The 114,140-nt window shown below is 58.5% G+C and carries 106 protein-coding genes, 4 tRNA genes and 1 pseudogene (1 of these 111 running past the window's edge); 58 read left to right on the top strand and 53 right to left on the bottom strand.

Features of this window, described 5'->3' with window-relative positions:
• On the bottom strand, positions 1-288 hold the start of the coding sequence (locus GSP01_RS04585; RefSeq protein ID WP_141351171.1) for a DnaJ domain-containing protein. 333 nt of this gene lie to the left of the window's left edge; only the first 288 of its 621 coding nucleotides appear in the window; its start codon is at positions 286-288; the stop codon falls past the left edge of the window.
• Positions 289-357: 69 nt separating this feature from the next.
• Between GSP01_RS04585 and GSP01_RS04580 the strand changes: the two genes are divergently transcribed.
• Positions 358-672, top strand: coding sequence for a BolA family protein (locus GSP01_RS04580; protein ID WP_141351169.1), 315 nt, complete (start codon positions 358-360; stop codon positions 670-672).
• Positions 669-1,262: a LolA family protein gene (locus tag GSP01_RS04575; protein ID WP_141351167.1), complete on the top strand. Its 594-nt coding sequence runs from the start codon at positions 669-671 to the stop codon at positions 1,260-1,262. Before GSP01_RS04580 ends, GSP01_RS04575 begins: the two co-directional genes overlap by 4 nt.
• Here GSP01_RS04575 and lipB read toward each other — a convergent pair.
• Positions 1,243-1,944 carry a lipoyl(octanoyl) transferase LipB gene (gene lipB, locus GSP01_RS04570; RefSeq protein WP_174787545.1) on the bottom strand — a complete coding sequence of 234 codons (702 nt, stop codon included), beginning with the start codon at positions 1,942-1,944 and terminating at the stop codon, positions 1,243-1,245. The two genes, GSP01_RS04575 and lipB, sit on opposite strands and share 20 nt — an antisense overlap.
• 59 nt (positions 1,945-2,003) lie before the next feature.
• Here lipB and GSP01_RS04565 point away from each other — a divergent pair.
• The 8 genes from GSP01_RS04565 (at position 2,004) to GSP01_RS04530 (ending at position 7,704) form a co-directional block, all read left to right on the top strand.
• Positions 2,004-2,089, top strand: a tRNA-Leu gene (locus tag GSP01_RS04565).
• A 211-nt stretch (positions 2,090-2,300) separates the two neighbouring features.
• On the top strand, positions 2,301-3,185 hold the full coding sequence (gene galU, locus GSP01_RS04560; protein WP_141351164.1) for a UTP--glucose-1-phosphate uridylyltransferase GalU: 885 nt from the start codon (positions 2,301-2,303) through the stop codon (positions 3,183-3,185).
• A complete protein-coding gene (pgmG, locus tag GSP01_RS04555; protein WP_141351161.1) occupies positions 3,185-4,591 on the top strand; it encodes a phosphoglucomutase/phosphomannomutase PgmG in 1,407 nt (468 codons plus the stop codon). Before galU ends, pgmG begins: the two co-directional genes overlap by 1 nt.
• A gap of 36 nt (positions 4,592-4,627) precedes the next feature.
• On the top strand, positions 4,628-4,816 hold the full coding sequence (locus GSP01_RS04550; protein WP_141351159.1) for a DUF3553 domain-containing protein: 189 nt from the start codon (positions 4,628-4,630) through the stop codon (positions 4,814-4,816).
• A complete protein-coding gene (locus tag GSP01_RS04545; RefSeq protein WP_306414207.1) occupies positions 4,813-5,583 on the top strand; it encodes a ComF family protein in 771 nt (256 codons plus the stop codon). Before GSP01_RS04550 ends, GSP01_RS04545 begins: the two co-directional genes overlap by 4 nt.
• Before the next feature lie 7 nt (positions 5,584-5,590).
• On the top strand, positions 5,591-5,848 hold the full coding sequence (gene grxC / locus GSP01_RS04540; RefSeq protein WP_141351157.1) for a glutaredoxin 3: 258 nt from the start codon (positions 5,591-5,593) through the stop codon (positions 5,846-5,848).
• Positions 5,849-6,337 carry a DUF2147 domain-containing protein gene (locus tag GSP01_RS04535; protein ID WP_141351154.1) on the top strand — a complete coding sequence of 163 codons (489 nt, stop codon included), beginning with the start codon at positions 5,849-5,851 and terminating at the stop codon, positions 6,335-6,337.
• A 95-nt stretch (positions 6,338-6,432) separates the two neighbouring features.
• Positions 6,433-7,704, top strand: a complete 1,272-nt coding sequence (locus GSP01_RS04530) for a lactonase family protein (protein WP_141351151.1) — start codon at positions 6,433-6,435, stop codon at positions 7,702-7,704.
• Positions 7,705-7,769: 65 nt separating this feature from the next.
• Here the strand turns inward: GSP01_RS04530 and ubiG are convergent, their stop codons facing one another.
• The gene (gene ubiG / locus GSP01_RS04525) at positions 7,770-8,525 is read right to left on the bottom strand and encodes a bifunctional 2-polyprenyl-6-hydroxyphenol methylase/3-demethylubiquinol 3-O-methyltransferase UbiG (protein ID WP_141351149.1); all 756 of its coding nucleotides are present in this window, start codon (positions 8,523-8,525) and stop codon (positions 7,770-7,772) included.
• 174 nt (positions 8,526-8,699) lie between these two features.
• On the opposite strand from ubiG, the gene GSP01_RS04520 reads away from it, so the two are divergent.
• From GSP01_RS04520 to prfA, 6 genes are all read left to right on the top strand, one after another.
• A complete protein-coding gene (locus GSP01_RS04520) occupies positions 8,700-10,025 on the top strand; it encodes an aspartate kinase (RefSeq protein WP_141351329.1) in 1,326 nt (441 codons plus the stop codon).
• Positions 10,022-11,089 carry an NAD(P)H-dependent flavin oxidoreductase gene (locus GSP01_RS04515; RefSeq protein WP_174787544.1) on the top strand — a complete coding sequence of 356 codons (1,068 nt, stop codon included), beginning with the start codon at positions 10,022-10,024 and terminating at the stop codon, positions 11,087-11,089. The genes GSP01_RS04520 and GSP01_RS04515 overlap by 4 nt, the downstream gene beginning before the upstream one ends.
• Before the next feature lie 14 nt (positions 11,090-11,103).
• Complete coding sequence (locus GSP01_RS04510) at positions 11,104-12,390, top strand: helix-turn-helix domain-containing protein (protein WP_141351148.1); 1,287 nt, start codon at positions 11,104-11,106, stop codon at positions 12,388-12,390.
• A gap of 91 nt (positions 12,391-12,481) precedes the next feature.
• Positions 12,482-13,627 carry a flavodoxin-dependent (E)-4-hydroxy-3-methylbut-2-enyl-diphosphate synthase gene (ispG, locus tag GSP01_RS04505; protein ID WP_141351147.1) on the top strand — a complete coding sequence of 382 codons (1,146 nt, stop codon included), beginning with the start codon at positions 12,482-12,484 and terminating at the stop codon, positions 13,625-13,627.
• Positions 13,627-14,874, top strand: a complete 1,248-nt coding sequence (gene hisS, locus GSP01_RS04500; RefSeq protein WP_141351146.1) for a histidine--tRNA ligase — start codon at positions 13,627-13,629, stop codon at positions 14,872-14,874. Before ispG ends, hisS begins: the two co-directional genes overlap by 1 nt.
• A 4-nt stretch (positions 14,875-14,878) precedes the next feature.
• Positions 14,879-15,940 (top strand): peptide chain release factor 1, encoded by a 1,062-nt coding sequence (prfA, locus tag GSP01_RS04495; RefSeq protein WP_141351145.1) that lies wholly within the window; start codon positions 14,879-14,881, stop codon positions 15,938-15,940.
• A 3-nt stretch (positions 15,941-15,943) separates the two neighbouring features.
• On the opposite strand, the gene GSP01_RS04490 is transcribed toward prfA, so the two are convergent.
• Positions 15,944-16,414 (bottom strand): hypothetical protein, encoded by a 471-nt coding sequence (locus GSP01_RS04490; RefSeq protein ID WP_141351144.1) that lies wholly within the window; start codon positions 16,412-16,414, stop codon positions 15,944-15,946.
• Between the two features lie 27 nt (positions 16,415-16,441).
• Here GSP01_RS04490 and prmC point away from each other — a divergent pair, with 27 nt between their 5' ends.
• Together prmC and GSP01_RS04480 are read left to right on the top strand one after the other, a co-directional pair.
• The gene (gene prmC / locus GSP01_RS04485; RefSeq protein ID WP_141351141.1) at positions 16,442-17,323 is read left to right on the top strand and encodes a peptide chain release factor N(5)-glutamine methyltransferase; all 882 of its coding nucleotides are present in this window, start codon (positions 16,442-16,444) and stop codon (positions 17,321-17,323) included.
• Between the two features lie 228 nt (positions 17,324-17,551).
• Positions 17,552-18,010, top strand: a complete 459-nt coding sequence (locus GSP01_RS04480; protein WP_228123806.1) for a DUF4167 domain-containing protein — start codon at positions 17,552-17,554, stop codon at positions 18,008-18,010.
• 58 nt (positions 18,011-18,068) lie between these two features.
• On the opposite strand, the gene GSP01_RS04475 is transcribed toward GSP01_RS04480, so the two are convergent.
• Together GSP01_RS04475 and GSP01_RS04470 are read right to left on the bottom strand one after the other, a co-directional pair.
• Positions 18,069-18,938 carry a glycosyltransferase family 2 protein gene (locus GSP01_RS04475; RefSeq protein ID WP_141351137.1) on the bottom strand — a complete coding sequence of 290 codons (870 nt, stop codon included), beginning with the start codon at positions 18,936-18,938 and terminating at the stop codon, positions 18,069-18,071.
• Positions 18,939-19,014: 76 nt separating this feature from the next.
• Positions 19,015-19,089 (bottom strand) — tRNA-Met (locus GSP01_RS04470).
• A 203-nt stretch (positions 19,090-19,292) separates the two neighbouring features.
• Here GSP01_RS04470 and GSP01_RS04465 point away from each other — a divergent pair.
• On the top strand, positions 19,293-20,498 hold the full coding sequence (locus GSP01_RS04465) for a mechanosensitive ion channel family protein (RefSeq protein ID WP_141351135.1): 1,206 nt from the start codon (positions 19,293-19,295) through the stop codon (positions 20,496-20,498).
• On the opposite strand, the gene GSP01_RS04460 is transcribed toward GSP01_RS04465, so the two are convergent.
• On the bottom strand, positions 20,490-22,031 hold the full coding sequence (locus GSP01_RS04460) for an amino acid permease (RefSeq protein WP_141351132.1): 1,542 nt from the start codon (positions 22,029-22,031) through the stop codon (positions 20,490-20,492). The two genes, GSP01_RS04465 and GSP01_RS04460, sit on opposite strands and share 9 nt — an antisense overlap.
• 38 nt (positions 22,032-22,069) lie before the next feature.
• Positions 22,070-22,912: an undecaprenyl-diphosphate phosphatase gene (locus tag GSP01_RS04455; RefSeq protein ID WP_141351130.1), complete on the bottom strand. Its 843-nt coding sequence runs from the start codon at positions 22,910-22,912 to the stop codon at positions 22,070-22,072.
• A gap of 183 nt (positions 22,913-23,095) precedes the next feature.
• Between GSP01_RS04455 and GSP01_RS04450 the strand changes: the two genes are divergently transcribed.
• A complete protein-coding gene (locus tag GSP01_RS04450; RefSeq protein WP_141351128.1) occupies positions 23,096-23,560 on the top strand; it encodes an MlaD family protein in 465 nt (154 codons plus the stop codon).
• Between the two features lie 21 nt (positions 23,561-23,581).
• Here the strand turns inward: GSP01_RS04450 and GSP01_RS04445 are convergent, their stop codons facing one another.
• The gene (locus tag GSP01_RS04445; protein ID WP_141351126.1) at positions 23,582-24,646 is read right to left on the bottom strand and encodes an ATP-grasp domain-containing protein; all 1,065 of its coding nucleotides are present in this window, start codon (positions 24,644-24,646) and stop codon (positions 23,582-23,584) included.
• Positions 24,647-24,651: 5 nt separating this feature from the next.
• Positions 24,652-25,218, bottom strand: coding sequence for a DedA family protein (locus GSP01_RS04440; protein WP_141351327.1), 567 nt, complete (start codon positions 25,216-25,218; stop codon positions 24,652-24,654).
• A gap of 182 nt (positions 25,219-25,400) precedes the next feature.
• Here GSP01_RS04440 and GSP01_RS04435 point away from each other — a divergent pair, with 182 nt between their 5' ends.
• The 8 genes from GSP01_RS04435 to GSP01_RS04400 are packed head-to-tail and all read left to right on the top strand — an operon-like array spanning position 25,401 to position 33,216.
• Entirely contained in the window at positions 25,401-26,396 is a 996-nt protein-coding gene (locus GSP01_RS04435; protein WP_141351124.1) for a lytic murein transglycosylase, read from the top strand.
• Complete coding sequence (locus GSP01_RS04430) at positions 26,383-27,231, top strand: septal ring lytic transglycosylase RlpA family protein (RefSeq protein ID WP_141351325.1); 849 nt, start codon at positions 26,383-26,385, stop codon at positions 27,229-27,231. The genes GSP01_RS04435 and GSP01_RS04430 overlap by 14 nt, the downstream gene beginning before the upstream one ends.
• Positions 27,228-28,505: a D-alanyl-D-alanine carboxypeptidase family protein gene (locus GSP01_RS04425; RefSeq protein ID WP_174787543.1), complete on the top strand. Its 1,278-nt coding sequence runs from the start codon at positions 27,228-27,230 to the stop codon at positions 28,503-28,505. Before GSP01_RS04430 ends, GSP01_RS04425 begins: the two co-directional genes overlap by 4 nt.
• A 4-nt stretch (positions 28,506-28,509) precedes the next feature.
• Positions 28,510-29,154, top strand: a complete 645-nt coding sequence (tmk, locus tag GSP01_RS04420; protein WP_141351122.1) for a dTMP kinase — start codon at positions 28,510-28,512, stop codon at positions 29,152-29,154.
• A complete protein-coding gene (locus GSP01_RS04415) occupies positions 29,151-30,074 on the top strand; it encodes a DNA polymerase III subunit delta' (RefSeq protein WP_141351120.1) in 924 nt (307 codons plus the stop codon). Before tmk ends, GSP01_RS04415 begins: the two co-directional genes overlap by 4 nt.
• Before the next feature lie 30 nt (positions 30,075-30,104).
• Complete coding sequence (gene metG / locus GSP01_RS04410) at positions 30,105-31,640, top strand: methionine--tRNA ligase (protein ID WP_141351118.1); 1,536 nt, start codon at positions 30,105-30,107, stop codon at positions 31,638-31,640.
• Positions 31,637-32,422, top strand: coding sequence for a TatD family hydrolase (locus tag GSP01_RS04405; protein ID WP_141351116.1), 786 nt, complete (start codon positions 31,637-31,639; stop codon positions 32,420-32,422). The genes metG and GSP01_RS04405 overlap by 4 nt, the downstream gene beginning before the upstream one ends.
• On the top strand, positions 32,419-33,216 hold the full coding sequence (locus tag GSP01_RS04400) for an MBL fold metallo-hydrolase (protein WP_141351114.1): 798 nt from the start codon (positions 32,419-32,421) through the stop codon (positions 33,214-33,216). Before GSP01_RS04405 ends, GSP01_RS04400 begins: the two co-directional genes overlap by 4 nt.
• On the opposite strand, the gene GSP01_RS04395 is transcribed toward GSP01_RS04400, so the two are convergent.
• Both GSP01_RS04395 and GSP01_RS04390 read right to left on the bottom strand, forming a co-directional pair.
• Positions 33,213-33,590, bottom strand: coding sequence for a hypothetical protein (locus GSP01_RS04395; RefSeq protein ID WP_141351111.1), 378 nt, complete (start codon positions 33,588-33,590; stop codon positions 33,213-33,215). The two genes, GSP01_RS04400 and GSP01_RS04395, sit on opposite strands and share 4 nt — an antisense overlap.
• A 193-nt stretch (positions 33,591-33,783) precedes the next feature.
• Positions 33,784-35,409 carry a porin gene (locus GSP01_RS04390; protein ID WP_141351321.1) on the bottom strand — a complete coding sequence of 542 codons (1,626 nt, stop codon included), beginning with the start codon at positions 35,407-35,409 and terminating at the stop codon, positions 33,784-33,786.
• A 587-nt stretch (positions 35,410-35,996) separates the two neighbouring features.
• Here GSP01_RS04390 and GSP01_RS04385 point away from each other — a divergent pair.
• Positions 35,997-37,418, top strand: coding sequence for a peptide MFS transporter (locus GSP01_RS04385; protein WP_141351108.1), 1,422 nt, complete (start codon positions 35,997-35,999; stop codon positions 37,416-37,418).
• Here the strand turns inward: GSP01_RS04385 and GSP01_RS04380 are convergent.
• The 12 genes from GSP01_RS04380 to mutM form a co-directional block, all read right to left on the bottom strand.
• Complete coding sequence (locus GSP01_RS04380; protein ID WP_141351106.1) at positions 37,415-39,991, bottom strand: cation:proton antiporter; 2,577 nt, start codon at positions 39,989-39,991, stop codon at positions 37,415-37,417. The two genes, GSP01_RS04385 and GSP01_RS04380, sit on opposite strands and share 4 nt — an antisense overlap.
• A gap of 30 nt (positions 39,992-40,021) precedes the next feature.
• Positions 40,022-40,660, bottom strand: a complete 639-nt coding sequence (locus tag GSP01_RS04375) for a thiamine phosphate synthase (RefSeq protein ID WP_141351319.1) — start codon at positions 40,658-40,660, stop codon at positions 40,022-40,024.
• A 116-nt stretch (positions 40,661-40,776) separates the two neighbouring features.
• A complete protein-coding gene (locus tag GSP01_RS04370; RefSeq protein WP_141351104.1) occupies positions 40,777-43,743 on the bottom strand; it encodes an FAD-binding and (Fe-S)-binding domain-containing protein in 2,967 nt (988 codons plus the stop codon).
• Positions 43,744-43,820: 77 nt separating this feature from the next.
• Positions 43,821-45,647, bottom strand: a complete 1,827-nt coding sequence (glmS, locus tag GSP01_RS04365; RefSeq protein WP_141351102.1) for a glutamine--fructose-6-phosphate transaminase (isomerizing) — start codon at positions 45,645-45,647, stop codon at positions 43,821-43,823.
• The gene (gene glmU / locus GSP01_RS04360) at positions 45,647-46,981 is read right to left on the bottom strand and encodes a bifunctional UDP-N-acetylglucosamine diphosphorylase/glucosamine-1-phosphate N-acetyltransferase GlmU (RefSeq protein ID WP_141351100.1); all 1,335 of its coding nucleotides are present in this window, start codon (positions 46,979-46,981) and stop codon (positions 45,647-45,649) included. The genes glmS and glmU overlap by 1 nt, the downstream gene beginning before the upstream one ends.
• A 104-nt stretch (positions 46,982-47,085) precedes the next feature.
• Positions 47,086-47,835 (bottom strand): DUF3108 domain-containing protein, encoded by a 750-nt coding sequence (locus GSP01_RS04355; protein WP_228123810.1) that lies wholly within the window; start codon positions 47,833-47,835, stop codon positions 47,086-47,088.
• 31 nt (positions 47,836-47,866) lie between these two features.
• On the bottom strand, positions 47,867-50,311 hold the full coding sequence (gene gyrB / locus GSP01_RS04350) for a DNA topoisomerase (ATP-hydrolyzing) subunit B (RefSeq protein ID WP_141351096.1): 2,445 nt from the start codon (positions 50,309-50,311) through the stop codon (positions 47,867-47,869).
• A gap of 85 nt (positions 50,312-50,396) precedes the next feature.
• Positions 50,397-51,500 (bottom strand): DNA replication/repair protein RecF, encoded by a 1,104-nt coding sequence (recF, locus tag GSP01_RS04345; protein ID WP_141351094.1) that lies wholly within the window; start codon positions 51,498-51,500, stop codon positions 50,397-50,399.
• 13 nt (positions 51,501-51,513) lie between these two features.
• A complete protein-coding gene (gene dnaN / locus GSP01_RS04340) occupies positions 51,514-52,638 on the bottom strand; it encodes a DNA polymerase III subunit beta (protein ID WP_141351092.1) in 1,125 nt (374 codons plus the stop codon).
• Between the two features lie 90 nt (positions 52,639-52,728).
• Entirely contained in the window at positions 52,729-54,168 is a 1,440-nt protein-coding gene (gene dnaA / locus GSP01_RS04335; RefSeq protein WP_228123786.1) for a chromosomal replication initiator protein DnaA, read from the bottom strand.
• 324 nt (positions 54,169-54,492) lie between these two features.
• Complete coding sequence (rpsT, locus tag GSP01_RS04330) at positions 54,493-54,762, bottom strand: 30S ribosomal protein S20 (protein WP_062031354.1); 270 nt, start codon at positions 54,760-54,762, stop codon at positions 54,493-54,495.
• A 126-nt stretch (positions 54,763-54,888) separates the two neighbouring features.
• Entirely contained in the window at positions 54,889-55,722 is an 834-nt protein-coding gene (gene mutM / locus GSP01_RS04325) for a bifunctional DNA-formamidopyrimidine glycosylase/DNA-(apurinic or apyrimidinic site) lyase (protein ID WP_141351090.1), read from the bottom strand.
• Positions 55,723-55,752: 30 nt separating this feature from the next.
• On the opposite strand from mutM, the gene GSP01_RS04320 reads away from it, so the two are divergent.
• From GSP01_RS04320 to GSP01_RS04300, 5 genes are all read left to right on the top strand, one after another.
• The gene (locus tag GSP01_RS04320; protein WP_141351088.1) at positions 55,753-56,541 is read left to right on the top strand and encodes a class I SAM-dependent methyltransferase; all 789 of its coding nucleotides are present in this window, start codon (positions 55,753-55,755) and stop codon (positions 56,539-56,541) included.
• A gap of 4 nt (positions 56,542-56,545) precedes the next feature.
• Positions 56,546-57,736, top strand: a complete 1,191-nt coding sequence (coaBC, locus tag GSP01_RS04315; protein ID WP_141351086.1) for a bifunctional phosphopantothenoylcysteine decarboxylase/phosphopantothenate--cysteine ligase CoaBC — start codon at positions 56,546-56,548, stop codon at positions 57,734-57,736.
• A 29-nt stretch (positions 57,737-57,765) separates the two neighbouring features.
• Entirely contained in the window at positions 57,766-58,221 is a 456-nt protein-coding gene (gene dut / locus GSP01_RS04310) for a dUTP diphosphatase (RefSeq protein WP_141351084.1), read from the top strand.
• Positions 58,222-58,311: 90 nt separating this feature from the next.
• Positions 58,312-59,955, top strand: a complete 1,644-nt coding sequence (locus tag GSP01_RS04305) for an ABC transporter permease subunit (protein ID WP_141351082.1) — start codon at positions 58,312-58,314, stop codon at positions 59,953-59,955.
• Between the two features lie 25 nt (positions 59,956-59,980).
• A complete protein-coding gene (locus GSP01_RS04300) occupies positions 59,981-61,294 on the top strand; it encodes an ABC transporter ATP-binding protein (protein WP_141351080.1) in 1,314 nt (437 codons plus the stop codon).
• Positions 61,295-61,303: 9 nt separating this feature from the next.
• On the opposite strand, the gene GSP01_RS04295 is transcribed toward GSP01_RS04300, so the two are convergent.
• The 3 genes from GSP01_RS04295 to GSP01_RS04285 form a co-directional block, all read right to left on the bottom strand.
• Positions 61,304-62,686: a DUF2252 domain-containing protein gene (locus GSP01_RS04295; RefSeq protein ID WP_141351078.1), complete on the bottom strand. Its 1,383-nt coding sequence runs from the start codon at positions 62,684-62,686 to the stop codon at positions 61,304-61,306.
• A gap of 53 nt (positions 62,687-62,739) precedes the next feature.
• Entirely contained in the window at positions 62,740-63,285 is a 546-nt protein-coding gene (gene msrA, locus GSP01_RS04290; RefSeq protein WP_141351076.1) for a peptide-methionine (S)-S-oxide reductase MsrA, read from the bottom strand.
• Between the two features lie 90 nt (positions 63,286-63,375).
• On the bottom strand, positions 63,376-65,322 hold the full coding sequence (locus tag GSP01_RS04285; RefSeq protein WP_141351074.1) for a CocE/NonD family hydrolase: 1,947 nt from the start codon (positions 65,320-65,322) through the stop codon (positions 63,376-63,378).
• Positions 65,323-65,474: 152 nt separating this feature from the next.
• Here GSP01_RS04285 and ilvD point away from each other — a divergent pair, with 152 nt between their 5' ends.
• Positions 65,475-67,331, top strand: coding sequence for a dihydroxy-acid dehydratase (gene ilvD / locus GSP01_RS04280; protein ID WP_141351315.1), 1,857 nt, complete (start codon positions 65,475-65,477; stop codon positions 67,329-67,331).
• Here the strand turns inward: ilvD and GSP01_RS04275 are convergent.
• The 4 genes from GSP01_RS04275 to GSP01_RS04260 are packed head-to-tail and all read right to left on the bottom strand — an operon-like array spanning position 67,309 to position 72,919.
• The gene (locus GSP01_RS04275) at positions 67,309-68,190 is read right to left on the bottom strand and encodes an alpha/beta fold hydrolase (RefSeq protein WP_141351072.1); all 882 of its coding nucleotides are present in this window, start codon (positions 68,188-68,190) and stop codon (positions 67,309-67,311) included. The two genes, ilvD and GSP01_RS04275, sit on opposite strands and share 23 nt — an antisense overlap.
• Positions 68,183-70,849 (bottom strand): valine--tRNA ligase, encoded by a 2,667-nt coding sequence (locus tag GSP01_RS04270; protein WP_141351070.1) that lies wholly within the window; start codon positions 70,847-70,849, stop codon positions 68,183-68,185. Before GSP01_RS04270 ends, GSP01_RS04275 begins: the two co-directional genes overlap by 8 nt.
• Before the next feature lie 55 nt (positions 70,850-70,904).
• Positions 70,905-71,429 (bottom strand): DUF2497 domain-containing protein, encoded by a 525-nt coding sequence (locus GSP01_RS04265; RefSeq protein ID WP_141351068.1) that lies wholly within the window; start codon positions 71,427-71,429, stop codon positions 70,905-70,907.
• Positions 71,430-71,461: 32 nt separating this feature from the next.
• A complete protein-coding gene (locus GSP01_RS04260; RefSeq protein WP_228123787.1) occupies positions 71,462-72,919 on the bottom strand; it encodes a TolC family outer membrane protein in 1,458 nt (485 codons plus the stop codon).
• A gap of 156 nt (positions 72,920-73,075) precedes the next feature.
• On the opposite strand from GSP01_RS04260, the gene GSP01_RS04255 reads away from it, so the two are divergent.
• A tRNA-Cys gene (locus GSP01_RS04255) sits at positions 73,076-73,149 on the top strand.
• 38 nt (positions 73,150-73,187) lie between these two features.
• On the opposite strand, the gene glk is transcribed toward GSP01_RS04255, so the two are convergent.
• Positions 73,188-74,156, bottom strand: coding sequence for a glucokinase (glk, locus tag GSP01_RS04250; protein WP_141351066.1), 969 nt, complete (start codon positions 74,154-74,156; stop codon positions 73,188-73,190).
• A gap of 112 nt (positions 74,157-74,268) precedes the next feature.
• On the bottom strand, positions 74,269-75,075 hold the full coding sequence (locus tag GSP01_RS04245; RefSeq protein ID WP_141351312.1) for an SDR family NAD(P)-dependent oxidoreductase: 807 nt from the start codon (positions 75,073-75,075) through the stop codon (positions 74,269-74,271).
• A gap of 139 nt (positions 75,076-75,214) precedes the next feature.
• On the opposite strand from GSP01_RS04245, the gene GSP01_RS04240 reads away from it, so the two are divergent.
• On the top strand, positions 75,215-76,408 hold the full coding sequence (locus GSP01_RS04240) for a hypothetical protein (protein ID WP_141351064.1): 1,194 nt from the start codon (positions 75,215-75,217) through the stop codon (positions 76,406-76,408).
• Between the two features lie 24 nt (positions 76,409-76,432).
• Here the strand turns inward: GSP01_RS04240 and thiL are convergent, their stop codons facing one another.
• Genes thiL through nrdR form a run of 3 tightly spaced genes read right to left on the bottom strand, consistent with a single transcriptional unit; the run spans position 76,433 to position 78,402 of the window.
• The gene (thiL, locus tag GSP01_RS04235; protein WP_141351062.1) at positions 76,433-77,410 is read right to left on the bottom strand and encodes a thiamine-phosphate kinase; all 978 of its coding nucleotides are present in this window, start codon (positions 77,408-77,410) and stop codon (positions 76,433-76,435) included.
• Positions 77,411-77,413: 3 nt separating this feature from the next.
• Entirely contained in the window at positions 77,414-77,905 is a 492-nt protein-coding gene (gene nusB / locus GSP01_RS04230) for a transcription antitermination factor NusB (RefSeq protein ID WP_141351060.1), read from the bottom strand.
• On the bottom strand, positions 77,902-78,402 hold the full coding sequence (gene nrdR, locus GSP01_RS04225; protein ID WP_141351058.1) for a transcriptional regulator NrdR: 501 nt from the start codon (positions 78,400-78,402) through the stop codon (positions 77,902-77,904). The genes nusB and nrdR overlap by 4 nt, the downstream gene beginning before the upstream one ends.
• A 119-nt stretch (positions 78,403-78,521) precedes the next feature.
• On the opposite strand from nrdR, the gene GSP01_RS04220 reads away from it, so the two are divergent.
• Complete coding sequence (locus tag GSP01_RS04220) at positions 78,522-79,013, top strand: copper chaperone PCu(A)C (RefSeq protein ID WP_228123788.1); 492 nt, start codon at positions 78,522-78,524, stop codon at positions 79,011-79,013.
• Between the two features lie 6 nt (positions 79,014-79,019).
• On the opposite strand, the gene recQ is transcribed toward GSP01_RS04220, so the two are convergent.
• From recQ to GSP01_RS04185, 8 genes are all read right to left on the bottom strand, one after another.
• Complete coding sequence (gene recQ / locus GSP01_RS04215) at positions 79,020-80,888, bottom strand: DNA helicase RecQ (protein ID WP_141351054.1); 1,869 nt, start codon at positions 80,886-80,888, stop codon at positions 79,020-79,022.
• Between the two features lie 13 nt (positions 80,889-80,901).
• Entirely contained in the window at positions 80,902-81,309 is a 408-nt protein-coding gene (locus GSP01_RS04210) for an OmpA family protein (RefSeq protein WP_141351052.1), read from the bottom strand.
• 54 nt (positions 81,310-81,363) lie between these two features.
• Positions 81,364-83,046: a thiol reductant ABC exporter subunit CydC gene (cydC, locus tag GSP01_RS04205; RefSeq protein ID WP_141351050.1), complete on the bottom strand. Its 1,683-nt coding sequence runs from the start codon at positions 83,044-83,046 to the stop codon at positions 81,364-81,366.
• The gene (cydD, locus tag GSP01_RS04200) at positions 83,043-84,728 is read right to left on the bottom strand and encodes a thiol reductant ABC exporter subunit CydD (RefSeq protein WP_141351048.1); all 1,686 of its coding nucleotides are present in this window, start codon (positions 84,726-84,728) and stop codon (positions 83,043-83,045) included. Before cydD ends, cydC begins: the two co-directional genes overlap by 4 nt.
• A gap of 112 nt (positions 84,729-84,840) precedes the next feature.
• The gene (locus GSP01_RS04195; RefSeq protein ID WP_255320862.1) at positions 84,841-86,715 is read right to left on the bottom strand and encodes a sensor histidine kinase; all 1,875 of its coding nucleotides are present in this window, start codon (positions 86,713-86,715) and stop codon (positions 84,841-84,843) included.
• The gene (locus tag GSP01_RS14685; protein WP_167495475.1) at positions 86,712-86,885 is read right to left on the bottom strand and encodes a NepR family anti-sigma factor; all 174 of its coding nucleotides are present in this window, start codon (positions 86,883-86,885) and stop codon (positions 86,712-86,714) included. Before GSP01_RS14685 ends, GSP01_RS04195 begins: the two co-directional genes overlap by 4 nt.
• 201 nt (positions 86,886-87,086) lie before the next feature.
• Positions 87,087-87,662, bottom strand: coding sequence for a sigma-70 family RNA polymerase sigma factor (locus GSP01_RS04190; RefSeq protein ID WP_141351045.1), 576 nt, complete (start codon positions 87,660-87,662; stop codon positions 87,087-87,089).
• 132 nt (positions 87,663-87,794) lie between these two features.
• On the bottom strand, positions 87,795-88,301 hold the full coding sequence (locus GSP01_RS04185) for a sigma-70 family RNA polymerase sigma factor (protein ID WP_141351308.1): 507 nt from the start codon (positions 88,299-88,301) through the stop codon (positions 87,795-87,797).
• 222 nt (positions 88,302-88,523) lie between these two features.
• On the opposite strand from GSP01_RS04185, the gene GSP01_RS04180 reads away from it, so the two are divergent.
• Complete coding sequence (locus GSP01_RS04180) at positions 88,524-89,264, top strand: response regulator (RefSeq protein ID WP_141351042.1); 741 nt, start codon at positions 88,524-88,526, stop codon at positions 89,262-89,264.
• A gap of 61 nt (positions 89,265-89,325) precedes the next feature.
• Positions 89,326-91,134, top strand: a complete 1,809-nt coding sequence (locus tag GSP01_RS04175; RefSeq protein WP_141351040.1) for an ABC-F family ATP-binding cassette domain-containing protein — start codon at positions 89,326-89,328, stop codon at positions 91,132-91,134.
• A 15-nt stretch (positions 91,135-91,149) separates the two neighbouring features.
• Here GSP01_RS04175 and GSP01_RS04170 read toward each other — a convergent pair whose 3' ends face one another.
• Entirely contained in the window at positions 91,150-92,145 is a 996-nt protein-coding gene (locus tag GSP01_RS04170; RefSeq protein ID WP_141351038.1) for a Gfo/Idh/MocA family protein, read from the bottom strand.
• Between the two features lie 159 nt (positions 92,146-92,304).
• Between GSP01_RS04170 and secD the strand changes: the two genes are divergently transcribed.
• Together secD and secF are read left to right on the top strand one after the other, a co-directional pair.
• Positions 92,305-93,846 (top strand): protein translocase subunit SecD, encoded by a 1,542-nt coding sequence (gene secD, locus GSP01_RS04165; protein ID WP_141351306.1) that lies wholly within the window; start codon positions 92,305-92,307, stop codon positions 93,844-93,846.
• A 5-nt stretch (positions 93,847-93,851) separates the two neighbouring features.
• Positions 93,852-94,790, top strand: a complete 939-nt coding sequence (gene secF / locus GSP01_RS04160; RefSeq protein ID WP_141351036.1) for a protein translocase subunit SecF — start codon at positions 93,852-93,854, stop codon at positions 94,788-94,790.
• Positions 94,791-94,826: 36 nt separating this feature from the next.
• Here the strand turns inward: secF and GSP01_RS04155 are convergent, their stop codons facing one another.
• Positions 94,827-95,219, bottom strand: a complete 393-nt coding sequence (locus tag GSP01_RS04155) for a hypothetical protein (RefSeq protein ID WP_141351033.1) — start codon at positions 95,217-95,219, stop codon at positions 94,827-94,829.
• On the bottom strand, positions 95,219-95,677 hold the full coding sequence (gene mscL, locus GSP01_RS04150) for a large-conductance mechanosensitive channel protein MscL (RefSeq protein ID WP_141351031.1): 459 nt from the start codon (positions 95,675-95,677) through the stop codon (positions 95,219-95,221). Before mscL ends, GSP01_RS04155 begins: the two co-directional genes overlap by 1 nt.
• A gap of 189 nt (positions 95,678-95,866) precedes the next feature.
• Here mscL and rpmE point away from each other — a divergent pair, with 189 nt between their 5' ends.
• The 6 genes from rpmE to GSP01_RS04120 all read left to right on the top strand — a co-directional run bounded on the left by rpmE (position 95,867) and on the right by GSP01_RS04120 (position 99,501).
• Entirely contained in the window at positions 95,867-96,094 is a 228-nt protein-coding gene (gene rpmE / locus GSP01_RS04145; RefSeq protein ID WP_041112492.1) for a 50S ribosomal protein L31, read from the top strand.
• A gap of 157 nt (positions 96,095-96,251) precedes the next feature.
• Positions 96,252-96,710, top strand: a complete 459-nt coding sequence (locus GSP01_RS04140) for an Hsp20 family protein (RefSeq protein WP_255320861.1) — start codon at positions 96,252-96,254, stop codon at positions 96,708-96,710.
• A 212-nt stretch (positions 96,711-96,922) separates the two neighbouring features.
• The gene (locus GSP01_RS04135) at positions 96,923-97,507 is read left to right on the top strand and encodes a DUF1013 domain-containing protein (protein WP_141351029.1); all 585 of its coding nucleotides are present in this window, start codon (positions 96,923-96,925) and stop codon (positions 97,505-97,507) included.
• Between the two features lie 150 nt (positions 97,508-97,657).
• On the top strand, positions 97,658-97,858 hold the full coding sequence (locus GSP01_RS04130) for a YdcH family protein (RefSeq protein WP_011253895.1): 201 nt from the start codon (positions 97,658-97,660) through the stop codon (positions 97,856-97,858).
• Entirely contained in the window at positions 97,859-98,383 is a 525-nt protein-coding gene (purE, locus tag GSP01_RS04125) for a 5-(carboxyamino)imidazole ribonucleotide mutase (RefSeq protein ID WP_141351027.1), read from the top strand.
• The gene (locus GSP01_RS04120) at positions 98,380-99,501 is read left to right on the top strand and encodes a 5-(carboxyamino)imidazole ribonucleotide synthase (protein ID WP_141351025.1); all 1,122 of its coding nucleotides are present in this window, start codon (positions 98,380-98,382) and stop codon (positions 99,499-99,501) included. The genes purE and GSP01_RS04120 overlap by 4 nt, the downstream gene beginning before the upstream one ends.
• Before the next feature lie 4 nt (positions 99,502-99,505).
• Here GSP01_RS04120 and radC read toward each other — a convergent pair whose 3' ends face one another.
• Positions 99,506-100,219: a RadC family protein gene (radC, locus tag GSP01_RS04115; RefSeq protein ID WP_373320139.1), complete on the bottom strand. Its 714-nt coding sequence runs from the start codon at positions 100,217-100,219 to the stop codon at positions 99,506-99,508.
• Between the two features lie 43 nt (positions 100,220-100,262).
• On the bottom strand, positions 100,263-100,952 hold the full coding sequence (locus tag GSP01_RS04110) for a JAB domain-containing protein (protein WP_141351023.1): 690 nt from the start codon (positions 100,950-100,952) through the stop codon (positions 100,263-100,265).
• A gap of 27 nt (positions 100,953-100,979) precedes the next feature.
• Between GSP01_RS04110 and GSP01_RS04105 the strand changes: the two genes are divergently transcribed.
• The 5 genes from GSP01_RS04105 to GSP01_RS04085 are packed head-to-tail and all read left to right on the top strand — an operon-like array spanning position 100,980 to position 107,317.
• Complete coding sequence (locus GSP01_RS04105) at positions 100,980-103,202, top strand: ATP-dependent helicase (RefSeq protein ID WP_141351021.1); 2,223 nt, start codon at positions 100,980-100,982, stop codon at positions 103,200-103,202.
• Entirely contained in the window at positions 103,202-104,107 is a 906-nt protein-coding gene (locus GSP01_RS04100) for a 50S ribosomal protein L11 methyltransferase (protein WP_141351300.1), read from the top strand. Before GSP01_RS04105 ends, GSP01_RS04100 begins: the two co-directional genes overlap by 1 nt.
• Positions 104,108-104,130: 23 nt before the next feature.
• Positions 104,131-104,652, top strand: a complete 522-nt coding sequence (locus GSP01_RS04095) for a GNAT family N-acetyltransferase (RefSeq protein ID WP_373320140.1) — start codon at positions 104,131-104,133, stop codon at positions 104,650-104,652.
• Positions 104,649-106,430: an aminopeptidase P family protein gene (locus tag GSP01_RS04090; RefSeq protein WP_141351017.1), complete on the top strand. Its 1,782-nt coding sequence runs from the start codon at positions 104,649-104,651 to the stop codon at positions 106,428-106,430. The genes GSP01_RS04095 and GSP01_RS04090 overlap by 4 nt, the downstream gene beginning before the upstream one ends.
• Before the next feature lie 50 nt (positions 106,431-106,480).
• Positions 106,481-107,317, top strand: coding sequence for a lytic transglycosylase domain-containing protein (locus GSP01_RS04085; protein WP_141351015.1), 837 nt, complete (start codon positions 106,481-106,483; stop codon positions 107,315-107,317).
• Between the two features lie 371 nt (positions 107,318-107,688).
• On the opposite strand, the gene ruvX is transcribed toward GSP01_RS04085, so the two are convergent.
• Entirely contained in the window at positions 107,689-108,171 is a 483-nt protein-coding gene (gene ruvX / locus GSP01_RS04080) for a Holliday junction resolvase RuvX (RefSeq protein WP_141351013.1), read from the bottom strand.
• 69 nt (positions 108,172-108,240) lie between these two features.
• Here ruvX and gatC point away from each other — a divergent pair, with 69 nt between their 5' ends.
• The 5 genes from gatC (at position 108,241) to GSP01_RS04055 (ending at position 112,367) form a co-directional block, all read left to right on the top strand.
• A complete protein-coding gene (gene gatC / locus GSP01_RS04075; protein ID WP_041112482.1) occupies positions 108,241-108,528 on the top strand; it encodes an Asp-tRNA(Asn)/Glu-tRNA(Gln) amidotransferase subunit GatC in 288 nt (95 codons plus the stop codon).
• Positions 108,528-110,015, top strand: a complete 1,488-nt coding sequence (gatA, locus tag GSP01_RS04070; protein WP_141351011.1) for an Asp-tRNA(Asn)/Glu-tRNA(Gln) amidotransferase subunit GatA — start codon at positions 108,528-108,530, stop codon at positions 110,013-110,015. Before gatC ends, gatA begins: the two co-directional genes overlap by 1 nt.
• Positions 110,012-111,469 (top strand): Asp-tRNA(Asn)/Glu-tRNA(Gln) amidotransferase subunit GatB, encoded by a 1,458-nt coding sequence (gene gatB / locus GSP01_RS04065; protein ID WP_141351009.1) that lies wholly within the window; start codon positions 110,012-110,014, stop codon positions 111,467-111,469. The genes gatA and gatB overlap by 4 nt, the downstream gene beginning before the upstream one ends.
• Before the next feature lie 91 nt (positions 111,470-111,560).
• Positions 111,561-111,652, top strand: a tRNA-Ser gene (locus GSP01_RS04060).
• A gap of 109 nt (positions 111,653-111,761) precedes the next feature.
• Positions 111,762-112,367 (top strand): nucleoside 2-deoxyribosyltransferase, encoded by a 606-nt coding sequence (locus tag GSP01_RS04055; protein ID WP_141351007.1) that lies wholly within the window; start codon positions 111,762-111,764, stop codon positions 112,365-112,367.
• Between the two features lie 8 nt (positions 112,368-112,375).
• On the opposite strand, the gene GSP01_RS04050 is transcribed toward GSP01_RS04055, so the two are convergent.
• The 3 genes and pseudogenes from GSP01_RS04050 to GSP01_RS04040 form a co-directional block, all read right to left on the bottom strand.
• Positions 112,376-112,651 (bottom strand): hypothetical protein, encoded by a 276-nt coding sequence (locus GSP01_RS04050; protein ID WP_255320860.1) that lies wholly within the window; start codon positions 112,649-112,651, stop codon positions 112,376-112,378.
• Positions 112,652-112,903: 252 nt separating this feature from the next.
• Positions 112,904-113,758 carry an SDR family NAD(P)-dependent oxidoreductase gene (locus tag GSP01_RS04045; protein WP_141351003.1) on the bottom strand — a complete coding sequence of 285 codons (855 nt, stop codon included), beginning with the start codon at positions 113,756-113,758 and terminating at the stop codon, positions 112,904-112,906.
• A gap of 295 nt (positions 113,759-114,053) precedes the next feature.
• Positions 114,054-114,140, bottom strand: a pseudogene (locus GSP01_RS04040) (IS5/IS1182 family transposase); the annotation flags it as partial.

Here is a 114,140-nt window from a genome sequence, read left to right as displayed (position 1 = left end):
GGCCTTGTTGGCCGTGCCGGTACCAAGCTTCCAGGACGGGCGCTGCCATGAGACGTCAGCTCGCAGATGCGCTTCGATCTGACCCGGCGTCATGCCGCGATAGAAATCCCAGCGGGAATTGTATTCGCGGACATGTTCAAGACAGAACCAGAAATACGAACGCAGGGCATCACGCCCGCGCGGTGCACGGTAGCCCGCAGATTCGTTGCAGCCCGGATGGTCACAGACCTGTTCCGGCGCGTCAGGATCGGGATCGAAGGCCCGGTGTCTGGTAGATTTGCGCTGCATGGTGTCTGATATGGGCAATCACAGCCGCCCGATGCAAGCGGCCATTCCTCAAGCCGGACGATTTTCATTATGTCTGAAACAGCTTCACACCCTTCCGCGCCGCATGGCACTCGACGGGAACGGATCGAGGCGATCCTTCGACGGGAACTGTTGCCCACGACGATCGAGATCCAGGATGACAGCGCCCGTCACGCCCATCACGCCGGGGCGAAAGCTCTTGGCAGCGGCGGGGAGACGCATTTCAATGTCGCCATTACAAGCGCGCGGTTTGATGGACTGAACAGGGTGGCGCGCCATCGGCTGGTCAATGATCTTCTGGCTGAGGAATTCAGCTCCGGACTGCATGCGCTCTCCTTGGTCCTGCATGGAGAGAAAACCCCATGAAACGTGCTCTTCTGGTCCTCCTTCTGTTGTCAGGTTGTGCGACGGGTGGCTACGGGCACCTGCCTGCGGCCGAGCAGGACGACGTGCATCGTATCGAGGCCTATCTGAACGGTGTTAAGGGACTGAAAGCGGCTTTTTTGCAACATGGGCCTGATGCCGGGGAAAGCGCAGGACGTTTTTCCTATATTCCGGGGCATTTGAGGCTGGATTATGTCGTGCCGCATCCGATGGAACTTGTCGCCGGTGACGGGCATCTCGTGCTCGACGATCGGGCGACGGGCGCCGTCACGCATCTGTCGCTGCGACACAATCCGCTCGGCCTGTTGCTGAAATATCCGATCCGGTTCGACGGCGACGTGCAGGTTACGGATGTACGGCATGGAGACGGATCGCTGCAGATTTCGGTCGCGCAGGCGGATAATCCGTCCCAGGGTCTGTTGACGATCCAGTTTTCGGACGTGAACGGTCAGCTCGGTTTGATCGGGCTGCAGGGCGTGGATGCCCGACAGCATCATTTTGGGGTGGAGCTTTCCGCTTTGCAGCAGGGGGTGGTCATCGCCCCGTCCGTCTTCACGCCGCCCGCGGAATAGAGCCGAACCGTTCTGGCCATGCAGCGGCGAGGGCGTTATCGAGATCCGCCATCGTCAGGCTGCTGTCGAATCGCTGGAGACTGGTGACGCCGAATTCGCGGATGCCGCAGGGCACGATTCCATCGAAATCGGTCAGATCGGGACTGACATTGATCGAAACGCCATGCCAGCTGACCCAGCGGCTGACGCGGATGCCCAGCGCCCCGATCTTGGCTTCCTGGCCCGTCAGGGGATCGATCGTCCAGACGCCGATCCGGCCCTCGCGGGTAAAGGCCGTGACGCCCAGCCGAGCGAGAGCGTCGGTCATCCAGCCTTCCAGTCCCGCGACAAAGGCGCGCAGGTCGCGGGACTGGACGGTGCCGTTTGGCTTCGTCAGATTCATCATAACATAACCGAGCCTCTGGCCCGGTCCATGATAGGTCCACTGGCCGCCGCGTCCGGCGGAATAGGTCGGATAACCGTGCGGATTATAAAGGTCTGCGTCTTTAGCGGAGGTGCCTGCCGTAAAGACAGGAGGATGCTCAACGAGCCAGACCAGCGGTTCTGCTGTCCCCTGATGAATAGCCTGTGCACGCCCCTCCATAAAGCTCAGGGCCACGGGGTAGGGGATCAGTCCCGGAGAGGATTTCCACAAAATTTCTTCACAAATCGCATTTCGGGTCATTGCCCTTATATCAGTCATCGGCTATAGCCCCTCCCACACCGGACGGTCATGCACCAAGCAGGATCGTTTGTCACGGGGCGGCCGTGGCGGAATGGTAGACGCGCAAGCTTGAGGTGCTTGTGGGGGCAACCCCGTGGAAGTTCGAGTCTTCTCGGCCGCACCACTGACATTCAGATGTCGGTGTATCCCAGTAAAAATCAGACATCATGAAAATAAACCTCGTAGGGGAGCAAAGTGCTTCCTTGCCGTATCTTGGGTCTGTGCCATTTTGTTGCCAGACTGCTGAGACAGGTTTATTCCTTGTTTCGTCCTTGAGAGCGTCTGGACCTGTGGTTCGGCGGTCGGGCGTTGTTTCGGCTGATGTGTGAGGTTTCGTGATCAAGCCACTGAAAAAAGCTGTCCTTCCTGTTGCCGGTCTTGGAACGCGGTTTCTGCCTGCCACCAAGGCTATGCCGAAGGAAATGCTTCCTGTCGTCGATAAGCCGCTGATCCAGTACGCGATTGATGAAGCTCGCGAAGCTGGGATTGAAGAATTCTGTCTGGTGACCGGTCGTGGCAAGGACAGCCTGATCGATTATTTCGACATTGCCTATGAACTTGAAGCAACGCTCAAGGAGCGCGGTAAGAAGAGCGCGCTTGAAGCGCTGGCACCCAGCAGTGTGCAGGCAGGGTCCCTTGTTGCTGTGCGTCAGCAGGAGCCGCTGGGCCTGGGGCATGCCATCTGGTGTGCACGTTCGTTTATCGGCGATGATCCGTTCGCCATCCTGCTGCCGGACGATATCGTCAAGGGGCGCAGTTGCATTGGTCAGTTGGTCGAGGCCTACAACCAGACGGGCGGTAATGTCGTGGCAGTCACGGAAGTTCCGCCTGAACATACGAACCGCTACGGCATTCTTGATGTTGGCAGCGACGACGGCAAATTGGTCGAGGTGAAGGGGCTTGTCGAAAAGCCGGCTCCAGAAGATGCTCCGTCGAACCTGTCCATCATCGGTCGTTACGTGCTGACACCGGACGTCATGAAATATCTGGCGAAGCTGGAGCGTGGCGCGGGTAATGAAGTCCAGCTTACGGATGCAATGGCCAAGACAATCGGTGAAGTGCCGTTCCATGGTCTGCGTTACGAAGGTACGCGCTATGACTGCGGCGACAAAGCCGGATTCCTCGAAGCGCAGATCGCCTTCTCGATCGACCGTGAGGACCTTGGTTCGTCCGTGAAGGCGTTCCTTAAGAAATACAAGCAGTATATGGATGCGCCCTGATGCCATTCCGGCATGATTTTGATCCGACGAGCCTGAGGGAATACGATATCCGCGGGATCGTCGGAAAGACGCTGCATCCGGCGGATGCTTTCGCCATTGGTCGCACATTTGCGAGTATGGTGATCCGTGCCGGTGGAAAGCGGATTGTGGTCGGATATGATGGCCGTCTGTCTTCGCCAGTTCTGGAAGATGCACTGGTTCGGGGGGCTGTCGAATCCGGAGCGGAGGTGACACGGATCGGATGTGGTCCGACGCCCATGCTCTATTTCGCATCCGTGGCCGATGGCGCTGATGGCGCCGTTATGGTCACGGGAAGCCATAATCCGCCCGATTATAACGGCTTTAAGATGATGATGGGTGGCAAGCCGTTTTACGGTGATCAGATCCGCGAACTGGGTCGTCTGTCAGCATGTGGTGATGTTCTTCCTGCGACACACGGGCAGGCGGCCATGCTCGATATTTCCGACCGATATATTGACCGGCTTTTGCAGGATTACGATGGGATCCGGCCATTGCGGGTCGTTTGGGACAATGGCAACTCTGCAGCCGGCGCCGTGCTTAGTCGTCTGGTGGAGCGTCTTCCGGGCGAGCATACGGTTCTGTTCGGAGAGATCGACGGACATTTCCCGAACCATCATCCTGATCCAACGGTCGAGAAAAATCTTCAGGATCTGATCCGTGTTGTGGACGAAAAGCAGGCGGATCTGGGGATTGCCTTTGATGGTGACGCAGACCGGATCGGTATTGTCGACAATCGCGGTCAGATATTCTGGGGCGACCAGATGCTGGTTCTGCTGGCGCAGGACGTTCTGATCCGTCACCCGGGTGCCACGATCATCGCGGATGTGAAAGCCAGTCAGATCCTCTTTGATGAGATCGCAAAGGCTGGTGGGCAGCCGCTGATGTGGAAGACGGGCCATTCGCTCATCAAGACCAAGATGGCCGAAACTGGCTCTCCGCTGGCGGGCGAGATGTCCGGACATATCTTCTTTGCCGACAAGTGGTACGGTTTTGATGATGCGCTTTATGCTGCCGTGCGCGTTCTGGGGATCGTTTCGCGTCTGCCGGGGCCGCTTTCGGATTTCCGTGACAGCCTGCCGGTGACGGTTACGACGCCAGAGTTGCGCTTCAACTGTGATGACACACGCAAGTTTGAGGTCATCACGGAAGTGGCTGAACGTCTGAGGAAAGAGGGCGCGGACGTCTCTGAAATTGACGGTGTCCGCGTCAATACGCCCGATGGCTGGTGGCTGCTTCGGGCTTCCAACACCCAGGCCGTTCTGGTGGCCCGGGCGGAGGCGTGTGACGACGCCGGGCTTGATCGTCTGAAGGCGGCGTTAGCCGCACAGCTTGAAGCTTCTGGTCTCGAGGCCCCTGATTTTTCCGGTGAGAATGCAGGGCACTGACATGGAACGGGTTCCGGTCTTCAGGCAGATTTGTCGGTGATCGGGCCCTTTCAATCCTTTCTTGAGCCTGGGCAGATTGTCCAGCATCCTGATCGCCCCGAATGGGGCTGGGGTCAGGTCCAGTCGGCTGTGGGAGAGCGGGTGACTGTTAATTTCCAGCATCAGGGCAAGGTCCTGATCGACGCATCCCGAATTACGCTTAAGCTGGTGATGCGTACGGGGTGAAACGGTTTCTGAACCGCAGCGCGCGCGTTGTTCTGGATACGCTGCTGCCTCCGACCTGTGCGGCCTGCGGGACAGAAGTCATGACGGAAGGCGCGTTCTGCAGTACGTGTTTCCAAACCGCTCACAGGATTGTTTCTCCCAGCTGTTACCGATGTGGTGTTCCGCTGGAAAACGAGGGCCTGGGCGGTACTCAGAGCTGCTGTGCGGCCTGTCAGATCCATCCGCCGGTCTGGCGTTCTGCTCGGGCGGCTTTTGTTTACGACACGTGGTCGCGGCGCCTGATTCTGCCGCTGAAATATTCCGATCATACTGAAAATGCAGCTGTTCTGGCTCGCCAGATGACATCGGCTGCCGAGGATATGCTGCGAAACGTCACGCTTGTCGTGCCCGTTCCGCTGTTTCGTACTCGTCTGTGGAAACGACGTTACAATCAGGCTGCCCTAATGGCGCAGGGTGTTTCGCGGCTTACGGGGCTGCCTTGTGTGGTGGATGCGCTTCAGCGCGTCCGCTCTACGCGCGCGCTGGCCCGTCTGTCTGCCGGGGAGCGCGGGCGGGAGATGGAACATGCTGTTCGGGTGAGGAAAGAACGTGAAGCGCGAATAGAGGGACAGGCCCTCCTGCTTGTGGATGACGTGCTGACGACAGGGTCCACAGCATCGGCCTGTACGATGGCTTTGATGATGGCCGGTGCGGCGAGTGTGGATATTTTGGTTGCAGCGCGGACCGGGAGAGTGGATGAACAGAACCCACGTTTTGTCCAGGAATGAGGATCCTATGTCGAAAGTCGAGATTTATACCCAGCCTGGATGTCCTTATTGCGTGCATGCCGTCAGCCTGCTGCGCTCCAAGGGGATAGAATTTCAGGAAATCAACGCGCCTCACGGAACGGCCGAGCGCGAGGAGTCTATTCGTAGATCCGGCCGTCGGACCGTGCCGCAGACATTTGTGGACGGTAAGGGGTTGGGGGGCTGTGATGACCTGATGGCACTTGATCGTGCGGGGCGTCTTGATGCCCTGTTGGGCAAGGTCTGAATGCGGGGAGCAGGCTTTTTCGCGGCTGTCCTGCTGGCTGTATCATCACTTTCCTGTGTCACAGCACAGGCGCAGACATCTGCTCCGGCAGGTGTGGCTCCTTCGGATATTCCCGAAGAGGGTTTGTGGCTGTCCGAGGAGCATGACGGTCTGTTTTCCATTGAACCCTGCGGTCATATGCTCTGTGGGCAGCTGATTGGCATGGCTTATGATGGGGCTGTTCCCAGGGATGTCTGGGGGCGATCGCAGTGCGGAATCCGTATGCTGACAGACTTTATCCCAATTGAGGATCGTAAGTGGCAGGGTCATATTCTTGATCCACGGACCGGACGGGTTTATCAGGCACGAATATGGGTGTCTGAGCCTAATGTCTTGAAACTGCGCGGATTCGTTCTGGGAATGCCTCTTCTGGGGGAGACCCAGACCTGGACCCGCTACGCTGGTCCATCTGTGGGGCCGCAATGCAAACTGCCGAAGGACGCCCATTGAACCAGTGACCGGGAAACCGGTATCGGGGTCGGGAATGCGTCTTTTCCTAGTAGTGGGCGTTATCCCTGCCATACTGAAAGGAATGCAGATCCATCATGTCCCACCCTGTTTCCCGCCGTAATTTTACGGTCGGACTAGTTGCCGGTGTTGCTGTGGCCGGCACCGGTGTCGCCGGGGCCGTTGACCCTGAAAAGGCAGTTCCGACACCTCCGCCACCGCCGAAGCCGGTTGCAAAGACGATCTGTTTCGTCGGCGGATATACGAAACATGGGCCGCCGGGAGGTGGAACCGGAAACGGGCAGGGGATTTCTGTTTTCGATATGGATCGTGACACGGGCGTTCTGACACCGATCACGACCTTTACGGATATCGCCAGCCCGTCTTTCCTTGCGATTTCGAAGGACCAGCGCTTTTTGTACGCGCTGAGCGAGATTGACGATTTCAACAAGGATGGGGATGGCTCCGTTACGGCGTTTGCAATCGATCCTAAGACCGGTTCGCTGCGTAAGCTGAACGTGGTCAGCTCTAAAGGTGCCGTTCCGGCCCATCTGAGCATTCACCATTCGGGTCGTTACGTGCTGGTCGCCAACTATGTGGGTGGCTGCGTTGCCGTTCTGCCGATCCGCTCTGACGGATCGTTGGGTGAGGCCTCGGACGTCGTGCACAATACGGGCCCGCGTCAACCGGAGCGGGCTTCGGACAATCCGCAGGGCAATTTTGCCGTGTCAGACCATTCGGGCTCGCATCCGCACATGATCCACTCAGACCCGAGCGGCAAGTTCGTGCTGGTGGACGATGCGGGTCTGGACCGCGTCTATGTCTGGACGCTTAACATTGATACTGGCAAGCTTATCCCCGCCAAGACGCCTTATTACGATATGGAACCGGGCTCGGCGCCGCGCCACTTCCAGTTCAACCATTCTGGCCGCATCCTGTACAATTTGTGTGAGCAGGATTCGAAAGTTGTCGTTTCCAATTTTGATCCGGCGACTGGCGCGATCAGCGATATTCAGACCGTCAGCACCGTCACGTCGCAGTTCCGAGGCTCGACGCTTGCGGCGGAAATTCTGATCTCGGCGAGTGGAAAGTTCGTCTACGTTTCCAACCGTCTGGGTGATTCGCTGGCCGTGTTCGCCATCGGTGCGGACGGGACGTTAACACTTCAGGATGAGGTCTGGATGCATGCAGATTACGGTCGCGCGCTGATGTTCGATCCGTCCGGAGCATTCCTGTTCTGCGCCAACCAGCGCTCGGATGCCGTGACCTCTTTTAAGGTGGACAAGAAGACAGGACAAATTGCGTTTACGAACAATTTCACTCCTGTTGGCAGTCCAACAACCTTTGCGTTCATGAACACGCAGGTCTGATAGACCTTCTAATCCACAAAAAGGCGGTTGCAGCAAAATGATATATTGCAACCGCCCTTTTTTGTTCAGTCCTTGCGAAAAATCGCGATGTAATTGATTCCGGTGTCACGGCTTTCGCGCCACTGGAACGGGACATAACTCATTCCGGCTATGTTCAGCATCCGCAGTCCTGCGTTACGGGCCATGGCGGCAAGTTCGTCGGGCTTGATGAATTTCTTCCAGTCATGCGTACCAACGGGCAGCATCCGCAACAGGTATTCCGCACCGAGCTTGGCGACAGCATAAGAGCGCGGGGTCCGGTTCAGGGTGGATACCGCGACCATGCCTCCCGGTTTTGTCAGCGTGGCCAGCATGTTCAGGAAGTCCTGCGGATCATTGACGTGCTCGATGACCTCGAGCGCATTGACGACATCGAAACGCGCGCCTTCCGCCACGAGGTCTTCTGCACTTCCATTACGATAGGATAGGGGGGCTGCCTCGGGCGGAAGCGGGTGCTCGGCCAGATGCGCTTCAGCGGCGCGGATGCCCGGAGCACTAGCGTCAATTCCAAGCGTGTCAAAACCGAGTTTGGCATAGGCCTCGCTCGCCAGGCCTGCGCCACAGCCGATATCGAGCAGGCACAACGGTGCAGGGGACGTCTTGCGCATGGGGGCGACATGACGGCTGACCCATTCGGTCCGCAGGGGGTTCATGGCATGAAGCGGTGCCATGGGGCCACGTGGATTCCACCAGTCTTTCGCCAGGGCGCTGAAATGGGCGATCTCGGATTCCGATACGGATGAGCGTCTGGAATCCGGTCTTGCGGACGTTTCTGTGGGCATCAGAATTCTCCTTCTGTGTGCCTGTCTGCTGCGCGTCATCTGGACGTGACGGAGCTAGACGAGTATGTGGACCGGCAGAGTCTGTCCAGGTGCCGGGTGGTGTGCATGTCTTTGCCGTACCCGATGCCAGACCCGAGCGCGCAACGCCAGACACGTACTGGAGCCTTATCCGCGATGTCCATGCCCGATACTCCCGTCCGCGACCAGCTTTCCGGTCGTGCCTATCCTCATGCCGCCATGACTGGCGAAATTGGGAAACGGAAGACGGTTGTCATGAAATTCGGCGGTACATCCGTCGGAAATATCGAGCGTATCCGGAACGTTGCAAAACGCGTGAAGGCGGAACATGACCGCGGCCGTCGTGTCGCTGTCGTGGTCTCCGCCATGGCCGGTGTCACTAACCGGATGGTCGGTTACTGTGCCGAGTTGGACCCGCTGGCCGATCCAAAGGAATACGATGCAGTTGTCGCTGCCGGCGAGCAGGTGACGAGCGGGCTTGTGTCCATTGCGCTTCAGGCGCTCGGCGTGAAGGCACGGTCGTTCCAAGGGTGGCAGATCCCGCTCGTGACAGACGACGCGCATGGCAAGGCCGCCATTGAGAGCGTGGACGGCACGGCGCTGCTGGCCTGTCTGGATGAAGATGTTGTGCCCGTTGTGGCCGGCTTCCAGGGCGTAGGTCCCGATGGCCGCATTGCGACGCTGGGACGCGGAGGATCGGATACGTCCGCCGTGGCCGTCGCGGCTGCCATTAATGCCGATCAGTGCGATATCTATACCGATGTGGACGGGATCTATACGACCGATCCGCGCATCGTGAAACGCGCCAAGAAGCTCGATCGCATCACTTACGAAGAGATGCTTGAACTGGCTTCGGTAGGCGCCAAGGTACTTCAGACCCGCAGTGTCGGCCTCGCCATGCGCGAGAATGTCCGTGTGCGGGTTCTGTCATCGTTCGCGGAAACGGATGATGACAGTGGTTCGATTGTTGTTGATGAGGACGAGATCATGGAGAAGGAACTGGTTGCGGGGATTGCCAACTCGCATGACGAAGCGAAAATCTCCGTGCGGAATATTCCGGACCGTCCGGGCATTGCCGCCGCGATCTTCGATCCGCTGGCAGCCGCGAACATCAATGTTGACATGATCGTCCAGAGCGTCGGTGTGGACAACATGACGAACATGACCTTCACGGTCAGTAAGGCTGACGAGACCGCTGCCCGCGCTGTGCTGGAGAAGGCCCATGAATACGTCCAGTATGGCGAACTGATTACGTCTCATAACGTGGTGAAAATCAGTGTCGTGGGTATCGGTATGCGATCGAATGCAGGTCTGGCCGCGCGGATGTTCCGCACGCTGGCCGATCGCGGCATCAACGTGCAGGTCATATCCACGAGCGAGATCAAGATCTCGGTTCTGATCGATTCCGAATATACCGAATTGGCCATGCGCGCACTGCACACGGCTTATGGGCTTGATGCCAAAGAGGAAGCCGACGCGTGAGCGAAACCCTGATCGAGACCCCGAGCGAGGCTCTGGACGCCCGCGCGACTTTGGACCGGCTGTGGAAGCCGGGCTGTGACTTCCTTGGAAGCGACGTTGCGATCCTCGGCGGCGCTATGTCCTGGGTTAGTGAGCGGCATCTCGTCTCGGCCATTTCCAACGCTGGTGGGTTTGGTGTCATCGCCTGTGGCGCGATGTCTCCCGAGCGTTTGGAAGAGGAAATCGTTGCTACGCAGGCAATGACGAAGCGTCCGTTCGGCGTCAACCTCATCACCATGCATCCCGAGCTGGACCGGCTGGTGGATGTGTGTCTGGCTCACAGCGTCTCTCACATCGTGCTCGCAGGCGGCGTGCCGAACAGCGCTACGATCCGCAAGGTGCGCGATGGCGGCGCAAGGGCGATCGGTTTTGCGCCTGCACTGGCTCTGGGCAAGCGTCTGGTGCGCATGGGCATTGAAGCGCTTGTGATAGAAGGCTCAGAAGCCGGCGGCCATGTCGGTCCGGTGTCGCTGACCGTTCTGGCACAGGAAATTCTGCCATACATCCATGATGTTCCCGTGTTCGTTGCCGGTGGTTTGGGCCGTGGCGACGCGATCCTGTCCTATCTGGAACAGGGCGCAGCCGGTGCGCAGCTCGGAACATTGTTTGCTGCGTCCGAAGAGAGCATCGCGCATGAGAACTTCAAGAAGGCTTTTCTGCGCGCCAATGCCCGTGATGCGGTGACGACTGTGCAACTCGATGAGTTATTCCCTGTTATCCCGGTACGGGGCCTGTCGAATGAAGGGGGTCGGAGCTTCGCGCGTCTTCAGGGTGAAGCGCTCCGGAAGTTCCAGAGCGGAGAGCTGACCAAGGAAGAAGCCCAGCTCTCGATCGAGCATTACTGGGCGGGTGCTCTGCGCCGCGCTGTCATCGACGGTGATGTGGAGACGGGTTCGGTCATGGCTGGTCAGTCCGTGGGCATGGTCAAGGAAGTCCGTCCGGTTGCCGAAATCATCGCGACGCTGGTTGAGCAGGCCGTGAATGCCATCAGGCAGCGCGAAACTCGCATTCACGCGCCAAGCTAACGGATTGTCTGGCCATGTCTCCACCGCCCTCAAACCGTCCGTTTTCGCAACCTTCCGATCAGCCAAGTGTCGGAACGGTGCTGCGTGTGCGTCGCGAGGAACTTGGTTGGCGGCTTGAAGATGTCGCAGAATGGCTGCGAATCCGACCAAAACTGCTGGCGGCGCTCGAGGCAGACGATCTGTCGAAACTGCCTGGCGTGGCTTATGCAGTGGGATTTCTTCGCACCTATGCCCATGCCATGCAGCTTGATGTGGATGCGCTAGTCGAGCGGTTCCGCCGTGACACGCGCGGCGCTGTAACCCGTAAACCGGAATTGGTTTTTCCGCAGCCTGAGGGTGATCGCGGGTTGCCAGTCGGCGTGTTGGTCGGGGCAGGACTCGTGGTTGTGGTTGCAGCCTATGTGGGTTGGTACCGCTTTACGGAGCATGACAATCCGGCCCAGAGGCAGGTGCCGGCCGTTTCAGAACTGATGCCAGGGGCTGCGACCCCTGCCATGACCTCTCCGCAGGTCGCATCTGTAATGCCCGGACGCGCTCCGACGCCGGAGCCACATGCTCCCGTGACGGCGCCCTCTGTTCCCGCAATGTCGGCACCACCGGTTGCACCGATACAGAATGCTCCTGCGCCTGATGCTTCTGCTGCGCCTTCAATTGCACAATCCACGCCCTCGACGGTTGCACCATCTGTGGCACCTCCAGCGTCGGATGACGATTCAGAAACGCCCCCCGCAGGCGAGGTCGCGCCTGCGCAGCCGACTAATACACAACAGACGGTGGCGATCGGCCAGCCTGCCATGGATCTGCCACCGGCTGTGCCCGAGGGAGCTGTTGTGCTCCGTGCGCTGGCCCCCGTCTGGACGCAGGTCAGGGACCGGGATGGGCATGTTCTCGTCTCGCGTGTGATGCAGCCGGGTGAAAGTTGGCAAGGCGATCCCGCAGGCGCTCCGTTCCGGATGTCGTTCGGCAATGCCGGCGGTATCGTCCTGACCACGGCTGGGGCAACCAGTGCGCCGCTGGGGAAAGAAGGGCAGGTTCGCCGTAATGTCGAAGTGACGGCTGACGCCATCCGTTCAGGAGCATTCGGCTCGGGGATTGCACTGCCGGTGCAGCCCAATGCGCCGGTTCCTGTACCAGGAGAAACTGCTGCGGCGCCAGCCGTTGCGCCTGTGCCCGCGCCGCCCAGAGCACCGCCTGTTTCTGTTTCCCGGAAGGCACCAGCAGCACCTGAAATCTCGGCTGATGACCTTAATGCCCGACAGCTTGGACATCAGCCGCTGGAACAATCGTCGCTATCGCATTAAACCCTTATATCCGTCAGGGGGGCTCAGTGCTCCTGAACACACCCTACTGGGTTAGAGCTCCCGGTCCTTTCCGGGCACGAAGAGGTAAATCATGAGCAGCTACCGTCCCTATCAGCACATCGAGCGTCGCAAGTCGCGCCAGATCCATGTCGGCAAGGTTGCGGTCGGTGGTGATGCCCCGATCTCCGTGCAGACCATGACCAACACCCTGACATCCGATGCCCAAGCCACAATCGATCAGATCCGTCTGGCCGAGCTGGCTGGTGTGGATATCGTTCGCGTATCTTGTCCGGATGAGGCTAGCACAGCTGCGCTGGCGGAGATCGTGCATGAAGTGAACGTCCCTATCGTTGCGGACATCCATTTTCACTACAAGCGTGCCATCGAAGCCGCCAAGGCTGGTGCTGCGTGCCTGCGAATCAATCCGGGCAATATCGGCAGCGCCGAGCGCGTGCGTGAAGTCGTCAATGCCGCCAAGGATTATGGTTGCTCAATCCGTATTGGCGTGAATGCCGGTTCGCTCGAAAAGCATCTGCTCGAAAAGTACGGTGAGCCCAACCCGGAAGCTCTGGTCGAGAGCGCTCTCGAACACGCCAAAATTCTTGAGGATCACGACTTCCACGAGTTCAAGATCAGCGTGAAGGCGTCCGACGTGTTCATGGCGGTCGCGGCCTATCAGCAGCTTGCAGATTGCTGTGACCACCCACTGCATATCGGTATCACCGAGGCCGGCTCCAAGCGTGCAGGGACGGTGAAGTCCTCCATCGGTCTGGGCAACCTGCTCTGGGCTGGCGTGGGTGACACGATGCGTGTTTCGCTCTCGGCTGCTCCGGAAGAGGAAGTGCTGGTCGGCTGGGATATCCTGAAGTCCCTCGGTCTGCGTCATCGCGGCGTGAAAATTATTTCCTGCCCGTCATGCGCACGTCAGGGCTTCAACGTCGTTGAAACGGTCCAGACGTTGGAAGATCGTCTTCAGCACATCAAGACACCGCTGACGCTGTCCATCATCGGCTGCGTGGTGAATGGCCCTGGCGAGGCACTGATGACCGATCTCGGTGTGACCGGTGGCGGTAACGGCCGTCATATGGTTTACGCGGCCGGTCGTCAGGACCATACGATGCCGGGTGGCGACATGATTGAGCATATCGTGGATCTCGTAGAAAAGAAGGTTGCGGATATCGAAGCCAGCAAGGAAGAGGGCACGACGGCCAAGCTGATGGATCCGGCAGCGCACTGATGTCCGGACTTCAGCCGCCCCGCGGGACACACGACCTTATTGGCGAGACGATGCGCCGCCACCACCATGTCGTGGAGACGGCGCGCCGGGTTCTGCGGACCTATGGTTTCGAGGAATGGAGCACGCCTATTTTCGAGGATACGCGCGTCTTTTCGCGTACCCTCGGCGAGACATCCGATGTCGTGTCCAAGGAAATGTACACGTTCGAGGATCGTGGCGGTGAGAGCATCACTCTGCGACCCGAGGGGACGGCAGCAATCTGCCGGGCGCTGGTTACGAACGGTCTGACGCAGTCCCTGCCGCAGAAGGTTTTCTATCACGGGCCGATGTTCCGTTACGAACGCCCGCAGAAAGGGCGTTACCGCCAGTTCCATCAGATCGGTGCAGAGCTGATCGGTGCGGAAAGCCCGCTTCGGGATGCCGAGACGATCGCCATGGCGCAGGACATTCTGCGCGAGCTGGGTTTGGGCGATCACGTCACGCTAGAACTCAACACGCTTGGCGATCTGGCCAGCCGTCAGGCTTGGCGAGAAGCACTGGTGGCGTATTTCCGTGACCATGCCGATGCGCTGTCTGAAGAAAGCCGGATCCGGCTTGAAGCCAATCCGCTACGCATTCTGGACAGCAAATCCGAGCAGGACCGCAAGCTGCTCGACGACGCTCCGGCCTTTGCGGATTATCTAAACGATGAGTCCCGCCAGTTCTGGGACATGCTGCGCGACAGCCTCCAGGCCTTTGGCGTGGATTTCATCGAGAACCCGCGCATCGTCCGGGGGCTTGATTATTACAGCCACACGGCCTTTGAGTTCGTGACCTCGAAACTCGGGGCTCAGGGCACCGTACTGGCCGGTGGTCGCTATGAAGGTCTTGTTGAGCAGATGGGCGGTCCGGCGATCCCGGCGATCGGCTGGGCTGGCGGGATCGAGCGTCTGGCAATGTTGCTGGATAGCGTGCCCGAACTTCCGGCTGGAATTGCGCTGGTGCCGATGGGAGATGTGGCTGTTCTAAAAGCCGCGTCCATTGCTCGTGCTCTGCGTTTGGCTGGTCTGCGAGCTGAGATTGAGACCCGTGGCAATATGAAGAAGCGCATGGAGCGCGTTGTGAAGTCCGGCGCATCCCATGCGATTGTTCTGGGTGATGAGGAAATCGCCAAAAATATTGTGCAGCTTCGGGACCTTTCGAGCCGCGAGCAGCAGGAAGTACCGGTTGCAGAGCTGGTACAGGTTCTGAGCGCAGGACGCCCCTGAGCAGATGGCTTTTGACGACAGGCTTGAGCGGATTGTTGCGCGTTCGGAGGAAGTCCAGGCTTTAATGTCTTCCGGTGAACTGACGGGTGAGGATTTCACCCGTCTGTCGCAGGAATATGCTGAACTGGAACCCGTGGTCACTTCCATCCAAGCCTGGAAAAGCGCTGAGGAACAGAAAGCCGGGGCGCAGGCTCTGCTTGATGATCCAGAAATGCGTGAGTTGGCCCAGATGGAGCTGGCAGAGATCGAGGCGACCTTGCCCGATCTTCAGTATGCCCTGCGTTTGACGCTTCTGCCGAAAGATGCAGCGGATGAGCGTAGTGCCATCCTTGAAATCCGCCCCGCAGCGGGCGGTGATGAGGCGGGACTGTTCGCTGCGGAACTGTTTGATGCCTACCGTCGTTTTTCCGAACAGAATGGCTGGCGTTTCGAGGTCATGGAATATGCCGAAAATGAAGTTGCCGGTCTCAAGGAAGGCATGGCGACCATTTCAGGCCGGTCGGTTTTTGCGCGTCTGAAATACGAGTCCGGAGTGCATCGGGTGCAGCGCGTTCCGGCAACGGAAAGTCAGGGACGGATCCACACCTCGACGGTGACAGTGGCCGTGCTTCCTGAAGCCGAAGAAGTCGATGTGACGGTCAATGACGATGATCTACGGATTGACGTCTACCGGGCCTCGGGGGCAGGCGGCCAGCACGTCAACAAGACCGAGAGTGCGGTTCGCATTACGCACATGCCCAGCGGTATTGTCGTGGCGATGCAGGAAGAGAAAAGCCAGCACAAGAACAAGGCCAAGGCCATGAAGATCCTGCGTGCCCGGCTTTATGAGCGGGAACGCGCACAGCTGCATGCCACCCGGGCTGCGGACCGGAAATCACAGGTCGGGACGGGCGATCGTTCAGAGCGCATCCGGACCTACAATTTTCCGCAAGGGCGTGTGACGGATCACCGGATCAATCTGACCCTCTACAAGATCGACCGGATCATGAGCGGTGAGTTCGATGAGATCATCGATACCCTGACCCGCGAGGAGCAGACGGAACTACTCGCCGCCGAAGGGTTCTGAGCCTCAGGTATTGGGTGTCGCGCAGACGGCGGCGCGGCCATGCCGGTGGGTGGCAACAGCAGCATCGTCGTAGTCGACCAGAAAGAAATCGGTGAAGTTATTGGTCCCCACGGCGTCGAGCGAATGCCCTTCGGGATGGTGGAGCTGTCCTTCGCTGCTGACCTGATGGGTTTCCTGATGCCCGTTATGGACGATGGTGATTTCGCCACACAGGGCATAATCGACATCGAACCGGCCGACAGGAAGCGGGATCGTCTGCGTCTCATGGGCCTTGGACAGTCCCAGTTTGAAGGTCGCAACCAGATTGCCGTCCAGATACAGGCGCGAGACTTCCGAAATTTCTTCGGGCGCGCGCTCGTCCGTCACGGTAAAGGACGTGGGCAGTTCCGTGGACAGTTCCGACTGGGCGTGAACAGGATTGAGCGTGCAGCCAAGCAGCAGGGCGGAATAGAGGAAGGCGCGTTTGGACTTCATGACACCAACTATAACAGGTTCGCGGCAATGATGGCCAAAGATGATCTTTTGCGGGAGGCGTCAGAGGCGCTGGAGCAGGCCGGGGTCGAGGATGCGCGCCGTGAGGCTCGGCTCCTGCTATGCTGGGCGACAGGACGGGATCTAGCCGGTCTTCTATCTCTGGACGATGTAGAGCCTGCGCAAGAGCTACGATTCGCAGAGGCTCTGAAGCGGCGTCTGGAGCGGGAACCTCTGGCGTTCATCACGGGAGAGACCGGATTCTGGACGCTGGATCTGGAAACAGGGCGTGACACGTTGATTCCCAGAGCCGACAGCGAAGCCTTGATCGAAGCCTTGCTGGATGTCTGTCCGGACCGCAACGAGCCGATCTCCATTCTCGACCTTGGAACAGGAACAGGCTGTTTGCTGCTGGCGGCCCTGTCCGAATATCCGCAAGCTAGGGGTGTCGGCGTGGATCTGTCTCCGCAGGCGGCGGCACTGGCAAGGCGCAATGCCATCCGGACCGGGCTGGGAAAACGTAGCGTCTTTCTGGCCGGAAGCTGGGCGGATGCACTGAACGCCCGCTTTGACGTGGTTCTGTCCAATCCGCCTTACATCGAGACCGGGGATCTGGCGGGACTGATGCCCGAAGTCTTGCAGTATGAGCCGGCGCGGGCTCTGGATGGCGGGACAGACGGGCTGGATGCCTATCGCATTCTCTGCGCTGCGTTGCCTACGCTTCTGGTCCCGGGCGGGTACGGGATCCTGGAGATGGGGATCGGGCAGATCGATGCGGTCTCTGCTCTGGGAGTGTCGAGCGGGCTGCGGGACGTGGCGCATAGGGCCGATCTGGGCGGCATCGAAAGAGCCCTCGTCCTGCAATCGGACGCGCGGGGGCGGATCGTGACGAAAAACCGTTGGCTTGACTGATGAAACTTGGTATTGCTAAAGCCAATGCATGTGAATTGAGGGTGTTTTTGCAAGCACTGTCAGGCGCATCTTTGCCCATCGTTCATGTCATCATGCACTGACGATGGAAGACTGGCTGAGCTGGGTTCAGCCATAGCGGAACAGACAAACGTCTTTTTCGACAGCGGCGGTCGGACTTTCTGCAGTTGCGGAACGGTTCACGTCATCATGAAAGTGCATCACGGGTCGATGAATATGAAGCGCATAAGAGGCCGGCATCATCGTGCGGGTAGTGGGCCATCACGCAGCAGCAATGCCCAGACACCTCTGAACCGCAACCATGTGTTTGACAGTAACGGACCCGATCTGCGGGTCCGTGGTACGGCGCAGCAGCTGTTCGAGAAGTATCTCCAGCTGGGCCGCGACGCGACCGGAACTGGCGACCGCATTCTTGCAGAAGCCTATTTCCAGCATGCGGAGCATTATTTCCGTATTCTCAATGCCATGAACCAGGCTGCCGAGAAGAGCCAGCAGGAGCGCACCGAGCGCCAGCAGCAGCGCCAGCGCGCTTATGAAGACAGGCGGGAGCCTCGTGGCGAGCGTTCCGAAGAGGAGCAGCCCTCGCAGGAACAGGACGCCGAACACAATACTGAGCGTCCCTCGGAAGATGATCAGGATCATCGTATGGCTGAAGTCGAGGCGGACTAAAGCCTCGATTCAGACAGACAAAAAAAGCCGATCCCGTAAAGGGTCGGCTTTTTTTGTCTCAGACCCGCCCTACGAACCGCTCGGGAACGCGCCACAATTCTGTGCCGCTCAGATGGAGATCAAGACGGTATCGGTCATCTAACCGTGTCTGCGCACTGTCTTCGACCTGTTGGCGCCAATGGCTCAGACGCGCGTCACGGTTATCGAGCGTGCTGTCCGTTCGGGGCAGTCCAGCCATGCTGCGCAGCATGTTCTCCCAGTCCGTGTTTTCCAGACGCTGGTGGCGCCCGACGTTCTCGGAAATCCAGGGCTGTCTGCGGGTGCGTTCCAGCCGCTTCAGTCCTGACGCCAGATCCGCGTAGCGGAGATGGAACAGGAAAAGCGGCGCTGCAAGGCTGGGAACGGCTTCCTCGCAGCAGTGAAAGCCGGGGGCCCAAGTAATGGGTGTACGGGTCAGGACCGGTTTGCACATCGCGCTGGAGAAGCGGAGATGGCGACGTTGCAGGGAGAAGGGGCGGCTGTAGTCGAGCGTCGCCTCTTCGTCCGGGATATGAATGACGTCAAACCCTGTGGCGGTGACGATCGGGGTGCGGTTCAGGAGTGCGAATTCCGTCAGGGAAGGGACGAAAGCCGGGTCAGCGAGCAGGATTTCGTCTACGTCCGTATAAATGACGCTGTCATACCATTCGAGCAGACTGTCGCAGAATTTTCCGATTGATCGGGTGCGGCGTTCATCGTCCTGCGGAGAGCGGGGGATCCGGACGACGTTGACCTGCCCCAGATGGGCGGTCGAGCTGTCATCCGATCCGTGATCGATTACGTAGCAGGCGCCTTCTCCGACTTGCGCGCTATAATGACGGCGCCAGAGCTGAAGATGTTCCGGCTCGTTATAGACCATCGTCACGACGGCGAGGGGTTTCTTGATCATGCTGGGCAGAATACAGGAAACGGTCCCGCGCAGCAGGGCATCGCCGCAATGAATTTTCTGTTTTCGGGAAAAGGGATGGTAGCGGTGGACGGATTTGAACCGCCGACCAAGGGATTATGATTCCCCTGCTCTACCACTGAGCTACACCGCCATCCGGCCGGGGTTAACCGGCGTTGTCGCGGGGTTTTAAGGGGGATCTTTCAGGGTGTCAACACGTTAGCCCCGGGAAAATAAGATGTTTTTACGGGTCGCATTGGCCGGGGTGCCCGTGGCATTTGAGGTATCACGGTTTTCCAATCCATTTGGCCTCTTTCAGGCCCGCAATTCCTTTTAACGCAAGGAGTCCTTCATCTGGTGACGCAACATTTTGTCAGCACCCTGTTTGCCATACGGTCCTACTTCACCTGGCTGCCTGCTTCCGTCGTTTCGGTGCTGATGCTGGTGGTTGTGGGGGTGCTGGCGTTCTATTGCGGCAATCTGGTGACGACGCAGCTTCTGCGGATACCGGGATCGCGCAAGGCTGCGCTGATCCGGCGCATCGTCTCTTCCCTGCGTAGGCCTACGCGGCTGATGGTGGCGCTCCTGGCCATGCTGTCCGCGCTGCCGGCTGCAACGGGATTTACGGCGGCGCAGGAAGACGATCTTCAGCTCTTCTTCCTGTTCCTGCTGATTCTGACTTTCGGGTTCTCGGCCATCATGGTCTTCCGGATCATGACGGAGGTCTATCTCAACCGCCTGGCGGCGCGCGAAGAGACCGACGACATCATGATCCGCTCGCACCAGACGCAGATCCGCGTCCTGCGACGGTTGACGGAAATTCTGGTGGGCATCGTGACTGTGGCCTCGGCGCTTATGCTGTTTCCGTCGGTCAAGCAGTACGGGCTGTCCCTGTTCGCGTCTGCGGGGGCAGCGTCCCTGATCGTCGGTCTGTCCGCACGCGGGCTGCTGACGAACCTGATTGCAGGTGTCCAGATCGCGTTGACCCAGCCGATCCGGATGGAAGATCTGATCATCATCAATGGCGACTGGTGCTGGGTTGAGGAAATCAACGCGACTTATGTGGTACTGCGGGTCTGGGACTGGCGGCGGCATATCGTGCCGATCTCGTATTTTCTGGAAAACCAGTTCGAGAACTGGACGCATAATTCTGCGGCCATCATTGGCGTTGTGTTCCTGTGGGTCGATTATCAGGCGCCGATGGACAAGATCCGCGAAATGCTGAACGAAATCGTGCGGGGATGTCCACTCTGGGACGGGCGCGTGTTCGACGTTCAGGTAGCGGATTGCGATGCGCATGTCATGTCCATCCGCATCATCGCCAGTGCGCGCACAGCTCTTCAGAGCTGGGATCTGCGGTGTGATATCCGTGAGAAAATCATCGCCCGCATCCGTGATGAATGCCCCGAGGCGTTGCCTCGTTCGCGTTTTTCCATGATGCCGCCAGCAGCTGGGGCTCAGGAGCCCTGGGAACGGATGGCGCCCCCGATCAGCCGGCCTCCGTCGGGAAGCTATATGGGCCCGGGTATGGGGCCCGGCAGTTCGTCGATGTCGTCAGACTGATGGATGCCCGGGGCGCATTTTTGAATGACGCCGCCCGTAGAAGGCGTAAGTTGCAATGCCCAGCGCCAGATAGGTTACCAGAAGGATTAGCGGGACTGGATTGCCGCTGGTGACGGCGTGAACCATGTCCGAGACCAGCGGAATAGTCATGACGAGGCAGAACAGGATGCCGAGCGCGGGTGTCGTGCCGATCCAGATCCCGCGGATGCGGATACCGCCCAGCGGGACGCTGAAGGGACGCACGATGTCAGGCCGCGTGTTGCGCTGCCAGATGACCGTGAAGCAGACAATCCCGAACGCTGCGGCGGTGCCGATGGAAACGAGGTCACTGATGATGTCGATCGGCAGCGTTGCTGTAATGAGGGCCACTACGACGCCAAGGACGATCGTTCCGATCCACGGCGTACGAAATTTCGGATGAATGACGCTGAAGATCTGCGGGATTAGGCCGTCGCGGCTGATGGTCAGAAGGACACGGGACTGCGCATACATCAGGCCCATGAGGACCGAGCACAGGCCGATCGTGGCCCCGACATTGACCAGCATGGACAGCCAGGGTGTTTGCATGATCTTCACGGCAATGGCGAGCGGATCCGGCACGTCCAGTTCACGATAGGGCACGATGCCAAGCAGGACGGTCGCGACGATCATGTAGACGATGGTGCAGATCAGCAGGCTGCCGATGATGCCGATGGGAACATCACGGGTGGGGTTACGGGCCTCGGCCGAAGCTGTGGAAACGGCTTCGAACCCTACATAGGCGAAGAAGATGACCGAGGCTGCCCGGAAGATGCCGCGTACGCCGTAATGGAACCCGCCTTCACTGGCGGGAATGAACGGGTGCCAGTTTGCTGGATTGACGGCCCCGATGCCCAGCGCCACGAATACGAACAGTACCCCGACCTTGAGTGCTACGATCATGGTGTTGATGCGGGCGGATTCCTCGACGCCCCGGACCAACAGGGCAGTTACCAGCATCGTCGCGGTAAAGCCGATCAGATCGAACCGCCAGTCGGCGCTGATCTGTGCACCGGCCGTTCCGGGTACGGGCTGGAGCGTTGCGTGGGTCAGCGCGGGTGGTATGTGAAAGCCGGTGACGCCCAGCAGGGAGCTTGCATAGCCCGACAGGCCTGCCGCGACGGCCGCGCATGAAATGCCATATTCCAGCAGCAGCAGCCAGCCGACCATCCAGGCCACTTTCTCGCCCATCGAGATATAGGCGTAGGAATAGGCCGAGCCTGACACCGGAAGGGTCGAGGATAGTTCGCCATACGAAAAGGCCGTGAACAGGCAGGCCAGTGCCGCGATAACGAAGGAAATCAGCACGGAAGGGCCTGCATATTCCGCAGCGGCCGTTCCGGTCATGACATAGATGCCCGCCCCGATCGTGGACCCGACGCCGAGGATGACCAACTGAGTGGCTGTAAGGCTGCGCTTGAGGCCATTCGTGTCGTTTTCGAACAGGACCTGTTCAAGGGTCTTCCGGCGGTCTGGTCCGCGAGTATCTGGGGGAGATTGTATCGAAGCTGGCATGATCCGCAATGTGCCGCGAAAAACGGCGGCTGGAAAGGTCAGAGAAGAATGGCGGCACCGGCGAAAAAGCCGGCCATAATGCAGTAAACACCAAACGGTGTCAGGGCCCAGCCATCATGGTTGCGAAAGAAGCGTAGCATCACGAGCGAGCATATCAGCGCGGTCAGACCGGCAACGACGGCACCGGCGACACACTGCACCATGATGTTGTGTGAGATTGTCATGTGACGCATCTGCCAGGCTTCACGAACCGTGGCTGCAAGCACAATGGGTTGGGCCATCAGAAGCGAAAACCGCGCGGCCGTTTCATGGTCCAGACCGCGCAGCAGGCCACCATTCATGGTCGCACCTGACCGGGACAGACCCGGCAGCAAAGCCAGGCACTGCCAGATGCCGATGATCACAGCATCCTTGGGAGTAAGTGTGGAGATGGGCTTGTGGTCGCGGTAGCCCTTCTGACGTCGGAGCCATTCGGTGACCATCAGCAGGAAGCCATTGAGGATCAGGAATCCCGCAACGGCGAGGGGCGTGCCGAACACGGCACGCAGGCGATGCTCCAGAAGCCATCCAACCAGAACGGCGGGAATGGTGGCGATGACCAGTAGTCCAAAGATCCGAATCGCCTCCATCTGCCGATGACTGCCGTAACGACCGAATATGCCGCCCAGAATGGCCATCCAGTCCCGCCAGAACACACCGGCCAGTGCGACCAGCGTGCCAACATGCAGCATGGTCAGGAACGGCAGGAACATCGGAGCGTGTTCGTCCAGATCCCAGTGCAGGAGCGCGGGCAGAAGTACGGCATGGCCGAGGCTGCTGACCGGGAAGGGTTCGGTAATGCCCTGAACGATGGCGAGGATGAGGGCCTGGAGAAGCGTCATGGAGCCTGTTTCGGGTGGAAGCCTTCGTCACAAAGGCGGGAAAGCAGATCACTTGCCTGATGGTGGCAGAGGACGCAACCTTGGAGGTAACCTCTTTGACACCCACGGTCTTCACCTTGACCGGGCGGTCAAGGGAGGACTAACTCCCGTTCTGTTCAAGATTTTCCGGAAGGCGAGGCTGGCATGCAGTCAACATTGAGCGGCCGTGGGGGCGCCATCCTGGCCAGTGGTCTCGTTTTGGCGATTGCCGGGATATTCCTCGTCTACGGCAATGCCCTGCGCAAAGGGCCTGATTTCCAGGGTGAGGTTCTGCACGCGGCCTTCAATTCCGCGAATGGCTTACACACGGGCGCGAATGTCGATCTTGCAGGTGTTCCGGTGGGACGCGTCGTCTCCATCACCCTTGATCCGCGTACGCAAATGGCCGATGTGGCCTTTACAGTGGACCAGCGCCTTCATCTTCCCGTTGATACGGCTGTGGGCATCGGTGCGCCGACCATGACAGCGGATAATGCCCTGCAGATTCAGCCCGGTCATTCCCGCGTGACGCTGTCTGGCGAAGGCAAGATCACCGACACGCGGGATCAGCTGTCGCTCGAACAGCAGGTTAGCAATTACATCTTTGGCGGCGGCAAGCTGGGCCAGTAAAGCCAGCCTGCCAGGCAGGATTCAATCGTTCAACGGATAAGACGCCAGCAGCCGACGCTGTTTGCGCCAAGAATGTAGCATCGAGAACGCGCCCGACGTTTTCCATCCACGCGCCCTGTTGGCAGCACCGATCAGGAACGTCTGACGGTAATGTGAGAACTGGGCGCGGTAGGCTTCCCACAGTGTTGTGCGACGGTCCCAGATATGGGTTGCTTCGGAGCCGACACCGTTGATCTCGATGATCCGGAAATTTTCGCCTCGGCGCAGATCCTCAATGGAAGCGGCTTTCACGTCCACGCGCCCGAAGTGGAAATCCGGGATATCTTTCATGATGGCGTCGAGGCATGTGGTCAGCGCGTCCGTGGTGTCGGCGCGTCCGTCGCGGAAGACGGAACCTTTGCAGTGGTTGCCTGCGAAGACCAGCGGCATTTCCTCACCCTTTGCGAGGACGTTTTTCTCCCGTCCGGCCAGACGCGGTAGGTAGATCTGCGGCACCAGGCTCATGCGGGGATCGCGCAGGATCAGTTCCTCGATCGTGGAGACGCCATCGCCCGTCAGGACTGGCGCTTCCTTGTAGGTGATCGAGGTGATGCGACCATGTGCCTCGTCGGGATGGCGGATGTAGAACAGCCCCGCCTCGACGGGGTCGGTGATGAGGTCCTGCGCCAGCATATCCACGTCATCAGGGAATTGCGGCAGGACGGCTTCGAGCTGTTCGCGGTTATGGACGAGCTTCACACCCGTGCCGTTACAGCCGATATCAGGCTTGATGACGACGGGGAAGGACAGGTCCTTGCGCTTCATGGCGTCGAGTGCACGGCGAACGGAACCTTTGCCGCTGCGAAAGACGACATAAGGCGCGATATAGGACTGGGCCGTGGAGCCGCCCATGTCGAGGATGGAGGACTTGCTCTCGCCGCATAGGCCGCCCGTTTCGATACGTGGATTGGCGGCGGTCGAGATGCTGAGGTCGCGGTATTTGATCCCCATGGCGATCCAGTACAGGACGATGGGGGTGTAGAAGATGGACCCGGGCCAGAATTCGAAAAGGGAGAGGGGGTTCTGGTCGGCTTCTGACTTGGACATTGCTGCTATTGGCTCACGGTCTGGAGGCGGGCGATCAGGCGCCCGACGACAACGATACACAGGACGAACCCCGCCAGCCCGGCCCAGCGCCAGCCCCCCTGATGGGCGAGCAGCCAGCCGCCGACTCTCATGGCGAGCAGGAAAAGGAACGTCGTCCAGACCAGCGTAGCCAGAACTGCGGTCATGGCAAAGGGAAGGAACGGTGCCCGGAAGAAACCGCAGGCCGTATAGAGTGGCAGCCTGGCGCCGGGCACGAAGCGGGAGATGGCCACGACGCGGATGACGTTCGTGCTGAACCAGTCTTGTGTACGTTCTCGTTTGGGAAGGGTCAGGAACCGCTTGAGGTAAGGCCAGCGGGCACCGGCGGCGCCAAGCCCGTACAGGCCCATATCCCCGACTGCTACCCCGAAATACAGCGCACCCAAGGCAACGGGGATGCTGACTTCTCCGGCGCGGGCAGCAATGGCGGAAAGCACCGTTGCTACGTCTTCGAGAATGAAGGTGCCAACAATGATGGTGGCTGCCTTCAGCCAGGCTGGCTGCGAGGCCATGGCGGGGCCGATGGCGATCACGAGTGGGGAGGTTCCATGAACATTGAGGCGCCGGTTTCGCATGCCAGCGCGCCAACGACAATCTTGCCCTGCCATATTTCGGCGCGAATGACCTGCGACACTTCCGCCGAGGCTGGCGGTGCGTGCCGCGGATTGCTAGCGTATGTCCTATCATTTCTACCCGTAAGGGACTGGTCCTAACCGTGCTTCAAAGACGCCATCTGCTTGCCGCCCTGACTTCCGTTGCCGGTTCGGCGGTGGCCGGGCTTTCATCCGCCAATGCGCAGGTTAGTGTGCAGAGTTATGGCGCTTTTCTTGAGAGTGTCCGGGCACAGGCTCTGGCCCAGGGTCTTTCACCTTCGATCGTCTCGCAGGCCCTCAGTCTGACGACGCAGCCCAACCCCTCCGTACTCAAACTGGACCGTCACCAGCCGGAGTTCACCCTGACCTGGGCGCAGTATCGTGATCGCGTTCTCCCGGAGTCGCGCTTTGCGAAGGGGCGGAGCGTCTACGCCGCTCAGCAGGCCGTGATGTCTCCCATCAGCGCACGCTTCGGATGCGACGATCGCGCTGTCATGGGGATCTGGGGTCTCGAGTCGGGATTTGGTGCCCATGACGGAACGTATCCCGTCATCGACGCGCTCGCGACTCTGGCTTTTGACGGACGGCGTTCTGCCTTCTTCCGCAATGAACTCATGAAGGCGCTCCAGATCCTGAATGATGGCGATATCGCACCAGCTGCAATGATCGGCAGTTATGCGGGTGCCATGGGGCAGGCGCAGTTCATGCCTAGCGCCTATCTGCGTTACGCGGCGGATGGGGACGGGGACGGCAAGCGCAACATCTGGACATCAGAACCAGACGTGTTCGCGTCCATCGCCAATTATCTCGGAAAATGCGGCTGGCAGCGCAACGAACCCTGGGGCCAGGAAATCACGCTGACCAAGGTGCTCGACAAGGCCGAGATCGGCCGGACCCGTCAGCGGACACTGGCCGAATGGATGGCGCTGGGTGTGCGTCGCGTGGATGGGACGGCGTTCTCGCAGTCGAACGTAAAAGGCGCTGTCGTGCAGCCCGATGGCCCGGGGACACAGGCCTTCATGGTCTATCACAACTTCAACGTGATCCGCCGTTATAACCCTTCGGACTATTATGCGCTCGGCGTCGGGCTTCTGGGGACGGGCATTGTCTCTGCGTAATTACGGGGCCGCTCTGGTCCTTCTGCCCCTTCTTGCGGCCTGTCACCGTGAAGGGCCGACGCCAGCCGCGCATCCGCATTACGAATTGGGAAGTGCCTGGCGCGGAACGCACGGCTGGTTCTATCCCAACGAGCAGTTTGACTACCACGTGACAGGTCTGGCAACGCGGCAGCAAGCACCGGTTGGTGGATTGACGGCGGATGGTGAGACCTGGTCTGCGAGCGGCATGACAGGTGCGCATCAGACGCTCCAGCTTCCGGCGATCGTCAGTATCCGCAATTTGCTGAATGGGCGGATCGTCCGGATCCGGCTGACCGATCGTGGGCCGGCGGATCCGGGGCGCATCATTGCGCTTTCTCCGAAGGCTGCGGATCTGCTGGGCATGACTGTGGATACGCCCGTTGAGGTCACGGAAGACGAAGCGGCCAGTCGGGCGCTGGCGGAAGGGTTGGGCAAGCCGCCTGCCCAGAATATTTCAGCGGCTCCTGTCGGGGAAGTTCGCGAGACATCCCTGAGTGACGGGTCTTCGCGGGTTTATGGTAACGACTCGTCCGCGGCGTCGTCTTCCGTTGCCGTGGAGCCGTTGCCTACGACCTGGATGCAGGGCAGTTCGGGGCCGTCGGGGCTGTATGTCCTGATGGGAATTTTTTCTGGCCATGCGACGGCGGCAAGTGTCGCACTGCGCTGTGGTGGTACAGTCCTGCACGCCTCCGAAGGCGCGGGACTGGAATGGCGTGTTCTTGGCGGGCCCTATGCCGATATCGCACAGGCAGACGCGGCACTGGACCGCACCCGTCTGTGCGGGGTAGAGGGCGCGCGGATCATTGTGGAATGATGGCCGGTTGTGTGAAGGCCGTGAAACTGGGGACGAACGTGCGGACTAGACGCTCTCTTTTCGGTGGGGTGGCAGGCATTGCGGCCTGTGCTTCTTTTGCGGGACCCCTGAAGGCGTTTGCCCGCCCGCACCGTCATGCAGGCCACGCTGCGAAAACCGCGGCTGCGGCTCCTGCGGCTGACGCACCTGTCGGCACGCCGGCAAACACGCCGATCGGACCGTTCGATACCGTGGCGCGCTGGGCCTACGTCGTGGATTACGACACGGGCGCTGTCCTGCTCGACAAAGCTTCCGAGGAGCGTATGGCGCCGTCTTCGCTGACGAAGATGATGACGGCCTATATCGTATTCGGCATGCTGGCGACGGGGCGTATCCGTCTGGAGCAGAGCCTGCCGGTCAGCGAGAAAGCCTGGCGTACGCAGGGCTCCAAGATGTTCGTGCCGCTGGGCCAGAGCGTTCTGGTGTCCGACCTGATCCAGGGCATGTTGATCCAGTCAGGCAATGACGCCTGCATCGTGCTGGCGGAAGGGATTGCCGGATCTGAAGAACGCTTCGTTGCGATGATGAACGAAGAAGCGCCGAAGCTCGGCATGATGAACTCACATTTCGCCAACGTGACGGGTCTGCCGGCGGACGGTCACTTTATGACGGCCCGCGATGTCGCGACGATCGCGTCCCATCTGATCCGCGATTTCCCGCAGTATTACCATTATTTCGGAGAACTTGAGTTCACCTACAACCATATCCGTCAGGGTAACCGGAACGTGCTGGTCGACAAGGGCCTCGCTGACGGTCTGAAGACCGGTCATACCGATGCGGGTGGGTTTGGCCTCTGTGCCAGTTCCAAGCGCAATGGGAACCGCGTGATCGTCGTCATCAACGGAACGTCGTCGAGCAATGAGCGTGCCCATGAGGGCGAGCGTCTGATGTCTTGGGCTTTTGCCAATTTCGAGAACGCTACGCTGTTCCGCCGTGGTCAGGTCGTGGACTCCGCACCGGTCTGGATGGGCGAACACCGTCAGGTCTCTTTGGTCGCAGGTGCTGATATCGTGATGACGCTCCCGGTAGGGTGGCAACAGAGATCCCATATCGGGGTAGATTATGCGTCGCCGGTGATTGCACCCGTAACGAAGGGGCAGGTTTGCGGAGCGCTGGTGATTTCCGCGCCGAACATGGCCGATATCCGCGTGCCGCTTGAAGCAGGCGAATCGGTGGCGAAGCTTGGACTGGTCGCCCGCGCGATGACGCGTCTGGGCCACGGCCCTGCGCAGTAAGGGCATGGCTGAAAAAGGTTTGTTCATCACACTTGAAGGCGGTGAGGGCGCTGGGAAATCCACCCAGGCCCGCCTTCTGGCCGAGGCCCTGCGCGCGGAAGGGCACAACGTCCTTCTGACGCGGGAGCCCGGTGGTACGCCGGGTGCGGAAGAAATCCGCAATCTGCTGTTGTTCGGGAAGGTCGATCTGTCCTGGCGGGCAGAAATCCTGATGCACATGGCCGCACGGTCGGACCATCTCGACAACGCTATTCTTCCTGCACTCTCTCGCGGCGAGATCGTGGTGTGCGACCGGTTCCATGATTCGACGCTGGCTTATCAGGGCCATGGCGTCGGGCAGGGCGCGGCAGAGGTTCTGACGTTCCTGAATGATGCGCGGCGCCTCGTAAATTGCGAACCCGCTCTGACGCTCATGCTGGAACTCCCGCGAACGCAGGCGCTTGAACGTCTTAACGCCCGCGGTGGTCAGACCGATCGTTACGAGGGTCAGGCGGAAGCGTTTCACGAGCGTGTTCTGGCGGGCTTCGATGCTATTGCCTCGGCTGACCCGGCGCGGGTGAAGCGTATAGATGCAGCCCGTACGCCCGAAGTCGTCAGTGCGGCGCTCCTGCGGGCTGTGCACGACCGTCTTATGGTTCAGGGCGTGTGAGCGATCCGCGTTACACTCTGGGCCTGTATGGTCATACTGACGCAGAAGCAACATTCCGGCAGGCTGTGGCTGGCAGCAAGCTGCACCATGCCTGGCTGATCTGCGGTCCGGCCGGAATCGGTAAGGCGACACTGGCCTTCCGGCTGGCGCGCATGCTTCTGAACGCGGAACATCCGGACTCCTCGCAGGCGCGACGTATTGCAGCCGGAACGCACGGAGATCTGCTGGAGATCTCGCGGGCAGTGGATGAGAAAAAAGGTCGTCTGCGTGGGGAGATCACGGCAGCCGATGTACGCCCGGTGCAAACCTTCCTGCATCATACCGCAACTGAGGGCGGCTGGCGTGTGGTGATCGTGGACGGGGCTGAGTATCTGAACCGCTTCGCAGCTAATGCCCTGCTCAAGATCCTCGAAGAGCCACCCCCACGCTGTGTCCTGCTGCTAACGACGTCTTCTCCAGGCGCACTCCTTCCCACGATCCGTAGCCGGTGCCGAATGCTCACGCTGTCCGCGCTGTCCGATACGGATATGCGCGCCGCACTGCCCGGTATTTCTGCTGATGTGCTGGCACGGGCCCACGGATCGCCGGGCCGGGCACTCTTTCTCTCGCAGGACCGGGACGGGGCGATTGCGTCATTTGTGGCGGGAATCCTCAGTGGACAGGTGCGCGCTTCTGAAGCCATGGTGTTAAGCGAACGTATTGCAAAAGAAGCGGAAGGTTTCGCATTGCTCTGCGATTTGCTAGGCGAGGGACTGGCAGACCGTGCGCGCTCGGCAGCGCGACATGGGGATCTTGCAAAGGCCGATCTGGCGGCGCGGCAGTGTTCTGAACTGGACACGCTGAGGCGTCAGACCGAAGGCTTCAATCTGGACAAGGCCCAGGCCATCCGTCAGGCAGCGGAACTCGCTTCCGGCAGCTAAGATGGTCAGGGCGTTATGAAACGAGTGGACATGACGCGGCGCTTCACCATCACGACCCCGATCTTCTATGTGAACGGCGCTCCGCATATCGGGCATGCCTATACCTCCATCGCGGCCGACGTTCTGGCCCGCTTCCATCGCCTGAACGGCGAAGAGGTTCTGTTCGTCAGTGGGACGGACGAGCATGGCCAGAAGGTCGAGCAGACGGCCGTCGCCAAGGGCATGGACCCGCAGGCCTACGCTGACGAGGTTTCGGCTTCCTTCCGCCAGATGCAGAAGGACATGGCGATCTCGACCGACGAGTTCATCCGCACCACCGAAGAGCGCCACAAGGGCGCAGCCAAGGCGTTGTGGGAGAAGGTCGCGGCGAACGGACATATCTATCTGGGCGCCTATGAAGGCTGGTATTCCACGCGCGATGAAGCGTTCATTAGCGAGGACGAACTGGTCAAGAAGCCTGACGGAACGTTCGTGGCGCCGTCCGGTGCGCCGGTCGAGCGCGTCAAGGAGCCGTCCTATTTCTTCCGTCTGTCTAATTTTCAGGACCGGCTTCTGAAACTGTACGAAGACAATCCCGACTTCATCGGCCCTGTTGGCCCGCGTCGTGAAATCGAAAGCTTCGTCCGTCAGGGCCTGCGCGACCTGTCCGTCAGCCGCACAAGCTTCAAATGGGGTGTACCGGTTCCGAACGATCCGGACCATGTCATGTATGTCTGGTTTGACGCACTGGCGAACTACCTGACGGCCGTGGGCTACCCCGATCTCAACGATCCGCGGGCGAAGTTCTGGCCGGCGGATGTGCATGTTATGGCCAAGGAAATTGCACGTTTCCATTGCGTGTACTGGCCTGCGTTCCTGATGGCGGCCGGTATCGATCTGCCGAAGAGCGTCTTTGCCCATGGTTGGTGGACGGTCGAGGGTGAGAAGATGAGCAAGTCTCTCGGCAACGTCCTTGATCCGAAGGCGTTGGCCGACGAATTCGGGCTGGATGCGCTACGCTTCTTCCTGATGCGCGAAGTGCCGTTCGGCGGCGATTCCAATTTCAGCCGTCGCTCCATGATCACCCGCACGAATGTTGAGCTTGCGAACGATCTCGGCAATCTGTGCCAGCGTACGTTGAGCCAGGTGGCCCGCAATCTGGGGGGTGTTCTGCCCGAGCGCGGCACGCTGACCGAAGACGATCAGGCCATGCTGGCCATGGTGACGCTGCTGCCGACGATTATGTCCGAGCAGATCGAACGCAAAGCGATCACAGATGCGCTGGAGGAAGTCTGGAAGGTCATTCGCGCTGCCAACTCCTATATCGACCGTCAGGCGCCTTGGGCCCTGAAGAAGACCGATCCGGAGCGCATGGCGGACGTGCTGCGGGTTCTCGTGGACATGATCCGAGGCATCGCAACCATGCTTCAGCCTTTCATGCCGAACACGATGGACAAGATGCTGACACAGCTCGGCGTGCAGGACGACGAACGGAATTTCGCGGCTCTTGAAACGCTGATCCCCGCTGGCCGGACGTTGCCCAAGCCGGAAGGTCTGTTTCCGCGCTTTGTCGAGGAAGAGGCATGACGGGGCTGATCGACACCCACTGTCATCTGGACAAGCTTGATGATCTTGCGCCTGCTTTCGCGCTGGCACGGGAGTTCGGCCTCTCCGGAATGATTACGATCGGCACGCGCTTTTCCCAAGCGGATACGCAGATTGCCCTGACGCAGCATGACACGTCGGATCTGCGGATCTGGTGCGCGATTGGCATTCATCCGGATTATGCGGGTGAAGAGCGTCTGCCATCGGTTGAAGAGCTGGTCGCGAAGACGCAAGCTCCGTGTGTTGTGGCAATCGGGGAAACGGGACTCGATTATTTCCATAGCGGGGATGAAGCCAAGCCAGCACAGCACGCTGCCTTCCGCACCCATATTGCGGCTGCGCGTCAAACGGGATTGCCTGTCGTCATCCACACCCGCAACGCGGATGAGGATATGATCGCCATTCTGCGTGACGAACATGCCAAGGGAGCGTTTCCGTTTCTGATCCACTGCTTCGCGTCCGGTCCAAAACTGGCCGAGGCGGCTCTGGAGCTGGGGGGCTATATCAGCTTTTCCGGGTTGCTGACCTTCCCGAAATGTGAGGAAATCCGCGACGTCGCACGGATGGCGCCGGAAGACCGTATTCTGGTGGAAACGGACAGCCCGTTTCTTGCTCCGGTCCCGAAGCGCGGCAAACCCAATACACCAGGTTACGTTGCCCATACGGCTGCACGACTGGCTGAAGTACGGGGTGTTTCGCTTGATGACATCACGCGGATCACGACTGAAAACGCTGAACGTCTCTTCACAAGGATTGCTGCATGAAGGTTACGATCCTCGGATGTGGCGGTTCTGCGGGCGTTCCCATGATTGGGGGCGAGGAGGGGCCACGTACGGGGATCTGGGGCGCGTGCGACCCGATGGAGCCGCGGAACCGGCGTACGCGGTCATCGGTCGTGATCGAAGGTGAGGGCGGTTTTCGACTTCTGGTAGATTCAGGGCCTGATTTTCGCGATCAGATGCTGAACTGCGGCCTGAGTCATGTCCATGCGGTGCTCTACACGCATCCGCATAGCGATCATATTGGCGGCCTGGATGAATTGCGGGCCATCAACCGTGTGATCGGCACGCCTCTGCCGCTGTTGGCGACGCCGGACGTGCTTGAAGAATTGCGTCTGCGTTACGCCTATGCATTCGCGCCCTGGAAAGGGCCGGAATTCTATCGGCCCGTTTTTGAAGAGCGCGTCGTGCAGGAGGGAAAAAGTGTTTCTTTTCCTGGGTTAGACATCCAGATTTTCGAACAGGGCCATGGGCGGATCACATCTCTGGGCGTGCGATGTGGCACCTTCGCCTACAGCACGGACGTTGAAACACTTTCAGACGAGGCTCTGTCCACGCTTAACGGTGTGCAGACCTGGATTGTTGACTGCTTCCAGCACGACCCGCATCCGGCTCATGCCTGGCTTGAACGTGTGCTGCAATGGCGTGAGCGACTTGGCGTGCGTCACGTGATCCTGACCCATATGGGTCCGGAGATGGATTACCGGTCTCTGTGTCAGATGCTACCCGCAGGCGTCGAGCCAGCGTATGATGGAATGTTGCTTAATCTTCAGGATTAATGCGAGGTGCTCGTCTGTATCGGGCTGCCTGGGACGAGAATACTTAGTCCTTCCAGATGCGTCATCGGTTCAGAAGGTGGGACTGATGGATTGGACGGATACTTCACGCCATTGAACTGCATGCGACTGCTTACAAGGGCAGGGTGCCCATCCGGCAGTCTTCCGGAATAGGAAATGACGAGATCATGCCAGCCCTGTGACAGATGAGGCAGGAGGTGAACGGGCAGCTGAACCAGCATCATGCGTGACAGGATGCGCCAGTCATTGCCACTATTCGTGAGTATGAAGAGCGTGCATCCACCGGTTGCGCCGCACCATTTGCGGTCTCGGGCATAGACAAGATATTGCCGTGATGTACCGGCTTCGTTCAGCACGACATCCGCTCCTTGATATCGGGATACTCCGAGCTTTGATCCTATCAATTCCTGCAATGTGGTGGCAGGTGTGGCGCCAGCCACCCCATGGAGCGCGAATAGAGCGCACAGCACAGGGGCGGAAAAATACATCCATCCTCATCGTAGTCTGCTTTTTAAAACCCGGGCAGGGAAGCTGCCCGGGTCCTCAGGCTCAGAATGTCATCATCGCACCGGCGGACATCGTGTGGTCGCTTTCGTGGGCGCTGCTGTGGGAGTCCGATTCCGTATGCGCATATTCGCCCACGATCGTGAACCAGTCCGTCATGTTGTAATAGATCGCTCCGATTTCGGACTGGTTACGCCGGACCATGTCCGGATTATCTTCGCCAGCGGCCTGATAGAGGTTACTGACACCATAACTCCCCACGACCTTGAGCTTGGGCAGGATTTTGTAAGCCGCCTGAACGTAGTAACCTTCGGAATCACGCTTGCGCCCATCGGCTGAAACGCCATCGAAGAAAATACCCGTCGTTCCCAGACCGCTACCATAATAGTAATAGGCCACGCCTTCAAACGGCCCGCGCGTGACCTTCATGCCAACATCGCCCGCTTCGACGGTTGTTCCTTTGCGGCTGTTGGTGCCCAGTGTCGAACTGGTCAGGTTCTGTTGATGCTGGACGAGGAAGCTGCTCCAGAAACGGGTCGTGAAGCCGGCGATATTGCCGTCATAAGTGACCTTGCCCTGAAGCATAGGGGAGCTGTGCTGGGTCGTGGTTGCAGAGATACCACCGCCGGCATAATTATATTCATCCAGAGGTGTCATGACGCCAACGGAGGCCTGAAAACCTTTCCATTTCGGCGAGATATAGGTGATCTGAGGCAGCCAGTCGGTATAGACGTAGCCAACGCCAATGCGTCCCAGTGAGGTGTTGGCCGGGTTTGCGTTGCTGCCGGTGCTACCGACGCTGAGAAGCGTGGCATCGTTCAGAATGGCGTCGGATGCAAAGAGCGCGATATCACGACCCAGCTTGATCGTACCAAACTTATCGGTTCCAGCGGTCATGTAAACCTGACGGAAATCGAGGCCAGCCGTTCCAAGTCCGACCGGACTGCCACCGGAGTTGGCGTTGAAGGTACTGGGATTGTTATTGTTGATGCCGGGATACATACCAAAAACAGCGCCGAGCTTAATCCCGTTCTGCACCGTGTTCAGCTTGAGGATCAGGCCACCCGGCAGCAGGCCATTACGAATCGACGAGGAATCAAAACCGCTGCTTCCGGTCGAGACACCACCAGCAACAGCACGGCCGCCGGCAGGGCTGTTATAGGTATAGTAAGCGTTGACGAATCCCGAGATGTTGATGTCGATCTGGCCGGCCTGAATCGTAACGCCTTTGCCCGCGACATAGGGCTTCACGCGTACGATGCTGTCCGGATTGTACGTGCGGCGCGCTTCCAGAAGTGAATTGCGGGCATCCTGCGCACTCGCCGACGCTTCCATGGCAGCGCGACGAGCTGCGGAAACGGCCGCAATGGTCGTGACATCCGGGGGAGCCTCCAGGCTGCTGCCTTCATTTTGGGGTCCATAGCGCATGTAGCGGTTGCGATGACGGGACGGAGCGGCAGGGGTGCTCTCATCGTCGCGCTGTAAGGAAGGATGCGAGTGGTGCTGGTGATGGGCCAGCAGAACATTGTATTCCGAGCGGGTCAGGCTGCCCTTGGCCCGGAGAATGTCGAGCAGTTCCGTATAATCATCTGCCCGTGCGACATTCGGCAGGACGGAGAGTGCAGCAACGCAAAATGTGCTTCCCAGGAGACTCAGGCGGCACAGGGACATAGATGGCATATAAACAGCCGCTCCCGCGGATACACCGGTACTCACAAAACGGGCGTGCACCGGTAAAATGGACTACAATGCTTTTCCTAGCGTGAATGGAGACATTCTTCGCAACAATAGGATGTGTTCTCACAAAAATGTCAGAAATACAGGCTTCCAATATACATAAGTTGGCATAATATATCTTATGCGACATTTGTGTGAGTGTGATCCCGGCCCTGATATACGTCCGGATTTCTCTCCATCAGGTTGCTCTGAGAACAATAATATTGGCAGTTTTCAGCTATTTTTTACCAATGGCATAATGCCATTATTATTTCGTTCTGGATTTTCTGGCATCCAGAAGTTGATTCCTGATGGATGCAAGGCTTTCCCGTAACGGCAGGCTTGCTGTCTATGGCAAAATGCCAGCTTTAGAAATTGGGCCATTTTGCCACAGATCGGAGGCTGACTCGCCTTGTTGTTATCTTATGCCAAAATGCCACAAATTTATCATATGGCATTTTGCCACTTCTCTCGCTCCCTCTTTACCTCACCGCCTTTCTCCCTTTACGCAGGTTCTCCCGCCCCTGCGTGAATGAGGCCGCATGACCGAGATCCTTCCTGCTTCCCCGACTGTCGAACCGTTTTCCGCAGCAAAACAGCGGGAACTTTGGGGGCAGCCCGTCGGGTTGTGGGTGCTGACGCTGACTGAAGGCTGGGTTGGGTTTTCGCTCTATGGGATGCAGGCCATTCTGGCCCTATATCTGACCGACCATCTGCTGCAGCCGGCGTATTCGGGAGCCGTTGTGGGTCTCGGACCGCTTGAAGCTCTTGTTTCGGCCATTTATGCGCCTGTGGGACCGCGCGCCATGAGCGCAGCCATTACGGGTCTGTTCCTGGCGTTGATTTATGCCACCCCTCTCCTCGGTGGGTTTCTGGCGGACCGCGTCCTCGGTCAGACACGGACTATCCTCTTGGGCGCCATTCTGATGACAGCGGGCCACTTCTTAATGTCATTTGATTGGAGCTTTGTACTGGCTCTCGGTTTTCTGTTGGCTGGTCTTGGCATGGCTGGCGGTCTGCGGGCACAGGTCGGCGCACTGTATGAATTGGATGACCGGCGGCGTTCGGATGCTTATCAGATTTACATGATGGGACTTCAGGTCGCCGTCATCGTGTCCCCGGTCCTGTGTGCGAGTCTGGCGCAAATCGAATGGCACTGGGGCTTTCTGGCAGCAGGCCTGGGTATGCTGATCGGGCTTGTGGTTTATCTCGTGGGGCGGCGCTGGCTCCCCGATCCTGCTGTGCTTCAGTCTGCGGCCCCGGCCGCACTCACAAAACATGCACGTCCTGCCCTGACATCACAGGAAAAGAAGACGGCCCTGCTGCTTTTGGCGCTTGTGCCTGTCCTGGCCGTGGGTGCTATCCCGAACTCGGAAATCTTCGATGGCTACCTGCTCTGGGGGCGCGAACATTTCCAGCTTCATCTTTTAGGATATGAGATGCCGGTGAGCGATCTCATTTCCCTGGACGGATTTATCAGCACCCTGTGCGCCGTGCTGGTTCTGTGGTTCTGGAAGATCTATGCGCGTCGCAGGCCCGATCTGTCGGAGATATCCAAGGTCGCATTGGGGACATTCATTGGCGCTTTCGGGCCGCTGATGCTGGCTTTGGGGTCATGGATCAGTCCGGGTCCCCATGAGGTTAGCCTCTTCTGGGGGCTGGCCTTTCACATCATCAATGACATCGGTTTTTCGATGAATTATGCGATCGGAATGGCGCTTTTCTCTCGCGCAGCCCCGGTGAGCTTGAACACAATTCTCGTTGCCTGCTTCTCGCTCCATCTGTTTCTATCTAACCTGTTGATTGGAAAGCTGGCGACATTGCTGGGACGGATTTCCGACGTCTCGTTCTGGTTGATGCATTCAGGAGCCGCGCTTGTAGCAGCGGTAATCCTCGGCTTCTGTGCTGTGCGCTTCCGTGAGCTTCTGGCCCCCGGCAAAGCGACCGCGCCGCCCGTGCCTTAAGGCCGCGGCACAACCAGATGTCGCATTTCTGGCGCCGATGCGGTTGAGATAGCATCGCCATCCAGCGTGCGAACTGTGACAGGCGTCAGCAGCCCGTCTGCTCTTTTCTGACTGCGCTGGATAATGAGGCGTTGTACGATGGGATACTCCTTCAGTAGCTTCTCGAACACTGGACGTGGAATGGCGAGCAGATGGCTGAACTGCAGGGAGCGGACGGTTCCGGGCATGGTCTCGTTACGAATGACGGAAGCCGCACCGATCAGGTCTCCGCTTCCGAAGAGCAGGTCGCGTTCCGCCAGATTGACTTCTGCTAGCCCTGCTACCTGCGCATAGACGACGCGCACGCGCTGCCCGCGCTTGAACAGGACCTCGCCGGGCGAGACAAAATGCATGGAGACCTTGCCCGAGAGCTTTTGAAGCACGCTGTCGGGAACCCCGTTGAAGGCCGGAAAGGCTCTGAGACGTTGTTCAATGCCGCTCTTGAGATTGAAGCGCAGGGGGGCATCCAGACGCGCGCGCTGGCGTTCGATCTCACGATGAAGTTCGCGGTGCAGTTCCTCGGAAATCAGGTTGTCTGCTTCGAGCGCGTCATATTCCTCATCCTCCAGACGCAGGGCAATCTGGCGCAGAATGCGGCTTTCCAGAGCTTCGGAATAGCCGGAGTAATGCAGACGCAACGTTTCCAGTGCATCGTCCAGAAGCTTGCGCTGGCGGCCGAGCACTTCAGACACGATTTCTGTGATACGTGGGCCAAGCGTTGGTTCCATGCGCTGGCGGATGAAGCGCTGAAGCGATAGCGAGACGAGATGCGCGATGATGAGCATCTCGAAGCGCTCCATCATGCAGTTCGTCAGCGGCTCGTCGATATGCAGGCGGCTGTGAAGCTCCTGCGCGATCCGGAAGCGCAATGAGGGCTGAAGGCGGCGCTTGAGGGCCCGGACATAACCATAGCGCCCTTCAAGGCGCGCACCATCGGCCATAGACTCAGCCGTCCGCAGCAATGTCTCCATCACGCGCCGGGACAGCCCCTGAATGCGAAACAGGTCCAGCAGCAGGGAGCGCTCCTGGTTGGCGATGGTGATCAGGGCGATATTGACGCGGTTGCGATCGCTTAGGGCGGATTCAAAATTGTTGGCCGCCCTCTCCTTTTCGGCGCGCCGCTCAAGGCGGCTGACGACGCCGGCGCGGGTCTGCTCGCTGAAACCGAGTTCTTCGGAAAGTTCCCGTGTTCGTTCGGCAACCTCACCGAGGCCAATGCCCACGATCTGCTGACGGATGGCCTGATCAATGGGTGACAGCTGATCCAGTTTGAAGAACAGGACAAGCGCCCGCAGCGTGGTCCCGTTGACCAAAAGTGTGATGAGAACGAAGCCGGTGGCGATGATGCCGATGAAATGCGCAACGGGGCTTGAGACGCTCTGGTTCTCGGTCACCGCTAGAGCCAGCGCCAGCGTAATGGCACCACGGATACCACCCCAGGCCATCGTGGCCTTGAAGGGATTGGGAACGGGCGGCGAGAGCTTCGTGATGGCAAGAAGTGGCAGCATTCCGAAAATCACGGCCGAACGTGCGATTAGGCCCGCGACACTGGCGATCAGGATCAGTACGAAATCCCATTTCGTCATACCGATCAGCAACCGGGGCACGAGCATGGCGGCCAGAAGGAACACGAGAGAGCCGGCCCAGAAAACGAGCTGCTCCCACATTTCGTTCAGGAAACGCCAGACCTGCGGCCGGAAAGTGGACGGCCCGTAAGCGGAGACCGTCAGGCCCGCAGCAGCTGTTGCGACTACGCCGGAAAAGCCGAGCATCTCATCACAAAGGATGTAGACGGCATAAGGTAGTGCAAGGGTCAGCGTGACTTCCGAAGCAGCTGATCCCCCCAGTCCAGCGATCAGCAGTAATGTGAGACGAGCCAGGCAGACGCCAACCACGATCGCCCCGATGAAAGCCGTCAGGAAGTCCATCAGCGCGTCGGCCAAGTGGATATGATGATGCGAGGTGACGGCTGCCAGAAGGATCGAGAAGATCGAAATGGCTGCAGCGTCGTTCAGGAGTGCCTCACCTTCGACAAGGCGCGTCAGACGCGAAGCAGCTCCGATTTCACGGAAGATTCCGGCCACGGCAGACGGATCAGTCGTCGCCACGATCGATCCCAGAAGCAGGCAGACGACAAGGCTCTGTTGCGAGAACGGATAAAGTGCGAAGCCAATGGTAGCGGTCGAAACGATGACAGCGACAACTGCCAGCAGCAGTACCGTTGCTGTCTCATGGGCCAGACGTCGCACGTCGATGGCCATGGCTCCCTGAAACACCAGGATGGGCAGGAAGATCAGCAGGAAAGCTTCACTATTGACCGGGAAATAGATCAGTGCCTCGGCCGCTCCATCCAACAGATCGGTCGCAGACGAGCGCACGATAAGGGACGCAACAAGGCCCAGCCCGATCCCGGTCAGGGCCAACAGGACAGCTTCGGAAATCTCAAGACGTTTCGCGAGGGGCTGGATAATGCTGACAAGCGTGAGCAGGAACGCAAGCGCTAGGAGTACGGCTGCCAGTCCTGTCACCATCATCGTTGTCTCGGCTCCTTCATATGGTCGTCTTCAGACGACTGGGCGTGTTTCAAGTTCGTGCTGTCCTTGGGAGACGGCGTCGAGCCAGCGTCTGACCTGCCCTTCCGGGTCCTCATGGCCGATGAAGTCGCTCATGACGGCAACCGTATCGGCACCTGCCTTAAGACATTCCGCCAGCCTGGGTACGGTAAGGCCGCCAATGGCAACCAGCGGAATATTGCCGCACAGCCCACGCCATTCTGATAGTTTCTCCAGGCCCCGCCCCGTCAGCGGAACACCCCGGAGCTGCGTGGACCAGACCGGGCCGAAGGACACATAATCTGGCTTGCAGGCGAGTGCCGTCTGCAGCTCTTCAGGCGTATGGGTCGAGATGCCAAATTTGGTGCCAGCGGTTCGGATCGCGTCAAGATCCGCCCCTTCCAGATCTTCCGGGCCAAGATGCAGCCATTCATAGCCCAGTTCTATGGCCGTCTGCCAGTAGCGGTTCAGCGCCAGAGAAATATTGAAACGTGCGGCCAGTTCCTGTGCCAGCAGGGCCTGAGCTCTGATTTCTTCTTCCGGCAGATCGCGCAGATAGAGCTCTATGAAACGTAGACCCGCTCCACCAAGCCGTTCCACCCAGCGCGGATGGTCGACGACAGCGTAAATCCTTGATGGAAGGGAAGACATCACATTTGTACTCCACAGGGCCCGCACGAAAAGCTGCGCATCATTGGACTGGTAACAGTGTTACAGCTTGGACGGGGTGCGTCCAGAGGCGCTTCATCGTTATGAACGTCCTGTTTTCAGGACCGTTCCTGCAACGCGGAGATCAATGCTTCCGCTGGATGGGACGGACGATAACCGGCCATGCGCTCGGTCTGGCAGCGGCAGGAAAATCCGGTCGCCAAGACTGGTTGCTTCACTTTCCCTGCCCAGTTCTGATCAAAGATCTGGCGGGATAGGCTGGCCCGTTCTTTCTGGTGTCCGAACAGTCCGGCCATACCACAGCATCCGGCCTTGCCTGCCTGAGCTGGCATTCCGAAATGCCGAAGGATGAAGGTCCAGTCGTCCGCGCTTTCTGGACGGGCAGCCTGTTCCGTGCAGTGCGAGATGACTGTCAGGGATTTGGTATCGTTTTCGCTCTGCACTTGGGCGAACGTTCCCTGCTCTATTTGCTCGCGCAGATAGGTTTCCAGAGGAAGAACGGCCGGGACAGGAGTATCTCCTGCGACTTCCCTGTATTCCTGCGTGAACATGAGCCCAGTGGCTGCATCCAGCGAAACGACCGGAATACCAAAAGCAGCCAGACTGCGCAGTTTCCGCAATGTCTGACGGGCCGTAACACCAAAACCCCTGCGGAATCCCAGAATGTGCCGGGCCTTGCCGTTGTCCCAGACGGGTGTGACTTTTACGTCCAGCTCAAGAGAGGTAAGGAGCGTATGGATTCTCTCAATGAGGGCGCCGTCAAAGCTGCCGGTAAAGGAATCCTGAATCAGGATTACTGCCCGCGGATTAAGATGGTTGTGACGCAGCCAGGAGCGGCTGACCCGACTGTCAGCTCCCAGTCGCGCAGGCTTCAGGTGGGGAAGATCCACCAGCCCGATCCGGGATAGAAGCGTCTGCGAGAGCGAATTATGCATCAACAGATTGGCCAGTGCCGGAGCCTGTCTTCCGACTGCCAGCAGTGGCTCCAGCCAGTACATCAGATAGTCGCGAACCGGCCTGTGGTTGTCGCGGAAGTAGGTTGCAAGGAACTTCGAGCGCATGGACGGAATATCAACGCGGATCGGGCATTGTGTGGCGCAGGCCTTGCAGGACAGACAGGTGTCCAGTGATGCCTTGAGTTCCTCCGTCAGAGCCGGGAGCATTCCGCGATCGGGTGCATTGTCCGGCAGGGAGCGCAGTCGGGCCCAGCTCCGGAGCAGCAGGGCACGGCCTTTCGGGGACTGTGATCTGTCTTTCGTGGCTTTGTAGGACGGGCACATGGCCATGTCCGGTTCACGGTTGAAACAGGCACCATTGCCGTTGCAGCTGATGGACAGGGCGTAAGGCTCACGGAGTGCGGGAGCAATATCTCCGTCGAAGCTACCCTTGAACGGTATGCCGTCAATGCGGTCCACGGGGTAGCCCACGCCACCTGGTGCCAGTTTGCCGCGGTTGAAAATATCTTTGGGATCAAAGACATCCTTGATCCGGCAGAGTTCCGCGAACAGCGTTTCTCCAAAAAACAGCAGGGAGAATTCGCCCCGAAATCCGCGCCCATGCTCACCCCAGAGCAGGCCGCCATGACGTTTCGTCAGAGCGGCCACTGCGTCTGAAATCGGACGGATCAGAGCCCGGTCCTGTGGTGTAAGCATGTCCAGAAACGGGCGGACATGCAGGCAACCGACATCGGCATGTCCAAACATGCCATAAGACAGTCCGTACCCATCCAGAATGTCTCGGAATTCGCTGACATATTCAGGCAGGACTTCAGGGGGAACGGCAGTATCCTCGACGAACGGAACGCCCTGTTTGTGACCTTCCGGACGACCGAGGAGACCAACGGATTTTTCCCGCAGCGTCCAGAGGCTCGCGATAATACCCGGATCAGAAACTGCTTTATGATCAATGGATTGGTAAGGAGAATTCGCAAGAAGGCTGACCGCCTGGGCCATCTGTTCCTGCAGGGCCTCCAGATCGTCTCCGACGAACTCAACGAAACTCATGCCCTTGACAGGGAGCGCAGACCTAGTGCCGAGAACGCGTTCTAGCGCGTGCCATGTCACGTCCTGCTGAGCTTTGGCAAGGACGCGGTCATCTAGCACTTCTACTGCAGACGGATTGGCTGGCAGAAGCATCTGAACATCACGCAGGGTATCGTTGAAGCTGGCATAGCGAACGACGATAAGCTGTCGGTGTTTTGGCAGACGTCTGACTCGCAGGACAACTTTCTTGGTCAGGGCAAGCGTGCCTTCCGATCCGGCCAGAAGGCGTGCGATATGGAAGCTTCCGTCCTCAAGGAGGACGTTCTGAAGGTTGTATCCCGTCAGGCCACGGTTCATATCAGGAAAAACGCGGTGGATCTCGTCGGCCTGTTCCGTGACGACCCGATGGACTTCGCGGTAAGCGCGGGCGGCAAGCCCTTCCCCGCTCATCGCTTCTTCCAGCTGTGGTGCTGTCAGTTGGCCGACCTGCAGGTCAGTTCCGTCCGAGAGCACGACGTCCATCGTCTCTATGTAGTCGGAAGTTCGCCCATAGATGCGTGACCCTTTGCCGGACGCATCGGTTGCAATCATGCCGCCGATCGTAGCCCGGGTAGCGGTCGAGACCGTAGGGGGAAAGAAAAATCCGTGAGGCTTCAGGAATGCATTGAGACGTGCGAGAATAACGCCTGGTTCTACCGTGACCGTTTCCGCTTCAGCGTTGAAATCCAGGATCCGGTCCAGATGGCGGGAGACATCGAGGACGATACCATCAGTCAGAGACTGGCCGTTGGTGCCTGTCCCGCCGCCACGGATTGCAAGGGTCAGTTTACCATCTGCAGCAGCACGGACGGCCCGGTTGAGATCTTCCTGTGTGCGTGGATGAATAACGGCAGCCGGAAGACGCTGATAGATGCTGTTATCGGTGGAAGATACCAGCCGCGACGAGACCTGAAGGTCAATATCCCCCTCAAATCCCTGCTCATCCAGTCGCCTGACAAAAGCTTCGCGTATGGTGATCTCAGAGGCGCTGGGAGAGAGTCCTGAATTTCCGGCCGATATTCCGGATATTGCGTCTCCACCCATATCTGCGTCTCCTTTAGGTTGTCATGTGTGATGTTATTATAATGTATGCAAAAAATTTCCCCCGATAGGAAAAACCTTCATTCAACCGTGACTGATTTGGCAAGGTTGCGAGGCTGATCCACGTCTGTCCCTTTGATAAGGGCCACTTCATAAGCGAGCATCTGAACGGGAATGGCATACAGGATTGGGGCCACGAAAGCGTCCACATCCGGCATGATAACAACCTGTTCCGCCACGCCTTCAAGACGTTTCGCACCTTCTGCATCGGTGAAGGCAAGAATGCGCCCGCCGCGCGCCTTCGCTTCCTGCAGATTGGATAGCGTCTTGTCGAACAGGATTGTGGACGGTGCGATGGCAACGACCGGAACGGTCTGGTCGATTAGGCTGATGGGGCCATGCTTTAGTTCACCCGCGGCATAAGCTTCCGCATGGATATAACTGATTTCTTTTAATTTTAAGGCACCTTCAAAAGCGATTGGCGTGCAGATTCCACGCCCTAGATACAGGACGTCGCGGGCCTGTGCGACAACAGCCGCCATCGCCTGGATATCCTTGGTACGGGTAAAGACTTCTGCAGCCCGAGATGGCAGATCCAACAGGCTGGCTGTCAGACGTTCTTCACGGGCCTGGTCCATAGCGCCGCGGGCCCGTGCGAAGTCGATTGCCAGAGCCGCCAGAACGGAAAGCTGGGCCGTGAAGGCTTTCGTAGAGGCTACGGAAATTTCCGGTCCCGCATCCATGCCCAGAACGAGATCGCTTTCGCGTCCCATGGTCGAATGCTCGACATTCAGCACGGAAACAATGCTTTGCCCGGCCTTTTTAAGGCTTCGCAGAACGCCCAATGTGTCAGCTGTTTCGCCAGACTGGGAAATCAGCAGCGCTACGCCCCGGTCCGGCTGCGGCGGCTCGCGATAGCGCATTTCGGATGCAACATCGATTTCCACCGGAATTCGCGCCAAAGATTCCAGCCAGTACCGCCCTACCATGCCGGCATAATAGGCTGAGCCGCAGGCCGTAATGGTAATGCGGGGAACCTGCGCCGGATCGAACGGCATTTCCGGAAGGGCGATGCGTTTCGAAGCCGGGTCGGTAATGCGTTTCAGTGTCTGCCCGATGGCGACGGGATGTTCATGGAGTTCCTTCTCCATGTAATGCCGGTAACCATCTTTGCCGACCTGTCCCGCCATGAAGGTCAAATCTTGAACCGGACGGCTGACTGCCCCGCCGGTCATATCGAAAATTGTGACATGATCGGGCGTCAGTTCGCACCAGTCGCCGTCTTCCAGATAGGTCATCTTCCGGGCCATCGGAGCCAGCGCAATGCTGTCGGAGCCGAGGAACATTTCACCATTGCCATAGCCCACCGCAAGCGGAGCACCATGGCGCGCGCCAATCAACAGGCCTTCATGACCCTTGAAGATCATGGCAATGGCATAGGCGCCTTCCAACCGTTTGATTGCGGCAAAGGCTGCGTCCCGAGGCTCCAACCCCTGCCCCAGATAATCATCGACCAGATGGGCGACCGTTTCTGAATCCGTTTCGGTGCGGAACACACGCCCCTTCGCCTCAAGTTCTTTCTTGAGTTCTGCGAAGTTCTCGATGATGCCGTTATGAACGATCGCCACACGACCAGATTCATGCGGGTGAGCGTTGTTTTCCGTGGGCGCGCCATGCGTGGCCCATCGCGTATGCCCAATCCCGGTCGTGCCAGGCAGTGGGTGTTCCTTCAGGACATGCTCGAGATTATCAAGCTTGCCGGCCGCGCGACGGCGCTCAATGTCCCCGGACGCCGTCAGTGTGGCGATGCCAGCGGAATCATACCCGCGATATTCAAGGCGGCGGAGCGCCTCGAATGCGATCGGGCTGGCAGGCTGGTGGCCAACAATACCGCAGATACCGCACATCAGCCCTGTTCCTTCCGAGCTTTGAGAGATTGTTTGATTTGAAGGCCCTGCCCGCTTTTCAGTGTCTGCCTGGCCCGGCCCAGAGCTAGATCGCCAGGGGGGACGTCACTGGTAATGACGCTGCCAGCCGCAATAAGGGCATCGTTTCCGATGGTCACGGGTGCCACAAGGATGGAATCCGAACCAACAAACACGCGCTCGCCGATCGTGGTCTTGTGTTTGAATACGCCATCGTAGTTGCAGGTGATGGTTCCTGCACCGACATTCGTGCCGCTTCCGATCGAAGCGTCCCCCAGATAGGTCAGGTGGTTGGCCTTCGCGCCTTCACCCAGTTCGACATTCTTGAGTTCGACGAAATTTCCGACATGCGTCTGCGCGGCACAAAGCGTGCCGGGGCGCAGCCGGGCATAGGGACCAATCATCGCATTTTCCCCGACTTCACAGCCTTCCAGATGAGAAAATGCACGAATGAGAGCACCGGAACGGATATTGACTCCGGGACCAAAGAAAACATTCGGCTCAACTGTTACATCGGCCTCGATAACGGTGTCGGTGCTGAAAAATACGGTTTCAGGAGCAACAAGTGTAACGCCGGCATCCATGGCTGCATTTCGTAGCCGGGTCTGAAGTGTCGCCTCGGCACGAGCCAGTTCTGATCGGGAATTGACGCCCGCCAGTTCAGCTTCCGGCGCTTCCACGCACACGACTGGTCCGGCTTTCGCAGCCATTTCAACCACATCCGTGAGGTAATACTCACCTTGGGCATTGTCGTTGCCGACATCCGCAAGCCAGGTCCGGAATTCGTTGGCTCCAGCACACATGACACCTGCATTGCACAGCTTGATGCGGCGTTCTTCTTCTGTGGCGTCCTTGAATTCGACGATCTTCACGACCCTGCCGTGGTTGTCCACAATCCGGCCATAACGCCCAGGCTCTGCAGGTCGCATTCCCAGAAGCGCCAGACTGGCGCCTTCCCTGCGCGCTGCCAGAAGGCGTTGCATCGTCTCTGCCGTAATTAGCGGATTATCGGCATAAAGAATGGCCACGTCGCCAGTGCCGAATAGATCTCGTGCCGTGTTGGCCGCATGTGCTGTGCCAAGTCGGTCGATCTGTGTGACGGTTTTGAAAGGACGGACGGCCTTTTCAAGGTCTGGCATGTCTGGTCCGGTGACGACGACCACATCATCGAAGACCTGCCGTGCAGTTGTGATGAGATGGTTGATCATCGGCTGGTTGCCCAGACGGTGCAGCGCCTTTGGCAGGCGGGATTTCATGCGCGTGCCGAGGCCCGCGGCAAGGATAATGGCAGTGGTACGATAGGTGCTGTCGGTCATATCCAGCCCGGGGTATCCAAACCGCGGGCCCGCGTCAAACGGAGCCAGCAGACTGTGTCATCACTTCGAATTGCCGATTATTGCAAGACGTTCGAGTGCTCTGTTCAGGGAGCTACGGCGTGTTGCATGACGACCATGACATGTCCAAGTTTGGGGTGGTTGAACTCGATCCGGACCGGAATCAGTCCCAGATCGTTAATTTTTCTGAACCAGACGGATCCCGGCTGGGGAGAAGCCAGTTTTGCCCTGTTTGGGGAGTCCTTAACGAAGCCTGCAAGCTGGCGCCCTACGAAATCACAGCGCAGCGCCTGCCCAGAATAGGCCTCGTCCTGTCCTTGCGGGATGTCGGCCACAGTCGGACCATGGACCACCATTTCAGTCAGCCGGAGCCCGTCAAAAATGATCTGCGTTCCGTCGCATTTCCCGGTCGTGGCAAGGGCATGCAGCAGATGCGCCATGCCGCTCAGGGTATCGACTGTATGCGGCAGGGAGCTGTCGGGGATTGGCTCGCGGTCGGTCTCCGAAGGCTGGAGATCGGTCACTTTTGGAGTATCGTTCGAGAACTCCAGTCGGACATGACGGCGCTTGCCGCGGGAAATGCCACCGCTGTCAAACAGGACTGGCTGCACGTTGCCATCGGGTGTGAACTTTCCCTCAACGCGGGATGTCACATCCATGGTCACGAACCAGCTGATCAGGCCCGCAGGCTTGATCTGGGTGCTACCCCCATAGCCCCAGGGTTGGAGCTGGTAGGATGTCTGCGCGTTCAGGACGTGAAAGCCTTTGAGGTAGACGGCATAGGCGGCATTGACCTGCCCCTCAGCGTGGGCCGGACCACAACTAAGTCCGGCCATCACGGCAAATGTCACTCCTGCGACAAGAGCCTTAAACGTCAAGATTGGCCACTTTCAGAGCATTCCCGACAATGAAGTCCCTGCGCGGCTCCACAACGTCACCCATCAGCGTGGAGAAGACCTGCCCCGCATCTTCCACATCTCCGATCTTGACCTGCAGCAGAGTACGGGTCGAAGGATCGAGTGTGGTGTGCCACAGTTGCTCGTCGTTCATTTCGCCCAGACCCTTGAACCGATTGATGGTCAGACCGCGACGACCCTGCAGCAGGATGCGCTCCATGACCGCTGCGGGACCAAACAGTTCGTAAGCCGTGGGATCCAGTGTGAGCGTGACGGGTTTTGCGAAATCGCGGGCCAGACGTTCCCATTCCGACACCAGCCAGCGGGCTTCCGCCGAGCGCAGGAGCGAAGGTTCGATCCGATAAACCTCGCCAACGCCTCGGACGGAACGTGCGCATTCTAGACCGGTTTCCGAAATGGAAACTTTCCAGCCGCGCTCGTTGGGTAGCGAAGCCCCATCCAGACGCTGCTGGAACTCGGGCATCCGCAATGTTGCGACAGCGATATCAATATCGAGCACACCTGAGATTGCAGCCTGCTCCATAACCCATACGGGTATTTTGGAAGAAATGCTCTGAAGGCGCCGGGCAGCAGTCGAAAGGAACACGATTTCTTCGGTTAGGGTTTCTCCTGTCAGTTCCCGGCCATCCGCAAAACGCAGGGAGGCATTCGCCAGGGCCTTGTCCAGCAGGTACTGCTCAAGAGCGGCATCATCCTTGAGATAACGCTCTTCCTGACCGCGCTTGGCACGATAGAGCGGCGGCTGGGCGATGTAGAGATAGCCCTGCTCGATCAGTTCTGGCATTTGACGGAAGAAGAACGTCAGTAGAAGCGTGCGAATATGCGAACCGTCAACGTCAGCATCGGTCATGATGACGATCTTGTGGTAGCGCAGTTTTTCGGCCGAGAAACCGCCCTGATCGACTTCACCCCGACCGATACCGGTGCCAAGGGCGGTGATCAGCGTTCCGATTTCCGCCGAGCCCAGCATCCGGTCGAACCGGGCGCGCTCGACGTTCAGGATCTTTCCACGCAGCGGCAGGATGGCCTGAAAGCGACGGTCGCGTCCCTGCTTGGCCGTGCCGCCTGCGGAATCACCCTCGACGATGAAGATTTCAGCCTTGGAAGCATCGCGTTCCTGACAGTCTGCGAGCTTGCCCGGAAGCGAGGAAACATCGAGCACACCCTTGCGGCGCGTCAGCTCACGCGCACGGCGCGCAGCTTCACGCGCACTGGCAGCGTCGATGATCTTGGCGACGATTGCCTTTGCTTCTTTGGGATGCGTCTCAAACCAGTGGGAGATTGCATCGGACGCGGCAGCATGGACGACAGGCTGGACTTCGGACGAGACGAGCTTGTCCTTTGTCTGGGAGGAGAATTTTGGATCCGGCACCTTCACGGACAGCACGGCGGTCATGCCCTCACGCATGTCCTCACCCGTCAGTGATCCTGCCTCACGCTTGGCCACACCTTCGGCGTACTTGCCCACGACGCGCGTCAGAGCCTGACGGAAACCGGCCAGATGCGTGCCACCATCGCGCTGAGGAATGTTATTGGTGAAGCACAGCATCGTCTCGTGATAGCTGTCGTTCCAGGTTAGCGCGAACTCGACACGGATGCCGCTTTCGGGATTGTCGATTTCACCCGTAATGGGCGGCGTGACAATCGAAGTTTTTGAAGAATCAAGCCATTCGGCGAACGCGCTCAGACCGCCTTCATAATGGAAGCGTGTCTCCTTCGGCTCGGCATGGCGCTCGTCACGTAGGATGATCAGCATGCCCGAATTCAGGAATGCGAGTTCGCGGACACGGCGTTCAAGAATGGAAATATCAAAATCGACCTTCGTGAAGGTCTGCTTGCTGGGTTTGAACGTGACCAGAGTGCCCCGGTCTTCGGAGGACGGCCCGATGACGTGCAAGGCCTCATCACGTTCGCCATGCTGGAAGCGGATCTTGTGCTCCAGCCCGTTGCGCCAGATACGCACTTCCATCCATTCGGACAGGGCGTTCACCACGGCCGCACCCACGCCGTGCAGACCACCGGAAACCTTGTAGGAATTCTGGTTGAACTTGCCGCCGGCATGAAGCTTGGTCAGCACGACTTCGGCGGCGCTGATACCTTCTTCGGGGTGCAGGTCGGTCGGAATACCACGGCCATCGTCGCGCACCGAAACGGAACCGTCACCGTTCAGGGTCAGGATGCAGTAGGTTGCATGGCCGGCCTGAGCTTCGTCCACGGCATTGTCGATGATTTCGAAGACCATGTGATGCAGGCCTGAGCCATCATCGGTATCGCCGATATACATACCCGGACGCTTGCGGACGGCGTCCAGTCCCTTCAGAACCGAGATGGAGGAAGCGCCGTAATCTTCACCGTCTGCGCCAGGAATCTCGGGCTGGTTCTGGGTCTCTGACATGCGCGTGACGGTCTCCGTGGTACTCTGAATAACTGATGGATCAGTATAGCCCCTGCCGTTCATTTAGGCCAGCGGCGGTGGCGTGTCAGGACGGGGATATGGTGCCGTTCCTGACGGAAAAAAACTGGGCGCGGCCTGCGATTGGCGCGAACGCCTCGATATCCGTGCCCGTAATCAGGACAGGCGCCCGTAGCCCCTCAAGGCTGTCAAGGAGTGCGTGTCGTCGCATCTCGTCCAGATGAAGCAGGGGTTCATCAAGCAGAATGGCCGGCGCGTATCCCCGTTCCTGTGCCATCAGCCGCGCATGGGACAGGATTGTGCCAGTCAGCATGACCTTCTGCTGACCGCTGCTCGAAAGCTCGGCAGGACGTCCTGTAGCGGTGTCCGAAAGCGTGAAGTCGGCCCGATGGGCGCCGACAGATGTTGTGGAGCGCTGTCGGTCTTCGGTGCGGGTCTGTCGCAGGCTGTTCCTGATCCAGTCTTCGACTTCGAGGGCCGACTGGGTTGTCAGGCGGCTTGAGATGGTACAGTCCAGATGCAGCGTACTGGCAGAAAAACCATCCTTTTCAAAAGGTTTGGCGTTCATGCTCTCGATGAGCGCCAACCGCGCCGCAGATGCTGCAACCGCATGGCGAGCAATGGAATCTTCTATGGAAGTAAGCCATTCCGCTTCGTTCGAACGTTCTGCCAGAACCCGATTTCGACTGACAACCGACCGGTCATGCGCTGCGATCTGGCGGCCATGATCGGGAGACAGCGCCATGACCAGCCTGTCCAAAAACCGCCGCCGGCCGCTCGATCCTTCCTGAAAAAGCCGGTCCATCTGGGGCGTCAGCCAGACACAGGAAAACCTTTGCCCGATCAGAGCCTGAGAGCGGATGCTTTCCCCATCGAGGCGAAATGTCCGGCGCTGTTTTTCGCTTAGATCGCTTCCAGTGCCGATTTGAAACTCGTCCAGTCCGGACTGGAACGTGGCCGAAACCCCCCATCGTTCTGCGCCCTGACGGCACAACGCGGGAAGTGCGGCTCCTCGCAGGCCTCGACCAGGCGCCAACAGGGAAACGGCTTCAAGCAGATTGGTCTTTCCGGACCCGTTCTCCCCCGTCAGAACCAGAATGGAGGCATCCGGGGTCCAGACGGTATGGGTGTAGTTTCGGAAATCCGTCAGCGCGAGCCGGTTTAGTTTCAATCGTGGCTCGTGCTCAGACCCGCATGGGCATCAGGACATACAGCGCCGCAGGCGACGCCGTGTCACGGACGATGGTTGGGGCGGAGCTGTCGGAGAACGCGAATTCCACTTCCACGTCGATCTGGTCGGTAATATCTGTCAGGTAACGAGCCTGAAAACCTATCTCTATCGGCGCTGCGTCGTAGGAAACGGAGTTTTCGTCCAGTTCCTCATGGGCCACGCCCTGATCGGGGCTGGTGGCAGAGAGATTGAGCATGTTTTGCGTCACCGACAGCTTGACCGGGCGTGAACGCTCCTGGCTGATAGCTGCGACGCGACCAACAGCTGCTGCAAAGTCGCGCTTTCCAACGCGCAGGATGCGGTCATTGCCCTTGGGAATGACGCGCTCATATTCCGGAAAGGTTCCGTCGATTAGTTTGGAGGTGAGAAGGACGGGGCCAGCCTGGAACTGGATCCGCGTGTCAGACAGGGAGACTTCCAGATCAGCCGCCCCTTCATCCAGAAGCTTGCGCAGTTCGTTGACGGTCTTGCGGGGAATGATGACGCCGGGCATGCCGCGCGCACCTTCGGGCAGATCCGCCTCAACACGAGCGAGACGATGACCGTCTGTAGCAACGGCCCGCAGCATTGGAATAGCACCGTTTTCCGCAACATGCAGATAGATGCCATTCAGGTAATAACGGGTTTCTTCGTTGGAGATGGCGAACTTCGTGCGGTCAATCAGCCCACGAAGTGTTGCAGCAGGGATAGTGAAGCGATGTGGCAGATCACCGGCAACCATGGCTGGGAAATCATCGACCGGCAGTACGTTCAGGCTGGTGGCGTAGCGGCCTGCCCGCAGGGCGAGTGGTGCTTCGCTGTCCTGATGATCGAATTCAAGTGCGACGCCATCAGGCAGCTTGCGCACGATCTCGAAGAGTACGGCAGCCGGAACGGTCGTGGAGCCGGAACGTTCACCTGTCGCGGGCACATCTTCCACGACGGCGATTTCCATATCAGTCGCCGTCAGACGCAGGACGTCATCCTGATAGGTCATCAGGACGTTGGCCAGGATGGGAATGGTATTCCGCTTTTCTGCAACGCCATGAATATGCGCCAGAGCCCGTTGCAGCAGGGTACGGTCAACCTTGAATTTCATTCCGAGCCTCGGCGAAGATCTTGAATTAATTGAGAGAACCTAGCAGACCCCCGCCCCTCGGGAAAGAGAGGGATCGGAGGTCCAGGCAGGTCAGCCTTCCAGCATCCGGCGCAGCAGTTCTACGTCCTCGGCGAAGGACGCGTCCTGATCCATCAGCTCGGTAACGCGGTTGACGGCGTGCATGACGGTGGTGTGGTCGCGGTTGCCGAATTTACGCCCGATTTCCGGAAGGGACCGGCTTGTCAGCTGCTTGGCCAGATACATGGCCACCTGACGCGGGCGTGCCACGGCCCGGGCTCGGCGTGCCGAAGACATGTCCGTGAGGCGGATATTCCAGTGCTCGGAAACCTTGCGCTGGATTTCCTCGATCGTGACGCGGCGATCATGAGCCTTTAGCATGTCCTTGAGAACATCCTGCGTCGTATCGAGAGTCACAGGACGTCCAACCAGATCAGCGTGGGCGATCAGACGGTTCAGTGCACCTTCAAGTTCACGCACATTGGTCGTGATCTTGTGGGCAAGATATTCCAGAACCTTGGACGGGACATGCGTGCCCGAAGCCTTGGCCTTCGCTTCCAGAATGGAGATGCGCAGCTCGAAGGTCGTGGCGTGAATGTCTGCGACCATACCGCAGCCTAGTCGGGTCCGCAGGCGGTCTTCGAGGCCCGATAGGTCGGACGGACTCTTGTCAGCGCTGACGATGATCTGACGACCCGCATCGACCAGAGCATTGAATGTATGGAAGAATTCTTCCTGCGTGTTGTCCTTGCCGATCAGGAACTGAAGATCGTCAATCATCAGCACGTCAACGGAACGAAGCTGTTCCTTGAATTCCATCGTGGACTGTGAACGGATGGCCGCGATAAAGCGATACATAAACTTTTCCGCGGACATGTAAGCCACGGAGACCTTGCCGGTCCGGGTTAGTTCCGTTCCGATGGCGTGCATCAGATGGGTTTTGCCGAGACCGACGCCGCCGTACAAGAATAGCGGATTAAAGCCTGGGCTCGACGGTTTTTCGGCCACACGGCGGGCGCAGGCATAGGCAAACTCGTTGGGTTTGCCGACAATGAAGGTATCAAATGTAAAGCGCGGATCGAGCGGAACAGCCAGATCGCTGCGGCTTTCCGGTGCAGTAGCCTGCGGCGCGAGTTCATGCCTTTCGCCCGGAGCGTCTTCCCCTTCCTCTGCGTCGCTCATGGAGACTTCAGGTAGGCCCCGCTTGACCTGAAGCTCGACCCCCTTGATGTCCTCGCGCTCGGTGCGCCAGAGTGTCTGAAGCCGTTCCTCATACTGGCTACGGACCCAGTCACGCAGGAAGCGAGTGGGTAGGTAGAGGGTTAGTTCATCTTCTTCGAGTGGTCCCAGAACGATCTGCCGGAGCCATGTCCGGTATTCGACCTCGCCAACCTCACTCTTCAGCTTCTCACGAACGCGGATCCAAGCGGTTTCCAGCGGTGTCGTCGAACCGGGGGCGGAGGCGCTGGCGTCCAGATACTGAGCGTTTTCCACCATTGTACCCCCTTTCATATCCATTCCCGCACAGGGCGGGTATCAGTTGTGGTTCCCTGCGCGCAGGGTGATTGTGTTCTCGACAGAAATTTGCAGCAGAAAAGCTGGCGAATTTCCGGAGAAGCCAGAGCATCCGATACCTTTTTGTCGAACGCTCAGAATAGGCGTCCGCTCAGTCCGAAGCAAGCTGGAACACGAAGGGTTCAGCGGGATGTCATGAGGGTGTTCCCCATCGGCAACCCGGGGGCAGATGCTCGGGAAAAAGATGTCAGGAGCTGCAGCCAAAAAAGAACGCGCTCCTGGAGGGGAGCGCGTTCTTCAGTTCCGACCCGAAGGTGAAGCTTAGGCGGTTGCCAGAGCTTTCACGCGAGCGGACAGGCGGGAGAGCTTGCGGCTGATCGTGTTCTTTGCGATCACACCCTTGCCTGCTGCGCGCTGCATTTCCGGCTGTGCAACCTTGAAGGCTTCCGCAGCAGCGGACTTGTCGCCGGACTGGATGGCGAGTTCGACCTTCTTGATGAACGTACGCATACGGGACATGCGGGCAACGTTGCGCTCACGGCGACGTTCATTCTGACGGATGCGCTTGCGGGCAGAAGCTGTGTTTGCCATGGATCTTTCGGTTCACTTTGCGTTTTGGTCGCGTAAATGGTTGGCGCCCTCTACTCTGTTAGAGCGGGTCCCGTCAAGCGTTTTGCACATTTTACACAGGATGGGGGCATCTTCTTGTTGCGCTGCCTATTCCTGGCAGATTGGACAGAAGAACGTTGAACGGCCTGATTGCGTTATGCGCTGGATCGGACTTCCTGCACCGCAATTGGGACACGGAGTGCCTTCGCGTCCATAGACAAGATGTAGGTCCTGAAATCCGCCTTTCGTGCCGTCAGCCTGCACATAGTCGCGCAGTGATGATCCTCCGGAGGCGATGGCCTGCTCCAGGATCTGCGGAATGGCCTCCGCGAGGGCGGCGCTCTCTTTTCCCATCAGGGTGCTGGCCTGTCGTTCGGGATGAATGCCGCACCGGAACAGCGCCTCGCACACATAGATATTGCCAAGACCTGCGATTAGCTTCTGGTCCAGCAGCGTGGATTTGATCGGCGAACGCCTGCCCCGGAACAGGTCCACCAATGTCGGACCGCTCATGGCGTCCGAAAGTGGCTCCACTCCCAGATGAGCCAGAAGGCGGTGACTGTCCTCTTCAGCTGTCCGTACAAGATCGACCATGCCAAAACGCCGGGGATCCACCAGCCCCGCTCTCGCGCCGCTGTCCGTTTCTAGGACCAGATGTTCGTGTGTTGGCGGAGTCGCGTTTGTCCCTGCCCGGCCAATCATGAGTCGGCCCGACATACCCAGATGCAGCAACATGCTCCAGCCGCCATCAAGACGCATGAGAATGTACTTCGCGCGTCTTCGGAACGAGAGAACGCGTTTCCCTTCCAGCTTCTCCCGCAGATCTGCGGGAAACGGCCATCGAAGATCGGGGCGGTTGACGGAAACATGGCTGATTCGATGCCCTTCGAAGGCATCACGAAACCCGCGCATGACGGTTTCAACTTCTGGAAGCTCTGGCATGGCTGGCCTCAACGATATATCGATTGCCCCATGACCGATAGCGCAGAACACAACGCCTCGCCCTTCCAGTCCTCCGAACACGCCGAGGACACCATCGATTTCGGCTACCGCAATGTCCCGCGTGGCCAGAAAAAGACGATGGTCCGGGAAGTGTTCGAGAGTGTCGCCGGGAAATACGACATCATGAATGATGTGATGTCGCTGGGAATTCACCGCGTCTGGAAACGCATTTTCGTTGGAATGCTCAACCCGCGGCCCAATATGAAGCTGCTGGATCTGGCAGGCGGTACAGGTGACATCACGTTTGGCTGGCTCCGTGCCGGGGGTGGTCCGGCCATTCTGTCCGATATCAATGCCGCCATGCTGTCCGTGGGGCGTGACCGCGCCATCAAGGCCGGGTTGATCGGCAAGATCGAGGTCTGTGTCGTAGACGCAGAAGCCATTCCCCTCCCCGACTGCTCCGTTGATCGCGTGACGATTGCGTTCGGCCTGCGCAACTGCACGGACAAGCCGGCTGTCCTGCGCGAGGCACGTCGTGTCCTAAAGCCAGGTGGACGCTTCTTCTGCCTTGAGTTCTCGCAGGTCGAAATCGCGGCTCTCGCACCGATTTATGATCTCTGGTCCTTTCAGGTTCTGCCCAAGATGGGTCAGATCATCGCAAAGGACTCCGAGAGCTACCAGTATCTCGCCGAGAGCATCCGCATGTTCCCCGATCAGGAAACACTGGCCCAGATGATGCGCGATTCCGGGCTGGAGCAGGTCCAGTACCGTAACCTGTCCGGTGGTATCGCCGCCATCCATTCCGGCTGGCGTCTGTAAGACCATGTGCCGCGTCCTGCTGATCGTCTCGGGAGGGATTGCGGCGTTCCGGGCGCTCGAACTCGTGCGCCTGCTGCGGGCGGACGGTATTGCCGTAACGCCGGTCATGACCGAAGCCGCCAAAGCCTTCGTCACGCCGCTCAGTCTCGAGACGCTGGCAGGCGAGCGTGTGCACGACGCGCTGTTCGAGCCCACGCAGGAAAGCGAGATCGGCCATATCGCTCTGGCCCGGAGCGCGGATCTGGTCGTTGTCTGCCCCGCCACAGCTAACATCATGGCCCGCATGGCCCATGGGCTCGCGGATGATCTGCCGACTACATTGCTTCTCGCGACTACCTCTCCCATTCTGCTGGCCCCGGCCATGAATGTGCGGATGTGGGAGCATCCCGCCACTCAGGTCAACCTGAAGTTGCTCGAAGCACGCGGCGTCTCCATTGTCGGGCCGGACGTGGGCAGCATGGCCTGTGGTGAAGTCGGCGCTGGCCGTCTGAGTGAGCCTTCCGCCATTCGTGATGCGATCCTGCGGATCCTGACGCCAGATCGTTCCCTGACGGGACGCCGTGTTCTCGTAACGGCTGGTCCAACCGTCGAGCCGCTAGATCCCGTACGGTTCCTCTCCAATCATTCTTCCGGACGACAGGGCTATGCCATTGCGGCAGCGCTGGCAGCACGGGGCGCGGATGTCACACTGATCAGTGGGCCGGTTTCGATCCCCGCACCTGCGGGCGTCCACCGCATCTCCGTTCAGACCGCCCGCGAGATGCTGGCCGCCTGTGAAACCGCCCTTCCGGTCGAGGTGGCCGTATGCACCGCCGCCGTTAGCGACTGGCGCGCCAGGGATATGGCGCCGGGCAAGATCAAGAAAAGCGGTGACGGACCGCCCAGTCTCGAACTCGTGGAAAATCCAGACATTCTGGCAACGCTCTGCCGCGCCCCACAACGCCCCCGTCTCGTCGTAGGCTTTGCAGCCGAGACCGACGACGTTCTGGAAAACGCGCAGGCTAAACGTCTGCGCAAAGGGTGTGATTGGCTGGTAGTCAATGATGTGCGTCAGGGTGTGTTCGGTGCCATGCGCAATACCGTCAGCCTGATCGACGACAATGGCGTTCAGAACTGGCCGGAAATGGACAAAACCGACGTCGCGGAACAGATCGCGCAGAGGATTGCTGCGTTCTTTGCCGATCCGTCTTCATAGGCATCGCGATCCGGGATAAGACAGAGGCCATGACGACAGACCTGATTGATGTGCGCATCACGCGCCTGCCTCATTCCGAAGGCCTTCCCCTTCCCGCCTATGCCACTGCCGGTGCCGCAGGCTTCGATTTCCTGGCCGCAGTGGACGCCCCCATGACGATCGCTCCGGGTGAGCGCGTTCTGGTGCCGACTGGCCTGTGCATTGCCCTGCCGCCCGCCTATGAGCTTCAGGTGCGCCCGCGTTCGGGTCTGGCCCTCAAGCATGGCATTACGCTGCCTAATTCTCCCGGCACTATTGACGAAGACTATCGCGGCGAACTCCGCATCATCGTCATGAACGCTGGTACCGAGCCGTTCACCGTCGAGCGTGGCACCCGCATCGCACAGGGCGTGCTGGCCCCGGTCTCCCGTCTGCGCTGGGCCGAGGTAGAAACTCTGGACGAGACGGTACGTGGCGAAGGTGGCTTTGGTAGTACCGGCCATTGATCCGGCCGGTGAAATGCAGAAAACACTTGAGCCTGCAAGACGTCTCTTTCTAACCTCTGCTTTTCATCATCAGGAAGGACAGCACGCATCATGACGGGCAGCCCGATGGCCATGCCCTTGCGGATCATGCATCGCTGGCGACAGCGCATGAGCGGCATCGAGCTTTCGATCCTGTTCTGTGCGACCGCTTTTGCACTCCTGGTGCTGCCCCGTGCTTCTGTCGCGCCTGTCCTGTTTGCCATGCCACCGGGGGCTCATCTGTCGTTGGGGGGCATGGCAGGGCTGACTGCCCTGCATGTGATCCTGTCCCTGCTGATTGTAGTGACAGCATCACTGCTCCTCTCAGGTGCGGCGTTTCAGTGGCCCCGTTTCAGGGCATTTCTTATTCCGGCTCTTTCTGTTGCCCGTGCAGTTCCGGGTCTTGGGCTGATCGGGATCCTGGCTGCGGTCTTCCCTCCGGCCCTGACCATCATGCTGGTTGCTGCTTCCAGCATGATCTGGCGGATCGTGACGGCGGTGCTCGACTCGGAAGACATGCTTCCCCCCGCGCTTGATGAAGTCGCAACCGGCTTGCGCATGACCGGTTGGCAGCGTTTCTGGCGCCTTCAGATGCCAGTCGCTGTCCCCCTGACGACCTTCAGGGCCATGCAGGGCATGCCGGCCTTCTGGGTCCGGCTGCTGTCCGCGGAGGGTCTGATGATGTTGATGAGCCATCAGGCAACGGGCGGATGTGGCGCAGCCGCCCTGCAGGCCATGCTGGACGATCTTCCGCTCCGGATCGTCGAAATTTCCGGGATCATTCTTCTGCTGATCCTCGTGATCGATCAGGCCCTCATGCGTCCTATGGTGGGCTGGGCACAGCGATATCGGCCCGAAGGCCCGTTCGCGGAACGCTCACGCCCGCAATCCTGGCTGTTGAGGATCTGGCGGCGCACAAAGCCCATGCACTGGCTCAGTGTTGGCGTGAGTGATGCCCTCGTCTGGATCGGGAACTGGCGCCTGGGCCGTCCGCGCAGTATCCTTCCCGAACACCACAGAACAGTCCGGGAGCTTCCAGAAGCGCTCCTGCCTGTCATTTCCCTGCTTTTCCTGGTTTATGCGGTCTATCGCGTCAACCTTCTGCGGCAGGTTCTCGTGGATCTGACCGAGAGTGTGGTTACGCTTTCACATGTCTGTGGAACACTGGTTCTGTGTGTACTGGTCTGGGTTCCGCTGGGTCTTCTAATCAGCGAGCACGGATCTTCCCTGCGCAATGTTTTCCGGGGAGTCGTAATGGCCTGCGGGCTCTTTCCGGCCGTACTTCTTTATCCGCTCTGTCGGGAACTGGGGCTCGATTCTCCAGTTATTTTGCTCTTTCTGGGTGCGCACTGGCTGGTTGGAATCGTTGTACTCGACGCGGCGAAAGCCATCCCCTCGGACCTGAGGCAGGTTGCGGCGGGCCTGCGCCTGCGGGGTGTCCTGCTGTGGCGGCGGCTTTTGCTGCCCGCCATCGCACCGGAACTCTGTGGAGGCCTGCTGACGGCGGTGGTGCCGGTCTGGAATGCGGTGATGGTGGCGGAGGCTTTCGTGTCGTCAAATAGTGGCCTTGGGGCCGCTCTGCTCTCTGAGGCTCTCAGCGGGGCCGTAGCGGCGCAGGTCCTTGCGTTGATGCTGCTGACGCTTCTTTCCATGTTGCTGGATCGACTGGTCCTGCAACCTCTGGCCGTAAATACGGCCCAGAAATATACGATATGAACCTCAGGCTGAAATCCACGGGCCCATGAAATCTCTTCTGTCCCTTCGCGAATGTAGCCAGACCTATCTCAAGGAGAGCAGCACGGATCTGGTCGTGCTCGATCATGTTAGCTTCGATGTGCGGACGGGTGAAATCCTGGGGCTTCTCGGGCGCTCCGGCTCCGGGAAATCCTCTCTGCTGCGGATCATGGCCGGGCTGACACCGCCGATGTCAGGGCGGGTGTTCTGGCAGGGGGCTCCCGTAACAGGTCCCTTGGATGGTGTGGCGACGGTCTTTCAGTCTGGCGCGCTTTTCCCTTGGCTGACCCTGCGGCAGAATGTGGCGTTAGGCTTGGAAATGCGCCGTCTGCCCCGTGCCGAGCGCGAAGTTATGACCGATGCCGCCATCGAGGTCATGGGGCTCGAAGGTTATGAGAACGCCTATCCGAAGGAGCTTTCCAAGGCCCTCAGCCAGCGTGTGTCCTTTGCCCGTGCGCTTGCGCTTCAGCCGTCCCTGCTTCTGTTGGATGAGCCATTTTCGGCGCTGGATGTCCTGAGTGCCGAAAATCTGCGTACCGATCTGATCGAGCTGTGGGATGAAAAGCGCCTGCCTCTCAAGGCCATGCTACTTGCAACACACGGGATCGAAGAGGCGGTCCTGATGTGTGACCGTATCCTCATTTTCTCATCCAGCCCCGGCCGTGTCACGCATGAGATCGCTGTCCCATTCCCCCATCCGCGTAACCGCGATGACGAAGATTTCCGCCGCTTCGTAGATCAGATCTACGCGCTTATGACCCGTCGTGCGCCCATCGTTTCTGAGGCGGACCCTATCCAGCCACCTGTCGCCTCGGCCACTGCACTTCCGCCCTTCTCCATCGTGCTTCCGCACCTGGCGGTCGAGGTTCTGGTCGGGCTGATGGAAGTGCTGGAAAGTGAACCGCTCTCAGGACGGGCCGATCTGCCTGAACTGGCACAGCGCCTCCAGATGACGCTGGATGACCTTCTGCCGCTGGGTGAGTCGCTTCAACTTCTGGATCTGGCGGAACTGGAGGATGGCGATATTCTGCTGACGCCTGATGGCCAGGCCTTTGTCGAAGGCGATTCAGACACCCGCAAGGATCTGATGCGCAAAGCGCTTCTGCACCATCTTCCCCTGCTGCGCTCTATCCGCAGCACGCTGGACGAGCGCTCGAGCCACACCGTGGATGCAGCCCGGTTCCGCAAGGCCATGGAAGAGAGCATGTCACCCGATTATGCGCGACAGACCCTCACTACGGCCATTGGCTGGGCCCGCTATGCCGAGCTGTTCGACTATGATGAGGAATCTGACCGCTTCCATCTGGAAACTGAGGAATAAGCTCGCGATTCAGGCGCAACAGACACGCTTGTCCGCGATGGCCTGTGTAAAGGCTTTCCAGTCCTTCTCGCTCTGATTGGCATAGAGCACTGCAAAATCGGCAATCGCACGGGCAAAGGAATGTCCCTTCCCCAGATAGCCAGCCAGGAGGGGAAGATCAGCGGAACGCCCGTGTGAACGGCCCAGGGTCCGCCCACAGAGTGCGGCATATTCCGGCAGAAGAGCATCCTCGATCTTCTCGCCGATCATGGCCAGACGGACATCCTTGGTCTGGCGTACATAGAAGTCGCGCCCTCCACCGGCCTTGCATCCCGTCTGTTCGGTCGTGCGTTTTCCGGTGGTGTGCGTCCATCCTAGGAATGTATCCGAACTGGCCTGCATGATGCGCTGTCCGGTGACGACCCGCTCCCCGTGGTTGGGCAGGTCCACAGCACCTTGGAAAGGTTCGAGAACGGAGGTCTGGGCCTCCTTGATCTGAAGGATCAGAGGCTCGTTATCGGCGGTCATGAACAGTCCGAGCGCACAGAATGTCCCGACACTGCCAATGCCGACGACCTTGAACAGCACGTCCTGCAAGGCATAACGCTCAAGGACGATCCTGCGCTCGGGCGGAAGATCGCTGACATAGCGTGCGAAAGCGCCGCGCACGATGTCATTGTGCTGCGGCAGGCGTGTGACGAAAGGCGGATGTTCCTTCAGGCGTCCCGCGGATTTGGGATCGATCATACCGAAATGACCGGAAATGGCCCCGAGTTCCGACTGGATCTTCTCCATCATGCCCGTACGGATCCTGCCGTCCACGATCCCGTCAATGACCGCCCGCAGATCGATCCGTTCGTTCCAGGCCTGAAGCGGCGGAAGCTTCGACAGACGGGCAATCTCATCAGCGTAATGTTGAACGGCCGAGACCGCCAGACGATGGCAATGTTTTTCAGACAGCGAGGCCTCGCGTCCCGCCAGAACAAGGCTCGTCGCCAGGCGCTTGAGGTCCCACTCGAACGTCGCGGGAGCGGTTTCATCGAAATCGTTGATATCAAAGACCGGGAGCCCTTCCGGAGACGGATAACATCCGAAATTGTCCAGATGGCAGTCCCCGCAGGACTGCACACGCAGTCCAGTTTTCGGCGTGAAGGACAGGTCAGACGCCATAACAGCCGCTGCCCCGCGCAGGAACGCGAAGGGCGAGGCTTTCATGCGCTGATGGCGGATCGGCAGTAGATCCGCGATCCGGCTCTTCCCCTGCTCCAGTAGGATACCGATCGGATCAGGGCGCTTGGCGGGCGGAACCCACAGGGCGTGGCTGCTACGCTTGACGGTCTTGCGCAGGGCCACGCCAGCTTCATAACGAGCCTGACGGGTACGGAGCGGCGGGAAAGAAGGTGTTTTTGTCATGGTTTGTCACGGTAACCGAAAAAAACTCCACGACAAAGCACCCATCATCCGTCTCAGTCAGGCTGCTTGAGGCGATCGCGGTAAAGCTTGCGGGCCTTGGCGACCTTGGGAGCTACCACGGCCGCACAATACGCTGTCTGCGGGTTGCGGGCGAAATAATCGTGGTGCTTTTCCTCCGCCGGCCAGAAATGGGCGGGTCCTTCGATGGAGGTCACGATCGGATCGGGCCAGATACCTTCGGATGCAATTTCGTCCCGCACCCTGCGGGCTGTTTCCTGCTGGGCGGCGTCTCCGAAAATAACGGAACGGTACTGCGTGCCGATATCGTTACCCTGCCGGTTGAGCTGTGTGGGATCATGCGTTGTGAAAAACACACGCAGGACATCCTCCAGGCCGATCTCGGTTGGATCGAAGACGACTTTTACGACTTCGGCATGACCCGTCTGCCCGGTACAGACGGCTTCATAGCTTGGGTTGTCGACGGAGCCGCCCGCATAGCCCGGTTCGGCTGAAATAATGCCGCGCAGGCCGCTGAAGACAGCCTCGACGCACCAGAAGCAGCCTGCGCCAAGAAGGATGGAAGACTGTTGGGTCGTCATGATGATGCTCCGCTAAAAGGATCAGCCCTCCCCTATATGGGAAGGCTGCTCCTGTTTGACGAGTTGCCGGATGGAATGAAGTGCGCGGGACTACTGCGCAGGCGCGACGGTCGGAAGCCAGATCGCGCTGGCATGATCGCCACCGCGATGGATGGTCTGGGTCGCGACGTGATAGTCGGAGGCCTTGGCATCGAAAATGTTCGGCACGAAGGTTTGCGGGTTGCGGTCATAGAGCGGGAACCAGCTCGACTGGATTTGGATCATGATCCGGTGCCCCTTCTGGAACACATGGTTCATAGCCGGAAGCGTAAAGTGGTATTCCTGCACCTGCCCCGCCGGAATGGCGGACGGATGCGTAAAGTTTTGCCGATAACGTCCGCGGAAAATATCCATCGACATCGGTAGCTCATAGCCACCCATCTGCGGATTATCGGGCGTCAGAGCGGGCTGGACATCGATGATCTTCACCACAAAATCTGCATCCGTTCCCGTGGTGCTGGCGAAAATATCGGCTGTCGGCACGCCCGAAACTGTGACCGGAGCATCAAGCACTGGCGTTTCGTAGGTCAGGACGTCCGGACGGCTTTCGGCAAAACGCTGATCCGTAACGAGCCATGCCTTCCAACGTGGATCTTCGCCCATCATATACGGACGTTCGACGAAGGGCACCGGATGCGCCGGATCGGAAACATAGCTGTCCGTTCCAGGCAGCGTGCGCTTGAAAGCCAGACCGTGATTGGGCTGGAGATACAGGCGCTCACCCTTCTGCATGCAGGTCGTGCCGCAGTCGCTCAGCCAGTTGCGAAAATGATCCCAGTGGTTTTCGCCAGTATTGTAGATGATGGCTTCATCCAGATGCGGATCGGGCGCGTTCTTCAGATAGTGATCGAAAAACGGCCGCATGACATTCGCGCGATACCACAACGCGGTGTCACCGTTGAAATGTAGCGGACCAAGCGTGGAGCCGTCATAATTCACGCCGCTGTGGCGCCACGGCCCCATGACGAGAATGTTCGGAACCTGCGTATGATGCGCCTTGAGGTTCATCCAAGAATGAATCGCTCCCCACATGTCTTCCTGATCCCACAGCCCCTGCTCCCAGATCGTGGGAACCTTGAGCGGCTTCTTCACGATCAGCTGGTCCAGCGCCTGCTCTTGCCAGAAAGCGTCATAGGCCGGATGGGCCTTCATACGCCGCCACCAGGGGAACTGGTCCAGCCCGGCCTTCGTCGCAAAATTGCCTGTGGAGACGTCCGCAAGAAACGTCGTGTAGTCGTCCGCATCTGGGCGGGGGATGGTCGGTCCGGAACCGGCTTCCGTCATCTGGGCCGTGAAATAGTCCAATCCCGCCTGGCGGAAGGCCCCGTAATGGAACCAGTCATCACCCATCCAGCCATCGACCATCGGACTTTCCGGAGCCGCAACCTTCAACGCCGGATGAGGATCGAGCAGCGCCATGACGACGGTCCAGCCCTCATAGGACGATCCCGTCATGCCGACCTTGCCGTTGCTCTCGGGCAGGTTCTTCACCAGCCAGTCGATCGTATCCCAGGCATCGGTCGTATCATCGGTCTTGGTCGGGTTCAGCGGACCGATCGGCGGTCGCGTCATGACGTAGTTGCCCTGCGAGCCATACTTGCCACGAACGTCCTGAAAGACGCGGATATAGCCTTCATCCACGAACACCCCGTCACCTTGAGGCAAAATGGCGCGCATGGTCGAGGCATCGGGAATACGGTTGGCGCGTTCGCTGGCGTGATAGGGCGTGCGGGTCAGCAGGATCGGGGCGTTTCTGGCACCTTTGGGGATCACGATGACCGTATGAAGCTTGATGCCATCGCGCATGGGGATCATCACGTCGCGCTTGATGTAATCGCGTTGGTCGACCGGCATGCTGACATGGGCGGGAATGTCGCTGCCCGTCTGGATCATGTCCGGCGTGACCGCTTGGGTGGATGTGGCGGGTTCGGCGGCCTGTGCTGCATACAGGAATGTCGCGGCCAGAGCGGTGCCGAGGCTCAGAAAATAACGTCTCACGAAGTGCTCCTGATCTTTGTTGCGAGTTTGGACCGGACAGAGTCTTTCGGGCAAGGGGAAGCAGCTTGGCTTTTCATATCTTTCCCGCACTGGCTTCTGTGCGTCTGATTCGCTATGGATCAGGGCCTTCTCCTGTCATGAAAGTATCTTCCATGCCCGCCTATCGCTCCCGCACCACTACTCACGGCCGCAACATGGCGGGCGCCCGTGCGCTCTGGCGGGCGACGGGCATGAAGGATGGCGATTTCGGCAAACCTATTATCGCCATTGCCAATTCCTTCACGCAGTTCGTGCCGGGCCATGTCCATCTGAAGGACATGGGTAGCCTGGTGGCCTCCGCGATCGAGGAAGTCGGCGGAATTGCCAAAGAATTCAACACGATTGCGGTGGATGACGGCATCGCGATGGGGCATGGCGGAATGCTTTATTCCCTGCCCTCGCGTGAGCTGATTGCGGATTCCGTGGAATACATGGTCAACGCCCATTGCGCGGATGCCATCGTCTGCATCAGTAATTGCGACAAGATCACGCCGGGCATGCTGATGGCGTCCATGCGCCTGAACATCCCTGTCGTGTTCGTCTCCGGCGGGCCGATGGAAGCAGGAAAGATCAACGGCCCAGGTGTGACGCGTAAGCTTGACCTTGTTGACTCGATGGTGGCGGCTGCCGATCCGGAAGTCTCCGATAGCGAGTCAGAGCAGATCGAACGCTCCGCCTGCCCGACCTGCGGATCGTGCTCGGGCATGTTCACCGCCAATTCCATGAACTGCCTGACCGAGGCGCTGGGCCTGTCCCTTCCCGGAAACGGCTCACTTCTCGCTACACATAGCGACCGTCGCGAGCTGTTCCTGAGCGCTGGGCGTCTGGTCGTGGAACTGGCACGTCGCTGGTACGAACAGGATGATGCCTCCGCCCTGCCCCGTAGCATCGCAACCCGCGCGGCTTTCGAAAATGCCATGACGCTTGATATCGCCATGGGCGGCTCGACCAACACGGTGCTGCATCTTCTGGCCGCTGCCAGCGAAGGCGGCGTTGACTTCCACATGCACGACATCGATCGCCTGTCGCGCCGTGTGCCCAATCTGTGCAAGGTCGCCCCGGCCAAGAACGACGTACACATGGAAGATGTCCATCGCGCAGGCGGTATCCCGGCCATTTTGGGGGAATTGAACCGTGCGGGCCTGATCCACACGGACGTTCCCACCGTTCACGCTCCCACGCTCGGGGATGCGCTGAACAAGTGGGACATTCTGAACGGTGACGAAGAAGCTGCCCATCTGTTCAAGGCCGCGCCGGGCAACGTCCGCACGATCCACGCCTTCTCGCAGTCCAGTCGCTATCATGAGCTGGATCAGGACCGTGAAGCCGGCGTGTTGCGCGACAAGGCCCATGCTTTCTCGCAGGATGGCGGTCTGGCCGTTCTGTATGGCAACCTCGCCGAAGACGGTGCCATCGTCAAAACGGCCGGTGTCGAAGCCAGCATCCTGACCTTCACCGGAACGGCTCGGGTCTTCGAAAGCCAGGACGATGCCGTAGCCGCCATCCTCGGCAATCGCATCGTAGCCGGTGACGTCGTAGTCATCCGTTACGAAGGCCCCAAGGGCGGACCCGGCATGCAGGAAATGCTCTATCCGACGAGCTATCTGAAATCGAAGGGCCTCGGCAAAGTCTGCGCCCTTATTACGGATGGCCGCTTCTCAGGCGGAAGCTCGGGTCTGTCCATCGGCCATATGTCCCCTGAAGCCGCTGAGGGCGGTTTGATCGGACTGGTCGAGGACGGCGATCGCATCGAGATCGACATTCCGAACCGCACTTTGCACCTTGCTGTTTCGGACGCTGACATTGCCGACCGCCGCGAGCGCATGAATGCGCGTGGCACAAGCGCTTGGAAGCCGAACCGTGAGCGCGTGGTCTCAAAAGCCCTTCAGGCCTATGCCGCCATGACCACGAGCGCGGCCCATGGTGCCGTCCGCGATCTGTCGCAGATCATCGTGAAGACGCGGACCTGATTGCACTCTCGACGGCGTCCTGCAATTCGGCGGACGCCAGCATTTTGGATGCAACATGTCCCGTCGCCGGGACGAGCGTGATTGTCCAGCCAAAGGGCACATTAAGTTTCTCGGCTTGCTCCCGGGCCTGAGCATAAGCCCACTGACCGCGCTCGAGATGGTTTCGGCCCTGCTCTATGGCATGCGGAACAAGTTCTGATGGTAATGAAGGTGCAGTATCGTCTGCGCCCAGAATAATTGCGATATGCCGCGAAAGATAACGCTTGAGATCCGGCAGGCTGGCCGGCTCCGGCCAATCGCGAAATCCATACGGAACGGGGGTCTCCGTCTCCGGCTCGACATAGGTGGCGGGATTCATGATGATCGTCATGGTCTCCTCGCCCGGAACGTAGGCTGCGACCCGTTCCAGATATTGTGCGCCTGCTGAATGTCCTATCAGAATGATCGGAAGATGCGGCTCATCGGAGATGTTACGTACCCACTGTTCCAGCGGCCTCATATACAGGGAAGCCGGGACCGATGTTGGTGAAGACGCTGGAAATCCACCCCGCTGATACTGCTGCACGGGAAAGCGCGAAACGGGAAAATCAGGCGCAAACACCAGACTGCATTCATGTGTGGCCAGCGGAATGGACTCGTCGCGATATGCTGCGCTATCGCGCTCTTTGCCTGCCAGGACGATCAGGATTGCCCTGATATCGCACGAGGCAGGTCTGAAGACCGAAACCGAAAGATGCTCGCCTGCTATGGCGGCATGCTCAAGGCTTCGACCTTCTGGTAGCGGCCTTGCTGCGGATACCCCCGCCGTAATGGCAAGAAGAACCGTAGCTAGACTGGCGGATGTTCTGAAATCAGGCAAGACGCCCCAGAGCCGCCTTCAGGCGAGCCAGATCATTCTGGAATGACGTCAGACGCTCACGGTTTTCCTCTACCACTTCCGGCTTTGCACGAGCCACGAAATCCGCGTTGTCCAGCTTACGTGTCACTTTGAGAATTTCGCCTTCGATCCGGGTCACTTCCTTGGAAAGACGCGCCCGCTCCGCGTCCAGATCAATCAAGCCTTCGAGCGGAATAAAAACAGTGGCTTCATCAAGAACGATCTGTGCCGCGTTACGGGGCGCGTCTTCTCCCACCACACCAACTTCGGAAACCCGAGCCATCCGCCCAATGGCTTCAGCCCAGGTTTGGGCACGAGTCAGATTTTCCGCAGTCGCGTCCCGTAGAAGAAGCGGTGCTTTCTGCGAAGGCGGAATGTTCATTTCCGAACGTACGGTCCGGACATCACTGATTAGGCGAATAACCCAGTCCAGCTCCGAGCGGGCTGCATCAGCCTGATCAACGCTCATGCATTCCGGCCAGCGACTGTCTTCGAAAGCCCCTGTATAGCCCAGCTCTTTCCACAATGTGGCCGTCACGAACGGAATGACCGGCTGCATCAGGCGCAGTATTAGCCCCAGGACGTGCGCGCTGACGGCCCGCAGTTCGAGGGTTTCCTCGTTTTCAGCCGCAAAGACGGGCTTCGAGAACTCCACGAACCAGTCACAGAACCGGCTCCAGACGAAACGGTAACAGCAGTTGGCATATTCATCGAAACGATAGGCCGAGAGGGCCCGTCCTGCTTCGGTGATGGCATCGTTCGCTTCCGTCAGGATCCAGCGTCCAAGCGCGCTCTTGACGCTTGCCGGATCAAAGTCTTCCGCCGGTTTGGCGCCGTTCATTTCAAGGAAGCGTGCAGCATTCCAGAGTTTGGTAATGAACGCGCGATGTTCCTCAACCCGCTTGCGCCCAAGCTTGATGTCTCGTCCCGGCCCCGTGCCCGCACAGATCGCCAGACGTGTCGCATCCGCCCCGAACTCGGCCACAAGGTCGAGCGGGTCAAGCCCGTTCCCCTTGGACTTGGACATCTTCTGGCCCTTCTCGTCCCGAACCAGTCCATGAATCAGAACGGTCCTGAACGGAACATCATCCATGAAGTGCAGGCCCATCATCATCATCCGGGCGACCCAGAAGAAAATGATGTCAAAGCCCGTAACCAGCACGCTGGTCGGATAGTAACGGGCCAGCTCTTCCGTTTTATCAGGCCATCCAAGCGTCGTGAAAGGCCACAGGGCCGAGCTGAACCATGTGTCCAGAACGTCTTCATCCTGCGTGAGGCTTACGCCCTCGCCGGCCTGGGCCTGGGCATCGTGTTCATTTTCCGCGACATAGACTTTGCCGTCTGCTCCATACCAGGCCGGGATCCGGTGCCCCCACCAGAGCTGTCGGCTGATGCACCAGGGCTGGATGTCACGCATCCAGGCGTGGAACGTATTTTCCCATTGCCGCGGCTCAAAAGCGATCTTTCCACTTTCGACCGCCTCTACCGCTGGGCCGGACAATGTCTTGGCATCGCAGTACCACTGAAGAGTCAGGCGCGGCTCAACGATTGCACCGCCACGCTCCGCATGCGGCACCTGCAGCTTGTGCGGCTCGATTTTCTCCAACCATTCCAGACGCTCAAGCTCGGCAACAACCTGCTTGCGACCTTCTTCGCGGCTCAGCCCATTCAGTGATTCGACGAACTCAACCGAAGCCAACCCTTCGACGTCGCGCAGCTCAGGACGGATTTCCTCGATCCACAGACAGGCTGTTTCATCAAGAACAGTCGGAGCCGGCAGATTGTGACGCTTGCCGACTTCAAAATCATTAAAGTCATGTGCCGGCGTGATCTTAACTGCGCCTGTGCCCTTTTCCGGATCGGAATGCAGATCGGCGACAACAGGAATGCAACGCCCCGTAAGCGGGAGAATCACGTTCTTACCGATCATATCGGCATAGCGTTCATCCTCAGGATGAACAGCAACTGCGACATCGCCCAGCATGGTTTCCGGACGTGTTGTGGCCACCGTGATGGTCCGGCCGTCTTCCAACGGATAGCGGATGTACCACATCGACCCTTTGGTCTCGTGGTTTTCCACTTCCAGATCCGAAATGGCCGAACGGAACTTCGGGTCCCAGTTCACCAGACGCCGGTCGCGATAAATCAGACCTTCATTATAAAGGGCAACAAAAACTTTCCGGACAGCACGAGACAATCCGTCGTCCATCGTAAAGCGCTCACGTTCCCAGTCCGCCGAAGCGCCGAGCTTGCGGAGTTGCCTGACGATCGTGCCGCCGTATTCTTGTTTCCAGTCCCAGACGCGTTCGAGAAAACCTTCGCGTCCTAGAGCGGTTCTGTTGGTGCCTTCCTTATCGAGAGCACGCTCGACGACCATCTGCGTGGCGATGCCCGCGTGGTCCGTCCCTGGCTGCCAGAGGACATTGTAGCCTTCCTGACGTTTCCAGCGAATCAGCATGTCCTGAAGGACAAAGTTCAGGGAATGGCCGAGATGAAGCGTGCCCGTGACGTTCGGTGGCGGGAACATGATCGAAAAAGGCTCACCCGCTTGGTCGGGGTGAGCCCGGAAAGCGCCGCTTTTCTCCCACGCGTCGTAGAGGGCATTTTCATGATCGGCGGGGACGAAGCTTTTTTCGAGCATGGTGATCCAGGAGAGTCAGTACAGCAGGTGGAAGAACGTGCTTCCGCCACCCTTCTTACTCTCGTGGACGCAGACGGGCAATTTCCGCACGGACAAGAATTTCAACCAGTGACGGAAGATGGGCATCCAGCCATGTACGCACCATGCTCCGGACTTCACCCCTCACCATGTCTTCGATCGTCAGGCCGCTGCTCCGGCTGATGACAGTATCTGATGCAAGCGGGGTAGCTTCGCTGAATGCGGCGTGCAGTTCATCTAGGGAACGCTCTGCTGCGGCCACTGTCTGAGCGTTCATGAGGTCATTTTTTTTTAGTTCGTTCTGGGCAGGCTGAGCTGTCGGGGGGGCTTCAGATGCGGAAGCAGCGGCGGTCTCGATCGGCCCCGCTATCACGGGTGGTGCGACCATCATAGAGTTATCGAGGGTCAGTTCTTCTTTCTGGGGCGACATGTTGTTGGGCTTATCCTCGGTCGATTCAGGCGATTTAGGATCTTCATGAAGAGCACGCCGGATCGAACTCAGGACGTCTGTCATTGCGTCATCGGCGTGCTGATCTTGCTGGATCGATTCAGAAGAAGTCATGAATTGTTAATATTCCGTTTTATTAAAAAATTTTATCGACCGGGCTGGTTGATTGCATAGTCGCTCAGACCCCACAGCTTGTTCTTGACCGCGTTGTAATAGGCTTTTTCGTCATAAAGAGGGACGCCCAGTTTGAGATCGACGGCTGTAAGTCGTCCGATCGCGGCCGCGACGGCGTAGGAAGAGGTAACAAGGTTTGAAAGATGTTGCACCAGGGTCCGCTGGGACTGCAGCAGGGTCTGCTGCTGCTGAAGGACCGCCAGCGTCGTGCTCGTGCCAACAAGAGCCTGCCGTTCGACACCGTCCAGAGCGATCACATTCGCCGAAATTGCCATGCGGTCGCTGGAAATCGACTGCTTGAAGGAAACCATCTGCTGCCAGCTGGAAGCGGCCTTTTGAAGAGCTGTCCTGCGCTGGACATCGACTTCACGGTGTGCCGCCTGGGCGTCCTGACGGGCGCCTCGGATCGAAGCATATTCTGAGCCACCCTGATAAAGGGGAACAGTGAATTCGATCTCGCCGAACTTGTTATCCTGAAGTGAGTCGCCATAAGCCTGATTGACGGAATGCTGATAGTTCAGGCTCGCAGAAACTTTGGGCATGATCTGTGAGATCTGGACGGAAATTTTGTCCTTGCTCTGGGCTTCGGTGAACAGTGCGTTGACGACCTGAGGATTATTCTGGACAGCGATGGCCACCGCTTCCTGTTCACTGTGAACAGGAAGGTTGAGAGGTTGGGGGGGGACCAGATTGGGGGCCGCTGCGATACCGACCATTTGGAGGTAGGTCGCTTGTGCGCTCTGGAGTGTACCTTCAGCCTGCTGCCGTTCAGCGGTAGCGCTGGCAAGGGCCGCTTGCGCCTGCGCAACATCCGTTCGGGTGATTTCACCAACATGAAAACGCTCCTGGGTCGCCTCGACCTGCTGCTGCAGGACGTGTTCGTTGTTTATGGCGATTTGCAGTAGCTGCTCGTCTTCAATGATGCCTACATAGGCACTTACAACATTGGTGAAGACTTCCTGTTCCGTCTCGATCAGATGGGCGCGTTCGGCCATAATCTGGTTTGTGGCGGCATGCACGCTGGCGACCGTTTTGCCTCCCTGATAGAGCGGCTGGGTGATGGCAACGTTGCCCATATATCCGGGTGTCTGATAGCGGCGTGAGCTGCCGAGATAGCCACCTTTCGAGGCATAATTGGTACTGCCATCATAGTAAGTGAGGTTCAGTCCAGTCTGGACAGTTGGGCGCCATCCTGCAAGAGCCGTGGGAAGCTGTTCATCCGTGGCACGCAGAGTAGCACGCTCCTCGCGTAGTGTCGGATTGGTCAGGTATGCCGTCGAAAGCGCTTCCTGCAGCGTGTGCGGGATGAAATTCGGTGAACCGCTACCGTCATATTTCTGGGCAAGAGCAGTTCCGCTCAGGAGAAGCGATAGAAGACCAAGCCCGAGGGGGGCTTTCAGTTTCATCGCGCTGTTGCATCCTGAAGTCATGAGATTTCCTGCTCTTTAAGTATGCATCATATCACAGCATTATGTGAATCAGTTCTTAATAGCCTGTTGGAAGGAAGAAGAAAAATCCTTCCGTAGATCAATTATCGGTCTTGACCCTTCGGGCGCTAAGAGAGATATAGCGCCTGTCTCCGCCGAGGTCCGGTGGCAGAATGGTGATGTAGCGGACTGCAAATCCGCGTATGTGGGTTCGATTCCCGCCCGGACCTCCAGAGATTTCTCCCCAGAAGTCCAGACTTGTATTTCATTTTTACGGATGCGATTCCGCGTATGCGGCCGCAGCGCCGAAGAGGCCGGGCTGTGGGTGTGTGATGATCTTGACTGGCATTTCGGTCATCATCGCCTCGAAACGGCCCTTTGCGACGAAGCGTTCGGCGAATCCGGAACGGCTCAGGCTGTCAGCGAGACGCAATCCCAGACCACCACCAATGACGACGCCACGTGCGCCATGTGCTAGCGCCAGATCGCCGGAAATAGCGCCCAGGCTGAGGCAGAAACGTTCCAGGGCGGCTACGGCGACCGTGTCGGAGCCATCAAGGGCGTTTTTCCACAAGGTACGGTTATCACGCAGGGTGATGGGCCAGCCCTGCATTTCGGCAATGACTTCGTACAGATTGGTTAGGCCGGGGCCGGAGACGATCCGTTCGGCTGAGACGCGACGGAACCGCAGGCGCAAGGCGCTGAGGATCTTGTCTTCGAGTTCGTCGAGTGGCGGATAGTCCAGATGGCCACCTTCGGTTTCCATGACAAAGTAGCGGTCGCTGCGGCGAAGCAGGCAGGCTGCGCCTAGTCCTGTGCCGGGTCCTACGATCGTGATGGCGCCTTCTGTTGGCAGGTCGATGTCCGGCCCGCAGAGATGCTTCATGTGCGAGGAATCGACCTGGGCCACGGCATGAGCCACTGCTCCGAAATCATTGACGAGCACGAAATTGTCGAGATGCAGGCGTGCGCCGAGCTGGCTCGGCTGGATGATCCAAGGATTATTGGTCAGCTTGAGGATTTCGCCGCTCACCGGGCAGGCTACGGCAATGCCGGCTTCGCGTGGAAGTGTCCGGTTCAGGGAGCGGCCGAATGTTTCCCAGGCCAAGGCCAGGCTGCCATATTCCGCGCATTTTAGTGTCGTGGCCTCACTCAGTGAGACGACCTTGCCATCCTCGATGGTCGCGATTGCAAACCGTGCGTGCGTTCCACCGATATCGACGGCTACGATTTCCCTCATGGCACCTCAAATCCTCTGGCGATGCTGGCCGGTGGCCTGCGCTTTTTCCAATGCGCAGCAGTTGCCTACCGGTTCCGCTGCGTCAAGTTCCCGATCGTTTTGAGAGTGTCCGTCAGTTGTTGACTGGACGCTGCTTGACTTCGGCCGTTCTGAGCAGTCGGTGAACGATTGCGCGCGGTACAATCATTTCAAGGAAGCGGGCTATGGTGAAAGGCCAGGGAAAGAGCAGATGTGCCCTGCCCTGCCCGATTGCGCGCGTGATCATCCGCGCGGCGCGGGGTGTCGAGACGAGGAATGGTCGGGCTCCTTCGAGACGCTGGCTCATGGGGGTGTCGACATAGCCCGGAGAAATGAGCGTTACGGAGACATGATGCGGTGTCATGGCAGCATGAAGTGCCGTGCTGAAGCGAGCCAGGCCAGCTTTTGAGCCGCTATAGGCCGTGGCGACCGGAAGGTCATGAAACGCCGCTACCGAGCCTATGAGCGCAATATGACCTGCTTTGCGGGCTGCCATGCGCGAAGCCATTTCGGTTGCAAGGGTCGCGGGCGTTGTGAAATTGACGAGGGAAATATCGCGGACCTGTTCGGCTGTTTCGGTCAACGCGCCTTCCGGGCGGATATCTCCAAGTCCTGCTCCCAGGATCAGGATGTCGATCTGGCGCGCGTCATCCGACTGGCGCAGTGCCGCCAGAGCGTCATCGGTCCGGCACAGATCGAGCGACAGAATCTCGACAGAAGCGCCCTTGCGGATGACCTGTGCGGCAACATCCTCAAGGCGTGCGGCGTTGCGTCCCCATAGTGTCAGATGCGTTCCAGGGCGCGCATACTGAAGGGCCAGCGCGGCGCCAATGCCACTTGATCCTCCGGTAATAAGGACGTGAAATGAGGCGCTGGAAGAGGAAACAGAAGTCTCTGGCATGGAAAACCGCTTTATTCGTGGTCGGATCGGGGCTGGAAGGGTATAGCCCTCCCATGCAACAAGATGCGACCCCGTGCCGTACTGGCACATCACCCCGTCGGACGGGATGTTTTTTTCGATCAGAGGTACACCTGCCATTATGACACTGCCCGACAGGACTGACATCCCTGCGCCGCATGATGATCTTGTGGTTCGGCCAGTGACGACGCGGGCTGATCTCAAACTGTTTACGACGCTTCCACGCCGTATCTATGCCGGAATGGCGGGCTTTGTCCCTGCTTTCGACATGGAACAGGATGATCTGCTGAATCCGAAAAAAGCGCCGATTTTTCGTCATGCGAGCATTCGCTACTTTCTGGCATGGCGTGGAAACACGGCTGTCGGGCGCATTGCAGCAATCGTGGACCATCGTGCCATTGAGCACTGGGGCATGAAAATCGGCTGTTTCGGTGCGCTGGATGCCGTTCCTGAAGGCAGTGTCGTCAGTGCACTGTTGGAGACGGCCCGGAACTGGCTGCGTCTGCAGGGAATGCAGACAATGCGCGGGCCGGTGACACTGAGCGGCAATGGCGAATCAGGCCTGATGATCGAAGGGCAGGACCAACCCTTGATGGTCGCCATGCCCTGGCATCCACGCCTGTTGGGCAAGCTGGTCGAAGATGCGGGTTACAAGCCTGTCGAGGATCTTCTCAGCTATAAGCTCGATCTGGACGATCAGACGGAGTCGCGTTTCAAGGTTCCGGGGGATCTAAAGATCGGTGAAGGACGTCTGGGGGCCATTGCCATCAGGCGCCTGTCGAAGAAGCAGATTGCTCAGCAGGGCGAGATCCTGCGTCAGCTTTACAATGACGCTTGGAGCGATAAGTTCAACTTTGTGCCGCTCCAGGACTACGAAATGAAGGCCATGATCAAGCAGCTTGGTCCGGTTCTTCGTCCTGAACATTATGTTCAGATCGATCAAAATGGCGAGCCTGTAGCTATGGCGCTGGTCGTGCCCAATATTTACGATATTGCTGGTGACCTTGGTGGGGCGCCATCGCCTCTGGGCTGGGCGAAGTTGGTTGCACGTCTGACGACGCATCGCTTCCATTCTGCCCGTGTCATTCTTCTGGGCGTGACGCAACGCCTACGCGGAACGGTTCTGGGGGCTCTTCTGCCTTCGCTAGCGATTGCCGAGCTGATGCGTCGACGGAAGTCCCTACCCTATTCTTGGGTAGAACTGGGCTGGATCCAGGCATCCGATTCTAATATGCGCAATTTGGCCGAGAGCATCGTTCCCGAAGCATACAAACGGTATCGGCTTTACGAACGCCCGATCGACGATCCTGCTTGAAGCCGTAACTTCGCAGGGCGTCTGTCAGAAATGCTGCCAGCCGCCCTGTTTTGGGAGGATTTCATGCCCCTCCCCATCCAGAAGCCGGACTCCCGAACCGGCGCGTACCGTTCCGATGCGATGGACCGGAATTTCGGCAGCCTGGCAGGCGGCTTGAAGCGCTTTTGAGTGTCCAGGCGTGCAGGTGAGAAGCAGTTCGTAATCATCGCCGCCGCACAGGCGTTGCATAAGCCATTCACGCCCCAGTGCAGCTGCTGCAGACGAGAGCGGTACGGCCTCTGTATCCACAACAAGCTGGACACCGGATTCCTTGGCTATATGGCCGCAGTCCTGAATCAATCCGTCTGAAATATCCATCGCAGCGCTGACGATGCCGTTCAGCTGAAGCCCTGTCCGGGGGCGCGGCAGATGATATCGTTCTACCAAAAAGGCTGACGGGTCTTGCAAGTTACCCTGCAAGACAAGCAGACCCAGTGCGGCATCGCCGATTGTGCCAGTGACCCAGATATCGTCCCCGGGTCTGGCTGTGCTGCGGCGGAGCGCCGTATTGTGTCGGAGTAGTCCGAATACGGTGGCGGAGAGGACCAGGGGGCCTGAAATGGACGTGGTATCGCCGCCGATTAGATGTACACCATAGTGTTTCTGATCCTCCGCCAGTCCGCGAGAAAATGCCGCAAACCAGTTTTCGTCGTGCCGTCCACCGCGCGGAACTGTCACGTTGAGCGTATAGGCATGGGGCCTTGCGCCCATGGCTGCCAGATCAGACAGATTGCAGCGTAGTAGCTTGCGGCCGAGGGTTTCCGGAGGGTCATCCGGAAAAAAATGAACATTTTCGACCATCGTGTCGGTCGAAATTGCAAATTCCTCGCCGTCGGGGCAGCGCATCAAAGCGCAGTCATCCCGAAGATCGAGACTTTCCGCGCCGGCGAGAGGTCGGAAGTGACGGGCGATGAAGCCGAACTCGCCTACTCCCGCTACTTCGGCCCCTGACGCGCCCATCATGGATCAGACGTTGCCGTCGTTGCCGTCGTTGGCGCGGTGGCTGAGGGTATCGAGAATCCCGTTGACCATCTTGGGTTCATCACCCGAGAAGAAGCCGTGGGCGACATCCAGATATTCGTTGATGATGATCCGGTCGGGTGTGTCGGTGCCGATCTCGAATACGGCTGCGCGCAGCAAGGCACGCAGGACGGGATCCAGACGCGGCAGCGGCCACTGCTCTGGCAGAACATTGCTCAGCTTCGCATCGATATCGTCCTGGCGGCGCGTGACACCAAGAACGATCTCCTGAAACAGTTTCAGATCGGCGTCGGGGATGTGGCCATCGTCAAAGGACGCTGTGGAACTGATGCGGCGGTGACGAATGAACTGGCTGATGACGGTTTCCGCCGTGTCGCCAGACTGTTCGCACTGGAACAGCGCCTGAACGGCTGCAACGCGGGCAATGGTCCGGCTACGGCGCGTCGGATTTGCGGCGGGGGCGTTGGTGGCGGTCATGGTGTCTCCTGGGAGTCGTCGGGGGACGGTATGTCCGTTTCCCCGGGAATGGGTTTCATGTCGGCGAGGATTTTCGAGAACGCCTCGACCTCGCGGAAGTCGCGGTAGACGCTGGTGAAGCGGACATAAGCCACACCATCCACTTCGCGCAATGCGTCCATCGCAAGCTGGCCGATGCGATGGGAAGAAATTTCTTGTTCTCCCGAGGCTTCAAGCTGCCGGACCAGCCCGTTGACCAGACGCTCCTGGCGTTCCTCAGGAACCGGGCGCTTGCGTAGGGCAACACGGATGGAACGTGCGAGCTTATCCCGGTCAAAAGGCACGCGACGCCCGTCCGCCTTGGTCACGGACAGTTCACGTAACTGGACCCGCTCGACGGTCGTGAAACGCTGCGTACAGGCCGAGCAGACGCGCCGGCGACGGATCGCAACCCCGTCTTCCGTGGAGCGGCTGTCCTTGACCTGGGTATCGTCATGTCCGCAAAAAGGGCAACGCATTTGCCATCCTGAAGTGTTCGGGCCTTGTCGTGGCCAGGAAAATGGGAGCACTTTACCGGATGATGCGTTCCGGCCCAAACGGGCTTCATCAGTTCGCGCACAACACCGGGAGACTGTCGTTGAAACGGGTATCTGTCCTGACCGCCCTCTTTGTCCTTTCCACTGCGCAGGCTATGGCTCAGCAGGCTCTTTCGGGGACAGTGGTGGCGCGGGATGTCGATCATGATGCGCAGCGGGTCGTGGTTATGGACGGGACATTTCGCCCGTCAGCCTATTTTCCCAACCGTGGGGCTGGTTATTTCACGATTCGCAACGATGACAGCGTTGACCATCTGCTGAAGGGGATTTCATCCCCGCTGTGTCAGAATGTCGTCGCGCATCATACGAACCAGCAGCAGACGGACGGGGCGAATGATCTGTTCACGCATCTGGCGCTCCCGCACGACTCCACGATGATTTTCCCGCGTTCGGGTTACCATATGATGTGTATGGGAATTCGTCAGATGCCTGCCGCTGGTAGTAAGGTGCCGTTCACGTTCGATATCCTCAATGGCGGCAGTATTACAGTCAGTTTCACTGTCACGGCGCCTGACGAACTGACGCACGACTGATGTTCCTTACTGGGCAGAGGCGGGTTCGCGGATTTCGCGTAAGACGGTCAGAACCGCTGCACCGTAGCGGTCCAGCTTTGAGGCGCCGACGCCCTTGATACTTCCCAGTTCAGTGCGGCTGGCAGGCTGTTCGCGGGCGATGTCTCGCAATACCGAATCGTGGAAAATAACATAGGGAGGGATTTCCTGTTCCCGCGCTTCGGACAAGCGCCACTGGCGGAGGGCATCGAAATACGGTTTCTCATCTGCCGACAGACGATCATTTTCCGTATTGCCGTCCGAGCCCGCGCTGGCGGTCAGGGCTGGCCTGGCTTCCAGCCGGAGCGCTATGCGCTCCTCGCCGCGCAGGATCGGGCGCGCGATTTCGCTCTGAAGCGCGAGACTTCCATATTCGCCATGCATTCGGATGGCTCCGCGCGCGATCAATTGGCGGATGACGGCGCGCCACCACTGCTCGCTTTGTTCCTTGCCGATTCCGAAAACTGAAAGATGCTGATAGGCATTACGTTCGATGGTTTCGTTGAGCTTTCCACGTAACACATTGGAAAGCTGGACCGCTCCGAGACGTTGACCGGTGCGATAAATGGCTGAGAGGACCTTCTGGGCAGCCTGTGTGCCATCGAATGTTGAGACTGGGTTGATGCAGTTGTCGCAGTGACCGCAGGGTTGCGTGAGGTTTTCTCCGAAACACGCAAGCAGCGCCTGCGTGCGGCAGCCTGTGGTCTCCGTGATGGCGATCATGCTTTCCAGACGCGCCTGCATGACGCGTTTTTCGTGATCGGGGGCGCTGGACTGTTCTAGCCAGTACCGTGCCCGGGCCATGTCCTCCCCGCCATAGAGCAAAAGCGTGTCGGACGGCTCGCCATCGCGCCCTGCCCGTCCGATCTGCTGGTAATACGCTTCCGGCGAGGACGGCATGTCCAGATGGACGACGCAGCGTACGTCCGGGCGGTCGATGCCCATTCCGAATGCGATCGTGGCGACGATCACCATTTCCTCGCCTGAGCGGAAGCGCATCAGTGTGGCCCGCTTCTCGACCGAGGAAAGGCCGGCATGGAATGGCAGGGCGGTCAGGCCCTTGTCCCTCAGCATGGTGGCGACGCGTTCCGTCTTGTTGCGACTGCCACAATATACGATAGAGGCGCCTTCGCGATGGTTCTGAAGTGTTTCGAGGAGCTGCCGGCTTTCGCTGGCCTTGGCGCGGGCTTCCACGATCAGGTTGGGACGATGGAAGCTTGCCATCAGGACCCGTGCATCGGGTATCCCGAGTGCGTTGAGAATATCATCACGCGTCCGAGGATCAGCCGTAGCAGTCAGGGCAATGCGCGGGACGCCCGGGAACATCTCCGGTAGGCTGGCGAGTGCCCGGTATTCAGGGCGGAATTCGTGGCCCCAGGCCGAAATGCAGTGTGCTTCGTCAATCGCGATCAGCGATATCTGGCGTTTTGACAGGAAATTCGCTGTCGCAGGCTGAAGGAGGCGCTCTGGCGAAATGTAGAGAATATCGATCCGGCCATTGCGCAGATCGCTCTGAAGTTCGTCACGTTCGTCTGGCTCAAGCCCGGAATGCAGTGCGGCCGCGCGGACGCCGAGCTGTCTCAGGCCCGCAACCTGATCGTCCATCAGGGCGATCAGGGGGGAAATGACCAAACCCATGCCTTCCCGGCAAAGTGCGGGAACCTGATAGCACAGACTCTTGCCTCCACCCGTCGGCATAAGGACGAGCACGTCCTCCCCTTGCATGACCGTTTTGACGGCGTCCTGCTGAAGGCCGCGGAAGCCGGGGAAGCCAAAAACTTCCGCCAGCACATCTTCAGGCGTCGGAGGCTGGTTTAATCCCGGGGCGACGGGAGGGCTGTTTTGAGCCTGCGTCATCCCGGGCGCCGGATCAGTGGCCCGGAACGATGGTGATGGAAACGCGACGCAGGGCGACGTGGGAATCTTCCAGCGCACTCGGGACATACGGCGTCATCTCGATCCGTGCACCATTCAGCCCGTCATTGCTGAGCTGTGTCGCTACGGTCTGGGCCCGGCTCGTCGCCAGTTCCTTCAGAACTGCGGCATCACCGTTAGTCCCTGCGGAGCCAGAAACGCGAACGACGGAAGCGTGCTCAGCGCGGGCGGCTGTGGCAGCTTTGGTCACGACAGCCTGGGCGACGGGGCTGAGCGTTACGGATTCACGGTCGAAAAAAACGACGTAGCTGTCCCGAGAAGGCTGTTCGGCGCAGCCTGCCAGCGCAGCTGACAGAACGAAAACCGGGGCCGCGATGCGGACGAAGGAGAGGAAACGTGCCATGGCGTAGCGTCCTGTCAGGATAAATAGGTGTGAAGCTGGATCGGCGCAGGCCGGTCAGCATGCACTGGAAATAACCTGTCCGTCCTCAAGGCGCCAGATGCGGTCAAGTTTTTCCACCCCGGTCAGTCGGTGGGCGATCAGAAGAACGCTGCGCCCATCGGTCGCATTGTTCAGCGTCTCAAGGAAAGCCCGCTCGGTCTCCGCGTCCAGTCCGGTTGCCGGTTCGTCGAGAACGAGGATGGGAGTATCGGACAGCAGAACGCGTGCCAGAGCGATACGGCGTCCCTGCCCGCCCGAAAGTTTTGAGCCGCCTTCCCCGATCCAAGTGTCCAGTCCGTCAGGCAGGTTGTGGACGACGTCTGCAATTCTGGCTTGGTCGAGCGCAGCCCATACTGCCGTATCCGGAATATCCGTCCGGCCCAGAAGCAGGTTTCCACGCACGGTATCGTCAAACAGATGGCTGGCCTGCGATAGCCAGGCGATCTGTGAGCGCAGGTCACTATCGCGCAGAGTGGCAATGTCGGTGCCACCCAGCAGGATCCGGCCCTGTTCGGGAGATGCAGCCTTGAGGATCAGGGCAGCCAGGCTGGATTTGCCAGCACCGGACGGTCCGATCAGGGCTGCGCGCTCTCCTTGACGGAGAGTCAGGTTCAGGTCACGGAAAATGGGAGCCCGGTCCGATGTCCAGCGGAACGTAACGTTCTCAAGACGGAGATCGCGGCTTGCCGGAAGCGGTGCGTTGCCTTCGGGTGCCGGGGGAGCCCGATCGGCAATTTCGACAATCCGTTGCGCCGCGTGGCTGACCTGTCCGCTCAACAGGCCCGCACGCGCCAGACCTGTGACGCCTTCAAGCGCTGTGATGGCGACGAACAGCGCCGTAATGCCGGCGATGGCCGGAGCCTGCGGGAAGAGAAGACCTGCAACGGCACACAGAATGACGGCGATTCCAGCCTTGGCGATCAGGCTTGCAAAGCCCTGCATGAGAGCCATGCGCGTCTGCTGGCGGCGCTGGGTCTTGAAAAGGGTTTCCTGACGGTCCGTGACGGCTGCGGAAAGAACGTCTTCAGCGCCAAAGGCTCGAGCTTCGCGCAGACCGGATGTGAGATCGAGTGCTGCGATCCGCAGTTCCGATTCCGCACGCAGGATGTCCGGACCAAAGCGGTGGGACAGGCGAGCGCCCGTCAGGGGCAGAATAACCGCAAGGACGGCAAACAGGGCGCCGGTCAGCAGGCCTGATTCCGTTCCCGCCCGCATCCAGACAAGCGTTGCGATCGGGAGTGTCAGGAGAGCGGATACCAGCGGGACAAGTATCCGCAGATACAAGTTGTCCAGTGTCTGGACGTCTGAGACCAGACGCGTCAGCAGGTCTCCCGAACGCTGGAAACCCAGCCCCGTCGCAGCACCGCCAGCGAGCTTGCGATAGAACCAGACCCGCAGATCGGCCAGTGCGCGGAACATGGCGTCATGCGTATAAAAACGTTCTAAATAACGCAGAACGATCTGCGCCATGCCCGACAGTCGCAGAAGAAGATAGGCAGCCCCTACTCCGACAGCAGCGCCGGCAATCCGCCCACCAGCCTGCCCCATTAGAGCCAGTCCCGCACAGACAGCCAGTTCGGCGATGACCATACCAGTTATCAGGCGCGTATATTGCGGACGCCAGACCTGCAGGATGCGGGACAGCGCGGTTTCGCTTCCCGTTTCTGCAACCGGAGTTGTAGGCAGCGGGGCGCTCATGCGGCTTCTCCCGTAAAGGCAATGGCGCGACCGGCCTCAAGCACGAGGTGCCGTCCCTGAAACTGTCGGGCTTGCGCGGAATGGCTGCATAGGATGACGGTCCGGCCTTTGGTGAGGTCTTTCAGGCTGACAAGGATTTCAGACTCGGTCTTCGGGTCGAGATGGGATGTCGGCTCATCCAGCAACAGCAGCGGCGCGTTCTTGAGATAGGCGCGGGCAATGGCGATACGCTGCGCCTGACCGCCGGAGAGGCCAAAACCGCCCTCGCCGATCCGCGTTTCCAGTCCGTCCGGGAGCGATGACAGATACTGATCGACAGCCGCTGCGGAGACGGCACGGTTCAGATCTTCAGCCGAAGCATCGGGCCGTGCGAAAAGGATATTCTCACGAATGGTTCCGGCGAAGAGGACGGGCTTCTGTCCGATCCAGCTGATCCGCGAGGAAATCTGGTGAGGCGAAAGGCTCTGCATGTCCTGGCCGTCGAACAGGATGCGTCCCTGCGAAGGAGAAACGAATCCTAGAAGAAGTTCCAGAAGCGTAGATTTACCAGCCCCCGATGCACCTTCGAGGATCAGTGTCGAACCGGCTGGCAGAACGAAGCTCACGTCATGAATGACCGTGCCACGCTGCTCATCCCATGCAAACGAGACATATTCCGCTGTTACGGAAATGCCGCCTTTGGTCTGCACAACGTCAGAACCAGTTGCCGGCCGCTCGGTCAGCGGTGCCAGTTCATGCATGGCTTCTGCTGCAGCAGTGGCATGGGCGCGATCCTGATAGGCCGCCGACAGGGCGCGGAAGGACGCAAATGCCTCGGGCACAAGCAGGACTGCATAAAGTGCACGTGTCAGGACGGCATCGGAGGGATGGCCCATCAGAGTGTGGGTCTGTGTCACGACGATCAGCACAAGGGCTGCGACCATGGCGACATCCGTGGTCGCTGAGGCCAGAAAAGCGATCCGCAGGACCTTCATGGTACGCTGGCGCAGGTCATCGGCGCTCTTTGCCAGAGCCTGCGTTTCGCGATCGGTTCCACCGGACAGGACGATGGTCGCAATGCCCTTCACGCGGTCCAGAAAGCGCGTCTGAAGACGGTTCATGGCCAGAAACTGTTTGCGGGATGCGACGGCCGTAGCAATGCCGAAGACAGCCTGAAAAATAGGAAGCATGGCACAGCAGGCCGCAAGGATCAGAGCCGCCTGATGGTTCTCCACATACAGTGCGATTACGACCAGCCACTGTGATACCAGCCAGAGTGATGCTGCGGGCAGCCAGCGCGAGAAGTAACCGTCCAGCGCTTCGATCCGATCAACCAGTGTGGCTGCAATAGCTGCGCTGTGATGGCGGCGCAGGAGCGCTGGTCCCTCGCCGATGATCCGGTCCAGCACTTCGCGGCGCAGGCGGCGTCGGGCGTGGATCCCGGCTGAAGCGGCGGTCATATCCTGTATGGTGGACAGGAGCACCCTGAGGACGCAGGCCAGAAGAAAGACGCCGATGGCTGGTCCGGTGCTGTCCGTGTCGTGCGTCAGGACGGAGGCGAGCGTTCGAGCCAGCGCCCAGGCCTGCAGGATTCCCAGTAGGGTCGAGAGTAACCCCAAAACTACTACGACAGAGGTCCGGGAGCGGCTGGCGCGTCCCTGTGCCTTTACCCACGCTTTTGCGATTGTCTTGTCGGCCTTCATGACCCCTGCATATAGGTCGCAAAAGCCCGACAAGACAGTGCTCCAAGCAATTCTTGCTGCTTATTTAGGTTTTTTTGTGGATTTGCAGGCGGAACCTGACGCCGCTTTGCCGTTACAGGCTCGAGTCTACTCCGTGACTGATGGCTTTCCGCGCCATCGCTAGCGCTGTCAGAGAAGGGCGTTCGGGAATGAAATGCAGAGTATACCAGGTTCCGTTTTCATTGCTGACCGTCATGTCGGCGTTAATCTGACGCGCGAACCCACGGATGAGTTGCATTCCGATTCCTTCCCGACGCGTGCGGGACTCGGTGGCCTGACCGGCATTGATGCCGATTCCATCGTCGCCCAGCTTAAACTCTACCATTCCTTCCTTTTCTGGATCTGTTGGAACAACCTTGTGCAGGTTGATCACGATATGACCTGCCCTGTTCTCCGGGAAAGCATATCGCAGGGCATTGCTGACGACTTCGGTTACGATCAAAGCGATCGGAGCGGCCTGATCGGGAGAGATCAGGACATGTTCGATATCAAGCTGTAGCCGGATGCGGGTCTGGGCGTTCATGCCATTCGCGGACATCAGGATACTGCAGAGTTCTTCCAGGAAACTCTGGACATCCAGCGCCGAAAGGCCACTTTCGGAATACAGGTATCGGTGTAGGGTTGCGAGTGCCCTTACCCGGTCTCGAACGAGACGGAATTCTTCGCGCGCCTCATAGGAGCGGATGCGGCTTGCCTGCAGGTTGAGCAGTGAGGCCACGACCTGCAGGTTGTTCTTTACCCGGTGATGAATTTCCCGGATCAGCATATCCTGATTGCGGGCCGACTGTTCCAAGTCCTGTTCATGCTCGCTGAGCCGGCGCGTCGCGCGGAGGAACGCCTTTTCCAGATGCCTGATTTCAAGCGGAATCGAATGGCTGGCCCTGGGTGCGAAGGCAGCGCCTTTGCGCCAATCTGCGACCGCCAGGGCCAGTTTCTCTAGCGGATCGACCAAAAACAGGCGTGCTCCCAGTGCAACGGCCATGAGTTCAAGCACCAGCAGACCCACAATCAGGCTGACCCGGATCAGGAAGATATTGAGGGCGTGGCTTTCTTCAGCCGTGCGCTCCGTTGCAACAATCAGGCTGACTGGACCATAGGCATTCTGAAAAGCGTAGGTGATGCCCTGGCTCGTAAAGACGTCATGCAGGCTGAGCGACGCAATGTCTCTCTTCAGACGCGTAAATGCTTTTTTTGGCAATTCCGCAGTTACTGGCCGATCAGGAAAAAACGAATAGAGGGTTCCATCCGGCATCGCCAGAAAATGCCGTGAATTGTTATCCGTGCCGAGCAGGAGGCGACTGTTCCCCTTGGGAAGACGGCTACGCTGCCAGCCCAGGGTCCGGACGGCAACGATGTAACCGGAGACGGAGTTGTTGCTGAGAATGGGGACAACGAATTTCAGAAGCGGACCACGGTTGCCCTTCAGTACATCGACTCCGACAACAGGAGTTCTGGCCGTCGAAGAGTTCATCGCAGGCGCGGTGAGTTCGGGGGATGAGCAGATTGCCGCATCTTGTGTTGAAGGGGGGGGCAGAACAACCGACGGCCGGCCGGATACGTCCGTCAGCATCAGCATGCAGTAGTGATGCTGTGAGATGGTCTGGACCAGCGCAAACTCCCTCAGGGCATTCCCTGAAGAAATATCTCTATCGGCCAGCATGTCCAGGAGTGTGTGGGTCTGTTCTAAATCCGTCGTGATTTCCGAAATGGCAAGTTGCGTATCGCGTTCGGTGCGCATGGCGCTGTTGCCGACATTCTGCTGGTAACTGTGCCATGCCAGCAGAGAGGCAATGATCGCGAGGGGCAGAGTCGTCGCGACAATCAAGGTCATTACCCGTGCACCGACGGTATCAAACATCCGGATGCTGGGCAGGCCCTCACGCCTGTGCCACAGACGACGCCAGCGCCGCGGTTTCAGGTCTGGAGAACCAGACCGGCTAACAGTCACTTGTTTCGGTCTTCCTCGATCAATCGGAGAAGTTCATCGGGGATCGGCTCGTTTGCAACATCATCAAAAAGCTGATGCAGGCCCCGGCTCAACCAGATTCCAAAAGGCGAATCTTGATCCTCGCCACTGGTTTCCCTGGCTAAGGACTTCCGCGTGTCTCCTGCGGTCATTGGCTGGCCCTGAACCTTCCTGTGACGTCAGAAGATGCAGATCCTGCATCCCTGATACTAGACTGTGGCGCGAACTCCGGGTCTCTCCTGAGGAGCCGCTGTGGGATGAACTACCGACCCAGTCTTACGAAAACAACGCGTTTCCTGCAATTGCAGCTAATCCGCAATGGATACAAATTCTTTCCATTGCGGATACTAAGATCATGAAAATATGAGATCGTCAGAGGAGTGACCGGCGCGGCGACGGGCATCCATGGCGTCGCGCAGGGCCTTAACTTTAATGCGTAGCTTGTCGTTGGCCGGCAGGTCTCCGCTCATCCAGGATTCAAGCTGACGACGTGCGCGGAAGACACGGCTTTTCGCAGTTCCTACAGCGCAATCAGTGGCTTCGGCCAGAGCCTCGTAGCTCATGCCCTGAATGACGACCATAACGAGAGCTTCGCGTTGATCGGCCGGAAGGCGGGACAGTGCCATCGACAAATCCTTGAGAGCCAAGCTGTCCTCATGGGTGGCCGGACTGGCGAAGGACGATGCGGGCACATCATCGATATCGGTGGTCTCACGACGTTTGCGAAGGTCGGAAATGAAGCGGTTGCGGAGGATACGATGCATCCAGGCTGAGAAATTCGTGCCCGGGATGAAGCTGTTCTGCGCTGCCAGAGCGTTGCACACGGCGTCCTGTACGAGGTCTTCTGCGGCAGCGCGATTTCGGGTCAGCGAAAGAGCCTGGACGCGCAGCTTCGGAAGAATGGCAATAACCTGATCGTGGAACGTCATGGAACTGACTCCTGATTTCGTTCTGTTTTCGTGGAATCAATGAATGGTCATGCGAAAACGTTGCATCGGGGGCAGGAAATTTCCCCCAAAAAAAGAAAAGGCAGGCTGTTTTTCTTGGAAAACAGCCAAAAATTAGACGATATTTTTTTCGGAATTTATTTCCGGAGGTTCGGTATTTTCCGTTGTAAGCTCGGCGAGCTGAGCTCTGGCACGGGAAACACGGGCCCTCATTGTTCCGGTGGGTACATTGCAGACGCGGGCGGCATCTTCATAGGATAGTTCCTGTGCTCCCACGAGAATTAGGGCCTCCCGCAGAAGATCGGGCAGCTTCCATAGAAGTTCGCCCAGATCCTGAACGGCGTCGCGGGCATTCTGGCGTGATGGTGCCGCAGTGGAGGGCTGCATGTCTTGCTCGATGTCGAGCATGATTTCCTGTTCGCGGCTGCGGCGGCGCGTCAGTTCATAGAAGGCATTTCTCTGGATTGTGAAGAGCCAGGCTTTGAGGAGTGTACCTTGCTGAAACTGCTCCTGGGAGGCTAATGCGCGGACAATCGTGTCTTGCACCAGATCATCCGCGGCCGCGGGATCGCGAGTCAGAAAACGAGCAAAGCCTCGCAAATCCGGAAGGATTTGCAGCAGGTCGCGGTGAAAGCTGCCTTTCTGGGGAGGCGGGTCGCGCTGCTGGCCCGCGGGCAAGTGTGTGCTCAGAAGCAGATCCTTCACGCAACATCGCAGGCGACCGGGGTGGTCACGAAGACTATACGGAGATTGGGCATCGTGTAATGACTATTCAAGCTTCATAACGAGATGCGTTCCATGCGGAATGTGTCGACAGATATCTTTTCAGGAGGCTAGGGACATATGACTGATCTGACACGTCAGGAACTCGTCAAGCCGCTTCCTTATGCCCGTCGCTTTGCCCGCGCTCTGGTCGGTGACCAGAAAGCGGGCGATGAGCTTGTGGGCGTGGCCTTAAAGGAGCTGATGGAAAATCCCTCCGGGAAGGATCTGTCCGCACGGCAAGCCCTCTATGGTCTGCTTGTGAACGCATTCATGCAGCGTCACAGCAAGGACGCTACTGCTGGTATGCCGCTGCGGCAACGCGCGCTTCTGCTGCTGACTTCCCTTGAAGAGCAGTCCCTTTCGTCCAGCGCACAGGCGCTGGGCATTACGGATGAAGAGGCTGCGGCCGACTTGAACAAGGCGCGCGAAGGCCTGCAGGGCATTGCGCAGACAAGTGTCCTGATCATCGAAGATGAACCCATTATTGCTATGGATATTCAGGATCTGGTTGAGCGCTGTGGACACAGGATCGCCGGGGTTGCTCACACAGAAGCCGATGCTGTCGCTCTGGCTGCGAAAATGAAGCCCGGACTCATTCTCGCGGATATCAATCTCGGCGGCGGTGGTGACGGCATGCAGGCCGTCGGGCGTATTCTTCGGACCCATGAAGCACCGGTTATTTTTGTAACTGCCTATCCGGAACGTCTGCTGACGGGGGAGACGCAGGAGCCGTCCTTCGTCATCACAAAGCCCTTCGAGCCGATGACTCTGGCTGTGGCTACCTATCAGGCTGTTACAGGTGGTGTTACGCCCGTCTGAGATTATGATTCGGTGCAGAGATGGCTTGCGGTGGGCGTCCTGCTGCGACACATAGGGAGCCATGTCGGCACCCATTCTCTCTTTGCAGAACATTACTTACACTCTCGGCGGACGTCCCTTGTTGGATGGCGCGGAACTGGGCGTTTTGCCTGGTGAGCGGATCTGTCTTGTCGGACGTAACGGTTCCGGAAAATCCACGCTGCTGAAGATTGCTTCGGGCGATATCGTGGCGGACTCCGGATCGCGTTTCGTTCAGCCGGGAATTAAGGTTCATTATTTGGCCCAGGAACCGGATCTTTCCCGTTACGCCACGACTTTGGATTATGCATCCGAAGGTCTTGATGAGACCGAGACCTACCGGGCGCGTTCCATGCTGGCCGAACTCGGGATGACGGGGGATGAAAGCTGTCAGAACCTTTCGGGTGGCGAAGTGCGTCGTTGCGCTCTCGCTCGCGCTCTCGCGGCAGAGCCTGATCTTTTGCTGCTGGATGAACCGACCAACCATTTGGATCTGCCGTCTATCACATGGCTTGAGAAAGAGCTTTCTGCATCTCGTTGTGCGATGATCGTGATCAGTCATGATCGACGTCTGCTTGAGACCCTGTCCCGTAGCGTTGTCTGGCTGGAAAATGGCGTGACGCGTCGGCTGAATCAGGGATTTTCACGCTATGAGACCTGGCGTGACGAGGTGCTGGAACAGCAGGAGCGTGATTCACACAAGCTGGATCGCCAGATTGCGCGCGAAGAAGACTGGATGATTTACGGTGTTACGGCACGTCGCAAGCGCAACGTGCGGCGTGTGGGGGAGCTGGAGGCACTGCGGGCACAGCGTAAGGAGCTTGCTTCGCGGGGCAAGGGTACGCTCCGTATGGCAGCCACAGACGCCGACAGTGCGGGAAAGATCACGATCGCTGCAGAAGGTGTGAATTGGGCCTATGACGATCGGGCCATCGTTCGGGATCTGGATCTGCGGATCCTGCGCGGTGATCGGCTTGGTTTGGTGGGTGCGAACGGTGCGGGCAAGACTACGCTTCTACGTCTGCTTACCGGCAAAATGGAGCCGCAGTCCGGTACCGTAAAAATGGGGCCATCTGTGGCCATGGTCACATTGGATCAGCAGCGGGAAAGTCTCGATCCGGCCAAGACTCTTGCCGAAACCCTTGCGGGCGGCAGTGGCGATATGGTGCAGGTTGGGGACGAGAAGCGTCACGTGATCGGCTATATGAAAGATTTCCTGTTCCGCCCGGAGCAGGCCCGTACACCGGTAGGAAAGCTGTCCGGCGGTGAACGAGGTCGGCTGGCGCTGGCCTGTGCTCTGGCCAAGCCATCCAGTCTCATGGTGCTGGATGAGCCCACCAACGATCTCGACCTTGAGACGCTGGATCTTCTTCAGGACATGCTGGCCGATTATGCGGGCACGGTTCTGCTGGTTAGCCATGACCGTGATTTTCTCGATCGGGTCGCAAGTTCGGTTCTAGTATCGGATGGCGGCGGAGACTGGATCGAATATGCCGGGGGCTATTCGGATATGCTGATCCAGCGCGGGGATGTACCGGCAGGGCGCGAGGTGTCCTCTCTCGAAGTGGAAGATATCGCACCAAAATCTGCTTTGAAAACAGATAAAAAGCCTAAAAAGCTTAGCTATAATGACAAGCGGGCGCTGGATCTTCTTCCGCAGAAGATGGCTGAGCTGGAAAAGAAGATCCAAAGCTATCGGGACGTTCTGGCCGATCCGGGTCTGTATGGCCGGGATGCTGCCAAGTTCGAGAAGACGACCCAGTTTCTGGAAGCCGCCGAGCGGGATCTGGTCCAGTCGGAAGAGCAATGGCTTGAGCTGGAAATGAAGAAAGAACTTCTTGAAAACCAGTAAGTTGAGGGAATTTTCTCAATTTTGATCCGAGGTGGGAATCAGGCCGGAAAGTTCCATGATCTGCCGCGATTTCCGGATGCTCTCCGTCACCCGGATGGCGGCATCCAGCGCTCTGATCCCGGCCTGCGCGTCGACCAGAACCGGTGCGCCGTGAAGGCACGAAGCGGCAAAAGCCTCATGTTCTACGGCCAGATTGTCGTGGTCTTTCCAGCTTATGGCCTCACGTCGGAAGCCGCCCGTGCCCGGAAGAGGCATGCCGCGCTCACGTCCAATGAAGCTCAGCTTGCGCTCCATGAAATCGGCGGAAAGATATCCGTCCTGTGAGAAAAGACGCATACGCCTTTCAGTTTTCAGGGAAATCCGGCTGGCGGTGATGGTGGCCACGCAGCCGTTTTCAAACCGTACCCGGGCGTTGGCGATGTCTTCATGGGCGCTTGAAACAGCGGCTCCCAGGGCATCGATTTCTGCAATCGGGCTGTCTACGATCGTCAGAACGAGATCGAGATCATGGATCATGAGATCCAGAATGACCGATACGTCCGTTCCCCGTGGTTTGTAAGGCGCAATGCGGGTGGCTTCGATGTAAAGCGGCGCTTTGATCCGCTCGGTAATGGCCTGGTGTTCCGCCGAGTAACGCAGCAGATGGCCGACCTGCAGGATCTTGTCGGTTTCCCTGGCAAGATCCGCTAGGGCGTGGGCTTCGTTCAGCGTGGCCGCGATGGGCTTTTCGACCAGAACATGTCGGCCTGCTCTGAGGGCCTTGCTTGTTAGGGCAAAGTGATACTCTGCGGGTGCGGCGATGATAACGGCATCCACCTGCTCCAGAAGATTTTCATAGCTTGTGGCAATTTCGCAACGAGCTTCCCGTGCCACGACCGTCGCGCGGGTCGGATCGGGATCGTAAAGCGCGACAAGCTGTTCGGCCGGGTTTGTGGCGGACTTGAGGGCATGAAACCGTCCGAAATGGCCGGCCCCGACGATGCCGACCCGAAGCTGTTGCGCTGTATTCATGCTGACAGGCTTATCAGGCGCGGTGTTTCCCGGAAAGACAGTGGGGCGTCAAACAGGCAAAAGGTTGCATCGGCATGGCGGAAACGGCATGGTCCCGGCCTGAAAATGATCTGAAAAACGATCTGTCCAAATCCGCCGAGGACGTCTCGACCTGATATGATGTATTATAGCCGGCTCAGACTGCTGGGCGTCGCGGGCATCTGCCTGATGGGCGTGCTCCTGTGTCTGCCCAATTTTCTGCGTTCTCCCTCACCGTCCCTGCCCTGGCGGCAGATTCATCTGGGGCTCGATCTGCGGGGTGGGTCCTACCTTCTCCTTCAGCTTGACCTGAAATCCCTTGAGCATGACCGTCTCCAGTCCCTCCAGGATCAGGCGCGCCAGACGCTTCTGGACCGCTCTCTGGGCTATCGCGATTTTGTCCGCGACGATGCTACCGCCAGCCTGAGCTTTATGCCCCGTTCGGATGCCGAACGTGATGCCGCGCTCAAGGCGATGCAGTCCCTGCCGCCGGTGGTGCCGAACGAATTCACGACGTCTGAAAAGGACGGACGTATCGTCCTGACGCTTCAGCATGAGGCGATGCTGGCCCGTGCACGCGAAGCCGTGGCGCAGTCGATCGAGATCGTCCGTCGTCGTATTGACGCAACGGGTGCGATCGATCCGAGTATCGCACGTGAAGGTGACGACCGGATTGTTGTGGAGCTTCCGGGCGTTAGCGATCCGGAGCGGATCAAGAGCCTGCTCGGCACGACGGCCCGTCTGACCTTCCGTCTGCTGGCCCCGAACCCGAGCGTTGCAAGCCCCGGCTCGACAATGCTCGAGGACGAGAGTGTGCATACGCAGGTCGCGGTGCAGGATCATGTCGATGTAGATGGTACGGATCTGACAAATGCGGGTGCTGTCATCGATCAGCAGAGCGGTGGCTGGGCTGTGACGTTCCAGCTCAACAGTGCTGGTGCGACGGCCTTTGCGAACGTTACGCGGGCCAATGTTGGTAAGCGCTTTGCGATCGTGTTGGACAATAAGGTTATCGAAGCCCCGAACATCATCAATCCTATCACGGCTGGAAACGGTCAGATCACTGGTGGTTTCGATGCCCGCAGTGCGTCCGATCTGGCGCTTCTGCTGCGGGCCGGCGCGCTGCCTGCTCCGCTTTCGGTTGTTGAACAGCGGACGATCGGTCCGAGCCTCGGCGCAGCATCCATTCATGCAGGTGTCATCAGCCTGCTGACCGGCCTTCTTCTGGTCATTGCATTCATGGTGCTGTTCTACGGGCGTTTCGGCCTGTATGCGGATATCGCCCTGTTTGCGAACCTGATCCTGATGGTGGCGATCCTTTCGTTATTCCAGGCAACACTGACCTTGCCGGGCATGGCGGGTATGCTGCTGACTTTAGGTATGGCTGTGGATGCCAACATCCTGATCAACGAGCGTATTCGCGAGGAAGTGAAGCGTGGCCGTGGCCCGCTTCAGGCGTTGCAGGCCGGTTTTGACCGCGCGACCGGCACTATTATCGACAGTAATGCCACAGCGTTCCTGGCGCATGTCATGCTGTTCGTGTTCGGAACGGGACCTGTCCGAAACTTCGCGCTGACGATCACTATTGGTATTGTTACGACACTCTTCACGACCCTCCTGCTGTCACGCCTTCTGGCCGTGCGGTGGTATGCTCTCGCCCGTCCCAAAGAACTTCCGGTCTGATCGTTATGCTGTCACGTCCCCTTTTCCGTTTTGTCCGCGACGATCGGCGCATTAATTTCATGCGCGGCCGTCACATGGGGCTGATTGTTTCGGCGGTCCTCTCCATCGCTTCCGTCATCCTGTTCTTCCAGCCCGGCTTGAAGCTCGGACTGGATTTCCGAGGTGGCATTATCGTTGAAGCTCAGACCCCTGGGCCGGCCGATTTTGGCAAACTGCGTACGGCTCTGGATCATGCTGGCATTCATCCGGATGCCGTGCAGGCCTTCGGATCGCCGCGTGATGTGCGTATCTCAATCAATGCTCCCGAAGGTGCGGATCGTGAGGCACAGACCCAGAAGCTGGTCGATGGCGTCAAGAGCGCCATTTCGGCAGCCGAGCCCGGGACGCAGGTGCTTCGTGCTGACGCCGTGGGTGCGTCGGTTTCGTCTGAATTGTTCCGTGACGGTCTGCTGGCGCTTGGCTTCAGTCTTGCAATGATTTTGATCTATATCTGGGTCCGTTTCGAGCGCGAGTTCGCCATTAGTGCGGTGGTGACGCTTATTCTCGATTTAACCAAGACAATTGGTTTTCTGGCCATTACGCGCTTCGAATTTGATCTTGTGATGGTTGCCGCTCTTCTTACGATCCTGGGCTACTCCACGAACGACAAGGTGGTAGTCTATGACCGGATCCGGGAGAATCTGCGCAAGTATCGAACGATGCCGTTGCGGGAGTTGTTGGATCTGTCCATCAATGAAACCCTGAACCGCACGCTGGGTACGTCCATGACGGTCTTTCTGGCTGCTCTGCCACTGGCTCTGTTCGGAGGCAGTACGCTGACCGGATTTGCGACGGTCATGCTGTTTGGTATCGTGGTAGGAACGTCCTCGTCCATCTTTATTGCGGCGCCTCTTCTGCTCCTGATGGGTGAAAAGCGACTGCGCAAGGAGGTTGTGGCAGACTGATCGGGTCTGCCACAAACACAAAAAAACCGGCGTCCCTCAGGGGAGCCGGTTTTTTTGTGTTTGCTCTGATGGATTGGTGGGTGTGGGTGATGTTTTCTGGGGAAGGTCTGCCAGAAGGCTGAAAAGTGCCTGATCAGCCTGCCGATTGGCTGAAGAGCTTTGTAGCTTTAGGGCATGTACCGTTGCCTGTTGGGCTGCTTTGTCCAGAGCCACCAGTTGTGGCAATCCTTCAGGGCCGATCTGTCCTGTCATGACAGCGCCTCGGGCCATGCCATGGGCGATCAGATAGGCATAAAGCCGCGAATTGGGAGATGGCGGCAGTCCTGTCATTGCAGGACGTGCCGCGCATCCGGCCAGAAAGCTTCCCATCACTAGTAGTGTGACAGCAGGACGCCAGACTGTGTGGCGGGAGGCTTTCGTTTCTGTCATCAGGAGTTTTTCTGTGCCAGAAGGTCGCGGATTTCAGTCAGGAGAACCTCTTCTTTCGTCGGAGCCGGCGGGGCTTCAGGAGCCGCTTCCTGCTTGCGGTTCAGCTTGCTGAGGATGCGCGTCAGCCAAAAGATGAAAAATGCAACGATTAGAAACTGGATCACGGCATTGAGGAATACACCGATATTCACGGTGACGGCGCCTGCCTTTTGGGCTTCGGCAAGCGTATCCTTGACCGGACCCTTAAGTGTGATGAACAGGTTCGAGAAATCCACACCGCCCGTGATTAGACCGATGAACGGGGTCAGGATGTCCTTGACTGCACTGCCGACGATTGCGCTGAATGCAGCACCGATCACGACACCGACCGCGAGGTCGAGCACGTTGCCGCGCATGATGAACTTCTGGAAATCGCTGACCCAGCCCGGAGTGTGCAGCTTGTGTTTGGTTTCGCTCATATCAAACCTTTCTCGGTATCCGTGCAGGCACGGTCGCAGGCCTGACAGTCGAGCCCGCATTCATTACAAGGGATAAACGGACTCATGCGATCCAGTAAAGGCCACTTTCATCCGGAAGCACTTTCCGTTATACGCGCCTGATGATTCGTCCCGGTCGGCATCGGGGCTTTCTTTATGGAGTAGAAATTCATGAAATCCGGCATCCATCCTGACTACCATGAGATCACCGTCATCATGACCGATGGCACCGAATACAAGACCCGTTCGTGCTATGGCGAACCGGGCGCGACGCTGCGTCTTGACGTTGATCCGAAGTCCCATCCGGCCTGGACGGGCGTCCAGCGCATGATGGATACCGGAGGTCAGGTTGCAAAGTTCAACAAGCGCTTTGCTGGCATCGGTACGCGCACGAAGTAATTCGGCGCACCTCCCTGCCGTCTCCTCTTGAAGGCGGTTGGGTTGGAACCTATCTGGAAGATCAGCCGCGATGCCGTTTGGGTCGCGGCTGGTTTGACTATAGCATTTTGCCATATCGGAAAATGCGCCAGATGATTCCTGCCTGAAGGAGGTTTCAGTGACCTACGATTTTACACCGCTGTTCCGCAGCGCTATCGGTTTCGACCGACTGGCCACCATGGCTGGCAATGTTGCCAACGCTCAGGCCCTTCCAAGCTATCCCCCTTACAATATCGAGAAAACCGGCGAGACGAACTACGTCTTGACGATGGCCCTTGCAGGTTTCCGGCCTGAAGACGTGGACGTTGTTCAGGAAGACAACACACTGGTCGTACGGGGCAGCGTCTCCGACAACAGCCGCGACCGGGAGTGGCTGCATCGCGGCATTGCTACGCGGGCGTTCGAACGCCGCTTCGTTCTGGCCGATCATACAGAAATCGATCGTGCGGATCTGGTGAATGGTCTCTTGTCCATCGCAATCCGTCAACTCGTCCCGGAAGCGGCCAGGCCGCGCCGTATTCCGGTGCGGACTGAAGCCATGCATACAACCGAGGCTAAAACCGTTCAGGCGGCCTGAGCAGTTGGAGCGGGAGCGTCGTAAAAGCACTTCCGCTCCGTTTTGGTGCTTGACCACTGCGGCTTCAGTGCCGCATACCCGTTTCCATTATCGCAGAGCATCCAGCAGGTGCCGCGATCATATCCCGGGCGGGATTATTTCCTCGCTGGATACGCCAGATCGGTGCCTGCGGAAGCCGGCCCCATCCGTGTCCCAGCAAGGAACGCACCGACATGACCCTGCCTTTGATGCCTAAGGCCACGGCCGTCTGGCTGATCGAAAAAACCGGTCTGACCTTCACCCAGATCGCAGAATTCTGTGGAATGCACCCGCTTGAGGTTCAGGCGATTGCGGATGGTGAAGTTGCAGCCGGTATCAACGGGTATGACCCGGTTAAGAACCATCAGCTCGCTGAAGCCGAAATCAAGCGTTGTGAGGCAGATACGAATGCCCGCCTGAAAATCATGCCGACGTCCAGCCCGGTGAAGCGTCGTGCCAAGGGTGCGCGCTACACCCCGGTGGCCAAGCGCAATGATCGTCCGGATGCCATCGCATTCGTCCTTCGCCAGTTCCCCCAGCTTTCCGAGGCACAGATTGTCAAGCTGCTCGGTACGACCAAGGACACCATCACTAAGGTTCGTGACCGCCAGCATTGGAACAGCGCTAACATCAAACCGCGTGATCCTGTGATTCTTGGCTTGTGCACCCAGACTGATTTGAATGCCGCCGTTACGGCTGCCAATGACCGTTTGGCCCGCGAAGGCCATGCACTTCCGGTTGTGGAAGCTTATGTTCCCGATAGCGACAGTCATGCCTGATTGCGGCGTCCGGATCGGCTTGTAAGGGCTGGTGCGGATGAATGCCTGACGGGCACTGGTCCCGCACCCGTCAGGCATGATACTGCAATAAAAAGAGTAGAAAGAATCACTCTTTCCACGACGCCTGAACGTTCTCCGGGACCGGATGCTATGATGACTGACGACAATGCTATGCTGAAACGTCTGCACGAACTGCGCAGCGAGCATCGCGACCTTGATACCGTCATCGAGCGTCTTGTCCATCATCCCCTCAACCAGCTCCAGCTTCAGCGCCTCAAGAAGCGCAAGCTCCAGCTTAAAGATGAGATTTCTTGGATCGAGACCCGTCTGATCCCAGATAATATTGCCTGAATGAGCCAGATTCTCTCCGCCGACGAAACCCTTCAGGACGACATGCCTATCCGTGTCGGTGTGATCATGGGAAGTCAGTCCGACTGGGACACCATGCGCCATACCTGCGAGATACTCGACGATCTTGGAATCGCTCATGAAAAGCGAATTGTCTCGGCGCACCGCACGCCTGACCGTCTGGTGGACTATGCCAAGACGGCCCGTCAGCGTGGCCTTCATGTGATTATCGCCGGTGCCGGTGGTGCGGCGCATCTTCCAGGTATGTGTTCCGCCTGGACAAGCATTCCCGTCCTCGGCGTACCCGTGCAGAGCCGTGCCCTGAACGGGCAGGACAGCCTGCTTTCCATCGTGCAGATGCCGGGTGGCGTTCCGGTCGGAACACTGGCGATCGGCAAGGCTGGTGCGATCAATGCGGGTCTGCTCGCTGCGTCGATTCTGTCGGTTTCCGACAAACAGGTTATGGCGCGTCTGGATGCTTGGCGTGCGACGCAGACGGCAGCTGTTGCGGATGTTCCGGTCGAATGAAGGCGCAGATTTTTGCTCCCGGCAGTACGGTCGGGATTATTGGTGGCGGACAGCTTGGTCGCATGTCAGCCGTGGCAGCCTCGAAGCTGGGCTTTCATGTTCATGTGCTGAGCACAGAGGCGTCGAGCCCGGCTACGGAAGTTGCAGCGTCAGTAACGGTTGGGGCTTATGATGATCCGGCTGCGCTTGAGGATTTCGCTTCGCGCTGTGATGTCGTGACCTTCGAGTTCGAGAATATCAGTGCCGAAGGACTGGGCCTGCTGGAGAGGCATCGTCCGGTGCGACCGGCGGGTGAGATTCTGCGGATCAGTCAGGACCGGATTGCAGAAAAGACACGTCTGTCCGAAATCGGCGTCCGTCTGGCCCCTTGGCGGGCGGTCAACGGCCCTGAGGACCTGGTAGAGCTTGAGATGCTCGGTTTTCCGCTCATTCTCAAGACGACCCGCTTTGGCTACGACGGCAAGGGGCAGTTCCGGATTCCCGATGTCGAGGCCCTTGAAGCTCTGACGGATCTTCCTTACCCGCTCGTTGCGGAGAAGATGATTGATTTCGAGCGTGAACTCAGTGTGATGGTGGTCCGTGGTCTGGACGGGACAGTGCGGTGTTTCGATACGGTAGAAAACCGGCACCGCAACGGTATTCTGGACGTAACGCTGGCTCCGGCCCGCATCATGCCGGATCTTGCGCGTCAGGCGCAGGACATGGCGGCTTCTATTGCCGAGGCTCTGGGTCTGGTCGGGATCATGGGCGTGGAGTTGTTCCATGCCGCTGATGGCAGTCTCATGGTGAACGAGATCGCCCCTCGCCCGCATAATTCCGGGCATTGGACCATGGATGCGTGTTTGGTGGATCAGTTTGAGATGCATGTTCGGGCGGTGACAGGTTTGCCCCTGCCTTCAGCGCGTCGGCACTCTGACGCCGTCATGCATAATCTGATTGGTCCCAAGGACATGGCACGGGTTCCGGCGATTCTTGCAACGGACGGGGCATCGATTCACCTTTACGGCAAGGTAGAAGCGCGCCCGGGGCGCAAGATGGGGCATGTGAACACCATTTTTCCGCGCGGGGCTCTTCCGGGTGAGCTGGCGCTTGAAGGACTACTGCCGCCACGCTGCTGAGGCTTTAGAGCAGGTTGCTGCGGCGAAAGCTGGTGTGCCGGCCGTTTCCGATGATGAAGTGGTCAGCAATCGTGACACCGATCACGTCGAGCGCCGCCTGAACCTGCCTAGTCATTTGAAGATCGGCTTCCGAGGGTGTGGGATCGCCGCTTGGATGATTGTGGACCAGAATCAGCGCGGTGGCGCCAATTTCCACGGCACGTCTGGCGACTTCCCTTGGATAGACAGGCGTATGATTGACCGTACCTCTGGCCTGCGCTTCGTCAGCAATCAGGCTGTTCTTTTCATTGAGAAACAGGATGCGAAACTGCTCGATATTTTCTCGCGCCAGACGGGCCGTGAGGTAGTCGAGAAGTTTCTGTTCATTGTCGAGCATATCCTCTGGTGGCAGGCGAGCACGGTTATAGCGAAGGGCCGATTCGTGAATCACACGGAGCATGGGCAGCATTTGTGTGCCCATATCTGAGATGCTTTCGAGTTCCCGGTCAGTGGCGGACAGGACCGCAGCCAGGGATCCGAAACGGGCAAAAAGGTTGTGCGACAGTGCGGCACTGCCCGTTTCCCGCCCGGTAAGCAGTGTTGTCAGGAGGTGCAGTAGGGTCGCGTCGTTCAGGTGGCGTCCCCGTCCCGTCAGCAGGGCCAGCGATGGATCTATTTCGGGAAGAGCATCCGTTAGCGCAGTGAGCTGTCGCAGATCGGCTGACGACAGGCCTGTCATGCTATCCGAAAACCCGGGCGCTCCAGCGTCCCTGTCGTCCATCTTACAGTAGCCCTTCTTGACGAAAACCAACAGGACGTCCCTCACCTGTGACAAGTACGTCGTGAAGTGTGATGGACAGGGGCCGCATCGCGAAGTCCAGTTGTCGGGCCGATTGTGACAGGTCCGCAGGACGTTCCTTAGGATGAATGTGAAAACCGATCAGGGCTGTAGCATGCAGTGCGAGGGCCCGGATAGCGATGGCTCGGTTGCGATCCGCAAGACTGTTGGTCTCAGGAGCAACTTCATCCGCCAGTAATCGGTTGCGATTGTCGAGATAGAGCAGCCGGAACTGCCCCGGGATGCCGCCTTCGAGTGCTTGTGCGAGATAGGCCGTGAGCTGTTCCCAGTTGCTCAGTGTCGGACGTTCACGCTGTTCCGAAGAGGCTAGACGTTCGGCGGCTACGCCTGGAAGACGCAGGACCCTGATCGCATCATCTTTCAGACCCGCAGTGCGCAGTGCGTGTGTAGGTGCGCGGAAAACATCCAGCAGACTGCCAAAATGGCCGATCAGTCCCTTGGCGAGCGGTTTTGTATCCTTGCGCGGAACACATGCGAAGAGCAGCATTTCAAGGATTTCGTAATCGGCGAGCGTGTGAGCGCCATTAGCCCGAACGCGTGCACGCATTCGGGCGCGGTGTCCCTGGGGTCCTGTGCCGCGTGTCAGATCGATCTGGGGATAAGTGTTGGCCATGATCGTATCTCACTCTATATCGGGAGGGTGCCGCAAGATCTACCTTCCCCTACACCCGAGTATCTCTCCCGCCTCAATCCGGAGCAGAGACGTGCCATTGAGACAACCGAAGGGCCGCTCCTTATTCTGGCAGGTGCAGGAACGGGCAAGACGCGCGTTCTGACGACGCGCTTTGCGCATATTCTCCTGACTGGGCGCGCCTATCCAAGCCAGATTTTGGCCGTGACCTTTACGAACAAGGCAGCTCGCGAAATGCGCGAGCGCGTCAGCGCGATTCTGGGCGAGCCAGCCGAAGGGCTGTGGCTGGGAACGTTCCATTCGATCTGTGCGCGGATGCTGCGGCGTCACGCGGAATATGTCGGGCTGACAAGCAGCTTCAACATTCTCGATACGGATGACCAGATCCGGCTTCTCAAGCAGGTCATGGAGCCGTGGAAGATCGACACCAAACGCTGGCCGCAGAACCAGCTCATGGGGATCATCCAGCGTTGGAAAGATCGCGGGCTGACGCCTGACCGGGTAACCTCGGCCGAAGATTCCGATTTTGCAAATGGTCATGCGCTGGCGATCTACCGGGCGTATCAGGAGCGTCTGATTGCGCTCAATACGTGCGATTTCGGCGATTTGATGCTTCACATGACGGAGATTCTGCGCAACCAGTCCAATGTTCTGGCACAGTATCACCGAATCTTTCGATACATTCTCGTGGACGAGTATCAGGACACGAATACGGTTCAGTATTTGTGGCTGCGTCTACTGGCTAAGCGCGAACATGGACCGTCCAACATTGCCTGCGTGGGTGATGATGATCAGTCCATTTATTCTTGGCGCGGGGCGGAAGTTGAGAACATCCTGCGCTTCGAGAAGGATTTTCCGGGGGCGGAAGTCGTGCGTCTGGAGCGGAATTATCGTTCGACAGCACAGATCCTCGCGGCTGCTGCCGGGCTGATCGCGCATAACGAAGGACGACTTGGCAAGACGCTGCGGCCCGGACGCGATGATGCGCAGGGCGAAAAGGTCCAGATCATCGGGGTGCGCGATTCGGATGAGGAGGCGCGGATCGTGGGGGGCGCCATCGAGCATCTGCGCGGCGATGGGCATTCGTTGTCGGAAAGCGCTATTCTGATGCGCGCTGGTTTCCAGACGCGGCCGTTTGAAGAACGGTTGATGATGATTGGCATCCCTTATCGCGTTGTTGGCGGCCTTCGATTCTACGAACGCTCCGAAATCCGGGACTGTCTGGCGTATCTGCGTGTGTTGTCACAGCCCGCGGATGATTTGGCATTTGAGCGGATCATCAATCTTCCCAAACGTGGGGTGGGTGCCGTGGCGGTGCAGAAACTGCATACGCAGGCGCGCGCTCTGCCTGGACCGCTGACGGCTGCTGTGGTCTGGCAGATTCAGGAAGGGCTGCTCAAGGGGAAGTCGAAGGAGGCGTTAGACGGTCTGATGGCGGCGTTCCAGCGGGCGAAGGCGACGCTTGAGACCGAAGGGCATGTTGTTGCGGCCGAGCAGCTTCTTGAAGACAGTGGCTATCTGCAGATGTGGCGGGATGACCGATCCGTCGAAGCGCCGGGACGGCTGGACAATATCCGCGAGCTTCTGCGGGCTCTCGGAGAGTTCGGGACGCTTCAGGGCTTTCTGGAGCATGTGGCGCTCGTTATGGATACCGAGAGTGAGACGTCCGATGACAAGGTCAGTCTCATGACGCTGCATGGTGCTAAGGGACTGGAGTTCGACACCGTGTTCCTGCCGGGCTGGGAAGAGGGTGTGTTCCCCTCCCAGCGGTCGCTTGACGAGGGCGGCAACCGGGCACTCGAGGAAGAGCGGCGGCTGGCCTATGTGGGGCTGACGCGCGCGCGGCGTCGGGCGATCGTGCTGCATGCGGCGAGTCGGCGGATCTATGCGAACTGGCAGTCTTCGATGCCCAGCCGTTTTATCGAGGAAATCCCGTCTGAATATGTGCAACTGACGGGGCAGGCGTTCGAGACACGCCGGCAGGCTGCGGCGGCGCCGTCCATGTTCGCGTCCGGTCCGTTGACGAGTACGCGACCGTCAGGCTTCCGTGCTTCGCGTCCGAAAATCCATGATGTAAAGCCGGAGCCGACCGTTGCGATCGGGGCGACGGTCTTTCATCACAGGTTCGGCGAAGGCACCGTCATCGGTGCTGACGGGTCACAGTTGCATATCAATTTTGAAAATGGTGGCGTTAAACGCGTCATGGCAAATTTCGTGGAGATCAGATCGTGATGGCACCCCGCAGCATTGGCCGTCGTCATGCCAGTGCGCTCGAAACCCTGTCCATCACGGTGGAAGAGCCCTTCGTTCCCCTGTTCGAGCAGGCGCTGATGTGCGCTTGCGAGACGGTCGGTATTTTCGAAGCCGATGATGCGCAGAAATACTGGCGTGTGGAAGGCGTGAAAGATACGGGATTCAAGGAAGACGAACTGGAAAATGCTCTGACGGTTGCTCGGCTTCTGACCGGTTGTGAAGCGGAACTTGAGCGGACCCCGACAGAATCTGAAGGTTGGCTGGCCCGGACCTATGAATCCTTCCCGCAGCAGAATGTGGGTAAGCGCTTTGCCATTCGCGGTACCCATCTGCATGGCGCACCGGATCAGTCCCGCCTGACGATTACGCTGGATGCGGGAATAGCGTTCGGTTCGGGCGAGCATGGCTCGACGCGTGGTTGTCTCCGAGCGCTGGAGATGGTCGCTTATCGTAAGCCGCAGCGTATTCTGGATATGGGTTGCGGTTCCGGTATTCTGGCGATGGCGGCGGCGAAGTTGCTGCACCGACCGGTTCTCGCCGTTGATATCGAGCCCTGGTCTGTGCGGACGGCCAAGCTCAATGCGCGGCTGAATGGTCAGGGCAATCTGCTGGACTGTCGTTTTGGTAATGGCTGGCAGACCGAGGCAGTGCGTGCCAAGGCGCCCTATGATCTGGTCTTCGCCAACATTCTCGCCCGTCCGCTATGCCGGATGGCGCAGTCCCTGGCGCTGAACCTTGCGCCGAACGGGACGGCCATTCTGGCTGGTCTGCTTTACAGTCAGGCGCGGATGGTGCTGGTAGCACATCAGCGTCAGGGTCTTGTGCTGGAGCGTATCCTGCGTGAAGGCGACTGGGCCACGTTGATCCTGCGCCGTCGCGGCTGATGGGTGTGCCGGGATCATTGCCGTTGATCCGGGAGGCTGGACCTGACGATCTGCCGGCTATTCTGCGGATAACCAATGATGCCATTGAAAATACCGATGCGCTCTGGATAACGACGCCTTTTACGCTGGAGCAGCGGCGTCAGTGGTTCGAGGATAGGCTGGTAAAAGGCTACCCGGTGTTAGTCGCTGTTGATACGGCTGGCGAAGTTGCAGGGTATGGCTCCTATGGCTCTTTCCGGGCCTATGAAGGCTATGCACGGACTGTTGAGCATTCTGTTTATGTTGCCTCCTCGCACCAGCGTCGGGGTGTCGGGAACAGCCTTCTACATGCCCTGATCAATCACGCCAGGGACGCGGGCTTTCATGTCATGGTGGCCGGAATTACGGCGGACAACGCTGCTTCGGTCGCGATGCACGATGAGTTTGGTTTCCGCAATTGTGGCACGCTTCCGCAGGTCGGTCGCAAACGCGGCCGCTGGCTGGATCTGCTGTTTATGACACTCTGCCTTGACGATTTTCCAACTATGGAAAAGGACTTTTCATGACCCTGTCCTCCATCCCGCTCAGCGAGCGCCCTGCCCTCGTCCGCAAAGCCTGTAAGGCGCTGGGCGTTGACGGTTTCATCATCCCGCGTGGTGATGAATATCTCGGCGAATATGTCGCTCCCTGCGCCGAGCGCCTGGCCTGGCTGACGGGCTTTACGGGAAGTGCGGGGCTGGCGGCGATCCTTCCGGAAGTCGCCGCCGTGTTCTCCGACGGGCGTTATACGGTGCAGATGGAAGAGCAGGTTCCCCATGACCTGTGGGAGCGTCGTCATGTCGCGCTGGAACCGCTTTCCGACTGGCTGGCGGAGCACGCGAAGGGGCTGAAAATCGCCTATGATCCGCGTCTGGTCAGTCGGTCCATGCTGGCGTCGTGGCAGATAGCTGGCGTGGAGCTTGTCCCGTTGTCACGTAATCCCATTGATCAGGCCTGGACGGATCGTCCTGCGGCGCCAGCTGGTCCGGTGGTGCCGCAGACGCTGGAATTTTCGGGAGAAATCAGCGCGGACAAGCGCAGGCGTCTTGGCGATGCTCTGCGCAAGGCAGGGCAGGATGCAGCTGTCATTGCGGATTGCACCTCCTTGGCTTGGCTTCTGAACATCCGTGGCAGTGACGTTCCCCTCACCCCCGTAGCGCATGGCTATGCGATCCTGCACGCGGACGGGACGGCAGAATGGTTCGTCTCATCCGATCGTCTGTCGGAGGGTGTGCTGGAGGTCTGTGGCCCTGGTGTGACAGTCTGTTCGCCGGCGGATCTGGCGAATCGGCTTGAGGCCCTCAAGGGCAGGACCGTGCGGGTGGATCCGGTTACGACAGCTGTATGGTTCGACACCACGCTTGCCGCTGCCGGTGCGACGGTTGTGGATGGAACCGATCCCTGCACACTGCCCAAAGCCATCAAGAACACCATAGAGCAGGACGGTGCACGGAAAGCTCATGCTCTTGATGGTGTGGCGATGGCCCGTTTCCTGCATTCCCTGACAGTATCGGGGATCGGCCAGCACGAGACGGATCTCGTCACTCGGCTGGATGGTCTGCGTGCCCAATCTACCGATTACCGAGAACAGAGCTTCGACGCCATTTCCGCCGTCGGCCCGAATGGTGCCTTTCCCCATTACCGGGCACAGGTTGGTCACGATCGGATTCTTGAAGCTGGAAGTGTGTATCTGATCGACAGCGGCGGGCAATATCCGTTTGGTACGACCGATATTACTCGCACGCTCTGGGTGGGCGATCAGGAGCCGCCGGCTCATGTTAGTGAAGCATTCACACGTGTCCTGAAGGGCAATATCGCCCTCTCCCGCATCCGCTTTCCGTCTGGCACGACCGGTCATCGGCTGGACGTTTTGGCGCGTGCGGCGTTGTGGCAGGTCGGTATGGACTACGATCATGGTACCGGACATGGAATCGGGAGTTATCTGTCGGTCCATGAAGGCCCGCAGAATATTTCCCCTGTCCCGCGCCCGGTGTCCCTTGAAGCCGGCATGATCGTGTCCAATGAGCCTGGTTATTATGAACCAGGACAGTATGGAATTCGGATCGAAAACCTGATGCTGGTGCGGCCTTCTTCTTTCAAGGGCAGCAAGGGTACGTTTCTGGAGTTCGAGATCCTGAGCTATACGCCAATTGACTACAGACTGATCGATGTCGCCCTTCTCAACGATGCGGAACTGAACTGGCTGAACGCCTATCATGCAGAAGTTCAGGCACGGGTTTCACCGCATGTCGAGCCGGATGTAGCTGCGTGGCTGTCGGAGGTCTGCAAACCGCTTGTTCGGTAAAGTTGCAGGTATAACCGTTTTTTTTACCTTTCCCGATTATATACAGGATAATGATCGGGAAAGTTCTCCTCCTTGGCTTTGTCATGACGCTTTCTGGCGTATCGGTTGCGCGGGCTTATGATGCGTCATCTGTCTGTAAGATGGCAGTGCACGCTGCCGAGCAGCAGGCCGGAATCCCACCCCGCCTTCTGGATGCCATCAGTCGCGTGGAGAGCGGCCGGCGAGATCCAAATGGTACTGCGACCGTGGCATGGCCGTGGACCGTCAATGCGGCTGGAAAAGGTTACTTCTACGAAAGCAGGGAGGAAGCCATCGCGGCGGTCCGTGATTTTCAGGCGAATGGGATCGTTTCGATCGATGTGGGCTGCATGCAGATCAATCTGCGCCATCATCCCGATGCATTTTTCTCGCTCGAAGATGCTTTCGATCCCTACAGCAATGCCCGCTACGGGGCCCGTTTTCTGTCTGGACTGCACAACCAGCTTCAGGGTTGGCCAGCCGCGACGGCTGCTTATCACTCCCTCACCCCGGCTCTTGGCGCCGATTATGCCCGTCATGTTCTGGCTATCTGGAACGGGCAGCCCGACAGCTACAGACCGCCTGATTTTCTTCCACAGCTGATCATGACCGCGTCTGGGTTACAGATCAAACTTCCAAGTGCCAGGCCCGCACCTTATTTTGCACTAAACAGACAGGCCGGATTTTCCGAGCGTTCTGCATCGCGTATGGAAACGATGCCATCGGTTCACATGGTGTCTTATGCGCCTCCACCCCGTATAATTCACCATGCAGTTGGTCAGGTGGGGAGTGTTTTGCCAGTAAGAGGGCGGCGGGATCTTGCGTCCTATCGCGCCATGCCGGTCCGGCTGGCCTGGCGACAGCGCTGATCAGTATCCGGACCAGCCGCTACCAACGCCTGCATAGGCCCCGTGAGATAATGGATGGTGTTGGCTGACGGGGGCGCTCCCGTCCTCGGGGTCGTGAGCGCAAGCTGACAGTCCCAGAAAAAGCGTCATGATCAACACACGAAACATCACGTCACAGTCCCCTTTACAATTTGAAATTGTCCGCCGGAAAACCCGGACCAATATGGTTCGTTTTAACTTCATGATTGGAGAAAGATCATGAAGTTCCTGTTCTGTCTGTTTATGGGTGCCATGACGGCCCAAATATGGCTCCGCGTCCTAGCCGATACATCGTCACGCTCCGCCTTGATTGGAAGCAAAGGCGTCTGATCCGAAGAAATTTTTCTGTCAGATCAGAAGATTTCGGGCGATTCCGGGCGTGATGAATCGAGCCAGCCTTGAAGCATATAAGCCGCGGCCATCTTGTCGACGACCTCTGCTCTTCGCCCGCGTGTCATGTCGGCATCCTTGATCAGGAAACGGTTGACGGCACTTGAGGATAGGCGTTCGTCCCACAGTCCTGCGGGAATCCCGAGTTTTTCCGACAGGGCCTGTGTCCAGTCCGATGCGGCGCGTGCCGCCGGGCCAAAAGATCCATCCAGTGATAATGGCAATCCGACGACCAGGGCTCCTACGTCCTGTGTGCGTACGATCTTAGCCAGTTCCTGCGCATTTTCGCTCAATTTCCGGCGTTTGAGGCCGATCAGAGGTGATGCCAGAATGAGTGTGACATCGGTCAGGGCAACGCCGATGGTCTTCGATCCGGGGTCGAGACCGAGGACGCGTTGATCGGACTGAAGAAGATTACGGAGGTCATGTGGATTGAACAGGGGCATAGCACGGCGTTATGATCCCCCTGACGGCTGAAAAGCCACCATAAAATTTCCTCTTGTTCAGGAATATTCATGTCGCTCGACGCGAAAACGGTTACGCGCATCGCCAGACTGGCGAGGATTGGTCTCCAGCCCGAAGAGGTTGAAACCCTCGGGAAGGATATGGGCTCCATCATCGATTGGGTAGAGCAGCTCAAGGAAGTGGACGTTACGGGCGTCGACCCCATGATCGGCACGGGTCTCGCAAAGCCCCGTCTGCGCGAAGACCGCGTTACGGATGGCAACTGCCGTGACAAGGTTCTTTCCAACGCCCCTGAGCGGGAAGGCCCATTCTATACGGTTCCGAAGGTGGTCGAATAATGTCCAGCATTCATGATCTTACGCTGGCTTCGGCCCGGGATGCGCTCAAGGCACGCAAGATTTCCGCAGTCGAGCTGACGAACGCCCATATTGACGCGATCGAGCGTCTGGACGGTCAGCTCAACAGCTTCATTACCCGTACTCCTGATCAGGCTCGTGAGGCTGCCAAGGTTTCCGATGAAGCTCTGGCCAAGGGTGAAGGCGGCAGCCTTTGCGGGATTCCGTTGGGCATCAAGGATCTGTTCTGCACGAATGGTGTCCGTACCACGGCTGCCAGCAAGATCCTCGGCAATTTCGTACCGCCTTACGAAAGTACGGTAACGGCCAACCTGCTCAAGGATGGCGCTGTTTTCCTTGGTAAGCTGAATCTTGATGAATTCGCCATGGGGTCTGCGAACCTGACCTCTGCCTTTGGCCCGGTCGAAAATCCCTGGAAACGCAAGGGGTCTGACGTAAAGCTGGTTCCGGGCGGCTCTTCGGGTGGTTCTGCAGCTGCTGTAGCGGCTGGGCTCGTTCTGGGTGCTACGGGTACGGATACAGGTGGCTCCATCCGTCAGCCGGCAGCATTCACGGGTATTGCCGGGATCAAGCCGACTTATGGTCGCTGCTCGCGGTTTGGAACAATCGCCTTCGCAAGTTCGCTGGATCAGGCTGGTCCGATGGCGCGTAACCTTCAGGACTGCGCCATTCTGCTTGAGTCGATGGCCGGGTTTGATCCACGCGACTCAACGAGCGTTGATACGCCTGTTCCGCATTACGAAGCAGCGCTCAAGCGCGGTGTGAAAGGTCTGCGCGTTGGTATTCCCAAGGAATATCACGTCGAGGGCATGCCAGCTGAGATCGAGGCGCTCTGGCAGCAGGGTATGGACTGGCTGCGAGATGCCGGTGCGGAAATCGTTGAGGTTTCCCTGCCGCATACGAAGTACGGTCTGCCGACCTACTACATTGCTGCTCTGGCCGAGGCGTCGTCGAACCTGGCTCGTTATGATGGTGTCCGGTTTGGTGAGCGCGTCAGTGCGCCGACGTTGGATGGCCTGTATGAAGCCAGCCGTGCCGCCGGGTTCGGTGATGAGGTCAAACGCCGCATCTTGATCGGAACGCATGTGCTGTCCTCAGGTTATTACGATGCCTATTACCTGCGTGCACAGAAGGTTCGGACGCTGATTCAGCAAGACTTCCTTAAGGCGTTTGAGAAGGTCGATGTGCTTCTGACGCCGACAGCTCCATCCGGCGCTTTTGCGCAGGATGAGAAGCCGAGCGATCCAGTGCAGATGTATCTCAATGACGTATTCACGGTTCCGGCCAGCATGGCGGGTGTCCCTGCCCTGTCTGTCCCGGCTGGTCTGGATGCGCGTGGCGTGCCGCTTGGATTACAGCTCATCGGTAAGTTTTTTGATGAAGAGACGCTGATTGCAGCTGGTCATGCCATCGAGCAGGCTGCGGCATTCCATTACAGACCTACCATTCATGCAGGAGTGTCGGCATGAGCTATCGTATCACCGGCAACACCGGCGAATGGGAAATCGTTGTCGGTCTGGAAGTTCATGCCCAGGTCGTCAGCGAGGCCAAGCTCTTTTCCGGCGCTTCGGCGGAATATGGCGGCGAGCCGAACACGCATGTCAGCCTCGTCGACGCCGGTTTTCCGGGTATGCTTCCGGTCCTGAACCAGGAATGTGTTGCTCAGGCCGTCCGCACAGGTCTGGGACTTGAAGCTGAGGTCAACCTGTTCAGCCGGTTTGATCGCAAGAACTACTTCTATGCTGATCTGCCCACCGGGTATCAGATTAGCCAGTTTGCCCATCCGATCATTGGCAAGGGCAAAGTTCTGGTTGATCTGGCCGATGGCAGTACGCGCGAAATCGGCGTAACGCGGCTTCATCTGGAGCAAGATGCGGGCAAGTCGATCCATGATCAGGATCCGACGCGCTCATTCATCGACCTGAACCGGGCCGGTGTTGCGCTGATGGAAATCGTCAGTGAGCCGGATATCCGTTCGCCTGAGGAAGCCGGTGCTTATCTGCGCAAGCTGCGCCAAATCCTGCGTTATATCGGCACTTGCGATGGTAACATGGAAGAAGGCTCCATGCGCGCCGACGTGAACGTGTCGGTCCGCAAGCCGGGTGAGACCGAGTATCGCACGCGCTGCGAGATTAAGAACGTCAACTCCATCCGTTTCGTGATGATGGCGATTGAGGTCGAGGCGCAGCGTCAGATCGAGGTTTGGGAAGCTGGTGGAACCGTCGATCAGGAAACGCGTCTGTTCGACCATGTGCGTGGCGAAACCCGCTCCCTGCGGAGCAAGGAAGATGCGCATGACTATCGCTACTTCCCTGATCCGGACCTGCTGCCGCTGCTGATCGAGCAGTCCTGGGTTGATGAACTCAAGGCGGCTCTGCCGGAACTGCCAGAAGCCAAGCGTGTGCGTCTGGAGCAGGAATACGGCGTCAGCCGTTATGAGTCGTCCGTGCTTTGCGTCGAGCAGGCAGTCGCTGATTTCTATGAGACTGTAGCGCGTGGTGCAGATGCACGTCTGGCAGCTAACTGGATGCTGGGCGACTTCTTCGCAGCATTGAATCGCACGGGCCGTTCGATCGAGGACAGCCCGGTCAGTGCGGAAGGTCTGCGGGAACTACTGGGTCTGATTTCCAATTCCACGATCAATGGAAAGATCGCCAAGGAAGTTCTCGAAGACATGGTCGAGACGGGTGATTCTGCTTCTGCCATCGTCGAGCGCAAGGGCCTGCGTCAGGTGACTGACACCGGAGCAATCGAGAACGCCATCCGTGAAATCCTGGCGGCAAACAGCGACAAGGTCGAGGAATACAAGAGCGGCAAGGACAAGCTTTTCGGTTTCTTTGTTGGTCAGACGATGAAGGCCATGAAGGGTAAGGGTAATCCTGCCCTCGTGAATGAAACTCTAAAGAAACTTCTTTCAGAGTAAGGCAAAAAAAATGTTCTTAGGGGGTTTGACCGCAATGCGGTTACCCCCTAAGAACACTCCTGCATACGCCGTGTGAACCGCGTAAGAAAGCGGAGGGGTGGCCGAGAGGCTGAAGGCGGCGGATTGCTAATCCGTTATACGATGTAAGTCGTATCGTGGGTTCGAATCCCATCCCCTCCGCCAGTGCGATCTCAAAAAATATGAAATTCAGTTCTTTGGAAGCTGTCCGTTGATCCATTGAATGGGTCTGCCTTATCAGGCTTTCTTCATGGTCGGAGAAAGGCTTGGATTTATGTCAGAAAATCTTATTCCAGTTTATCTGGCGGGCGATCTGGTGTTTCGTTCGGAAGCCCTCGCCCTTTTCGCAAAACTGAAGTCGATCTGTGCAGAGTATGGCTTGGAGGGCGTGGCACCCTTTGACGGTCAAGTTGAGGCGCGCCTTCTGCCGCCTGGTCGCGAAACCATTCTTGCGTTTGTCTGTGCGGATCGTGATCTGATGGACCGCTGCGCTGCGGGGCTGTTCTGTATTGATCCGTTCCGTCGTTCCCCGGAAATGGATCCGGGAACAGCTGTGGAAATCGGCTATATGATGGGTCTGGGCAAGCCAATGGAAGCCTATACCGTGGACGGACGTCTTTATTCTGAAAAGGTCGAGGTGTACTGGCGCGATATTCTGAAACAGGATTTGCGCAAGCGCGAGGAAAGTGATGCGCCTTCCTCAGGCAGTATGGAAGATCCTGACGGCATGTTGGTCCATTCCGAAGGTTTGCTTCAGAATGGAATGGTGGAGGGCTTTATTGGTATGGCTGGTGGCCAGGTTTCCATCCAACGGGATTTCTTTCTGGCCTTCCGGAGGGCGGCTGAACGCCTTTCCTTGCGGTTGCACGCAAGGGGTTAGCTGATCGATCAGCTTTTTGCGTAGATGCCCTGACGGCAGCGTGATGCTAGATTACAGACATTGCAGACGACGGTCATGGAAGGATCGTCGTTGAAAGAACAGCTTGACGGACGTTCTAGAGCATACCCTAGAGCTGGAGGTTTTGTCTGGAATGCCGTCACGACCCGCGTTATCCAGTTCTGAAGCTGCTGTGGCAGCTCCTCGTGATGGTGAGTCCACCATAGGATGTCATCGGTTGTACGCTCAATCTGCTGCGCAAGCTGGTCGGGAGACCATTGGGTCACTTGCAGAAAATCAGTCAACGTTACACTGGGCACGTTACAGCCTTCCGAAAGTGTAAAACAGAAATAAAAGTGTAAAACAGAAATAAAAGTGTAAAAGGCTTCTAATTTTCCGTCAATAAATCGTAAAAATTTTCTCGAGAACTATAAAATTTTTTATTATTCAACAATGCTATCGTTTTGTTTCAATATTTATCTAAATGTAACACGCTCTCCAAAGTAACGATGGCGACTGAGCGAAGTGGTGACGATTTATTATTTGTGTGTGACTAAAGAAGCGGTTGCTTTGCGTTTCAGGAATCGCCGCAACCCGATTCGCCCGACCTTTTCAAGAAGTGGCGTTGTGATGTGCAGTAACCACGGCATGATCAGACAGGCGTGGGCAAAAAGGCCGTCTATCCTAGGTAGGAAGATTTCACACCCAACCCCTTCGCTGGTGCGGATAATCATTCTGGCTACATATCGGGCCGACAGGGGCTGATTGACGAAATTCAGAACAGACCCTCCATCCTGCGTTTCCTGTTCAAGCATCCGGGTATCAACAGCGGCAAGAAATATGGACGAAATTCTCAGTGTCTTGGGGGTGAATTCAAGGGCTAGTGAACGCGCAAAGCCTCTGAGGCCGAATTTCGTTGCACTGTATACAGAGCTTCCCTGCAAGGGCATTACACCAGCTATGGAATTGACGAATATGATATGCCCATTGGGAGACAATGCAGGAAGAAGTTGACTAGTCATGAGGATTGGTGATGTTAGATTGATTGCCATCTGCTCTTCAAGGCTATGTTGCGTTATATCCTTGGTTGCTTCAGGCTGTATTTTTCCTGCGCAATGAATCAGAAGTCCGATGGGTCGGTTTCTGTCCCGGATTGCGGTACTGACAGTCTGAAGATCTGATGGTTTTGTCAGATCACAGAAAACAGCTTCAAACCGGCCTTTGCCGCTGGAGATTTGTTCTTTCGCCTTATGGGGTTGACGCGTCAGCAAAAGGACATCCCATCCCTGCTCCAGCAGGAGCTCCGCGATTTCACACCCAATTCCACCCGTTCCGCCAGTCATGACGGCAAATGACGGCACCGTTATCCTTTTTTTGAAGGAAAAGGGATTCATGTAATGTGCGAGCAGGTCAGAGTTTGAGGCGTCAGGAAATGCATGATCAACTTTCTGAATAAGGCGCTTGCGTCTTCATAACGCGATAACACTTTGCGTCCTATGGTTTTTTGGGGACCAGATCCGGAGAGAGCTGCCTGTACATATGCTGTAAGTAAAGCACTAAGCAGGGGGGGGGCACAGAAAGATGTGACCCTATGACTTCTAGTCAGTCACCGTTGCACAGGCCGTCCAGCAATACGTCCAGTGTGGCTTGTACCGGTTTGACTCCTGCCTTCTTTTCGACAAACTAGGCTCATGGCCAGAAGATGACGGTTGCAGCGAGGCAGATGGCAGAGAAGAAGGCGTTTGGGCATCTGTCGTAGCGTGTTGCGACACGTCG

Origin of the sequence: Gluconobacter sphaericus NBRC 12467 (genome assembly GCF_006539125.1) — a bacterium.
GTDB classification, from domain to species: Bacteria; Pseudomonadota; Alphaproteobacteria; order Acetobacterales; family Acetobacteraceae; genus Gluconobacter; species Gluconobacter sphaericus.
This window is presented reverse-complemented; position numbering and strand designations above follow the sequence as displayed.

Bases quoted from the DNA above. Each gene is read 5' to 3' on its own strand.
- GSP01_RS04455 (WP_141351130.1), bottom strand. From the start codon at position 22,912: ATGACGCTTCTCCAGGCCCTCATCCTCGCCATCGTTCAGGGCATTACC.
- glk (WP_141351066.1), bottom strand. From the start codon at position 74,156: ATGAGGGAAATCGTAGCCGTCGATATCGGTGGAACGCACGCACGGTTT.
- GSP01_RS04110 (WP_141351023.1), bottom strand. From the start codon at position 100,952: ATGGCCAACACTTATCCCCAGATCGATCTGACACGCGGCACAGGACCC.
- GSP01_RS04580 (WP_141351169.1), top strand. From the start codon at position 358: ATGTCTGAAACAGCTTCACACCCTTCCGCGCCGCATGGCACTCGACGG.
- purE (WP_141351027.1), top strand. From the start codon at position 97,859: ATGAGCCAGATTCTCTCCGCCGACGAAACCCTTCAGGACGACATGCCT.
- GSP01_RS04575 (WP_141351167.1), top strand. From the start codon at position 669: ATGAAACGTGCTCTTCTGGTCCTCCTTCTGTTGTCAGGTTGTGCGACG.
- GSP01_RS04445 (WP_141351126.1), bottom strand. From the start codon at position 24,646: ATGTCCAAGTCAGAAGCCGACCAGAACCCCCTCTCCCTTTTCGAATTC.
- gyrB (WP_141351096.1), bottom strand. From the start codon at position 50,311: ATGTCAGAGACCCAGAACCAGCCCGAGATTCCTGGCGCAGACGGTGAA.
- GSP01_RS04425 (WP_174787543.1), top strand. From the start codon at position 27,228: ATGATGGCCGGTTGTGTGAAGGCCGTGAAACTGGGGACGAACGTGCGG.
- glmU (WP_141351100.1), bottom strand. From the start codon at position 46,981: ATGACCGACAGCACCTATCGTACCACTGCCATTATCCTTGCCGCGGGC.
- GSP01_RS04270 (WP_141351070.1), bottom strand. From the start codon at position 70,849: ATGCTCGAAAAAAGCTTCGTCCCCGCCGATCATGAAAATGCCCTCTAC.
- rpsT (WP_062031354.1), bottom strand. From the start codon at position 54,762: ATGGCAAACACAGCTTCTGCCCGCAAGCGCATCCGTCAGAATGAACGT.
- cydC (WP_141351050.1), bottom strand. From the start codon at position 83,046: ATGAGCGCCCCGCTGCCTACAACTCCGGTTGCAGAAACGGGAAGCGAA.
- GSP01_RS04510 (WP_141351148.1), top strand. From the start codon at position 11,104: ATGTCTCCACCGCCCTCAAACCGTCCGTTTTCGCAACCTTCCGATCAG.
- GSP01_RS04265 (WP_141351068.1), bottom strand. From the start codon at position 71,429: ATGACTTCTTCTGAATCGATCCAGCAAGATCAGCACGCCGATGACGCA.
- msrA (WP_141351076.1), bottom strand. From the start codon at position 63,285: ATGACGACCCAACAGTCTTCCATCCTTCTTGGCGCAGGCTGCTTCTGG.
- ispG (WP_141351147.1), top strand. From the start codon at position 12,482: ATGAGCAGCTACCGTCCCTATCAGCACATCGAGCGTCGCAAGTCGCGC.
- dnaN (WP_141351092.1), bottom strand. From the start codon at position 52,638: ATGAAATTCAAGGTTGACCGTACCCTGCTGCAACGGGCTCTGGCGCAT.
- GSP01_RS04045 (WP_141351003.1), bottom strand. From the start codon at position 113,758: ATGAATCCCTTTTCCTTCAAAAAAAGGATAACGGTGCCGTCATTTGCC.
- secD (WP_141351306.1), top strand. From the start codon at position 92,305: ATGTATTATAGCCGGCTCAGACTGCTGGGCGTCGCGGGCATCTGCCTG.
- GSP01_RS04260 (WP_228123787.1), bottom strand. From the start codon at position 72,919: ATGACTTCAGGATGCAACAGCGCGATGAAACTGAAAGCCCCCCTCGGG.
- GSP01_RS04130 (WP_011253895.1), top strand. From the start codon at position 97,658: ATGATGACTGACGACAATGCTATGCTGAAACGTCTGCACGAACTGCGC.
- GSP01_RS04370 (WP_141351104.1), bottom strand. From the start codon at position 43,743: ATGGGTGGAGACGCAATATCCGGAATATCGGCCGGAAATTCAGGACTC.
- coaBC (WP_141351086.1), top strand. From the start codon at position 56,546: ATGTGCCGCGTCCTGCTGATCGTCTCGGGAGGGATTGCGGCGTTCCGG.
- gatA (WP_141351011.1), top strand. From the start codon at position 108,528: ATGTCCAGCATTCATGATCTTACGCTGGCTTCGGCCCGGGATGCGCTC.
- GSP01_RS04085 (WP_141351015.1), top strand. From the start codon at position 106,481: ATGATCGGGAAAGTTCTCCTCCTTGGCTTTGTCATGACGCTTTCTGGC.
- gatC (WP_041112482.1), top strand. From the start codon at position 108,241: ATGTCGCTCGACGCGAAAACGGTTACGCGCATCGCCAGACTGGCGAGG.
- metG (WP_141351118.1), top strand. From the start codon at position 30,105: ATGACGCGGCGCTTCACCATCACGACCCCGATCTTCTATGTGAACGGC.
- GSP01_RS04100 (WP_141351300.1), top strand. From the start codon at position 103,202: ATGGCACCCCGCAGCATTGGCCGTCGTCATGCCAGTGCGCTCGAAACC.
- gatB (WP_141351009.1), top strand. From the start codon at position 110,012: ATGAGCTATCGTATCACCGGCAACACCGGCGAATGGGAAATCGTTGTC.
- lipB (WP_174787545.1), bottom strand. From the start codon at position 1,944: ATGACTGATATAAGGGCAATGACCCGAAATGCGATTTGTGAAGAAATT.
- GSP01_RS04090 (WP_141351017.1), top strand. From the start codon at position 104,649: ATGACCCTGTCCTCCATCCCGCTCAGCGAGCGCCCTGCCCTCGTCCGC.
- nusB (WP_141351060.1), bottom strand. From the start codon at position 77,905: ATGACCGCCACCAACGCCCCCGCCGCAAATCCGACGCGCCGTAGCCGG.
- GSP01_RS04120 (WP_141351025.1), top strand. From the start codon at position 98,380: ATGAAGGCGCAGATTTTTGCTCCCGGCAGTACGGTCGGGATTATTGGT.
- ubiG (WP_141351149.1), bottom strand. From the start codon at position 8,525: ATGCCCACAGAAACGTCCGCAAGACCGGATTCCAGACGCTCATCCGTA.
- GSP01_RS04490 (WP_141351144.1), bottom strand. From the start codon at position 16,414: ATGAAGTCCAAACGCGCCTTCCTCTATTCCGCCCTGCTGCTTGGCTGC.
- GSP01_RS04155 (WP_141351033.1), bottom strand. From the start codon at position 95,219: ATGACAGAAACGAAAGCCTCCCGCCACACAGTCTGGCGTCCTGCTGTC.
- GSP01_RS04170 (WP_141351038.1), bottom strand. From the start codon at position 92,145: ATGAATACAGCGCAACAGCTTCGGGTCGGCATCGTCGGGGCCGGCCAT.
- GSP01_RS04055 (WP_141351007.1), top strand. From the start codon at position 111,762: ATGTCAGAAAATCTTATTCCAGTTTATCTGGCGGGCGATCTGGTGTTT.
- GSP01_RS04210 (WP_141351052.1), bottom strand. From the start codon at position 81,309: ATGGCACGTTTCCTCTCCTTCGTCCGCATCGCGGCCCCGGTTTTCGTT.
- ruvX (WP_141351013.1), bottom strand. From the start codon at position 108,171: ATGCCCCTGTTCAATCCACATGACCTCCGTAATCTTCTTCAGTCCGAT.
- GSP01_RS04175 (WP_141351040.1), top strand. From the start codon at position 89,326: ATGTCGGCACCCATTCTCTCTTTGCAGAACATTACTTACACTCTCGGC.
- GSP01_RS04405 (WP_141351116.1), top strand. From the start codon at position 31,637: ATGACGGGGCTGATCGACACCCACTGTCATCTGGACAAGCTTGATGAT.
- glmS (WP_141351102.1), bottom strand. From the start codon at position 45,647: ATGTGCGGTATCTGCGGTATTGTTGGCCACCAGCCTGCCAGCCCGATC.
- GSP01_RS04295 (WP_141351078.1), bottom strand. From the start codon at position 62,686: ATGACAAAAACACCTTCTTTCCCGCCGCTCCGTACCCGTCAGGCTCGT.
- GSP01_RS04480 (WP_228123806.1), top strand. From the start codon at position 17,552: ATGAATATGAAGCGCATAAGAGGCCGGCATCATCGTGCGGGTAGTGGG.
- GSP01_RS04535 (WP_141351154.1), top strand. From the start codon at position 5,849: ATGCGGGGAGCAGGCTTTTTCGCGGCTGTCCTGCTGGCTGTATCATCA.
- GSP01_RS04190 (WP_141351045.1), bottom strand. From the start codon at position 87,662: ATGACGTTCCACGATCAGGTTATTGCCATTCTTCCGAAGCTGCGCGTC.
- secF (WP_141351036.1), top strand. From the start codon at position 93,852: ATGCTGTCACGTCCCCTTTTCCGTTTTGTCCGCGACGATCGGCGCATT.
- GSP01_RS04180 (WP_141351042.1), top strand. From the start codon at position 88,524: ATGACTGATCTGACACGTCAGGAACTCGTCAAGCCGCTTCCTTATGCC.
- nrdR (WP_141351058.1), bottom strand. From the start codon at position 78,402: ATGCGTTGCCCTTTTTGCGGACATGACGATACCCAGGTCAAGGACAGC.
- GSP01_RS04380 (WP_141351106.1), bottom strand. From the start codon at position 39,991: ATGATGGTGACAGGACTGGCAGCCGTACTCCTAGCGCTTGCGTTCCTG.
- GSP01_RS04475 (WP_141351137.1), bottom strand. From the start codon at position 18,938: ATGATCAAGAAACCCCTCGCCGTCGTGACGATGGTCTATAACGAGCCG.
- mutM (WP_141351090.1), bottom strand. From the start codon at position 55,722: ATGCCAGAGCTTCCAGAAGTTGAAACCGTCATGCGCGGGTTTCGTGAT.
- GSP01_RS04385 (WP_141351108.1), top strand. From the start codon at position 35,997: ATGACCGAGATCCTTCCTGCTTCCCCGACTGTCGAACCGTTTTCCGCA.
- dnaA (WP_228123786.1), bottom strand. From the start codon at position 54,168: ATGAAAGGGGGTACAATGGTGGAAAACGCTCAGTATCTGGACGCCAGC.
- GSP01_RS04300 (WP_141351080.1), top strand. From the start codon at position 59,981: ATGAAATCTCTTCTGTCCCTTCGCGAATGTAGCCAGACCTATCTCAAG.
- GSP01_RS04460 (WP_141351132.1), bottom strand. From the start codon at position 22,031: ATGCCAGCTTCGATACAATCTCCCCCAGATACTCGCGGACCAGACCGC.
- GSP01_RS04245 (WP_141351312.1), bottom strand. From the start codon at position 75,075: ATGCCAGAGACTTCTGTTTCCTCTTCCAGCGCCTCATTTCACGTCCTT.
- tmk (WP_141351122.1), top strand. From the start codon at position 28,510: ATGGCTGAAAAAGGTTTGTTCATCACACTTGAAGGCGGTGAGGGCGCT.
- radC (WP_373320139.1), bottom strand. From the start codon at position 100,219: ATGACAGGCCTGTCGTCAGCCGATCTGCGACAGCTCACTGCGCTAACG.
- GSP01_RS04355 (WP_228123810.1), bottom strand. From the start codon at position 47,835: ATGGCCGGACTTAGTTGTGGTCCGGCCCACGCTGAGGGGCAGGTCAAT.
- GSP01_RS04530 (WP_141351151.1), top strand. From the start codon at position 6,433: ATGTCCCACCCTGTTTCCCGCCGTAATTTTACGGTCGGACTAGTTGCC.
- GSP01_RS04390 (WP_141351321.1), bottom strand. From the start codon at position 35,409: ATGTCCCTGTGCCGCCTGAGTCTCCTGGGAAGCACATTTTGCGTTGCT.
- GSP01_RS04375 (WP_141351319.1), bottom strand. From the start codon at position 40,660: ATGTCTTCCCTTCCATCAAGGATTTACGCTGTCGTCGACCATCCGCGC.
- grxC (WP_141351157.1), top strand. From the start codon at position 5,591: ATGTCGAAAGTCGAGATTTATACCCAGCCTGGATGTCCTTATTGCGTG.
- cydD (WP_141351048.1), bottom strand. From the start codon at position 84,728: ATGAAGGCCGACAAGACAATCGCAAAAGCGTGGGTAAAGGCACAGGGA.
- ilvD (WP_141351315.1), top strand. From the start codon at position 65,475: ATGCCCGCCTATCGCTCCCGCACCACTACTCACGGCCGCAACATGGCG.
- prfA (WP_141351145.1), top strand. From the start codon at position 14,879: ATGGCTTTTGACGACAGGCTTGAGCGGATTGTTGCGCGTTCGGAGGAA.
- GSP01_RS04400 (WP_141351114.1), top strand. From the start codon at position 32,419: ATGAAGGTTACGATCCTCGGATGTGGCGGTTCTGCGGGCGTTCCCATG.
- GSP01_RS04520 (WP_141351329.1), top strand. From the start codon at position 8,700: ATGTCCATGCCCGATACTCCCGTCCGCGACCAGCTTTCCGGTCGTGCC.
- recQ (WP_141351054.1), bottom strand. From the start codon at position 80,888: ATGACGCAGGCTCAAAACAGCCCTCCCGTCGCCCCGGGATTAAACCAG.
- rpmE (WP_041112492.1), top strand. From the start codon at position 95,867: ATGAAATCCGGCATCCATCCTGACTACCATGAGATCACCGTCATCATG.
- GSP01_RS04135 (WP_141351029.1), top strand. From the start codon at position 96,923: ATGACCCTGCCTTTGATGCCTAAGGCCACGGCCGTCTGGCTGATCGAA.
- pgmG (WP_141351161.1), top strand. From the start codon at position 3,185: ATGCCATTCCGGCATGATTTTGATCCGACGAGCCTGAGGGAATACGAT.
- GSP01_RS04240 (WP_141351064.1), top strand. From the start codon at position 75,215: ATGACACTGCCCGACAGGACTGACATCCCTGCGCCGCATGATGATCTT.
- GSP01_RS14685 (WP_167495475.1), bottom strand. From the start codon at position 86,885: ATGACCGCAGGAGACACGCGGAAGTCCTTAGCCAGGGAAACCAGTGGC.
- thiL (WP_141351062.1), bottom strand. From the start codon at position 77,410: ATGATGGGCGCGTCAGGGGCCGAAGTAGCGGGAGTAGGCGAGTTCGGC.
- prmC (WP_141351141.1), top strand. From the start codon at position 16,442: ATGATGGCCAAAGATGATCTTTTGCGGGAGGCGTCAGAGGCGCTGGAG.
- mscL (WP_141351031.1), bottom strand. From the start codon at position 95,677: ATGAGCGAAACCAAACACAAGCTGCACACTCCGGGCTGGGTCAGCGAT.
- dut (WP_141351084.1), top strand. From the start codon at position 57,766: ATGACGACAGACCTGATTGATGTGCGCATCACGCGCCTGCCTCATTCC.
- hisS (WP_141351146.1), top strand. From the start codon at position 13,627: ATGTCCGGACTTCAGCCGCCCCGCGGGACACACGACCTTATTGGCGAG.
- GSP01_RS04450 (WP_141351128.1), top strand. From the start codon at position 23,096: ATGCAGTCAACATTGAGCGGCCGTGGGGGCGCCATCCTGGCCAGTGGT.
- GSP01_RS04320 (WP_141351088.1), top strand. From the start codon at position 55,753: ATGACCGATAGCGCAGAACACAACGCCTCGCCCTTCCAGTCCTCCGAA.
- GSP01_RS04305 (WP_141351082.1), top strand. From the start codon at position 58,312: ATGACGGGCAGCCCGATGGCCATGCCCTTGCGGATCATGCATCGCTGG.